This is a genomic window from Streptomyces sp. NPDC040622, assembly GCF_055593965.1.
The window spans coordinates 55,586-169,655 of the sequence record NZ_JBVIXD010000002.1 but is presented as its reverse complement, the minus strand read 5'-3'; the positions used below and the strand labels follow the sequence as shown (position 1 = coordinate 169,655).

At 71.3% G+C, this 114,070-nt stretch carries 102 protein-coding genes (1 of these 102 only partly in view); 39 read left to right on the top strand and 63 right to left on the bottom strand.

The genetic code is table 11. The features are described 5' to 3' along the window. Positions 1-249: 249 nt before the first annotated feature. Positions 250-1,764: a peptide MFS transporter gene (locus ACZ592_RS05125; protein WP_471580151.1), complete on the top strand. Its 1,515-nt coding sequence runs from the start codon at positions 250-252 to the stop codon at positions 1,762-1,764. Positions 1,765-1,792: 28 nt separating this feature from the next. After that, positions 1,793-3,781: a CocE/NonD family hydrolase gene (locus ACZ592_RS05120; RefSeq protein WP_471580150.1), complete on the top strand. Its 1,989-nt coding sequence runs from the start codon at positions 1,793-1,795 to the stop codon at positions 3,779-3,781. Between the two features lie 24 nt (positions 3,782-3,805). Here ACZ592_RS05120 and ACZ592_RS05115 read toward each other — a convergent pair whose 3' ends face one another. Further along, positions 3,806-4,621 carry an HAD family hydrolase gene (locus ACZ592_RS05115; protein ID WP_471580149.1) on the bottom strand — a complete coding sequence of 272 codons (816 nt, stop codon included), beginning with the start codon at positions 4,619-4,621 and terminating at the stop codon, positions 3,806-3,808. A gap of 634 nt (positions 4,622-5,255) precedes the next feature. Here ACZ592_RS05115 and fahA point away from each other — a divergent pair. Next, positions 5,256-6,593, top strand: coding sequence for a fumarylacetoacetase (gene fahA / locus ACZ592_RS05110; RefSeq protein WP_471580148.1), 1,338 nt, complete (start codon positions 5,256-5,258; stop codon positions 6,591-6,593). An 89-nt stretch (positions 6,594-6,682) separates the two neighbouring features. Here the strand turns inward: fahA and recQ are convergent, their stop codons facing one another. The 15 genes from recQ to ACZ592_RS05035 all read right to left on the bottom strand — a co-directional run bounded on the left by recQ (position 6,683) and on the right by ACZ592_RS05035 (position 24,858). After that, a complete protein-coding gene (gene recQ, locus ACZ592_RS05105) occupies positions 6,683-8,695 on the bottom strand; it encodes a DNA helicase RecQ (protein WP_471580709.1) in 2,013 nt (670 codons plus the stop codon). A 165-nt stretch (positions 8,696-8,860) separates the two neighbouring features. After that, on the bottom strand, positions 8,861-10,510 hold the full coding sequence (gene nuoN, locus ACZ592_RS05100; protein WP_471580147.1) for an NADH-quinone oxidoreductase subunit NuoN: 1,650 nt from the start codon (positions 10,508-10,510) through the stop codon (positions 8,861-8,863). After that, on the bottom strand, positions 10,507-12,078 hold the full coding sequence (locus ACZ592_RS05095; protein WP_471580146.1) for an NADH-quinone oxidoreductase subunit M: 1,572 nt from the start codon (positions 12,076-12,078) through the stop codon (positions 10,507-10,509). Before ACZ592_RS05095 ends, nuoN begins: the two co-directional genes overlap by 4 nt. A gap of 5 nt (positions 12,079-12,083) precedes the next feature. Next, positions 12,084-13,979 carry an NADH-quinone oxidoreductase subunit L gene (gene nuoL, locus ACZ592_RS05090; protein WP_471580145.1) on the bottom strand — a complete coding sequence of 632 codons (1,896 nt, stop codon included), beginning with the start codon at positions 13,977-13,979 and terminating at the stop codon, positions 12,084-12,086. A 14-nt stretch (positions 13,980-13,993) separates the two neighbouring features. Continuing rightward, positions 13,994-14,293 (bottom strand): NADH-quinone oxidoreductase subunit NuoK, encoded by a 300-nt coding sequence (gene nuoK / locus ACZ592_RS05085; protein WP_003974374.1) that lies wholly within the window; start codon positions 14,291-14,293, stop codon positions 13,994-13,996. Further along, positions 14,290-15,129 (bottom strand): NADH-quinone oxidoreductase subunit J, encoded by an 840-nt coding sequence (locus ACZ592_RS05080; protein WP_471580708.1) that lies wholly within the window; start codon positions 15,127-15,129, stop codon positions 14,290-14,292. The genes nuoK and ACZ592_RS05080 overlap by 4 nt, the downstream gene beginning before the upstream one ends. Continuing rightward, a complete protein-coding gene (gene nuoI / locus ACZ592_RS05075; RefSeq protein WP_471580144.1) occupies positions 15,126-15,782 on the bottom strand; it encodes an NADH-quinone oxidoreductase subunit NuoI in 657 nt (218 codons plus the stop codon). The genes ACZ592_RS05080 and nuoI overlap by 4 nt, the downstream gene beginning before the upstream one ends. Further along, entirely contained in the window at positions 15,775-17,115 is a 1,341-nt protein-coding gene (gene nuoH / locus ACZ592_RS05070; protein ID WP_471580707.1) for an NADH-quinone oxidoreductase subunit NuoH, read from the bottom strand. Before nuoH ends, nuoI begins: the two co-directional genes overlap by 8 nt. Positions 17,116-17,153: 38 nt before the next feature. After that, positions 17,154-19,664, bottom strand: a complete 2,511-nt coding sequence (locus ACZ592_RS05065) for an NADH-quinone oxidoreductase subunit G (RefSeq protein WP_471580143.1) — start codon at positions 19,662-19,664, stop codon at positions 17,154-17,156. Then, positions 19,661-21,022 carry an NADH-quinone oxidoreductase subunit NuoF gene (nuoF, locus tag ACZ592_RS05060; RefSeq protein WP_471580142.1) on the bottom strand — a complete coding sequence of 454 codons (1,362 nt, stop codon included), beginning with the start codon at positions 21,020-21,022 and terminating at the stop codon, positions 19,661-19,663. The genes ACZ592_RS05065 and nuoF overlap by 4 nt, the downstream gene beginning before the upstream one ends. Further along, the gene (gene nuoE / locus ACZ592_RS05055) at positions 21,022-21,873 is read right to left on the bottom strand and encodes an NADH-quinone oxidoreductase subunit NuoE (RefSeq protein WP_471580141.1); all 852 of its coding nucleotides are present in this window, start codon (positions 21,871-21,873) and stop codon (positions 21,022-21,024) included. The genes nuoF and nuoE overlap by 1 nt, the downstream gene beginning before the upstream one ends. Continuing rightward, positions 21,870-23,204 (bottom strand): NADH-quinone oxidoreductase subunit D, encoded by a 1,335-nt coding sequence (locus tag ACZ592_RS05050; protein WP_471580140.1) that lies wholly within the window; start codon positions 23,202-23,204, stop codon positions 21,870-21,872. The genes nuoE and ACZ592_RS05050 overlap by 4 nt, the downstream gene beginning before the upstream one ends. Beyond that, on the bottom strand, positions 23,204-23,926 hold the full coding sequence (locus ACZ592_RS05045; RefSeq protein WP_471580139.1) for an NADH-quinone oxidoreductase subunit C: 723 nt from the start codon (positions 23,924-23,926) through the stop codon (positions 23,204-23,206). Before ACZ592_RS05045 ends, ACZ592_RS05050 begins: the two co-directional genes overlap by 1 nt. Continuing rightward, on the bottom strand, positions 23,923-24,477 hold the full coding sequence (locus ACZ592_RS05040) for a NuoB/complex I 20 kDa subunit family protein (protein ID WP_361165465.1): 555 nt from the start codon (positions 24,475-24,477) through the stop codon (positions 23,923-23,925). Before ACZ592_RS05040 ends, ACZ592_RS05045 begins: the two co-directional genes overlap by 4 nt. Positions 24,478-24,498: 21 nt before the next feature. After that, positions 24,499-24,858 carry an NADH-quinone oxidoreductase subunit A gene (locus ACZ592_RS05035; RefSeq protein WP_003992243.1) on the bottom strand — a complete coding sequence of 120 codons (360 nt, stop codon included), beginning with the start codon at positions 24,856-24,858 and terminating at the stop codon, positions 24,499-24,501. Between the two features lie 1,114 nt (positions 24,859-25,972). On the opposite strand from ACZ592_RS05035, the gene ACZ592_RS05030 reads away from it, so the two are divergent. Then, the gene (locus ACZ592_RS05030) at positions 25,973-26,794 is read left to right on the top strand and encodes a C40 family peptidase (RefSeq protein WP_471580138.1); all 822 of its coding nucleotides are present in this window, start codon (positions 25,973-25,975) and stop codon (positions 26,792-26,794) included. A 78-nt stretch (positions 26,795-26,872) separates the two neighbouring features. Here the strand turns inward: ACZ592_RS05030 and ACZ592_RS05025 are convergent, their stop codons facing one another. Genes ACZ592_RS05025 through ACZ592_RS05015 form a run of 3 tightly spaced genes read right to left on the bottom strand, consistent with a single transcriptional unit; the run spans position 26,873 to position 29,289 of the window. Then, positions 26,873-27,202 (bottom strand): putative quinol monooxygenase, encoded by a 330-nt coding sequence (locus tag ACZ592_RS05025; protein WP_471580137.1) that lies wholly within the window; start codon positions 27,200-27,202, stop codon positions 26,873-26,875. A 48-nt stretch (positions 27,203-27,250) separates the two neighbouring features. Beyond that, positions 27,251-28,009, bottom strand: coding sequence for an IclR family transcriptional regulator (locus tag ACZ592_RS05020; RefSeq protein ID WP_471580136.1), 759 nt, complete (start codon positions 28,007-28,009; stop codon positions 27,251-27,253). Further along, positions 28,006-29,289, bottom strand: coding sequence for a geranylgeranyl reductase family protein (locus ACZ592_RS05015; RefSeq protein WP_471580135.1), 1,284 nt, complete (start codon positions 29,287-29,289; stop codon positions 28,006-28,008). The genes ACZ592_RS05020 and ACZ592_RS05015 overlap by 4 nt, the downstream gene beginning before the upstream one ends. A gap of 97 nt (positions 29,290-29,386) precedes the next feature. On the opposite strand from ACZ592_RS05015, the gene ACZ592_RS05010 reads away from it, so the two are divergent. Then, positions 29,387-29,938, top strand: coding sequence for a GNAT family N-acetyltransferase (locus tag ACZ592_RS05010; protein ID WP_471580134.1), 552 nt, complete (start codon positions 29,387-29,389; stop codon positions 29,936-29,938). Between the two features lie 97 nt (positions 29,939-30,035). On the opposite strand, the gene ACZ592_RS05005 is transcribed toward ACZ592_RS05010, so the two are convergent. The 6 genes from ACZ592_RS05005 to ACZ592_RS04980 form a co-directional block, all read right to left on the bottom strand. Further along, the gene (locus ACZ592_RS05005; protein WP_471580133.1) at positions 30,036-32,804 is read right to left on the bottom strand and encodes a zinc ribbon domain-containing protein; all 2,769 of its coding nucleotides are present in this window, start codon (positions 32,802-32,804) and stop codon (positions 30,036-30,038) included. Between the two features lie 194 nt (positions 32,805-32,998). Next, positions 32,999-33,694 (bottom strand): demethylmenaquinone methyltransferase, encoded by a 696-nt coding sequence (locus ACZ592_RS05000; RefSeq protein WP_471580132.1) that lies wholly within the window; start codon positions 33,692-33,694, stop codon positions 32,999-33,001. Positions 33,695-34,416: 722 nt separating this feature from the next. Next, positions 34,417-35,016: an imidazolonepropionase-like domain-containing protein gene (locus ACZ592_RS04995; protein ID WP_471580131.1), complete on the bottom strand. Its 600-nt coding sequence runs from the start codon at positions 35,014-35,016 to the stop codon at positions 34,417-34,419. A 7-nt stretch (positions 35,017-35,023) separates the two neighbouring features. Further along, complete coding sequence (gene mqnC / locus ACZ592_RS04990; protein ID WP_471580130.1) at positions 35,024-36,223, bottom strand: cyclic dehypoxanthinyl futalosine synthase; 1,200 nt, start codon at positions 36,221-36,223, stop codon at positions 35,024-35,026. A 76-nt stretch (positions 36,224-36,299) separates the two neighbouring features. Beyond that, entirely contained in the window at positions 36,300-37,019 is a 720-nt protein-coding gene (locus tag ACZ592_RS04985) for a prepilin peptidase (RefSeq protein WP_471580129.1), read from the bottom strand. Positions 37,020-37,113: 94 nt separating this feature from the next. Further along, positions 37,114-40,161, bottom strand: a complete 3,048-nt coding sequence (locus tag ACZ592_RS04980; protein WP_471580128.1) for a BTAD domain-containing putative transcriptional regulator — start codon at positions 40,159-40,161, stop codon at positions 37,114-37,116. Between the two features lie 459 nt (positions 40,162-40,620). Here ACZ592_RS04980 and ACZ592_RS04975 point away from each other — a divergent pair, with 459 nt between their 5' ends. After that, complete coding sequence (locus ACZ592_RS04975; protein WP_471580127.1) at positions 40,621-41,244, top strand: barstar family protein; 624 nt, start codon at positions 40,621-40,623, stop codon at positions 41,242-41,244. Positions 41,245-41,279: 35 nt separating this feature from the next. Next, on the top strand, positions 41,280-41,627 hold the full coding sequence (locus ACZ592_RS04970) for a hypothetical protein (protein WP_471580126.1): 348 nt from the start codon (positions 41,280-41,282) through the stop codon (positions 41,625-41,627). Between the two features lie 114 nt (positions 41,628-41,741). Here ACZ592_RS04970 and ACZ592_RS04965 read toward each other — a convergent pair whose 3' ends face one another. The 9 genes from ACZ592_RS04965 to ACZ592_RS04925 all read right to left on the bottom strand — a co-directional run bounded on the left by ACZ592_RS04965 (position 41,742) and on the right by ACZ592_RS04925 (position 48,378). Continuing rightward, on the bottom strand, positions 41,742-42,212 hold the full coding sequence (locus tag ACZ592_RS04965) for a TadE/TadG family type IV pilus assembly protein (RefSeq protein ID WP_471580125.1): 471 nt from the start codon (positions 42,210-42,212) through the stop codon (positions 41,742-41,744). Then, entirely contained in the window at positions 42,209-42,661 is a 453-nt protein-coding gene (locus ACZ592_RS04960; protein ID WP_471580124.1) for a TadE/TadG family type IV pilus assembly protein, read from the bottom strand. The genes ACZ592_RS04965 and ACZ592_RS04960 overlap by 4 nt, the downstream gene beginning before the upstream one ends. Next, positions 42,661-43,038, bottom strand: coding sequence for a TadE family protein (locus tag ACZ592_RS04955; protein WP_471580123.1), 378 nt, complete (start codon positions 43,036-43,038; stop codon positions 42,661-42,663). The genes ACZ592_RS04960 and ACZ592_RS04955 overlap by 1 nt, the downstream gene beginning before the upstream one ends. Positions 43,039-43,165: 127 nt before the next feature. After that, entirely contained in the window at positions 43,166-43,411 is a 246-nt protein-coding gene (locus ACZ592_RS04950; protein WP_471580122.1) for a hypothetical protein, read from the bottom strand. Positions 43,412-43,517: 106 nt separating this feature from the next. Beyond that, on the bottom strand, positions 43,518-44,447 hold the full coding sequence (locus ACZ592_RS04945) for a type II secretion system F family protein (protein ID WP_471580121.1): 930 nt from the start codon (positions 44,445-44,447) through the stop codon (positions 43,518-43,520). Beyond that, a complete protein-coding gene (locus tag ACZ592_RS04940) occupies positions 44,444-45,490 on the bottom strand; it encodes a type II secretion system F family protein (RefSeq protein ID WP_471580120.1) in 1,047 nt (348 codons plus the stop codon). The genes ACZ592_RS04945 and ACZ592_RS04940 overlap by 4 nt, the downstream gene beginning before the upstream one ends. A gap of 7 nt (positions 45,491-45,497) precedes the next feature. Beyond that, the gene (locus tag ACZ592_RS04935) at positions 45,498-46,808 is read right to left on the bottom strand and encodes a CpaF family protein (RefSeq protein WP_471580119.1); all 1,311 of its coding nucleotides are present in this window, start codon (positions 46,806-46,808) and stop codon (positions 45,498-45,500) included. Next, the gene (locus ACZ592_RS04930) at positions 46,805-47,641 is read right to left on the bottom strand and encodes a hypothetical protein (RefSeq protein ID WP_471580118.1); all 837 of its coding nucleotides are present in this window, start codon (positions 47,639-47,641) and stop codon (positions 46,805-46,807) included. Before ACZ592_RS04930 ends, ACZ592_RS04935 begins: the two co-directional genes overlap by 4 nt. Positions 47,642-47,658: 17 nt before the next feature. After that, complete coding sequence (locus tag ACZ592_RS04925; RefSeq protein ID WP_471580117.1) at positions 47,659-48,378, bottom strand: hypothetical protein; 720 nt, start codon at positions 48,376-48,378, stop codon at positions 47,659-47,661. A 567-nt stretch (positions 48,379-48,945) separates the two neighbouring features. Between ACZ592_RS04925 and ACZ592_RS04920 the strand changes: the two genes are divergently transcribed. After that, a complete protein-coding gene (locus ACZ592_RS04920; protein WP_471580116.1) occupies positions 48,946-50,043 on the top strand; it encodes a hypothetical protein in 1,098 nt (365 codons plus the stop codon). Between the two features lie 227 nt (positions 50,044-50,270). Then, positions 50,271-51,158: a S1 family peptidase gene (locus ACZ592_RS04915; RefSeq protein WP_471580115.1), complete on the top strand. Its 888-nt coding sequence runs from the start codon at positions 50,271-50,273 to the stop codon at positions 51,156-51,158. 232 nt (positions 51,159-51,390) lie between these two features. Here the strand turns inward: ACZ592_RS04915 and ACZ592_RS04910 are convergent, their stop codons facing one another. Continuing rightward, the gene (locus ACZ592_RS04910; RefSeq protein WP_471580114.1) at positions 51,391-52,032 is read right to left on the bottom strand and encodes a hypothetical protein; all 642 of its coding nucleotides are present in this window, start codon (positions 52,030-52,032) and stop codon (positions 51,391-51,393) included. Positions 52,033-52,090: 58 nt separating this feature from the next. Beyond that, the gene (locus ACZ592_RS04905; protein WP_471580113.1) at positions 52,091-52,642 is read right to left on the bottom strand and encodes a DinB family protein; all 552 of its coding nucleotides are present in this window, start codon (positions 52,640-52,642) and stop codon (positions 52,091-52,093) included. Positions 52,643-53,033: 391 nt separating this feature from the next. Between ACZ592_RS04905 and ACZ592_RS04900 the strand changes: the two genes are divergently transcribed. The 8 genes from ACZ592_RS04900 to ACZ592_RS04865 all read left to right on the top strand — a co-directional run bounded on the left by ACZ592_RS04900 (position 53,034) and on the right by ACZ592_RS04865 (position 61,116). Beyond that, entirely contained in the window at positions 53,034-53,240 is a 207-nt protein-coding gene (locus tag ACZ592_RS04900) for a hypothetical protein (RefSeq protein WP_471580112.1), read from the top strand. A gap of 529 nt (positions 53,241-53,769) precedes the next feature. Continuing rightward, positions 53,770-56,133 carry a hypothetical protein gene (locus tag ACZ592_RS04895; protein ID WP_471580111.1) on the top strand — a complete coding sequence of 788 codons (2,364 nt, stop codon included), beginning with the start codon at positions 53,770-53,772 and terminating at the stop codon, positions 56,131-56,133. Next, entirely contained in the window at positions 56,123-57,457 is a 1,335-nt protein-coding gene (locus ACZ592_RS04890) for a hypothetical protein (protein WP_471580110.1), read from the top strand. The genes ACZ592_RS04895 and ACZ592_RS04890 overlap by 11 nt, the downstream gene beginning before the upstream one ends. A gap of 100 nt (positions 57,458-57,557) precedes the next feature. Further along, positions 57,558-57,902: a hypothetical protein gene (locus tag ACZ592_RS04885; RefSeq protein ID WP_471580109.1), complete on the top strand. Its 345-nt coding sequence runs from the start codon at positions 57,558-57,560 to the stop codon at positions 57,900-57,902. Between the two features lie 186 nt (positions 57,903-58,088). Further along, complete coding sequence (locus tag ACZ592_RS04880) at positions 58,089-59,351, top strand: DUF308 domain-containing protein (RefSeq protein WP_471580108.1); 1,263 nt, start codon at positions 58,089-58,091, stop codon at positions 59,349-59,351. Between the two features lie 13 nt (positions 59,352-59,364). Further along, on the top strand, positions 59,365-59,781 hold the full coding sequence (locus tag ACZ592_RS04875; RefSeq protein ID WP_471580107.1) for a hypothetical protein: 417 nt from the start codon (positions 59,365-59,367) through the stop codon (positions 59,779-59,781). Next, on the top strand, positions 59,771-60,466 hold the full coding sequence (locus tag ACZ592_RS04870) for a hypothetical protein (protein ID WP_471580106.1): 696 nt from the start codon (positions 59,771-59,773) through the stop codon (positions 60,464-60,466). The genes ACZ592_RS04875 and ACZ592_RS04870 overlap by 11 nt, the downstream gene beginning before the upstream one ends. Further along, positions 60,463-61,116, top strand: a complete 654-nt coding sequence (locus ACZ592_RS04865; RefSeq protein ID WP_471580105.1) for a hypothetical protein — start codon at positions 60,463-60,465, stop codon at positions 61,114-61,116. The genes ACZ592_RS04870 and ACZ592_RS04865 overlap by 4 nt, the downstream gene beginning before the upstream one ends. Positions 61,117-61,183: 67 nt before the next feature. Here the strand turns inward: ACZ592_RS04865 and ACZ592_RS04860 are convergent, their stop codons facing one another. From ACZ592_RS04860 to ACZ592_RS04845, 4 genes are all read right to left on the bottom strand, one after another. Then, positions 61,184-62,086, bottom strand: coding sequence for a DUF3592 domain-containing protein (locus ACZ592_RS04860; RefSeq protein ID WP_471580104.1), 903 nt, complete (start codon positions 62,084-62,086; stop codon positions 61,184-61,186). Continuing rightward, the gene (locus ACZ592_RS04855; protein WP_471580103.1) at positions 62,083-62,853 is read right to left on the bottom strand and encodes a hypothetical protein; all 771 of its coding nucleotides are present in this window, start codon (positions 62,851-62,853) and stop codon (positions 62,083-62,085) included. The genes ACZ592_RS04860 and ACZ592_RS04855 overlap by 4 nt, the downstream gene beginning before the upstream one ends. After that, positions 62,853-64,154, bottom strand: a complete 1,302-nt coding sequence (locus tag ACZ592_RS04850) for a putative T7SS-secreted protein (RefSeq protein ID WP_471580102.1) — start codon at positions 64,152-64,154, stop codon at positions 62,853-62,855. The genes ACZ592_RS04855 and ACZ592_RS04850 overlap by 1 nt, the downstream gene beginning before the upstream one ends. Positions 64,155-64,219: 65 nt before the next feature. Then, entirely contained in the window at positions 64,220-64,546 is a 327-nt protein-coding gene (locus tag ACZ592_RS04845; protein WP_471580101.1) for a hypothetical protein, read from the bottom strand. Between the two features lie 554 nt (positions 64,547-65,100). On the opposite strand from ACZ592_RS04845, the gene ACZ592_RS04840 reads away from it, so the two are divergent. The 8 genes from ACZ592_RS04840 to ACZ592_RS04805 all read left to right on the top strand — a co-directional run bounded on the left by ACZ592_RS04840 (position 65,101) and on the right by ACZ592_RS04805 (position 71,537). Then, positions 65,101-65,397 (top strand): hypothetical protein, encoded by a 297-nt coding sequence (locus ACZ592_RS04840; protein WP_471580100.1) that lies wholly within the window; start codon positions 65,101-65,103, stop codon positions 65,395-65,397. 11 nt (positions 65,398-65,408) lie between these two features. Then, positions 65,409-66,674, top strand: a complete 1,266-nt coding sequence (locus ACZ592_RS04835) for a putative T7SS-secreted protein (RefSeq protein ID WP_471580099.1) — start codon at positions 65,409-65,411, stop codon at positions 66,672-66,674. A 47-nt stretch (positions 66,675-66,721) separates the two neighbouring features. Continuing rightward, the gene (locus tag ACZ592_RS04830) at positions 66,722-67,183 is read left to right on the top strand and encodes a hypothetical protein (RefSeq protein ID WP_471580098.1); all 462 of its coding nucleotides are present in this window, start codon (positions 66,722-66,724) and stop codon (positions 67,181-67,183) included. Continuing rightward, positions 67,170-67,823 carry a hypothetical protein gene (locus ACZ592_RS04825; RefSeq protein ID WP_471580097.1) on the top strand — a complete coding sequence of 218 codons (654 nt, stop codon included), beginning with the start codon at positions 67,170-67,172 and terminating at the stop codon, positions 67,821-67,823. Before ACZ592_RS04830 ends, ACZ592_RS04825 begins: the two co-directional genes overlap by 14 nt. After that, positions 67,820-68,425 carry a hypothetical protein gene (locus ACZ592_RS04820; protein WP_471580096.1) on the top strand — a complete coding sequence of 202 codons (606 nt, stop codon included), beginning with the start codon at positions 67,820-67,822 and terminating at the stop codon, positions 68,423-68,425. Before ACZ592_RS04825 ends, ACZ592_RS04820 begins: the two co-directional genes overlap by 4 nt. A gap of 418 nt (positions 68,426-68,843) precedes the next feature. Next, positions 68,844-69,518, top strand: a complete 675-nt coding sequence (locus ACZ592_RS04815) for a hypothetical protein (RefSeq protein ID WP_471580095.1) — start codon at positions 68,844-68,846, stop codon at positions 69,516-69,518. Beyond that, positions 69,515-70,612: a hypothetical protein gene (locus ACZ592_RS04810; protein ID WP_471580094.1), complete on the top strand. Its 1,098-nt coding sequence runs from the start codon at positions 69,515-69,517 to the stop codon at positions 70,610-70,612. Before ACZ592_RS04815 ends, ACZ592_RS04810 begins: the two co-directional genes overlap by 4 nt. Positions 70,613-70,871: 259 nt before the next feature. Then, positions 70,872-71,537 (top strand): hypothetical protein, encoded by a 666-nt coding sequence (locus tag ACZ592_RS04805; RefSeq protein WP_471580093.1) that lies wholly within the window; start codon positions 70,872-70,874, stop codon positions 71,535-71,537. 259 nt (positions 71,538-71,796) lie between these two features. Here the strand turns inward: ACZ592_RS04805 and ACZ592_RS04800 are convergent, their stop codons facing one another. After that, positions 71,797-72,096: a WXG100 family type VII secretion target gene (locus ACZ592_RS04800; RefSeq protein WP_471580092.1), complete on the bottom strand. Its 300-nt coding sequence runs from the start codon at positions 72,094-72,096 to the stop codon at positions 71,797-71,799. A 248-nt stretch (positions 72,097-72,344) separates the two neighbouring features. On the opposite strand from ACZ592_RS04800, the gene ACZ592_RS04795 reads away from it, so the two are divergent. Together ACZ592_RS04795 and ACZ592_RS04790 are read left to right on the top strand one after the other, a co-directional pair. After that, on the top strand, positions 72,345-77,066 hold the full coding sequence (locus ACZ592_RS04795; RefSeq protein ID WP_471580091.1) for an FtsK/SpoIIIE domain-containing protein: 4,722 nt from the start codon (positions 72,345-72,347) through the stop codon (positions 77,064-77,066). Positions 77,067-77,076: 10 nt separating this feature from the next. Next, on the top strand, positions 77,077-77,760 hold the full coding sequence (locus ACZ592_RS04790) for a hypothetical protein (RefSeq protein WP_471580090.1): 684 nt from the start codon (positions 77,077-77,079) through the stop codon (positions 77,758-77,760). Here the strand turns inward: ACZ592_RS04790 and ACZ592_RS04785 are convergent. Beyond that, positions 77,696-79,414, bottom strand: a complete 1,719-nt coding sequence (locus ACZ592_RS04785; RefSeq protein WP_471580089.1) for a protein kinase domain-containing protein — start codon at positions 79,412-79,414, stop codon at positions 77,696-77,698. The two genes, ACZ592_RS04790 and ACZ592_RS04785, sit on opposite strands and share 65 nt — an antisense overlap. A gap of 160 nt (positions 79,415-79,574) precedes the next feature. Here ACZ592_RS04785 and ACZ592_RS04780 point away from each other — a divergent pair, with 160 nt between their 5' ends. Then, positions 79,575-80,603, top strand: a complete 1,029-nt coding sequence (locus ACZ592_RS04780; RefSeq protein WP_471580088.1) for an alpha/beta hydrolase — start codon at positions 79,575-79,577, stop codon at positions 80,601-80,603. Between the two features lie 41 nt (positions 80,604-80,644). Here the strand turns inward: ACZ592_RS04780 and ACZ592_RS04775 are convergent, their stop codons facing one another. After that, the gene (locus ACZ592_RS04775; protein ID WP_471580706.1) at positions 80,645-81,532 is read right to left on the bottom strand and encodes a menaquinone biosynthetic enzyme MqnA/MqnD family protein; all 888 of its coding nucleotides are present in this window, start codon (positions 81,530-81,532) and stop codon (positions 80,645-80,647) included. Positions 81,533-81,835: 303 nt separating this feature from the next. Here ACZ592_RS04775 and ACZ592_RS04770 point away from each other — a divergent pair, with 303 nt between their 5' ends. Further along, complete coding sequence (locus tag ACZ592_RS04770; protein WP_006138897.1) at positions 81,836-82,039, top strand: cold-shock protein; 204 nt, start codon at positions 81,836-81,838, stop codon at positions 82,037-82,039. Between the two features lie 234 nt (positions 82,040-82,273). Here the strand turns inward: ACZ592_RS04770 and ACZ592_RS04765 are convergent, their stop codons facing one another. From ACZ592_RS04765 to ACZ592_RS04740, 6 genes are read right to left on the bottom strand one after another with little or no spacing between them, the layout of a single operon-like run. Next, positions 82,274-83,089 carry an ABC transporter ATP-binding protein gene (locus ACZ592_RS04765; protein ID WP_471580087.1) on the bottom strand — a complete coding sequence of 272 codons (816 nt, stop codon included), beginning with the start codon at positions 83,087-83,089 and terminating at the stop codon, positions 82,274-82,276. Further along, the gene (locus ACZ592_RS04760; protein WP_471580086.1) at positions 83,086-84,042 is read right to left on the bottom strand and encodes an ABC transporter ATP-binding protein; all 957 of its coding nucleotides are present in this window, start codon (positions 84,040-84,042) and stop codon (positions 83,086-83,088) included. Before ACZ592_RS04760 ends, ACZ592_RS04765 begins: the two co-directional genes overlap by 4 nt. A 3-nt stretch (positions 84,043-84,045) precedes the next feature. Continuing rightward, positions 84,046-84,891 (bottom strand): ABC transporter permease, encoded by an 846-nt coding sequence (locus tag ACZ592_RS04755; RefSeq protein WP_471580085.1) that lies wholly within the window; start codon positions 84,889-84,891, stop codon positions 84,046-84,048. Further along, positions 84,888-85,844, bottom strand: a complete 957-nt coding sequence (locus ACZ592_RS04750) for an ABC transporter permease (RefSeq protein WP_471580084.1) — start codon at positions 85,842-85,844, stop codon at positions 84,888-84,890. Before ACZ592_RS04750 ends, ACZ592_RS04755 begins: the two co-directional genes overlap by 4 nt. 9 nt (positions 85,845-85,853) lie before the next feature. Then, entirely contained in the window at positions 85,854-87,503 is a 1,650-nt protein-coding gene (locus ACZ592_RS04745; protein WP_471580083.1) for an ABC transporter substrate-binding protein, read from the bottom strand. Then, complete coding sequence (locus tag ACZ592_RS04740; RefSeq protein ID WP_471580082.1) at positions 87,500-88,681, bottom strand: C45 family autoproteolytic acyltransferase/hydolase; 1,182 nt, start codon at positions 88,679-88,681, stop codon at positions 87,500-87,502. The genes ACZ592_RS04745 and ACZ592_RS04740 overlap by 4 nt, the downstream gene beginning before the upstream one ends. 122 nt (positions 88,682-88,803) lie before the next feature. On the opposite strand from ACZ592_RS04740, the gene ACZ592_RS04735 reads away from it, so the two are divergent. Next, positions 88,804-89,688 (top strand): MurR/RpiR family transcriptional regulator, encoded by an 885-nt coding sequence (locus tag ACZ592_RS04735; protein WP_471580081.1) that lies wholly within the window; start codon positions 88,804-88,806, stop codon positions 89,686-89,688. 205 nt (positions 89,689-89,893) lie between these two features. On the opposite strand, the gene ACZ592_RS04730 is transcribed toward ACZ592_RS04735, so the two are convergent. Beyond that, positions 89,894-90,454: a helix-turn-helix domain-containing protein gene (locus tag ACZ592_RS04730; RefSeq protein WP_471580080.1), complete on the bottom strand. Its 561-nt coding sequence runs from the start codon at positions 90,452-90,454 to the stop codon at positions 89,894-89,896. Positions 90,455-90,549: 95 nt separating this feature from the next. Between ACZ592_RS04730 and ACZ592_RS04725 the strand changes: the two genes are divergently transcribed. Beyond that, entirely contained in the window at positions 90,550-91,344 is a 795-nt protein-coding gene (locus tag ACZ592_RS04725; RefSeq protein WP_471580079.1) for an AzlC family ABC transporter permease, read from the top strand. Beyond that, positions 91,341-91,655 carry an AzlD domain-containing protein gene (locus ACZ592_RS04720; RefSeq protein ID WP_471580078.1) on the top strand — a complete coding sequence of 105 codons (315 nt, stop codon included), beginning with the start codon at positions 91,341-91,343 and terminating at the stop codon, positions 91,653-91,655. Before ACZ592_RS04725 ends, ACZ592_RS04720 begins: the two co-directional genes overlap by 4 nt. Here the strand turns inward: ACZ592_RS04720 and ACZ592_RS04715 are convergent. Continuing rightward, positions 91,621-93,426, bottom strand: coding sequence for an AMP-dependent synthetase/ligase (locus tag ACZ592_RS04715; RefSeq protein ID WP_471580077.1), 1,806 nt, complete (start codon positions 93,424-93,426; stop codon positions 91,621-91,623). The two genes, ACZ592_RS04720 and ACZ592_RS04715, sit on opposite strands and share 35 nt — an antisense overlap. 127 nt (positions 93,427-93,553) lie before the next feature. On the opposite strand from ACZ592_RS04715, the gene ACZ592_RS04710 reads away from it, so the two are divergent. Continuing rightward, the gene (locus ACZ592_RS04710) at positions 93,554-94,690 is read left to right on the top strand and encodes an AraC family transcriptional regulator (RefSeq protein WP_471580076.1); all 1,137 of its coding nucleotides are present in this window, start codon (positions 93,554-93,556) and stop codon (positions 94,688-94,690) included. Here the strand turns inward: ACZ592_RS04710 and ACZ592_RS04705 are convergent. Continuing rightward, the gene (locus ACZ592_RS04705; RefSeq protein WP_471580075.1) at positions 94,573-95,418 is read right to left on the bottom strand and encodes a tetratricopeptide repeat protein; all 846 of its coding nucleotides are present in this window, start codon (positions 95,416-95,418) and stop codon (positions 94,573-94,575) included. The genes ACZ592_RS04710 and ACZ592_RS04705 overlap by 118 nt on opposite strands. 214 nt (positions 95,419-95,632) lie before the next feature. Between ACZ592_RS04705 and ACZ592_RS04700 the strand changes: the two genes are divergently transcribed. Next, positions 95,633-96,793 (top strand): lipase family protein, encoded by a 1,161-nt coding sequence (locus ACZ592_RS04700; protein ID WP_471580074.1) that lies wholly within the window; start codon positions 95,633-95,635, stop codon positions 96,791-96,793. A gap of 420 nt (positions 96,794-97,213) precedes the next feature. After that, positions 97,214-98,236, top strand: coding sequence for a molybdopterin-dependent oxidoreductase (locus ACZ592_RS04695; protein WP_471580073.1), 1,023 nt, complete (start codon positions 97,214-97,216; stop codon positions 98,234-98,236). 31 nt (positions 98,237-98,267) lie between these two features. On the opposite strand, the gene ACZ592_RS04690 is transcribed toward ACZ592_RS04695, so the two are convergent. Then, a complete protein-coding gene (locus tag ACZ592_RS04690) occupies positions 98,268-99,665 on the bottom strand; it encodes an MFS transporter (RefSeq protein ID WP_471580072.1) in 1,398 nt (465 codons plus the stop codon). Positions 99,666-100,007: 342 nt separating this feature from the next. Between ACZ592_RS04690 and ACZ592_RS04685 the strand changes: the two genes are divergently transcribed. Continuing rightward, positions 100,008-100,895, top strand: coding sequence for a helix-turn-helix transcriptional regulator (locus tag ACZ592_RS04685; RefSeq protein ID WP_471580071.1), 888 nt, complete (start codon positions 100,008-100,010; stop codon positions 100,893-100,895). Between the two features lie 51 nt (positions 100,896-100,946). On the opposite strand, the gene ACZ592_RS04680 is transcribed toward ACZ592_RS04685, so the two are convergent. Both ACZ592_RS04680 and ACZ592_RS04675 read right to left on the bottom strand, forming a co-directional pair. Beyond that, a complete protein-coding gene (locus ACZ592_RS04680) occupies positions 100,947-102,509 on the bottom strand; it encodes an alpha/beta hydrolase (RefSeq protein WP_471580070.1) in 1,563 nt (520 codons plus the stop codon). Positions 102,510-102,629: 120 nt separating this feature from the next. Next, entirely contained in the window at positions 102,630-103,907 is a 1,278-nt protein-coding gene (locus tag ACZ592_RS04675) for an acetyl-CoA C-acetyltransferase (protein ID WP_471580069.1), read from the bottom strand. Positions 103,908-103,979: 72 nt separating this feature from the next. On the opposite strand from ACZ592_RS04675, the gene ACZ592_RS04670 reads away from it, so the two are divergent. Then, positions 103,980-105,296, top strand: coding sequence for a 3-oxoacyl-ACP reductase (locus ACZ592_RS04670; protein ID WP_471580068.1), 1,317 nt, complete (start codon positions 103,980-103,982; stop codon positions 105,294-105,296). 545 nt (positions 105,297-105,841) lie between these two features. Further along, entirely contained in the window at positions 105,842-106,837 is a 996-nt protein-coding gene (locus tag ACZ592_RS04665; RefSeq protein ID WP_471580067.1) for a MaoC family dehydratase, read from the top strand. On the opposite strand, the gene ACZ592_RS04660 is transcribed toward ACZ592_RS04665, so the two are convergent. From ACZ592_RS04660 to ACZ592_RS04635, 6 genes are all read right to left on the bottom strand, one after another. Next, the gene (locus ACZ592_RS04660; protein WP_471580705.1) at positions 106,731-107,393 is read right to left on the bottom strand and encodes a TetR/AcrR family transcriptional regulator; all 663 of its coding nucleotides are present in this window, start codon (positions 107,391-107,393) and stop codon (positions 106,731-106,733) included. The genes ACZ592_RS04665 and ACZ592_RS04660 overlap by 107 nt on opposite strands. 268 nt (positions 107,394-107,661) lie before the next feature. Continuing rightward, positions 107,662-109,026 carry a dicarboxylate/amino acid:cation symporter gene (locus ACZ592_RS04655; RefSeq protein ID WP_471580066.1) on the bottom strand — a complete coding sequence of 455 codons (1,365 nt, stop codon included), beginning with the start codon at positions 109,024-109,026 and terminating at the stop codon, positions 107,662-107,664. Positions 109,027-109,408: 382 nt separating this feature from the next. Continuing rightward, positions 109,409-109,726: a DUF4229 domain-containing protein gene (locus ACZ592_RS04650; RefSeq protein WP_471580065.1), complete on the bottom strand. Its 318-nt coding sequence runs from the start codon at positions 109,724-109,726 to the stop codon at positions 109,409-109,411. 107 nt (positions 109,727-109,833) lie between these two features. Then, positions 109,834-110,358, bottom strand: a complete 525-nt coding sequence (locus tag ACZ592_RS04645) for a GNAT family N-acetyltransferase (RefSeq protein ID WP_471580064.1) — start codon at positions 110,356-110,358, stop codon at positions 109,834-109,836. Positions 110,359-110,516: 158 nt separating this feature from the next. Next, the gene (gene mqnE, locus ACZ592_RS04640; RefSeq protein ID WP_471580063.1) at positions 110,517-111,680 is read right to left on the bottom strand and encodes an aminofutalosine synthase MqnE; all 1,164 of its coding nucleotides are present in this window, start codon (positions 111,678-111,680) and stop codon (positions 110,517-110,519) included. Between the two features lie 59 nt (positions 111,681-111,739). Continuing rightward, positions 111,740-112,195, bottom strand: coding sequence for an Lrp/AsnC family transcriptional regulator (locus ACZ592_RS04635; RefSeq protein ID WP_030791839.1), 456 nt, complete (start codon positions 112,193-112,195; stop codon positions 111,740-111,742). A 133-nt stretch (positions 112,196-112,328) separates the two neighbouring features. On the opposite strand from ACZ592_RS04635, the gene ACZ592_RS04630 reads away from it, so the two are divergent. Continuing rightward, positions 112,329-112,454, top strand: coding sequence for a hypothetical protein (locus tag ACZ592_RS04630; RefSeq protein ID WP_471580751.1), 126 nt, complete (start codon positions 112,329-112,331; stop codon positions 112,452-112,454). Between the two features lie 83 nt (positions 112,455-112,537). Here ACZ592_RS04630 and ACZ592_RS04625 read toward each other — a convergent pair whose 3' ends face one another. Further along, on the bottom strand, positions 112,538-113,185 hold the full coding sequence (locus ACZ592_RS04625; RefSeq protein ID WP_471580062.1) for a UbiX family flavin prenyltransferase: 648 nt from the start codon (positions 113,183-113,185) through the stop codon (positions 112,538-112,540). A gap of 61 nt (positions 113,186-113,246) precedes the next feature. Further along, positions 113,247-114,070, bottom strand: the 3' portion of a protein-coding gene (gene mqnP, locus ACZ592_RS04620) for a menaquinone biosynthesis prenyltransferase MqnP (protein WP_471580061.1). Its footprint extends 79 nt past the window's final position; only the last 824 of its 903 coding nucleotides appear in the window; its start codon lies beyond the right edge, outside the window; the stop codon is at positions 113,247-113,249.

Sequence of the window (114,070 nt, the reverse complement as noted above, 5' to 3'; positions counted from 1 at the left end):
CACGGGTTTGTCGATGTGTCGCTGCCATCACTCAAGTCAGCGTATCCGGTCGACTTTCGATCACGGCGAGCACCTGCCCGTCCGTCGCACGTCACTGCCCAGGTCGGCACCGTACGCAAGGCACCCTCCGCCCGCCCGGCAGACCACCCCGCGCGGTGCGCGAAGCTCACCGGTATGTTCGTGATCGACCCATAAGACTGACAAGCCCGCCCTGCACCACAAGAACCGTAACGACCGGGAGAAGCATCTTTGTCCCGTACTACGGCCGAGTACGAGCCGCCCGCAGAGCCGACCGGCGATCCACCGCCGGGTGACGACCACGCCTTCTTCGGGCAGCCCCGGGGCCTGCTCACCCTCTCGGGCCTGGAGGTCTGGGAGCGATTCTCGTTCCTCGGCATGCAGGCCATCCTGGTCCTCTACTTCGCCGACTCGGTCGCCGACGACGGCATGGGGATGGACGCCGGCACGGCCGCGTCGGTCTCGGCCGCGTACGGCACGCTGGTCTATCTGGTCTCGGTGGCGGGCGGCTGGCTGGCCGACCGCATCCTCGGCTCGTACCGCGCGGTGCTGTGGGGCGGCATCCTCATCGCCTGCGGGCACTACTCGATGGCCGTGCCGACGGCATCGATGACCTGGGTGGGCCTCGGCCTGATCAGCGCGGGCACCGGTCTGCTCAAGCCGAACGTCGCCTCGATGGTCGGCAAGCTCTACCGCACCGACGACGAGCGGCGGGACGCCGGCTTCGCGCTCTACTACATGGGCATCAACATCGGCGCCTTCGCGGGCCCGCTGATCACCGGCTGGCTCGGTGACCACAAGGGATGGCACTGGGGCTTCTCCGCGGCCGCGATCGGCATGACGTTCGGCCTGGTCCAGTACGTGCTGGGCCGCCGTCATCTCGCCGGGCGCAAGGCGTCGGCCGAGTTCGCGCTGCCCAAGGACGCGATGCGCCGCGCGGTCGTCCTGATGGTGGTGGGCGTGCTCGCGTTCGCCGCCGTCGCGGCCGTGCTGGCCGCCGTCGGCTGGCTGACCATGGACCGCTTCGTCGACCTGCTCACCCTCATCTCGGTGATCGCGCCGGTCGCCTACTTCGCGGTGATGTTCCGCAGCCCGCGCGTGAGCGCCGAGGAACGCGGCCGTCTCAAGCCGTACGTCGTCCTCTTCCTGGCCTCCGTGGTCTTCAACTTCATCCTCTTCCAGGCCTACTCGACGATGATCCTGCTGGCGTCGACGAACGCCGAGACGTCGATCTTCGGCTTCACCTTCCCCGCCAGCTGGTACGCGTCCGCGCTCGGCGCCTTCGAGGTCGGGCTCGCCCCGGTCGTCGCCACCGTCTGGGCCCGGATGGGCCGCCGGCAGCCGCACGCCTCCAACAAGATCGCCATCGGCGTGATCCTGGGCGGCCTGTCGTTCCTGCTGATGGTCCTGCCCACCTCCGGGCACGGCGACGGCACGTACAAGATGGCGGTCTGGTGGATCGTCGGCTCCTACCTGCTCCTCGGCCTCGGCGACATCCTCGTGGAGACCTCGGGGATGTCGGCGACGACGAAGCTCGCCCCGAAGGCCTTCGCCAGCCAGACCATGGCGCTGTGGTTCCTCTCCCTCGCCCTCGCCAACGGCATTCAGGCCCAGGTCGTGAAGTTGTACGGAGAGGTCTCCAACCCGGCGTACTTCGGCGTCAACGGCGCCATCGCCGTGGTCGCGGGCATCGCCGTGATCGCACTCGCCCCGTGGCTGCGCCGCACCATGCACCCCGTCCACTGAGGACACCCCGTCCACTGAGGTTCCACTCATGCAGATCCGCGACTCCTTCCCGTACGAGACGACCCGCGAGGACATCCGCGTACCCCTCGCCGACGGGACCACGCTCTACGCGCGCGTGTGGCGCCCGGTCACCGACGAGCCCGTCCCCGTGCTCCTGGAATACCTCCCCTACCGGCTCAGCGACTGGACGGCGCCCCGCGACTGGCAGCGCCACCCCTGGTACGCGGGCCACGGCTACGCCTCCGTGCGCGTCGACGTCCGCGGGCACGGCAACAGCGAGGGCCTGCCCACCGACGAGTACTCGGCACAGGAGCTCGCGGACGGCGTCGAGGTGGTCAACTGGCTCGCCGCGCAGCCGTGGTCCAGCGGCAAGGTCGGCATGTTCGGCATCTCCTGGGGCGGCTTCAACTCCCTGCAGATCGCGGCGCTCGCGCCGGAGCCGCTCAAGGCGATCGTCACGGTCTGCTCGGCGGACGACCGCTACGACAACGACGTCCACTACATGGGCGGGTCCGTCCTGGCCGTCGACATGCACGCGTGGGCGGCGACGATGCTGGCCTTCGTGTCGCGCCCGCCGGACCCGCAGTGCGTGGGCGACGCGTGGCGCGACATGTGGCTGACGCGCCTGGAGGCCGTCGAGCCCTTCATCCACACCTGGCTGGACCACCAGACCCGGGACGACTACTGGCGGCACGGCAGCGTCTGCGAGGACTACTCCGCGATCGGTGCCGCCGTCCTCGCGGTGGGCGGCTGGCACGACCCGTACCGCGACACGGTGCTGCGCCTGGTGGAGCACCTGCCCGGCGACGTGCGCGGGCTGATCGGCCCGTGGTCGCACCAGTACCCGGACCGCGGGCTGCCGCCGGGCCCCGCGATCGGCTTCCTCCAGGAGACCCTGCGCTGGTGGGACCACCACCTCAAGGGCATCGACACCGGAGTGATGGCCGAGCCGAAGCTCCGCTCCTGGATCAGCGACTCGCACCCGCCGGCGACGGTCTACCCGGAGCTGCCCGGCGGCTGGGTCGGCGACCCGTCCTGGCCCTCCCCGAACGTCACCCCCGTTCCCTACGCCCTCCAGGGCACCCCCGTCGTCGTCGACTCGCCCCAGCACACGGGCCTGGACGCGGGCCGCTACTTCCCGTTCGGCAACGACGCGGACCTGCCGCCCGATCAGCGGGACGAGGACGCGAAGTCGGCGTGCTTCGAGTTCGAGGTGCCCTCCGAGGTACGGGTCCTCGGGCGCCCCAAGGTGACCCTGCGGCTGCGCATGGACGTGCCCTACGGCCAGGCCATCGCCCGCATCTGCGACATCGCGCCCGACGGCTCGTCCACGCTCGTCACCCGGGGCGTGCTCAACCTCTCCGCGCGCAACGGCAGGGACCGCGCGGACGCCTGGCCGCTCGGCGCCACCGAGGACGTGACCTTCGAGCTCAACGGCATCGGCCACACCTTCCCGCCGGGCCACCGGATCCGCCTCGCGGTCTCCTCCGCGTACTGGCCCTGGATCTGGCCGCAGGCCGACTCGGTGGGCTTCACCCTGGAGCCGGTGGGCAGCTCCCTCGAACTGCCGGTGCGCGAGGGCGGCCCGGACCCCTCGATCACCTTCGAACCGCCGGAGCAGTCGGAGCCGCTGGGCGTGGTGTACCCGGCGACCCTGGAGGAGCAGCGGCCCGAGCGCCTGGTCGTATGCGATGTCGCCAAGGGCGAGTGGCGCCTGGAGGTCGACCCGCGCTACGGCGGCACGCGCGTGTACCCCGACGGCCTGGAGTTCACCGAGGACGCCGTGGAGACGTACACGATCCAGGAGGACGATCCGCTGAGCGCCCACACCCGCTCGGACTGGACGATCCGCCTGCACCGGCCCGAGATCGGCTGGGACGTCTCGGTCCAGACGCGCTCGGAGATCACCTGCGACGCGGCGGACTTCATCACGTCGAACGAGGTGGTGTGCCGGGACGGCGGCGAGGTCGTCTTCCACCGGACGTGGGAGAAGCGGATCCGGCGGACCGCGGGCTAGTCCGGCGGACCGCCGGCCAGACCCCTAGGGTCTTTTCCCCAGGAGACGCTCGAGGACGACGGCGACGCCGTCGTCCTCGTTCGAGAGGGTCAACTCGTCGGCCACGGATTTGAGTTCGCCGTGCGCGTTGGCCATGGCCACCCCGTGCGCGGCCCACAGGAACATGGGGATGTCGTTGGGCATGTCCCCGAAGGCGATCGTGTCGGCGGCGGTCAGGCCGAGCCGCTCGGCCGCCAGCGCGAGCCCGGTCGCCTTGGTCACCCCGCACGGCTGGAGCTCCACCGTGCCGGGCCCCGACATGGTCACGGTCGCGAGGGGCCCCACCGCGTCCCGCGCGACCGCCGCCAACTCGTCGTCGGCCAGCGTCGGGTGGCGCAGCAGCACCTTGCTGATGGGCTCCTCCCACAGCACCGCGCGTCCGGGCACGCGCACCGCGGGGAGCGTGGGGTGCGGCATCTCGTACCCCGGCTCGATGAGCGTGAGGCCGTCCACGCCGTCCTGGTCCACGGCGGCGTGGACCTGCCCGACCTCCGCCTCGATCTTCCCGAGCGCGGCCTCGGCGAGCTCCCTGTCGAGCGTCACCGACCACACCATCCGGTCCGCCCCTGCGTCGTACAGCTGTGCCCCCTGCCCGCAGACGGCCAGGCTGTCGTAGCCGAGCGCGTCGAAGAGCGGCCGCACCCGGGGTGCCGGGCGCCCCGTGACCACGAGGTGGCGTGCGCCCGCCCTGTCCGCGGCGGCCAGCGCCAGCCGCGACCGGTCGGAGACCGTGTCGTCGCCGCGCAGCAGCGTCCCGTCCAGGTCAGTGGCGATGAGTGCATATGCGTGGGGTGCGGCCATGATCCAGAGAATACGGATCCTGGGCCCGGCCGGAAGCTGCTTGGCAAGGTGCGTACGCGACCGGCTAGGTCACGGCCCCTACGGTTCACCAGAAAGTGGAATCCAGCATTCCGGCGCGTCGGCCGCAGACACCTCCTCGCCGGGCCCTCGCGGGCCGCCGGCCGGTAAATTCGGCCCGGCACGGGGTTGTTGACGGTTCCGGTACGCCGGGGGGGGCGGGAGGGCGCCTCGTCACCCTCTCCGACCTGCTGCCCTTCGTACTCGAAGGGCCTGGGGCACCTGGGACGCCCGGGGCTTCCGGGGCTTCCGGGGCGTGGACCTGGCGCGTCCTCGAATTCACCGGCACCGGCAACGGCACCGGCACCGGCGTTGTCGGCACCGGCGTTGTCGGCGACATCCGCAGCCCCGGGCCGATGCCGGGAGGCCTCTTCGTACCGGAGTTCGAGGACGCGGCCCTGCGCTCCCCGGCCGGCCGGCGTCGGCGCCCGCCTTCGGCGCGTCGTGGCTCCTGGCGAGGAATTCGGCACTCCGGCAGGGCTCATCCGCAGATTGCCGACTCTTTGGACACTGCCGCGATGGGGGTCTCCACACGTAACGTGTGGCACACCCCTTATGGAAAGCGAGGCAGGTACGCATGTCCGAGCAGACCCCGCTCGACCCGGCCGCCGGTGACTTTGCCGACCTCCCCGGAGACGGCACCGCAGGCCTCCCGCAGGGCGACTCCACCGGTCTTCCCGAGGGCGATCCCTTCGGCCTGCCCGAGGGCGACCCCTTTGGACCGCACAACCTTCCCTACGGCGTGTTCTCGCTGGCCGGGGAGGCGCACAACCGGCGCAGGGTCGGGGTACGGCTCGGCTCGTACGTCCTGGACGCGGGCGCCGCGGCCGCCGCGCTCGGCTCCCCCTACGTCTCGCTCCTCGCGCGGCCCACGCTCAACGCGCTGCTCTCCGCGGGCCGCACCGCCTGGTCCGACGTGCGGCGTGCCCTGACGGCGTGGGTGACGGTGCCCTCCCACCGGGACGCCGTGCGCCCCTTGCTGCACCCCCTGTCCGACGTCACCCTGCACCTGCCGTTCGAGGTCGCGGACTACGTCGACTTCTACGCCTCCGAGCACCACGCGACGCACCTGGGCCAGATCTTCCGGCCGGACGCGCCGAGCCCGCTGACGCCCAACTGGAAGCACCTGCCGATCGGTTACCACGGCCGCTCCGGCACGGTCGTGGTCTCGGGGACGGACGTCGTCCGCCCGTCGGGCCAGCGCAAGGCGCCCGCCGACGAGGCCCCCGTCTTCGGGCCCTCGGTCCGCCTCGACATCGAGGCGGAGGTGGGCTTCGTGGTCGGCGCCCCCTCGGAGCACGGAACTCCCGTTCCCCTCGCGGACTTCCGGGAGCACGTCTTCGGCCTCACCCTCCTCAACGACTGGTCCGCCCGCGACATCCAGGCCTGGGAGTACGTCCCCCTCGGCCCGTTCCTCGGAAAGTCCTTCGCCACCTCGGTGTCCGCGTGGATCACCCCGCTGGAGGCCCTGGAATCGGCGCGGGTCGCGCCCCCGGAGCGCACGCACCGGCTCCTGCCCTACCTGGACGACTCCGCGGAGTCCGTGGCGGACGAGCCCGGCGGCTACGACCTGCGCATCACGGTCACCCTGAACGGCCGGGTCATCTCCGAGCCGCCGTTCTCCAGCGTGTACTGGACGGCCGCGCAGCAGCTGGCGCACATGACGGCCAACGGCGCCTCGCTGCGCACCGGCGACCTGTACGGCTCGGGCACGGTCAGCGGGCCCGAGGCCGGCCAGTACGGCTCGCTCATCGAGATCACCTGGAACGGCCGCGACCCCCTCGAACTCCCCGACGGCAAGCGGACGTTCCTCGAGGACGGCGACGTGGTCACGCTCTCGGCCTGGGCGCCCGGCCCCGACGGGACCAAGGTGGGCCTCGGCGAGGTGACGGGCAGGATCGCGGCGGCGCGATAGCGGACCTCCGCAGGCGACGCGTCCCACGACGAGGGTGCCGCCCCCTGGGCGGCGCCCTCTCAGCCCTCGGTCCTGGCCGGTCCCGGCGGTCAGGAATCCCAGTCCGGCTCCTCCTCGTCCGCCCAGCCCAGCTCCGCCTCGTCGACGGGCGCGCTGCCGGAACCGGCGGACCCCTCACCGCCCGCAGGCGCCCCGCCGGACGCCGCCGAGCCGCCCGAGAGCTCCGCGACGACCCCGACCACGCCCTCGCCGTACGTCGCCCGCTTCTTCTCGCCCACGCCGCTGATGCCCGCGAGGTCCGCCACGGACGTGGGCCGCAGGGTCGCGATCTCGCGGAGCGTGGCGTCGTGGAAGATGACGTACGCGGGCACGCCCTGCTCCTTCGCCTGCGCCCCGCGCCAGGCGCGCAGCGCCTCGAAGAGCGGCACCGCCTCCTGGGGCAGCTCCGCGGCCGCGGCCGCGGACTTCGCCTTGCGCTCGCTCTTGGACGCCCGCGCGACCGCTGCCTTCTTCGGCTCCTTGCGCAGCCGCACCTCGCGCTCGCGGCCCAGGACGGTGCCGCTCGTCTCGGTGAGCACCAGCGTGCCGTACTCCCCCTCGACCGCGATCAGGCCCTGGGCGAGCAACTGGCGCACCACGCCCCGCCACTCGGCCTCCGCCAGCTCCTCGCCGATGCCGAACACCGAGAGCTGGTCGTGGTCGAACTGGATGACCTTCGCGGTCTTCTTGCCCAGCAGGATGTCGATGATCTGGCCCGTGCCGAACTTCTGGCCGCGCTCCCGCTGCAGCCGCACGACCGTGGAGAGCACCTTCTGCGCCGCCACCGTGCCGTCCCACGTCTCGGGCGGGCTGAGGCAGGTGTCGCAGTTCCCGCAGGACTCCGCTGCCGCCTCCTGGCCGAAGTAGGTGAGGAGCTGGGCGCGGCGGCACCGCGCGGTCTCGCAGAGCGCCAGCATCGAGTCGAGGTGGGACGCGGCCCGCCGCCGGAACGCCTCGTCTCCCTCGCCGCCCTGGATCAGCTTGCGCTGCTGGACGACGTCCTGGAGGCCGTACGCCATCCAGGCCGTGGAGGGCTGGCCGTCGCGGCCCGCGCGGCCCGTCTCCTGGTAGTACCCCTCGACCGACTTGGGCAGGTCGAGGTGGGCGACGAAGCGGACGTCCGGCTTGTCGATGCCCATGCCGAAGGCGATCGTGGCGCAGACGACGAGGCCCTCCTCCCGCAGGAAGCGGGACTGGTGCCTCGCGCGGGTGCCGCCGTCGAGGCCCGCGTGGTACGGGACGGCCTCGATGCCGTTCTGGCAGAGGTATTCGGCGGTCTTCTCGACCGAATTGCGCGACAGGCAGTAGACGATGCCGGCGTCGCCCGCGTGCTCCTCCTTCAGGAAGGCCAGGAGCTGCTTCTTCGGCTCGGCCTTGGGCACGATGCGGTACTGGATGTTGGGCCGGTCGAAGCTCGCCACGAAGTGCTTGGCGTCCGGCATGCCGAGCCGCTCGGTGATCTCCCGGTGCGTGGCGTGCGTCGCCGTCGCCGTCAGGGCGATCCGCGGCACGTCGGGCCAGCGCTCGCCGAGGAGGGAGAGCGCCAGGTAGTCGGGGCGGAAGTCGTGACCCCACTGCGCCACGCAGTGCGCCTCGTCGATGGCGAAGACGGAGATCCTGGCCCGCGCCAGGAGGTCGAGGGTCGCGTCGAGGCGCAGCCGCTCCGGCGCGAGGTAGAGCACGTCGAGCTCGCCCGCGAGGAACTCCGCCTCCATCGTGCGGCGCTCGTCGAAGTCCTGCGTGGAGTTGATGAACCCGGCTCGCACGCCGAGCGCCCGCAGCGCGTCCACCTGGTCCTGCATGAGGGCGATGAGCGGCGAGATGACGACGCCCGTGCCCGCTCTGACCAGGGCGGGGATCTGGTAGCAGAGGGACTTTCCGCCGCCGGTCGGCATGAGGACGACGGAGTCCCCGCCGGCCACGACGTGCTCGATGATCGCTTCCTGCTCGCCGCGGAAGGCGTCGTACCCGAAGACGCGGTGGAGCGTGCGCAGGGCGTCGCTCTCCGTCACGGTGCCGGTCGCCGCGTCCGGCGCCGCAGCCGACGCCGTCACCTCGCTCATGTCCTTCGTCCCATCCATCGCCCTGTCCCCCGCCGTACGTCCTGCCTCGACCACTGCCCCCACGATAGGGCTCCGCACCGACACCCCGGAGAGTTGTCCACAGGCCGCCGCCCGGCACCCCTTCTCGGGATGCCGGGCGGCGACAGGTGTGCGAAAAGAATCGGGCTACCGGACGAAGACCCCCGCCTGGTTCGCGAGATCCAGGAAGTACTGCGGGGCCACACCGAGGACCAGCGTCACCGCGACGCCGACCCCGATCGCCGTCATCGTCAGCGGCGAGGGCACGGCGACCGTGGGGCCGTCCGCCTTCGGCTCGCTGAAGAACATCAGGACGATCACCCGGATGTAGAAGAACGCGGCGATCGCCGACGACAGCACACCGACCACGACCAGCGCGCCCGCGCCGCCCTCGGCCGCCGCCTTGAAGACCGCGAACTTGCCCGCGAACCCGGAGGTCAGCGGGATGCCGGCGAAGGCGAGCAGGAAGACCGCGAAGACCGCGGCCACCAGGGGTGACCTGCGGCCGAGCCCCGCCCACTTGGACAGGTGCGTGGCCTCGCCGCCCGCGTCCCGCACCAGCGTGACGACGGCGAAGGCGCCGATGGTCACGAAGGAGTAGGCACCCAGGTAGAAGAGGACGGAGGAGATGCCGTCCGGGGTGGTGGCGATGACACCGGCGAGGATGAAGCCGGCGTGCGCGATCGACGAGTACGCGAGGAGCCGCTTGATGTCGGTCTGGGTGATCGCGACGATCGCGCCGCCCAGCATCGTGATGATCGCGACGCCCCACATGACCGGCCGCCAGTCCCAGCGCAGGCCCGGCAGGACCACGTACAGGAGACGGAGCAGCGCGCCGAACGCCGCCACCTTCGTCGCCGCCGCCATGAAGCCGGTGACGGGCGTCGGGGCGCCCTGGTACACATCCGGGGTCCACATGTGGAAGGGCACCGCGCCCACCTTGAAGAGCAGCCCCATCACCACCATCGCGACGCCGATCAGGAGCAGCGCGTCGTTGCCCATGGTGTCGGCGAGCGCCGGGTCCACGGTCTTGACGTTGCCCTCGACGACGTTCGCGATCGTCGCGTACGACACGGAACCCGCGTACCCGTACAGGAGCGCGATGCCGAAGAGCGTGAACGCCGAGGCGAAGGCGCCGAGCAGGAAGTACTTGACGGCGGCTTCCTGCGACATGAGGCGCTTGCGGCGGGCGAGCGCGCACAGCAGGTACAGCGGCAGGGAGAAGACTTCCAGCGCGATGAAGAGCGTCAGGAGGTCGTTGGCCGCGGGGAAGACGAGCATGCCGGCGATGGCGAAGAGCGCCAGCGGGAACACCTCGGTGGTGGTGAACCCGGCCTTGGTGGCGGCCTGTTCGCCCTCACTGCCCGGGACGGACCCGGCCTGCGCCACGAACGAGTCGACGCGGTTGCCGTGCGCCACCGGGTCAAGGCGCCGCTCGGCGAAGGTGAAGATCGCGACGATGCCGGTGAGCAGGATCGTGCCCTGCAGGAAGAGGGCGGGTCCGTCGACCGCGATCGCGCCCATCGCCGCGATCTGGGCCTTGGTCGTGCCGAAGCCGCGGGCCGCGAGCCCGACGACCGCGGCGAAGGCGGCGGCCAGCGCGACCACGGACACGAACAGCTGCACGTAGTAACGGGACTTGCGCGGGACGAAGGCTTCGATGAGCACTCCGACGACGGCCGCGCCCAGGACGATCAACGTCGGCGACAGCTGCCCGTACTCGATGTTGGGTGCGTCGATCTTGTCGATCGGGTCAGCTGCGGTTGTCCACAGGCTGTGGACGGCTGATGCGCTCACTTGGCCGCCTCCACATCGGGCTGGGGGTCTTTCTTCTGTACGTCGGACATCGTGTGCTCGACCGCCGGGTTCACCAGGTCGGTGAGCGGCTTCGGGTAGACGCCGAGGCCGATCAGGAGGGCGATCAGCGGTGCCACGACGACCAGTTCACGCACCCGAAGGTCGGGCATGGTCGAGACCTCCGCCTTCACGGGGCCCGTCATCGTGCGCTGGTAGAGGACCAGCGTGTACAGCGCGGCGAGCACGATGCCGACGGTCGCGATGATCCCGACCACCGGGTAGCGCGCGAACGCACCGACCAGGACCAGGAATTCGCTCACGAAGGGCGCGAGCCCGGGGAGCGAGAGGGTCGCGAGGCCACCGATCAGGAAGGTGCCCGCGAGCACCGGCGCGACCTTCTGCACCCCGCCGTAGTCGGCGATGAGCCGCGAGCCGCGCCGCGAGATCAGGAAGCCGGCCACCAGCATCAGCGCGGCGGTCGAGATGCCGTGGTTGACCATGTAGAGCGTCGCGCCGGACTGGCCCTGCGAGGTCATCGCGAAGATGCCGAGGATGATGAAGCCGAAGTGCGAGATCGACGCGTACGCCACCAGGCGCTTGATGTCGCGCTGGCCGACGGCGAGCAGCGCTCCGTAGATGATGCTGACCAGGGCCAGGACGAGGACGACCGGTGTCGCCCAGTCGCTCGCCTCCGGGAAGAGCCCGAGGCAGAAGCGCAGCATCGCGAACGTGCCGACCTTGTCGACCACGGCGGTGATCAGTACGGCGACCGGGGCCGTGGACTCGCCCATCGCGTTCGGCAGCCAGGTGTGCAGCGGCCACAGCGGCGCCTTCACCGCGAAGGCGAAGAAGAAGCCGAGGAAGAGCCACCGCTCGGTGCTGGTCGCCATGTCCAGCGTGCCGTTGGCACGGGCCTCGGTGATCTCCTGGAGCGAGAAGTTCCCCGCGACCACGTAGAGCCCGATGACGGCGGCCAGCATGATGAGGCCGCCGACCAGGTTGTAGAGGAGGAACTTCACGGCCGCGTAGGAGCGCTGGGCCGAGGCGTTCTCGTCGCTGCCCGCGTGGGCGCGGTCTCCGAAGCCGCCGATGAGGAAGTACATCGGGATGAGCATGGCTTCGAAGAAGATGTAGAAGAGGAAGACGTCGGTGGCCTCGAAGGAGATGATCACCATCGCCTCGACGGCCAGGATCAGGGCGAAGAAGCCCTGGGTCGGCCGCCAGCGCGACGACTTGGTCTCCAGGGGGTCGGCGTCGTGCCAGCCCGCCAGGATGATGAAGGGCATCAGGAGGGCGGTGAGCGCGACGAGCGCGACGGCGATGCCGTCCACGCCGAGCTCGTACCGCACCCCGAAGTCCGCGATCCAGGCGTGTGATTCGGTCAGTTGATAACGGTCGCCGTCCGGGTCGAACCGTACGAGCACGGTCACCGCGAGGCCGAGCGTGGCGAGCGAGACGAGCAGCGCCAGCCACTTGGCGGCGGTCCGCCGGGCGGCCGGGACGGCTGCCGTGGCGATCGCGCCGACCGCGGGCAGGACCGCCGTCGCTGTCAGCAGGGGAAAGGACATCGGTATCAGACCGCCCTCATCAGCAGGGTCGCGGCGATGAGTACCGCGGCGCCCCCGAACATCGAGACCGCGTAGGAGCGGGCGTAGCCGTTCTGCAGTTTGCGCAGCCGCCCGGAGAGGCCGCCGACCGAGGCCGCCGTGCCGTTGACGACTCCGTCGACCAGCGTGTGGTCGACGTAGACCAGGGACCGCGTGAGGTGCTCGCCGCCGCGCACCAGGACGACGTGGTTGAAGTCGTCCTGGAGGAGGTCGCGGCGGGCGGCGCGGGTGAGCACGGAGCCGCGCGGGGCGGTGACCGGGACGGGCCTGCGGCCGTACTGCACGTAGGCCAGGGCGACGCCGATGACGAGGACCACCATGGTGGCGCCCGTGACGGTGGCGGCGCTCAGCGGCGAGTCGCCGTGGTCGTGGTGGGTGACGGGCTCCAGCCAGTGCATGAAGCGGTCGCCGATACTGAAGAAGCCACCCGCGAAGACCGACCCGAAGGCGAGCACGATCATCGGGATCGTCATGGACTTCGGGGACTCGTGCGGGTGCGGGTCGTTGCCCTCCGCGTCCGGCTGCCAGCGCTTCTCACCGAAGAAGGTCATGATCATCACGCGCGTCATGTAGTACGCGGTGATGGCCGCGCCCAGGAGCGCCACCGAACCGAGGATCCAGCCCTCCGTGCCGCCCTTGGCGAACGCGGCCTCGATGATCTTGTCCTTGGAGAAGAAGCCGGAGAGCCCCGGGAAGCCGATGATCGCCAGGTAGCCCAGCCCGAAGGTCACGAAGGTGACCGGCATGTACTTCCTGAGGCCGCCGTACTTGCGCATGTCGACCTCGTCGTTCATGCCGTGCATGACCGAGCCGGCCCCGAGGAAGAGCCCGGCCTTGAAGAAGCCGTGCGTCACCAGGTGCATGATCGCGAAGACGTAGCCGATGGGGCCGAGGCCGGCGGCCAGGATCATGTAGCCGATCTGGGACATCGTCGACCCGGCGAGGGCCTTCTTGATGTCGTCCTTCGCGCAACCGACGATCGCACCGAACAGGAGCGTGACCGCTCCGACGACGGTGACGACCAACTGCGCGTCCGGCGCCCCGTTGAAGATCGCGCCGGAGCGGACGATCAGGTAGACACCGGCGGTCACCATCGTGGCGGCGTGGATCAGGGCCGAGACCGGGGTCGGGCCCTCCATCGCGTCACCGAGCCAGGACTGCAGCGGCACCTGGGCGGACTTGCCGCACGCGGCGAGCAGCAGCATCAGGCCGATGGCGGTGAGCTTGCCCTCGCTCGTGTCACCCGTCGACTCCAGGACAGGGCTGAAGGCGAACGTCCCGAAGGTGGTGAACATCAGCATGATGGCGATCGAGAGGCCCACGTCGCCGACCCGGTTGACCAGGAAGGCCTTCTTCGCGGCGGTGGCCGCGCTGGGCTTGTGCTGCCAGAAGCCGATCAGGAGGTACGAGGCGAGGCCGACGCCCTCCCATCCGACGTACAGGAGGAGGTAGTTGTCGGCGAGGACGAGGAGCAGCATCGCCGCGAGGAACAGGTTCAGGTAGCCGAAGAAGCGGCGTCGCCGCTCGTCGTGCTCCATGTACCCGATCGAGTAGACGTGGATCAGCGTGCCCACACCGGAGATCAGCAGGACGAACGTCATCGACAACTGGTCGAGCTGGAAGGCGACGTCCGCCTGGAACCCCTCCACGGGGATCCAGCTGAACAGGTGCTGCGACAGCGAGCGCTCCTCGGCGCCCTTGCCCAGCATGTCGGTGAACAGCACGACGGCGATGACGAAGGAGCCGGCCGCGAGCAGCGTGCCGAGCCAGTGGCCCACACGGTCCAAGGCCCGCCCGCCGCACAGCAGTACGGCCGCTCCGAGCAGAGGCGCCGCGACGAGCAGCGCAATCAGGTTCTCCACTTTTCAACGGCCCCTTACAACTTCATCAGGCTGGCGTCGTCGACCGAGGCCGAGTGGCGGGAGCGGAACAGCGACACGATGATCGCGAGCCCGACCACGACCTCCGCGGCGGCGACGACCATCGTGAAGAACGCGATGATCTGGCCGTCGAGGTTGCCGTGCATCCGGGAGAAGGCCACGAACGCGAGGTTGCAGGCGTTGAGCATGAGCTCGATGCACATGAACACCACGATCGCGTTCCGCCTGATGAGCACGCCGGTCGCGCCGATCGTGAACAACAGGGCGGCGAGATACAGGTAATTGACGGGGTTCACTTCGACGCCTCCTCGGTCCGCCCGACGTCGTTCTGCCTCAGGTCGGGCCGCTCCAGGCGGTCCGTGGAGCGCTGCTCCAGAGCCCGCAGGTCGTTCAGCGCCTGGGTGGACACGTCACGGATCTGGCCGCGCTCACGCAGCGTCTTGTTGACCGTGAGCTCCGAGGGGGTGCCGTCGGGGAGCAGACCCGCGATGTCCACGGCGTTGTGCCGGGCGTAGACACCGGGGGCGGGCAGCGGCGGCAGGTGCGTGCCGCGCACGCGCTCCTCGGACATCTCGCGCTGGGTCTTGGCACGCTCCGTGCGCTCCCGGTGGGTGAGCACCATCGCGCCGACCGTGGCCGTGATGAGCAGGGCGCCGGTGATCTCGAAGGCGAAGACGTACTTCGTGAAGATGAGCCCCGCGAGGCCCTCCACGTTGCCGCCGGCGTTCGCCTTGCCGAGGCCGTTGAACTCCTTCATGGAGGCGTTGCCGATGCCCGCGAAGAGCAGCACCGCGAAGCCGAGACCGCACAGGAGGGCCAGCCAGCGCTGCCCCTTGATGGTCTCCTGCAGGGAGTCCGCGGCGGTCACGCCGACGAGCATCACCACGAAGAGGAAGAGCATCATGATCGCGCCGGTGTAGACGACGATCTGGACGATGCCCAGGAAGTAGGCGCCGTTGGCCAGGTAGAACACCGCGAGGATGATCATTGTCCCGGCCAGGCAGAGCGCGCTGTGCACGGCCTTCTTCATGAGGATGGTGCACAGGGCGCCGATCACGGCGACCGTGCCGAGCACCCAGAACTGGAAGGCCTCGCCGGTGGAGGTGGAGTAGGCGGCGAGCTGCGTCATCAGCCGATCACCTTCTCCGATGCCGGCTCGCCGTCACCGAAGTCGGCGGCCGCCTCCTGGGGCGTCTCGCCCTTGGAGAGCGCGACCTGGGGCACGGTGCCGGGCGCGGCCTCGGTGACCAGGCCGCGGTAGTAGTCCTGCTCGTCCGTGCCGGGGAAGATCGCGTGTGGCGAGTCGACCATGCCGTCCTCAAGGCCCGCGAGCAGCTGCTCCTTGGTGTAGATGAGGTTCTCGCGGCTGCTGTCGGCGAGCTCGAACTCGTTCGTCATCGTCAGCGCGCGCGTGGGGCACGCCTCGATGCACAGGCCGCACAGGATGCAGCGGGCGTAGTTGATCTGGTAGACGCGGCCGTACCGCTCACCGGGCGAGTACCTCTCCTCGTCGGTGTTGTCCGCGCCCTCCACATAGATGGCGTCCGCGGGACAGGCCCAGGCGCAGAGCTCACAGCCGACGCACTTCTCCAGGCCGTCCGGATGGCGGTTCAGCTGGTGCCTGCCGTGGAAGCGGGGAGCAGTGGTCTTCTGCTGCTCCGGATACTGCTCGGTCAGCCGCTTCTTGAACATGGCCTTGAAGGTCACGCCGAAGCCCGCGACGGGGTTCTGGAACCCCTGCTTCGATTGGTTCGACTCGTGTGACTCCTGGTTCGACTCAGCCATCGGACGCCTCCTTTCCGTCACTTCGGGTTCCGTCACTTTGAGTATCCGGTCCACCACTGACAATCAACTCCCGCTCCTGGCGCGAGCGTCGGCGCGGGACGGGTGGCAGGCTCTGTCCCGGCATGGGCGGCACGGGGAAGCCGCCGGCCATCGGGTCGAAGGCGACCGGCTTCTCGTCGTCCTCGGCGGCGGCCTCCTTCTCGCGTTTGTCGCGGAAGATGTCCACGACCACGGAGAGCAGCAGCAGCGCGATGACCCCGCCGCCCACATAGAGCGCGATCGAGGTGAAGTCGTAGTCCTCGTTGCGCATCGCCCGGACCGTGGCCACGAGCATCAGCCAGACGACCGAGACGGGGATCAGGACCTTCCAGCCGAGCTTCATCAGCTGGTCGTAGCGGACGCGCGGGAGCGTGCCGCGCAGCCAGATGAAGAAGAACAGCAGCAGCTGGACCTTGATCACGAACCAGAGCATCGGCCACCAGCCGTGGTTCGCGCCCTCCCAGAACGTGCTGACCGGGTACGGGGCCCGCCAGCCGCCCAGGAAGAGCGTGACCGAGACCGCCGAGACGGTGACCATGTTGACGTACTCGGCGAGCATGAACAGCGCGAACTTGATGGAGGAGTACTCGGTGTTGAAGCCACCGACGAGGTCGCCCTCGGACTCCGGCATGTCGAACGGCGCTCGGTTGGTCTCGCCGACCATCGTGATGATGTAGATGATGAACGAGACCGGCAGCAGCAGCACGTACCAGCGGTCCGCCTGCGCCTCGACGATCGCCGACGTCGACATCGACCCGGAGTAGAGGAAGACGGAGGCGAAGGCCGCGCCCATCGCGATCTCGTACGAGATCATCTGCGCGCACGAGCGCAGACCGCCGAGCAGCGGATACGTGGACCCGGAGCTCCAGCCCGCGAGCACGATGCCGTAGATGCCGACGGAGGCGACCGCGAGGATGTAGAGCATCGCGATCGGCAGGTCGGTCAGCTGCATCGTGGTGCGGTGGCCGAAGATCGAGACCTCGTTGCCCGCGGGGCCGAAGGGGATCACCGCGATCGCCATGAAGGCCGGGATCGCGGCGACGATCGGCGCGAGGATGTAGACCACCTTGTCCGCGCGCTTGACGATCACGTCTTCCTTGAGCATCAGCTTGACGCCGTCCGCGAGGGACTGCAGCAGCCCCCAGGGACCGTGCCGGTTGGGGCCGATGCGCAGCTGCATCCAGGCGACGACCTTGCGCTCCCACACGATGGAGAAGAGCACCGTCACCATCAGGAACGCGAAGCAGAAGACCGCCTTGAGGGCGACCAGCCACCAGGGGTCGCGGCCGAACATGGACAGGTCCTCCGCCGCAAGCGGCACCAGGGTGTGCGTCACGACGTCACCTCCGGGGCCTCAGTGGGCTCCGGCAGGACTGCCGGGCCGATGCGGACGAGGTCGCCGGGGCGGGCGCCGGTGTCCGACGTGACGCCTCCCCCGGCCGAGTTCAGCGGGAGCCAGACCACCCGGTCGGGCATCTCCGTGATCTGGAGCGGGAGTTCGGTCGTACCGGCCGGGCCCGTGACGGCGAGGGAGTCGCCGTTCTTCACGCCCGCCTCGGCCGCGGTGGCCGCGGACACGCGCGCGTGGGCCGCGTGCCGCGTACCGGCCAGCGCCTCGTCGCCGTCCTGCAGCCTGCCCTGGTCGAGCAGCAGCCGGTGCCCCGCGAGGACGGCCTCTCCGGCGGCGGGCCGCGGCGGCTGGGTGCCGGTCTCCAGGGGCTCCGTGGCGTGCGGCCCGTCCCAGCCGCCGAGCCGGTCCAGCTCGCGGCGCAGGGTCACCAGGTCGGGCAGGCCGAGGTGGATGTCCCCGGCGTCGGCCAGCATGTGCAGCACGCGCGCGTCGGTGGGCGCAAGCCTGCGCGTCATCTGGTCCGGCTTGAGCGCGGCGTCGAACATCCGCGCCCTGCCCTCCCAGTTGAGGAACGTGCCGGGCTTCTCCGCGACGGCGGCCACGGGCAGCACCACGTCCGCCCGCTCCGTCACCTCGCTGGGCCGCAGCTCCAGCGAGACCAGGAAGCCGACCTCGTCGAGAGCCTGCCGCGCCCGGGCCGGGTCGGGCAGGTCCGCGACCTCGACGCCCGCCACCAGGAGCGCGCCGAGCTCGCCGGTCGCGGCGGCCTCGACGATCTGGCCGGTGTCGCGGCCGTAGCGGTGCGGGAGTTCGGCGACCTGCCAGGCGGCGGCGACCTCGTCCCGCGCGCGCGGGTCGGTGGCCGGGCGTCCGCCGGGCAGCAGCGACGGCAGCGCGCCCACCTCGACGGCGGCACGCTCCCCCGCCCTGCGCGGGATCCACACCAGGCGGGCGCCGGTGGCGGAGGCGGCACGGGCGGCGGCGGTGAGCCCGCCGGGCACGGCCGCGAGCCGCTCGCCGACGACGATGACCGCGCCCTCGGCGCGCAGCGCCCCGGACGCCTCGGTGCCCGGGTCCTCCAGACCCACGCCCGCGGCGAGCGCGTCCAGCCACTCGGTCTCGGTGCCCGGCGCGGCGGGCAGCAGCGTGCCGCCCGCCTTCGTCAGGCCCGGGGTCGCGAACGTGGCGAGGGAGAAGGTGCGCTGGCCGTGCTTGCGCCAGGCCTTGCGCAGCCGCAGGAAGACGCCGGGCGCCTCCTCCTCGGACTCGAACCCGGCGAGCAGGACGGCGGGTGCCTTCTCCAGGAGGGCGTACGTGACGCCGCTCCCGTCGAGGTCCCGGCCCCGCCCGGCCACCCGGGCCGCCAGGAAGTCGGCTTCCTCGCTGCTGTGCACGCGCGCGCGGAAGTCGATGTCGTTCGTGTCGAGGGCCACGCGCGCGTACTTGCTGTACGCGTAGGCGTCCTCGACGGTGAGCCGGCCGCCGGTCAGCACCCCGGCGCGACCGCGCGCCGCCGCGAGACCGGTGGCCGCCGCGGCCAGGGCCTCGGGCCAGCTGGCGGGCTCAAGGACGCCGTCCGCGTTGCGCACCAGCGGAGTGGTCAGCCGGTCGGGCCGCTGCGCGTACCGGAAGCCGAAGCGTCCCTTGTCGCACATCCACTCCTCGTTGACCTCGGGGTCGTCCGCCGCGAGCCGCCGCATGACCTTGCCGCGCCGGTGGTCGGTGCGGGTCGCGCAGCCGCCCGAGCAGTGCTCGCACACCGAGGGAGAGGACACCAGGTCGAAGGGGCGGGAGCGGAATCGGTACGCCGCCGAGGTCAGCGCGCCGACCGGGCAGATCTGGATGGTGTTCCCGGAGAAGTACGACTCGAAGGGGTCGCCCTCGCCGGTGCCGACCTGCTGGAGGGCGCCCCGCTCGATGAGCTCGATCATCGGGTCGCCCGCGACCTGGTTGCTGAACCGGGTGCAGCGCGCGCAGAGCACGCACCGCTCACGGTCGAGCAGCACCTGCGTGGAGATCGGGACCGGCTTCTCGTAGGTCCGCTTCTTGCCCTCGAAGCGGGTGTCCGCGTCGCCGACCTGCATCGCCTGGTTCTGCAGGGGGCACTCGCCGCCCTTGTCGCAGACCGGGCAGTCCAGCGGGTGGTTGATGAGCAGCAGCTCCATCACACCGCGCTGCGACTTCTCCGCGACGGCCGAGGTCAGCTGCGACTTCACGACCATGCCGTCGGTGCACGTGATGGTGCAGGACGCCATCGGCTTGCGCTGGCCCTCCACCTCGACGATGCACTGCCGGCAGGCGCCCGCGGGGTCGAGCAGGGGGTGGTCGCAGAACCGCGGGATCTCGATGCCGAGCAGTTCGGCGGCCCGGATCACCAGCGTGCCCTTGGGGACGCTGATCTCGATGCCGTCGATGGTCAGCGAGACGAGATCCTCGGGCGGGACCGCTGCCTCCCCGCCCCCGGAGGGAGCGCTGTTCGTAGTCACTGTCATGCGTTCACCTGCGCGTTTTCAGCGGGCCTGTCGGCCCAGAGAGTCGACTTGGCCGGGTCGAAGGGGCAGCCCCTGCCGGTGATGTGCTGCTCGTACTCCTCGCGGAAGTACTTCAGTGAGGAGAAGATCGGCGAGGCCGCGCCGTCGCCGAGGGCGCAGAAGGACTTGCCGTTGATGTTGTCGGCGATGTCGTTCAGCTTGTCGAGGTCGGCCATGACACCCTTGCCCGCCTCGATGTCGCGGAGCAACTGCACCAGCCAGTACGTTCCCTCGCGGCAGGGCGTGCACTTGCCGCAGGACTCGTGGGCGTAGAACTCCGTCCAGCGGGTCACGGCCCGCACGACGCACGTCGTCTCGTCGAAGCACTGCAGCGCCTTCGTGCCGAGCATCGATCCGGCGGCGCCGACTCCCTCGTAGTCCAGGGGGACGTCGAGGTGCTCGTCGGTGAACATCGGGGTCGAGGAGCCGCCCGGCGTCCAGAACTTGAGCCGGTGCCCGGCCCGCATGCCGCCGCTCATGTCGAGCAGCTGGCGCAGCGTGATGCCGAGCGGCGCCTCGTACTGGCCCGGGCTGGTGACGTGCCCGCTCAGCGAGTACAGCGTGAAGCCGGCCGACTTCTCGCTGCCCATCGACTTGAACCAGTCCTTCCCCCGGTTGAGGATCGCGGGAACGGACGCGATGGACTCGACGTTGTTCACCACAGTGGGGCACGCGTAGAGGCCCGCGACCGCAGGGAAGGGGGGACGCAGTCGCGGCTGACCGCGACGGCCTTCGAGCGAGTCGAGCAGCGCGGTCTCCTCACCGCAGATGTACGCGCCCGCACCCGCGTGCACGGTGAGTTCGAGATCGAGCCCGCTGCCCAGCACGTTCTTGCCGAGGTAGCCCGCCGCGTAGGCCTCCCGCACGGCCTCGTGCAACCGCCGCAGCACGGGGACGACTTCGCCCCGCAGATAGATGAAGGCGTGCGACGAACGGATCGCGTAGCACGCGATCACGATCCCCTCGATGAGGGAATGCGGGTTCGCGAAGAGGAGCGGGATGTCCTTGCAGGTCCCCGGCTCCGACTCGTCGGCGTTGACCACCAGATAGTGCGGCTTGCCGTCGCCCTGCGGGATGAACTGCCACTTCATCCCGGTGGGGAACCCCGCGCCGCCACGGCCGCGCAGACCGGAGTCCTTCACGTACGCGATGAGGTCGTCGGGGTCCATGGCGAGGGCCTTGCGCAGGCCCTCGTACCCCTCGTGCCGCCGGTAGGTCTCCAGCGTCCAGGACTTCTCCTCGTCCCAGAACGCCGAAAGGACCGGTGCGAGCAGCTTCTCCGGGCTGGTCTCGTTGTCGATCTCGGCTGCCAAGGTCATCACTCCCCCTCCTCGGCGGTCGGTCCTGCCGGGTTCGCCGGGTCGGACGCCGAGGTCTGCTGCGGTGCGTCGTGCGAGCTGAGGTGCTCGGCGGGCGCCTCGTCCTGAGGGCCGCCCGTGCGCGGGTGGACCACGCGCGGCTGCGGCAGCTCGCCCTTGGCCAGGCGCAGGCCGATCAGCGAGGCGGGACCCGCGCCGCCGGTCGCCTCGACGGCGCCGGGCCGTTCGTCCGGGAAGCCCGCCAGGATCCGGGCGGTCTCCTTGTACGTGCAGAGGGGCGCTCCGCGCGTGGGGGCGACCGGCACGCCCGCGCGCAGGTCGTCGACGAGCCGCTTGGCGGACTCGGGAGTCTGGTTGTCGAAGAACTCCCAGTTGACCATCACCACGGGGGCGAAGTCGCAGGCGGCGTTGCACTCGATGTGCTCGAGCGTGATCTTGCCGTCCTCGGTCGTCTCGTCGTTGCCGACGGCGAGGTGCTGCTTGAGCTCGTCGAAGATCGCGTCGCCGCCCATGACCGCGCAGAGCGTGTTGGTGCAGACGCCGACCTGGTAGTCGCCGGACGGCTTGCGCCGGTACATGGTGTAGAAGGTCGCGACCGCCGTGACCTCGGCCGTGGTCAGGCCCAGCACATCGGCGCAGAACTGCATGCCCGTGCGCGTGACATGGCCCTCCTCCGCCTGCACCAGGTGCAGCAGGGGCAGCAGCGCGGACCGGGACCCCGGGTAGCGGGCGATGACTTCCTTGGCGTCCACCTCCAGGCGGGCCCGTACCTCGGCCGGGTAGTCGGGGGCGGGGAGTTGGGGCATGCCCAGGCTGACGCCCGCGCCCTGCTCCGCAGGAGTGTTGGTCATCGGTCGACGCCTCCCATCACGGGGTCGATGGACGCGACGGCGACGATGACGTCGGCGACCTGGCCGCCTTCGCACATCGCGGCCATGGCCTGCAGGTTGGTGAAGGACGGGTCGCGGAAGTGGACCCGGTAGGGGCGGGTGCCCCCGTCGGAGACGACGTGCACGCCGAGTTCGCCCTTGGGCGACTCGACCGCGGTGTACGTCTGCCCGGGCGGGACCCGGAAGCCCTCGGTCACCAGCTTGAAGTGGTGGATGAGGGACTCCATGGAGGTGCCCATGATCTTCTTGATGTGGTCGAGCGAGTTGCCCAGGCCGTCGGGCCCGAGGGCCAGTTGGGCGGGCCAGGCGATCTTCTTGTCCTCGACCATGACCGGGCCGGGGGCGAGCCGGTCGATGCACTGTTCGACGATGCGCAGCGACTGGCGCATCTCCTCCAGACGGATCAGGAAGCGCCCGTAGGAGTCGCAGGTGTCGGCGGTCGGGATGTCGAAGTCGTAGTTCTCGTAGCCGCAGTAGGGCTGGGACTTGCGCAGGTCGTGCGGGAGGCCCGCCGAGCGCAGGACCGGGCCCGTGGCGCCGAGCGCCATGCAGCCGGCGAGGTCGAGGTAGCCGACGTCCTGCATGCGGGCCTTGAAGATGGGGTTCCCGGTGGCGAGCTTGTCGTACTCGGGAAGGTTCTTCTTCATCTTCTTCACGAACTCGCGCAGCTGGTCCACCGCGCCGGGCGGCAGGTCCTGGGCGAGTCCGCCGGGCCGGATGTACGCGTGGTTCATGCGCAGGCCGGTGATCAGCTCGAAGACGTCGAGAACGAGTTCACGATCCCGGAATCCGTAGATCATGATCGTCGTCGCGCCGAGTTCCATGCCGCCGGTGGCGATGCACACCAGGTGCGAGGAGAGGCGGTTGAGCTCCATGAGGAGCACGCGGATGACCGAGGCGCGGTCCGGGATCTGGTCCTCGATGCCGAGGAGCTTCTCGACCCCGAGGCAGTACGCCGTCTCGTTGAAGAACGGCGTCAGGTAGTCCATGCGCGTGACGAACGTCGTGCCCTGCGTCCACGTGCGGTACTCGAGGTTCTTCTCGATGCCGGTGTGCAGGTAGCCGATGCCGCAGCGGGCCTCGGAGACGGTCTCGCCCTCGATCTCCAGGATGAGCCGGAGCACGCCGTGCGTGGACGGGTGCTGCGGGCCCATGTTGACGATGATGCGCTCGTCGTCGGCCTTGGCCGCGGACTGGACGACCTCGTCCCAGTCGCCGCCGGTGACCGTGTATACGGTGCCCTCGGTCGTCTCGCGGGCAGAAGCGTGGGAAGTTCCCTGAGTGGCAGACATCAGCTGTACGACCTCCGCTGGTCCGGAGCCGGGATCTGGGCGCCCTTGTATTCGACGGGGATGCCGCCGAGGGGGTAGTCCTTGCGCTGCGGGAACCCCTGCCAGTCGTCCGGCATCATGATCCGCGTCAGCGCCGGATGGCCGTCGAAGATCAGGCCGAAGAAGTCGTACGCCTCGCGCTCGTGCCAGTCGTTGGTCGGATAGACCGGGACCAGCGACGGGATGTGCGGGTCGCCTTCGGGGGCGCTGACCTCCAGCCGGATCAGCCGGTTGTGGGTGATCGAGCGCAGGTGGTAGACGGCGTGCAGCTCGCGGCCCTTGTCGCCGGGGTAGTGCACCCCGCTCACGCCCGTGCAGAGCTCGAAGCGCAGGGCCGGGTCGTCGCGCAGCGTCTGGGCCACGCGGACGAGGTGCTCGCGCGCGATGTGGAAGGTGATCTCGTCGCGGTCCACGACCGTCTTGTCGATGGCGTTCTCCGGGACGAGGCCCTGTTCCTCCAGGGCCCCCTCCAGCTCGTCCGCGGTCTCGTCGAACCAGCCGCCGTAGGGGCGCGAGGACGCGCCGGGCAGCGTGACGGTCCGCACGAGCCCGCCGTAGCCGGACGTGTCGCCGCCGTTGTTGGCGCCGAACATGCCCTTGCGGACGCCGATGACCTCGCCGGCCTCGTCGCGCGGGGCGGGTACGCCGTTGCCGTTCAGGTGCTCGTCGTGCGCGTCGCTCACCGCAGCAGCCCCTTCATCTCAATGGTGGGGAGCGCCTTGAGGGCCGCCTCCTCCGCCTCACGGGCCGCTTCTTCCGCGTTCACGCCGAGCTTGGTGCCCTGGATCTTCTGGTGGAGCTTGAGAATCGCGTCCAACAGCATCTCGGGGCGTGGCGGGCAGCCGGGCAAATAGATGTCGACCGGGACGACGTGGTCCACGCCCTGGACAATCGCGTAATTGTTGAACATTCCGCCCGATGATGCGCAAACACCCATGGAGATCACCCACTTGGGGTTGGGCATCTGGTCATAGACCTGCCGCAGTACCGGCGCCATCTTCTGGCTCACCCGGCCGGCCACGATCATCAGGTCGGCCTGGCGCGGTGAGCCGCGGAAGACCTCCATGCCGAAGCGGGCCATGTCGTACCGCCCCGCGCCGGTCGTCATCATTTCGATGGCGCAGCACGCGAGGCCGAACGTGGCGGGGAAGACGGAGGACTTCCGCATCCAGCCCGCGGCCTGTTCGACGGTGGTCAGCAGAAATCCGCTCGGCAGCTTCTCTTCGATTCCCATGCTCTTAGACCCCTCAGACCCTTAGTCCCATTCCAGGCCGCCGCGACGCCATACGTACGCGTACGCGACGAAGACCGTGAGCACGAAGAGCAGCATCTCCACGAGCCCGAAAATCCCCAGCGCGTCGAAGGTGACGGCCCAGGGATAGAGGAAGACGATCTCGATGTCGAAGACGATGAAGAGCATCGCCGTCAGGTAGTACTTGATGGGGAATCGCCCGCCGCCTGCCGGCGTCGGCGTCGGCTCGATGCCGCACTCATAGGCCTCTAGCTTCGCGCGGTTGTACCGCTTTGGACCGATAAGCGTGGCCATGACCACGGAGAAGATCGCAAAGCCTGCCCCGAGGGCTCCCAGCACGAGGATGGGCGCATAGGCGTTCACGCTCCTCGCTCCTCTCAGTCGGCACTGACTGTTGGCGGTTGCGTCGGACCCGAGCCCCGCTCCCCATCGAAGATCGCTTACATGTGAAGCAGGTCACAAGCCCAACTGCCCCGCATCTTATGCCCGGCGGTCTGTGATCTGCGACACGGGGTACGACAACGGCTTTGTGATCTCCACCACCTGACGAAGGATCATGAAGTCGGATGAGCGGTGATCTTCGTACGCGAAGCGCCTGAGTGATCACTAGAGGTGACATCTCGATGCGTCATCCCTGGTCGGGACGGGGTTGCCCTATCAAGAGGTGGCAGCTACAGGCAAATTGGCGCTGGACTGGATCGCTTGATAGAGGAGCGGCGTTCACACTTTGGCGGCACAGGTGTGGACGGATGTGGACGCGTGCGCCGATTCACGAGCGGGCAGTCCCCTTATAGGGGTCGCAACGGGAGGCACGGGAGGCGCCTCGCCGGGGCGCGGCTGACGCCCGCGTCGTCGAACCCGGCCGACACCCCGTCACGGGACTCGACCGGCACCCGTCACGGGACTCGACTGGCACCCGTCACGAGACTCGGCCGGCACCCCGCCGCACGCGCGGGCCGTGCCACGCCACAAGCGAGGACCGCGCCGCGTGACCGAATCGAGCTGGATGCCCGATACAAAACCTCATACACCTCTTGCGCCTCGTGCACCCCTCACGCCTTCGAGGGGCGCATCCGCACATCACCCCCGGGGGGACATCGCGGCAGATTCGGGCGATGCCCCGTCACAAACCGGGACAGGGAACACATACCGGCGCCGAAAACTGCGGGAGATCTCAGGGATGTCTCAGCGAGATCTCAGGGAGACCCCGGAGAGGGCCCCCATGTGACCTGTGCCACAGGGGCAACTTCCCTGAATATGCCGGGCTTGGCCAACCGCCTCAACGGGTGGTAGACCATGGGCAATTCGGACGTATCGCAGAAAACCCATGATCACAGGCGTGATCAGCACTGTCCACATTGCCCGTTACGGCGTCAATAAAGAGCGACACGCCCGGGATTCGACGCCGAAAACCGCAACTGTGGCGCAGCACACGTTTCTTGAAGGGAACCGTGGGTCCCTGATAGCGGTTGGTCTCATGTCCCACACCGCTCACATACCCAGCCACCGGAAGCCCCGGCGCAGCGCCTCCAAGATCGCCCTGCGTGCCGGAGTTGCCGGTGGCGTCCTCAGCACCCTGGCAGTGGCCGCGGCGGCCGGTACGGCGAACGCGGCCGAGCCGGTGACCGAGACCATCGAGATGCCCACGCTCTCCACCGATCTGTCCGCACAGATCGCGCAGTCGGCGGACGCCACCCAGCAGGCCGCCGACACCTACGAGTCGCGCGCCGAGCAGGACGCGGCCGCCTCCAAGGCCGCCAAGCAGGCCAAGGAAGACCTGGCGAAGGCCGAGAAGAAGGCCGAGGCCGAGCGCAAGGCCGAGGCCGCCGCCAAGAAGAAGGCCGACGAGGAGCGTGCCTCGCGCTCCGCCGAGCGCACGGACCTCTCCACGCAGTCCGCCGGCGGCAGCGCCACGAGCGCCTCCGACGCGCCCGCGCCTGCCGGCGGCAGCGTCGGCACGGTCATCAGCTTCCTCAAGGCCCAGCTCGGCGACGCCTACGTGATGGGTGCCTCCGGCCCGAACGCCTGGGACTGCTCCAGCCTCGTGCAGGCCGCGTTCAAGCAGGCGGGCGTGGACCTCCCGCGCGTCTCGCAGGACCAGTCGGTCGCCGGCACGCCGGTCTCGCTCTCCAACGTGCAGGTGGGCGACATTCTTTACTGGGGTGGCGCGGGCTCCGCCTACCACGTCGGTGTGTACATCGGTAACGGCCAGTACCTGGACGCCGCCAACCCCGGCAAGGGCGTTGTCATCCAGGACCTGTCGGGTTACCCGGCCTCGGGCGCCGTGCGCGTCCTCTGACGGCCCCTTAGAGCAACGACCGAGGGCCGGAACCCCCCTGGAGGGGTTCCGGCCCTCGGCGTGCCCTGAGGCGGCGTCTCAGGCGTTCTTGGGCGTCAGCTCCGCCATCGCGGACCAACCCGTGCCCTCGATCTCGGTGTTCACGATCTGCGGCACCGAGGCGATGAGCTCGCCCATCGTCTCCATGGCGGCCTTGAAATGGTCGGAGCCGACGTGCGCGGCGCCCGCGTCCCCGTCGGCGAAGGCCTCCAGGAGCACGAACTGGTTCGGGTCCTCCACCGAGCGGGACCACTCGAAGAAGACGTTGCCCGGCTCCGCGCGCGTGGCGGCGGTGAACGCGGCGGTCCGCTCGATCCAGCTGTCGCTGTGCTCGGGGCGGACGGTGAACTTCACGGCGATGAAAATCATGCGGCAAGCGTCCGCCCGCCCGCCGCGCCCGGCAAGCCGGGCGGGCCGCTATTCCGACGCTGCCGGAAAACCCTGCCGCGCGGCCCGGGACAGGAGCCGCGTCAACTCCCGCCGCCGCCCGCGGACCCGCTCGGTGGGCAGCGACACCGACAGCGCCCGTGCCCCGTCCGCCAGCGGTACGGCCAGGCAGGTGTACGCCGGGTCCGTCTCCCCCACCGACACCGCGACGCCCGCCGAGCGCACCCGGCGCAGCTCGGCCTCGAAACGGTCCGGGCTCGTGATGGTGTGCTCGGTGAGCCTCGGCAGGCCGTGCTCGTCGAGATAGCGGCGCCGGGCCGCCCGCCCCAGCGAGGCCAGCAGGACCTTTCCGTGGGCCGTGGCGTGCGCGCCGTGGTCCAGGCCCACCTCGAACGGGTCGGCGACGTCGGCCGCCACCGCCGCGGTGCTGTCGACGACGGCGATGCGCCCGCCCCGGCGCGCGCTCAGGTAGGCGTGGGCGCCGGCGGCGCGGCGGACCTCCAGGAGCAGGCCCCGGCTCCGGGCGTCGATGCCCGCGTGGCGCTGGAAGGACCGGTACAGGCCCGGCACCCGCGGCCCCAGCGCGTAGCCCTCGGAGGTGCGGGCCACGTGCCCGCGCGCGGTGAGCGGGCCCAGGAGGTGATAGACCGTCGACAGCGCGCAGCCGAGCTCGCCCGCCAGGGACTTGGCGCCGACGGGCTCCGGGGACCGCGCGATCGCCTCCAGGAGGTCGAGCGCCCGGTCCACCGAAGCGGGGCCCGCCGCGGGGCCGCCCTGGGACGGATTCACGCCTTCGGTGCCACCTTGCTCAGTCCGTTGATGATGCGGTCCATCGCGTCGCCGCCCGTGGGGTCGGTCAGGTTCGCGAGCATCTTCAGCGTGAACTTCATCAGGAGGGGGTGGGTCAGGCCGCGCTGGGTCGCGATCTTCATGACCTTCGGGTTGCCGATGAGCTTCACGAAGGCGCGGCCCAGCGTGTAGTAGCCGCCGTAGACCTCCTTGAGCGTCTTCGGGTAGTTCTGCAGCGCCAGTTCCCGCTGGGCGGGGGTGGCACGCGCGTGTGCCTGCACGATGACGTCCGCCGCGATCTGGCCGGACTCCATGGCGTACGCGATGCCCTCGCCGTTGAACGGGTTCACCAGGCCGCCCGCGTCACCGACGAGGAGCAGGCCCTTCGTGTAGTGCGGCTGACGGTTGAAGGCCATCGGCAGGGCGGCGCCGCGGATCGGCGTCGTCATGTTCTCCGGGGTGTAGCCCCAGTCCTCCGGCATCGAGGCGCACCAGGCCTTGAGGACCTCGCGCCAGTCCAGCTCGCGGAAGGCCTTCGAGGAGTTGAGGATGCCGAGGCCGACGTTGGACGTGCCGTCGCCCATGCCGAAGACCCAGCCGTAGCCGGGCAGCAGCCGGTCCTCGGCGCCGCGGCGGTCCCACAGCTCGAGCCACGACTCCAGGTAGTCGTCGTCGTGGCGGGGCGAGGTGAAGTACGTCCGCACGGCGACGCCCATCGGGCGGTCCTCGCGGCGGTGCAGGCCCATGGCCAGCGAGATCCGCGAGGAGTTGCCGTCGGCCGCGACGACGAGCGGGGCGTGGAAGGTGACCGGGGTCTTCTCCTCGCCCATCTTGGCGTGCACGCCGGTGATGCGGCCGGTCCTGTCGTCGACGATCGGCTCGCCGACGTTGCACCGCTCGTACAGGCGCGCGCCCGCCTTCTGTGCCTGGCGGGCGAGCTGCTCGTCGAAGTCGTCACGCTTGCGGACGAGGCCGTAGTCCGGGTAGGAGGCAAGTTCCGGCCAGTCCAGCTGGAGCCGCACACCGCCGCCGATGATGCGCAGGCCCTTGTTGCGCAGCCAGCCCGCCTCTTCGGAGATGTCGATTCCCATGGACACCAGCTGCTTGGTGGCGCGGGGCGTGAGCCCGTCACCGCAGACCTTCTCGCGCGGGAACGCGGTCTTCTCAAGGAGGAGTACGTCGAGGCCGGCCTTCGCCAGGTAGTACGCCGTCGTCGCTCCGGCTGGGCCGGCTCCGACGACGATGACGTCCGCGGAGTGTTCGGAGAGGGGCTCGGTCACGGCGGGTTCTCCCCAAGGCTCGAAATCTGTGTGCCGACCGGCACGGGATATGGGCAGTCTATGAGGCGGTACTGATCAGCCAGCCGAAGGGCCACACGTGACCGAGCAGACCGACACCCTGCCCGCGCTGCACCTCCCCGCCGTGCAGCTGCGCGTCCCCACCCACGAGGACGCCTTCGTCTGGCACCGGCTCTTCGACGATCCCGAGGTCATGGAGTTCTTCGGCGGGTCCTCCGCCGAGCTGTCCATGTACGAGGAGCTGACCGCCCGGCAGCGCAGACACGACGCGGAACTGGGCTACTGCCTGTGGACGTTGCTGGACGGGGCGGGTGAGCCGATCGGGTTCACCGGCGCGCAGCCCTGGACCAAGGACTGGGGTCCGGCCGGCGAGATCGAGATCGGCTGGAGGCTCGGCAGAGCCGCCTGGGGCAAGGGGTACGCGACGGCCGCCGCCCTGGCCACGGTCGAGCGGGTGCGCGCCGCGGGCGTGCCGGAGGTCGTCGCGGTGGTCCGCGACGGAAACGAACGCTCCGTGGCGGTCACCCGGCGGCTCGGCATGGAACTCGCCGAGACGTTCCCCGTTCCGCCGCTGGTGCCGAGCGCCGAGACGTCCCGGCGCATGGCCCACTGCTTCCGGCTCACGCTCTAGCAAGCGTGCAGCAAGGGCTGCCGGCGCCGTGCCCGCCGGCCCGGGGTTCCCCCGGGGCCGGGTTCCCCCGGGGCCGGCGGGCCGCCGTCAGCCGTCCTCAGTCCGTGAGACGCCATGTGTCCAGCGCGGTGGCGTGCGTCCTCGCCCCCTCGCCGGCCGGCCAGAAGTTCTCGCGCCAGGAGAGCTGGATCGCGTACTCCGTGCCGTTCTGTGCGACGTAACTCTGGTTGACGGCGTGGATCGCGCGGCCCGACTTGTCGGTGTACGTGTACTCCCAGTACGCGCCGTCCTGCCCCTTGAAAGTGTTCTCCTCCAGCCGGATGCGCGTGTAGTCCGACTTGTCCGGGGCGGACTTGGTGTGCTTCTCGATGTTCGTGAAGTTCTCGTACGAGGTGTAGCGCGCGTCCGTGACGACGCCGACGAGGAACTCCTCGCGTCCGGTCGACCCCGCATAGGTGATCTGTCCGGGGCGCTCGGGGTTGACGGCCTGACGGCTCCACCCCTCGGGCACCGCGAACGAGAAGCCCTCCTGGTCCGTCACCCGCTCCGAGCCCGCGGGGACGTCCGAGCCTTCGGTCGCCCCGGGCTCCGTGCTGCCGCCCGTCTCCGGGCTCGGCGACACCAGCGGACTCGGCTCCTGGGTCGGTTCCTGGCTCGTCCCGCCGTTCGGCTCCTGGGACCGGCTGACGGCGGGCCTGTCGTCCTTGCCCGTGCCGTCCGCCTTGTCGTCACCGCTGTCCTGCCAGAGCAGGATCCCGGCCGCCGCGCCACCGCCGAGGACGAGGGCCCCGGCGAGCGTGGCCACCCAGACCCCGGCCGGACCACGCCTCTTGGCGGCGGGCGGCTGCGGGCCGAGGTGGTAGGTGTGCGGGTCGTACGCGGGGGTGGTCCCCGGGGAGTACGAGGGCGCCGGCGTGCCGGACGGGGGTGTGCCCGGGGGGCCGGGCGGGGGCGGGCCCGGGACGCCGGGCGGAGGCGTGCCCGGACCGCCGGGCGCGCACTGGGTCTCGTACGAGGCGGCTTCCGCGGGGCTCTCGGGGGCTTTGGGGGTCCCGGGGCCGACGGGGCTTCCGGGGTTGGCGGGGCTCCCGGGACTGGCAGGGCTCCCAGCGCTCCCGGGCGCGGGCTCCTCGGCACCGGCGGCCGAGGTGCTCGCGGCGGCAAGGTTTTCCGAGGCGCTGTCCGCGAGCGCCACCGCCACGACCGCCTGCGCCTGCGCCTGCGCCTGCGCCTGCGCCTGCGCCTGCGCCTGCGCCTGCGGGGGAACGAGCGGCGCGTACGCGGGAGCGGCGGATCCGACGCCCCGCTGCCCGGCCATCTGCAGCAGGAACGGACCGAGCAGCGCCGCCGGGACGATCCACAGCAGCCCGAACAGCAGCACCTCGGGGACGTCGATCCCCGCCTCCACGCTGCCGGACCCGCTGCCACCGGACCCGCCGAGCCCCGAACTCCCCTCCAGCGCCTGGCCGGAGAGCTCTACACCGATGCCGCTGAACCCGGCGAGCAGCAGGAAGAGCCCGAAGAACACACCGGCGGCGAGGAGTTGCTCACCTCGGCCCGCGCAGCGCCGTGCGGCGAGCACGCCGAGGGTCAGCGCGCAGACCAGGCCGAGCGCCAACGCGCCCACGATCGCCCAGTCGTTGGTGACGTCACCCAGCTCGGAGAGGCCGAAGGACCTGCTCCCGCTCCCGCTGCCGTACGCCGAGCTGCTGCCGCTCACCGACACCTCCGCGCCCGCGCCCCAGCCGATGCCGAGCGCCGTGACCGCGAGGTTCGGCAGGACGAGGAGTGCGACCAGGAGCGGCGACACGTCGGTGTCGTCGAGGTCGGTGATCCTCGCCAGGTCGTCGACCTGGGCGAGGCTGATGAAGGCGACGACCGAGCAGAGCGCGAGCACGACGGCGAGGGCGCGCACGGCGGTGCCGGTGGCCCGGATGACAGACCGCGCACCCGGCCTGGCCGCCACCCAGTGGCCCAGGTCGGCCCGGTGCAACACCCCGCAGGAGACGGCGAGTCCGAGCAGCAGCGCGCCCAGCGCGGCGAGCACCGGGGACGACGACAGCTCGATGCCCTCGATCTCGGGCTGCGCGAGGAGCGCGAGCGCGAGGACGCCCACGGTCACCAGCAGCGCCACGCGGACGGCCGCTTCGAGCCCCGCCGTGCCGCCGGGCTGCCCCGCGCCCCGTGCCACGAGGCGGTTGCGCAGGACGCGTACGCCGATGACCAGGGCCACGATCCACAGCACGGTCATGGTGAGCGGGACGAAGTGCAGGGAGGCGGTGCCTTCGAGCGCGGACTCCGAACCGTCCGACCCCGTCCCCAGGCTGTCCGACCCCAGCCCCAGACCGTCCGAACCCGACCCCAGGCTGTCGGTCCCGCCGAGGCCCGGCCCCTCCTCGTGACCCGACAACTCGAAGCCGCCGCCCACCGATTGGAGCAGCAGCGCGAGGCTGATCCGCAGCCGGTCGGTGAAGCCGACGACGGCCTCGTCGTCCTGCCCGTACATCGGGATCGCCAGCGTGACGGCCCCGATCAGGAGCAGCACGACGGGCCACAGCGCGGCCTGCACGGAACCGACCCAGTCACCGCGGAACGTCCGCCCGACGAAGGCGCCGAGGGGGGAGGGTGCGGCGGCTGGGGGTGGGGTGAGCGGGGGCGGGGTGAGGGGCGGTGGGGCGAGAGGCGGTGGGGAGGCTGGTGGTGCGGGTGGTGCGGAGGCTGTCGCCGCGGGGGCGTCGGCCTGGGTGGGCGGGGTCGGCGGGGTGTCCGCCGGCTCCGGATCCGTGCGGCGTTCCTTGCCGCACTTCATGCAGAAGCGGGCCTCTTCGGGAGCGGAGGCCCCACAGTGTGGGCAGTACGACGCCATCGAATCGCTCCGTCAGTCCAGGGTGACACCAGCAGTAACAGGACCGACCCGTAAGGGACGCATAAGGTTGCGGCCCGGGTCGTTACAACGGACATATCTTGCCCGTCTGCTGGTTCCCGTCCGAGCGGGATCCCTGTTCTCGACCGTAGCGTTACGCGGGGGCGTTACACGGGCGTGCGCGCGGCCCCGTTCGCTCAGGCCTGCTTGAAGCCGCGGTGCAGCGCCACGACGCCGCCCGTCAGGTTCCGCCACGCCACCTTCGACCAGCCCGCGTCCTTCAGCAGGGCGGCGAGCGCCGGCTGGTCGGGCCAGGAGCGGATCGACTCGGCGAGATAGACGTACGCGTCGGGGTTCGAGGACACGGCACGCGCGACCGGCGGCAGCGCGCGCATCAGGTACTCCTCGTAGACCGTCCGGAACGGGCCCCACGTCGCGTGCGAGAACTCGCAGATCACGACCCGGCCGCCCGGCTTCGTCACCCGGTACAGCTCGCGCAGGGCGGCGCCCGTGTCCTGGATGTTGCGCAGCCCGAAGGAGATGGTGACGGCGTCGAACGTGTCGTCCTTGAACGGCAGCTTCGTGCCGTCGCCCGCCGTGAACGGCATCCACGGGTGGCGCTCCTTGCCGACGCGCAGCATGCCGAGCGAGAAGTCGCAGGGCACGACGTACGCGCCGGCCTGCGCGAAGGGCTGCGAGGAGGTGGCGGTGCCGGCCGCGAGGTCGAGGACCTTCTGCGCGGGGCGCGCGTCGACCGCCTTGGCGACCGCCTTGCGCCAGAGGCGGGCCTGGCCGAGGGAGAGCACGTCGTTGGTGAGGTCGTACCGTTCCGCCACGTCGTCGAACATCGTGGCGACTTCGTGCGGCTGCTTTTCCAAGGATGCGCGGGTCACCCGGCCCATTGTGTCAGGCCGGTCTTCTGTCTTGGGCGCCGCCTTGTCGCCTGCGGCGGGCTTTTCCGCCCGGGGTTCTGCCGCTTGCCGTTCTGTCGGCGGGTGCGGGTCGTGGTGGGTTGCTCGCGCCGTTCCCCGCGCCCCCGGCAGCTGCCCTGCGGGCGCCACCCCCTCGCCTCCGCGCCTGCCCCCAACCGCCCGGCTCGCGGCTACAGGTCGTCGTGCGTTGCTCGCGCCGTTCCCCGCACCCCCGGGAGGCGCCCTGCGGGCCCTCCCTTCGCCTCCGCGTCTGCCCCCAACCGCCCGGCTCGCGGCTACAGGTCGTCGTGCGTTGCTCGCGCCGTTCCCCGCGCCCCCGGCAGCTGCCCTGCGGGCGCCACCCCTCGCCTGCACGTCCGCCCCCAACCGCCCCGCTCGCGACCGCGGGTCGTGGTGGGTTGCCCGCGCCGTTCCCCGCACCCCCGGCAACTGCCCTGCGGGCGCCACCCCCTCGCCTCCGCGCCTGCCCCCAACCGCCCCGCTCGCGGCTACAGGTCGTCGTGCGTTGCCCGCGCCCCCGGCAGCTGCCCTGCGGGCGCCACCCCTCGCCTGAACGTCCGCCCAAACCGCCCCGCCGTGGTGCGTTCCCCGCGCCCCCGGGAGGCGCCCTGCGGGCCCTCCCCTCGCCTCCGTTCCGCTCGCGACCTCGGGTCGTCGTGCGTTGCCCGCGGCCCTGGACGGGCTCAGCGGGTGCGGTAGACCAGGCGGCCTGCCATCACCGTTGCCACGCAGGTGGTCGGGCCCTGGTTCACCAGGGCTGGTCTGTCCGGCACGTCGAAGATCGCGAAGCGGGCCGGGGCGCCCTGCGTCAGAGGGGGGAGCAGGACCAGGGGGGTCGGGGAGAGGGACGGGGGGCCCGGGAGTCGGGGTGGGCGGGCGCCTACTGCCAGGCCCGCTCTGCGGATCGCGTCCAGGACCGGGCGGGCGCGGAGTTCGCCCGCCACCGCCACCGTGCCGTGCGCCAGGAGCCGCTGCACGCCCCGCCGGGCGCTCGCGCCGAGGCGGGACGGGTCGGCGCGGAAGATCGCCCGCGCGCGCTCGCCGCCGATGGGCTCCGTACCGAGCCGGTCGGCCTCGCGCGGGTCGGGGTGGTAGGTGGCCTCCAGCAGCTCGGGGCCGTACGGGTTGAGCAGGCCCGGCGTGAGGATGCCGGGCCAGTTCCGGACGCGGGCCGCGGGGTGGGCGGCGGCCAGGTCCTCGTAGGGGCCGACGGCGGCGATGATCGCGCCGTCGGCCAGGACCGCCGTCTCCTGCGAGCGTTCGGCGACGTGAAGTGTCAGCAAGACGGGCTCAGTTGGTGGCGAGGAGCTTCAGCTCCGGGTGGGCCGTGCCGCCCTCGATCGCCGTGGAGGAGATGTGCGAGGCGACGCGGTCGTCGACGGGGTCGTTCGCCGGGTCGTCGTGCACGACGAGGTGCTCGTACGTCGTGGCGCGCTGGGCCGGGACCCGGTCCGCGGTGCGGATCATGTCGATCATGTCGCGCAGGTTGTTGCGGTGCTTGGCGCCGGCCGAGGAGACCACGTTCTCCTCCAGCATCACCGAGCCGAGGTCGTCCGCGCCGTAGTGCAGGGTCAGCTGGCCGGCCTCCTTGCCGGTGGTCAGCCAGGAACCCTGGATGTGGGCGACGTTGTCGAGGAAGATCCGGGCGATGGCGATCATGCGGATGTACTCGAAGATCGTCGCCTGCGTACGGCCCTTGAGGTGGTTGTTCTCGGGCTGGTACGTGTACGGGATGAAGGCGCGGAAGCCGCCCGTGCGGTCCTGCACGTCACGGATCATGCGCAGGTGCTCGATGCGTTCGGCGTTCGTCTCGCCGGTGCCCATGAGCATGGTGGAGGTGGACTCCACGCCCAGGTTGTGGGAGATCTCCATGATCTCCAGCCAGCGCTCGCCGGACTCCTTGAGCGGGGCGATCGCCTTGCGGGGGCGAGCCGGGAGCAGTTCGGCGCCCGCGCCCGCGAAGGAGTCGAGGCCCGCCGCGTTGATGCGCTGGATCGCCTCCTCGACGGAGACCTTGGAGATCCGGGCCATGTGCTCGACCTCGGAGGCGCCGAGGGAGTGGATGACCAGCTGGGGAAAGTCCTTCTTGATCGCCGCGAAGTGCTTCTCGTAGTACTCGACGCCGTAGTCCGGGTGGTGTCCGCCCTGGAACATGATCTGGGTGCCGCCCAGCTCGACGGTCTCCGCGCAGCGGCGCAGGATGTCGTCGAGGTCGCGGCTCCAGCCCTTCTTGGTGTCCTTGGGAGCGGCGTAGAAGGCGCAGAACTTGCACGCCGTCACGCAGACGTTCGTGTAGTTGATGTTGCGCTCGATGATGTACGTCGCGATGTGCTCCGTACCGGCGTAGCGCCGGCGGCGGATGGCGTCGGCGGCGGCGCCGAGCGCGTGCAGCGGGGCGTCGCGGTAGAGGTCGAGTGCCTCTTCCGGGGTGATCCGCCCACCTGCGGCGGCACGGTCGAGGACGGACTGAAGGTCGGCCTTCTCGGTCACCGGGGCGTCCCTTTCGTAAGGGTTGTGGACGGACCAAGCCAGCGTACGCCAGGGGCATCGGCCGTCCGACGTGGGCTCAAGCCGCGTACGCCCCGATGAGCAGCCCGACGAACGCGCCCGAGATCAGGAACGGGCCGAACGGGATCGCCGTCTTGCGCCCGGCCTTGCGGGCGATGACGAGGCCGGTGCCGTACAGCGACGCCAGCAGGAATCCGGCGAACGTCCCGAGCAGCAGCACGCCCCACCCGTACCAGCCGAGCACCGCGCCCAGGCACAGGGCCAGCTTCACGTCGCCGAAGCCCATGCCGTTCGGGTTGATGAGGAAGAGCACGAAATAGCCGCCCGCGAGCGCGAGTGCCCCGTAGAGCGCCCCGAACCACGAGCCGCCCTGCTCGGGCAGGAACGTGACCGCCCCCAGCAGCGCGAGCGCGGCGCCGGAGAGGGGCAGCGTGAGCGCGTCGGGCAGCCGGTGCACGGCGAAGTCGACGACGGCGAGCAGCACGCCGAAGGGCGCGAGCAGCAGCCAGGCGCCCAGCTCGGGCCGCGTCCCGGTGGCCGCCGCGAGCGCGGCGCAGACGAGGGCGGTCGTGAGGACGGTGCCGGTGGTCCGCGGGCCGTACCAGCCCTCCCCCGGGCACCGGGCGAGCCCGGCCCACGACGTCAGCGGCCGCCCCGCCGGGCTCTTCGCCCGCCACGGCTCGCCGGGCGGCACGGACAGCCGGTAGGCGGCGCGCGGCACGAAGAGTCCGGCGAGGGCGCCCCAGAGGGCGCCGACGAGGATGAGGACGGGGAGCAAGGGCTATGACTTTCCGTGACTTTCCGTGGATGGTGGCGGGGGTCGTGGGGGGGCGGTGTGCCGTCAGCAGGACCCCGCCCCCCACCTCACTCCCTCAGCCGACCGCCGTGAGGCCGTTGCGCCAGGTCGGGAGCAGTTCGTCCAGGAGGGCCTCGGTGCGGGGCGGCAGGCCGCGGGCGCCGCTGCGGGCGATGAGGTCCGCGGCGACCTGCTGGAGCCGGGCCGGGTCGTCCGTGGCGTGGGTGGCCCTGAGCAGCTCGTTCCACAGGCGCTCGTCGCCGGGCGCGGAGCCCAGCGCGGCGTCGAGGGCCTCGATGGCCTTCTCCGCGCGCCCCTTCTCCAGGTGGAACTCGGACAGCGCGAGACCGATGTCGGCGACGAGCAGCGGCAGCTGGGCGTCGATGATCTCGTGCGTGAGCCAGCCGTAGCGGCCCTGCGGCCGGTCGGCGAGGAGCGGGCCGCGCACCAGGACCAGCGCGTCCGTGAGCATCCGCCCGCGCACGGCGCGGTTGCCGGACCCGCGCCCCTGCGTGGCCTCGTGGTACAGCGAGCGCAGCACGTCGAGGTCGGAGACGACGGACTTGGCGAGCGTGAGCCGGCCGGTCCCGTCGACGCGCAGCCGCGGCGATCCGTCGGGCTCGGTGCCGAGCCACTCGCGCAGCCGCTCGACGAGCGCGTCGCGCACGTCCTCGGTGACGCCGCGCGGCCACAGCGCGGAGGCGAGCACGCGAGGGTGCACTCCCTCGCGGTGCAGGAGCAGCAGGGCAAGCGCCTCGTGCATCAGCGGGCTGCGCTCGCCGTCCGGCGTCTCCAGGCCGATGATCTCGTACGTCCCGACGAGGCGGGCGTAGACCGCGGGCCGCCCCTGCTCGGTGACGTCGACGAGGAACGGCGGCGCGGCTCCGGAGGGTCCGTCGCCGGGGCCCGCGGGGCTGCCCGCGCTCGCCGGGTCCGCCTCCGTGAACAGCTGTACGACGGCGCGCTGCTGGGCCTCGGGCAGCGACTGCGCGGCCAGTTCGAGCCCGAGCAGCGGCGCGAGGAGCCTGCCGTCGCGGGTGATCTCCATCTGCCAGGCGGCGCCGGGCAGGTCCCCGGACTCCGTACCGACCAGGTAGCCGATGCCCAGCCGGCTCGCGTCGGCCGCGAGTTCGGCGAGCTTGACGGCGTCCTCGGCGCTCGGCTCGGCGGCGAGCAGCACGAGGTGCGGTGCCCAGCGGGTGTGCTGGGCGGGGCCGGTGCGGCCGGTGAGCACGGAGTCGTGTCCCGCGGCGCCGAGCGCGCCGCGCCGCTGCCGCGTCTCGGCCTCCATGGTCTCGATGAGCGCCTCGACGTCCTCCAGGTGCCGCAGCCGGTTGGGCGCGAGCGGCGTGAGGTCCTGGCCGAAGCCGACGACGGTGATGGTCATGCGGTCCGACCAGCCGTTGGTGGCGAGCTCCGCGGCGACCGAGGCGAAGACGGCGGCGCGGTCGGCCGCGCTGCCGCTCAGCGAGACGATGCCGGGCACGGACTCCAGGTTGAGGAGCAGCCGCGAGTCGTCGAGGGTGCCGAGGCTGACGAGCCCCGGGTAGGGCGCGGCGGTGTCGACCTCGTCGTACCGCTCGGCGTCGGTGCGCGCCAGCATCCAGAACGTCTGGTCCTGCCCCAGCTGCCAGGGCGCCGGCGGCCGGCCCGCGGGCTGCGCCAGCTGCAGGTGCAGGTCGCCGTTGCTCAGCCAGGCCGCGTACACGGTCGGCAGCGCGCGGTTCTCCTCCGCGAGCGCGGCGGCGAGGCCGCGCAGCGACAGGTCGAGCAGCCGTACGCCCTCGGGGTCGGCGCCCACGAGCAGCGCGTCCTGCGCGTCGGCGGCCGAACCGGTCGGCGTCGGCGGCTGCATGCCGCCGCGTCCGCCGACCGCGCCCATGGCCGACTGCCACAGGGCGTGCCGACGGCGGCGGCCGAGCGCGCCGAGCAGGCCGGCGGCGAGGAGAGGCGCGCCGAGGAGCGCCTGGGGCAGCCCGAAGCCGGAGCCCTCGGAGTCGCTGCCGTGGGCGGCGGGCGCCTCGGCCGCAGGGGCGTCGGGGGTGGCCGGGGCCTGCGGCATGGCGGGCGTCTCGGGGGTGCCGGGCCGCTGTTCGGGAAGGACGATGTGCGCGGTGTCGCGGTCGACGGAGCTGCCGCCCTGCTGGCCGCCGCTGCCTTCGTTGCCGCCCTGCCGGCCGTCGCTGCCCTGCTGGTGGTCGCCGGTCCTGGAGTAGTCGGAGATCTGCTCCTTGACGTCCTTGGACACCTTGGGCGCCTCGTCGGGCATCTCGACGAGCTCACCGCCGTGCGCGTCCGCGGGCATCTCCATGATCCAGCCGGGCCGGATGAGGCTGGCCTCGGAGAGCCGCGAACCGTCGGGCTGCTCACGGTCCTTGTTGAGCTGGTAGATCTCCTTGTACCGGCGGCCGTCGCCCAGGTGCCGCTCCGCCACCTCCCACAGGGAGTCGTGGTGGCGCCCCTCGGGCGGCTGGATCCGGTAGTACTTCGTGTCCCCGGCCTGCTGCCCGCCGCCGTCGGCGTGCGCGGCGGCCCGGTCGGCCTGCGCGGCGAGCGCGTCGGCGGCCATGGCGGCCTGCTGTTGCTGCTCCTGCCCGAAGAGACCCGGGGTCTGCTGGGCGGAGGCGGCGGACGCGGGCTTCTGGTTCCCCTCCAGCGACTGCCCGAACTGCGAGAGCCCCGGCGCGAAGCTGGCCGCGGTGGCGCCCACGAGCAGGACGGCGGCGACCAGTTGCCGCGCGAGCATCTGACTGCCGCCGGCCCCCGGCACCCGCCCCGGAATCCCGACCCCGGAGAGCGCGGCCTTTATCTCGACGAGCACACAGGCGGTGAACTGCGCCCAGGCGAACCAGACGACGACGGTCAGCACATTGATGAACGTGCTGACGGTGATCTCCTGCTGCAGCCAGTCCAGCGACGGCGCGCCGCCCGGCAACGGCCACCCCACGAAGACCGCGAGGGCCCCGGGCACGCCGACGAGGAGCACGGCCAACGCGACGAAGGCGAAGAAGGCCTTGACGAAGTCCCCGAAACTGCGCCGGCGCCGCGGCAACGGCTGCGGCGTCCGGTTCCGCGGAGACTGCGGGTTCGGCGGGCTCGTCGAGCGTGAGGTGGTGCGCGCCATGGCGGGTGTCCTGGTGTCCTGTGGGGAGGAGTGGATGGTCGGGTGAAGGGCCGGGATGAGGGTCGGTACAGGGGTCGGGTGAGCCTACCGAGGTGATGGTACGGAAGGGGCCGGAGGTCAGACAGGGGCGGACGCGGAGAGGCCCGCCCGGTTACTGCCGTCACGCCCCAAAGGCCCGATTCTCTCCCCCATTGATTACCGCCCGGCTCCGCCCACCTCCGGCTGATCGGAGGCCTGTTGTACCTCAGGTTCGAGGACTCGGAAAGCGGACGAAAGGACTCTCGTCACAGTTCCGGTACGGATGGGCCGCCCCCGCCTCTCTGACCCTTCTGACCCTGGAGATTCACAAGAGGGGACGGCAGGGGGCGGATACCATGCAACGCGAACTGGGGCATTGACCCGGCGAGAACGGCACTTGAGAACGGCACCGAGAACAGCACTTGGGGAGGGGGAATTCAGGTGGGTGTCACCAAACGCGTCAAAGACCCCATAGATACCGAAGACACCGAAATGAACGAGAGCCGGAACGAGCTCAGCTGTTCCGACGGGTTCGATATCACCGGAAACTCGCCGCCCTGGGTCGTTTTCGTCCCCGCCGGTTCCGCCGACGCGCGGCGCCAGCTGTCCGCCTTCGACGCACGGGGCGGCCGCGTGCACCACTTCGCCGCGTCCGACCTGCTGACCGAGCGGGGCATCCACCGCGCGTTCGCGCAGACCCTCCGGTTCCCCGGCTACTACGGCAGGAACTGGGACGCCTTGGTGGACTGCCTGGACGATCTGTGCGGGGCGGTGACGGACCGCGTGGGCATCGCGGGTGTCATCGGCGACGCGGATCCGCTTCTCGACGCGGAACACTTTCCCCTCTTCGTGTCGGTCCTCTGCCTGGCGGCGGACCGGGCGAACTCGTCGGTGGACCTGGACGGCTTCCCTCTGGACCGCCCCGCGACCGCCGAACACTTCCTCTTCGAGTTCAAGGAATTCGACCGGGAGAGAATCGCGGGAAGAGTGCGGCAGCGCGATCTGACCGTGACGACGGGGCACGATTTCGTGGCGGCCGCGCTGTCTTCCGCCGAGTGGCACTGAGCCGAACACCGACGTTACCCAAGGGGGAAAGCACTATGGGCAGCAAGGGCAAGAGCGACCTCACGATCCCGCTCACCGACCTGGAGGACTACGGCAGCCGGCTGCGCTCCGTCAAGGACCGCATGAACCGCACGAAGAAGACCTTCGAGTCCTACCGCGACGACATCGGTGACGGCGGCGTCTACGACTCCCTGGAGGACTTCGAGTCCAACTGGGAGGACGGCCGCGAGGACATCGGCCAACAACTGGACCAGCTCGCGGACCTGTCCGACGCGGTCGTCCGCGAATTCAAGAAGCTGGACGACGACCTGGCCAAGAAGGTCAACGACGCGGTGAAGATGAATGAGGGGAAGGGCGGGAAGGGGAAGGGGGACGGCAAGTAGCCGCTTCCGCCTTGGTGCCGGTGGTTCAACCCGCCACCTGACGTGCGTCACTCGCCTCGGCCTCGGCCACGCTCACGGACCCAGCCCCGGCCCCGCCGGAGGCCGCCGCCCCGCTCAGCCGACCTCGTTCTCCGCGACCGCCCGGCCTCTCACCGTCACGTCCCCGCCGTAGAACATGCCGGTGAACACCGGGCTGTAGGTCATCTGGACCTCGACCTCGACCTGTTGCGGGTTCGCGGTCACGCACTGCGTGTTCGCCACGTCCGCGCCCTTGAGCCCTGCCTCCTGGACGAAGGCCTTGACCCGGGCCTCGCAGTTCTCGTAGTTGATGGGCGCGCCCTTGGCACCCTCGTAGATGTCCTCGAGTTCGAGGTCCTGCGCGGCGTAGCGGGCGGCCTGTTCCGCGATGTCCGCGGCGCGCTCCCGCTTGGAGATGGAGAGCCCGCCGTCGATGACGAACGCCGAGAGCGCGAGGAAGACGATCGCGAAGATGATGACGGCGCCCGCGCCCGAGCCGCGGTCGTCGAGGTGCGCGCGGCGGGAGGCGATCCAGTCGCGCGGGGGTGTGGCGGAGCGGCGGGTCACGCGGACCTCCGGTACGGGTCCAGCGGCGAGCTGAAGGTCGCCTCCAGCGTCGTGGGGATGTCCAGGCCGAGCATGGCGAGTCCCCTGACCTCACAGCTGACTTCGACGGTGAAGAACGGGTCGACCTTCTCGTCGAAGCCGGCGCTCTTCTGGACGACGGAGACCGGGCCCGAGCAGACGTCGGCCAGGTCGGCCCGTGCCGCCTTGCGCGCCTCGGCGAGCGCCGTGCCGTGCTCCTTCTGGATCGACCCCGCGCGCGCGGCGTCGCGCGCCGCGCCGTCGATGGCGCCCCGGCCGTCGACGAGCTGGCCGAAGGCCACCAGGACCAGGATGAACAGGATCATCACCGGGGCGAGGATCACCACCTCGACGGTGGAGAGCCCCCGGTCGCCGCCGGCACGGAGCAGCGCCTCGATCCGCTTCCGTGCGACGACCCGCGCCGTGCGCATCAGCCGCCCTCCTCGACGAACCGCTCCACCGGTCCCGACGACTCCGCGTGCACCGTCAGGTCGAGCCCGGGGAAGACCGTGGGGACCCGGGCCTCGATCTCCACGCCGACCGTGTCCTGCTCCGGCTGGATCGTCTTGACGTCCGGGCCGAGCACCAGCTTCGGGCCGAGCTGGCGGATGTACGCGTCGGCCACGTCACGGGCCTCGCCGCGCCAGCCGCCCGCGTTCTCGTCGGCCGTGGCGCGCGCCTTGCGCGCGCCCGCCTGGGCCGCGGCCTGGGCGACATGATCCGCGAAGAAGTACAGCGCGAACTGCACGGTCGCGAAGATCATGAAGAACAGCACCGGAGTGAGCAGCACGAACTCGATCGCGGTCATGCCGGATTCGCCGCGGGTGGAGGCGGCCTCCACCCTGCGGCGTACGAATCCACGCGTTCCCCGCACTCGAACCCCGTCGCCTTTCACACTGCCGCTCGGCAGTTACCTGGTCAGTTGTCGCCGTGGGTCAGCAGGTGCTGCCGGCGTCCGCACCCTTGATGCAGTCGCTCACCTTGTCGGCGCCGCCCTTGAGCGCGGCGTTGATGACCGCGGCCACCACCCCCACGATCGCCACGACGACCGCCGAGATGATGACCCACTCCACCGCGGACGCGCCGCGGTCCAGTTCGCCCGAGCGGGCGCGGTCCACGCGGGTCCTCAGGAAGGTCACAAGGAAGTCGACAGCCGGGTGACTGAAGTTCCGTCCGTTCATGATGAGTTGTCCTCTCAGGAGTGGTGGGGGGAAGTGGCGCCGGGCCCCGTTTGTCCGGCACCGTCGTCGGGGATCGCGCGCCGCGCCCCGGCCGGGCGCGGCGCCGCTAGACCTGGAACACGCGCATCGCCGCCGGGAAGATGAGGAAGACCAGGAAGCCCGCGCACAGGAGCAGCTGCGCGACCAGCATCGACTGGGATTTCTCGCCCGCACTGCCCTCGATCTCGGCCAGTTCGCGGTGTCGCATCGTCTCCGCGCGGGAGGCGAGGGACTCGCGCACCTTCGCGCCGTCGTCCGCCACCAGCGCCAGGGACGCCGACAGGTCCTTCAGCTCTTCGACGCCGAGTTCCTCGCCGAGCGAGCCGAGGGCCTGCCACTGGCTGACGCCGGTGATGCGGGCGTCGGCCAGAGCGCTTCGGATCCGTTGCGTCGCCCATCCGTCGGAGACTTCCGCCGCCGCCATGAGCGCCTCGGGGAGACCGCGGCCGCCCGCGAGGCTCATCGACACCAGGTCCAGATAGGCGCCGATGACACGGCGCAGGTCGCGCCGCTTGTCCGCCGCGTCCCTGCGTACTTCCAGGTCCGGCAGGAAGAAGAAGAGCGCGCCGAACATCAGCGCGAGCCACACCGGGATGATCGGGCTGCTGCCGAAGCCGAGCGTCCAGATGATGGCGAAGAGGAACGGCCCGAAGAACACGCCGGCCGCGGCCAGCAGCACCTTCGTCGCCAGGAACTTCTCCCAGCTGCGGTCCAGGACCGCGAGGTCCGCGCGCAGCGAGCGCTGTTCCCAGCCCTGCTGCAGGTAGAACTCGGCGACGCGCAGGCCCACGCGGGAACGCATCGTGCCGATGCGGCCCGGGTTCTCCGTGTCGGACGTCGCCCGCTGCGACTCGTAGGCCGCGCCGCGTGCCCGCATCGCGTCGATGCGGGCGACGGTCGCGACCGCGCTGCGCTTGGACGGCATCAGGGCACGTACGAGGGCGAAGACGCCGAGTCCGAGGATCGCGCCTATCACCACCGGCATCGTCAGGCTCATCGGCGTACCCCCTCGGACGGGTTGGAGTGACCGGACGGGTTGGAGTAGCCCGGCAGGACCTGCGGGTCACCCGGCCTGCCGAACTGCGGCGCCTGCGCGGGGCCGCCGGGGGCGGGTGCGCCGCCGGGACCCCGGGGACGTACGAACTGCACGCCCGGCTCGTCCTTGACCAGGAAGCGGTCCGGCGTCTCGACCGTCGACAGCTTCCGCAGCCACCAGAAGCCGAGCGCGAAGAGGGCGCAGACCATGGCGAGCACGATCTGGCCGACCGCCGTGCCGTACGGCTCGACGAACTCGCGGTTGAAGATGGACAGGCCGAGGACGAAGGCGATGGAGACGGCGACCACGATCTGCACCGAGCGGCGGGTCGAGGCACGCTGCGCCATCACGCGCTGGCGCATGTCGACCTCCTCGCGCGCCGACTTGGCGAGCGCGCCGAGGACCTGGCGCAGGCCGGGGCCGCGCAGCTTGGCGTTGAGGATCAGGGCGGCGACGATGATGTCGGCCGAGGCGTCGTCGATCTCGTCGGCCAGTACCTGAAGGGCCTCGGGCAGCGGCGTGCGCGCCCGCAGACGGTCGACGAGGGCGTCCAGGTGGGGGCGGAGGACCGGGGCGGCCGCCCGCGCGGAGGCGGGGATCGCCTGCTCCAGGCCGACCGCGCCCGCGATGGTGTCGCGCAGCGATTCGGTCCAGGCGGCGAGGGCCTCGACGCGCTTCATCTGCGCGCGCTCCTCGGCGGCGCCGCCGAACAGCTTGTCCCAGAAGAAGACGAGGATGCCGGAGGCGATGCCCGCCACCGCCCAGCGGGTGAGGAGCAGGACGACCAGGCCGACGCCGATGGCCGCGGAGCCGCGGCGGCCGACGAAGCGGACCAGTTCGCTCGCACGCTCGCTCGCCCGGTGCTTCTCGTGCGCGGGCTTGGCCGGCAGGCCGCGGATGGCGACCGCGAGCAGCGCGAGGCCGCCTCCCGCGGCGACGCCGCAGCCCAGTGCGTACAGGACGGGCAGCGAGAAGACGCCGCCCATGGAACCCAGTGAGTTCATGTCGTGCTCACCCCCATTGCCCGGCGGGGCGGTAGCCGAACGCGGCCAGGTCGTCCATGCAGGCGATCGGCGCGTGCGCGACGATCCGTCCGTCGGGGGCCTCCGCGAAGACCTCGCTGGACAGGACGCGGCCGTCGACGCCGTTGACCTCGCGGACCGAGGTCACCATGCGCTGGAGCTTGCCGCCGGACTGGTAGTTGTTGCGCCGCTGGACGAAGACGACGAAGTTGACCGCTCCCGCGACGAGCATCTGGCTCGCCTCGATGGGCAGTCGCTCGGTGGCCTGCAGCGCGTACGTCGAGATGCGGTTGAAGACCTCGCTGGAGCTGTTGGCGTGGATCGTGGAGAGCGAGCCGTCGTTGCCCTGCGACATCGCGTTCAGCATCGTCACGATCTCGTCGCCGAGCACCTCACCGACGATGACGCGGGACGGGTTCATGCGCAGCGACCTGCGCACCAGCTCCGCCATCGAGATCTCGCCCTGGCCCTCGGAGTTGGGCAGCCGCTCCTCGAACGCCACGACGTTGGGGTGCAGGTCCGCGTAGGTGTCGAGGCCGAGCTCCAGGGCGCGTTCGACGGTGACCAGGCGCTCGTGCGTCGGGATCTCGTTCGCCAGGGCACGCAGCAGCGTCGTCTTTCCGGCGTTGGTCGCGCCGGCGATCATGATGTTCTTGCGGGCGCGGACCGCGCAGGCCAGGAAGTGGCCGATCTCCGGCGTCAGCGTGCCGTTGCCGACGAGGTCGGACATGAAGACCTTGCCCATGCGGGCGCGGCGGATGGAGAGCGCGGGGCGGCGCGTGACGTCCATGACGGCCGACAGACGCGAGCCGTCGGGCAGCCGCAGGTCGAGCTGGGGGTTGGCGGAGTCGAAGGGGCGCGAGGACAGGCCCGAGTAGGCACCGAGGACCTGGATGAGCTCGACGAGCTCCTCGTCGGTCTCGGCGACCGGGTCGGCCTTGATCTCGCGGCCGTCGGCGAATCCGACGAAGACCTGGTCGCAGCCGTTGATGTCGATGTTCTCGACCTCGGGGTTGTCGAGCAGCGGCTGCAGCCGCCCGACGCCGAAGAGCGCGGCGTGCACGGCGGCCGCGTACTGCTCCTCGGTCTCCGCGTCGAGGGGGGTGCGCCCGGCGTTGATCTCCGTGCGCGCGTACTCCTCGAGGATCTGCGCGATGACGGCACGGGCGTAGTGCCGCTCGTCCTCGCCCGACATCGGGGTGACGCCGGAGACCTGGTCGAGCCGGCGCTGCTCGGCGATGCGGTCACCGGCGTCCTGCCGGAACCGCTTGACGAGCTGGTGATCGACGGGTGTGGTCATCGGCCCGTCCCCGGCTGCTGCGCGACGGGGTTGGTCCAGGCGGCGCCGTACTGCTGGTAGAGGTCGACGGTCACCTTGCGCGCCGAGCGGATGAGCAGCGACTTGTCGAGGCGGCCGCGACGGCGGCCGGCCAACTGGTCGGCGCCCGCCGGGTCGTCGGCGAGCGTGCCCACGACGCGGGCGCCGGTCTGCGCGGCCATCAGCATGTCGTTGACCTGGTGGACGAGCTTCGCGGACGTCGCGGGGTCCGCGATCAGGAGGACGCCGATGAGGGGCTGCGCCAGCGAGGCCGCGCCACGCGGGCCGCCGTGCAGCTTGGCCGCGAGGGCCGCGGCGCGGTCGCGGACACGGGCGATGGCCTCGGGCTCGGTGCGCGAGACGAGCAGCACGAGCGCGGCGTGCGGGAACAGCTCGACGGCCGGGCCGTCTCCGCTGATCCGCCCGCAGTCCGCTATGACGTCGGCGGGCGCGTGCGGCGAGTCGGCGAGCTGCGAGAACGCGCGGCCGAGCGTCGGCCAGATCCCCGCGAGGCCGGCGGCCTGCTCGGCGATGCCGAGCCCGACGAGCACTTCGAGCCCGCCGCTCAACGGCTGGGTGTGGTCCCAGAGTTGGTCGGGCACGAGGCCGCGGCGGGCGGTGGCCGCGATGGAGAGCATGCCGGTGTTGGGGTTGAGCGGACCACCGTGCGCGGCGGCACTGCGGTAGACCAGGTCGCCGCCGGCCGGGTCGGTCTCCGCCACGAGGACGCGACGCGGCCAGACGGCCGCGAGTGCGACCGCGGCCGTGGTGACGCCGGGAGACCCCTTGTCGGCGGCGAGAGCGATGAGCGCCATGTCTCTTTTACTCGCCTTTAGTTGTTGTCGTCGGAGACGCGGGCGACGACGGCCTTGCCCTCGGAGGCGGCGCTGGCCAGGGCCGCGACCTCCTCCTGGGCGACGACCAGGGTGATGTTCTGGTTGCCGGTGCTGACCGTCGCGTCGCTCTTGCTGGTGATGGTGTTCACCTTGGCGCTGGCGACCAGGGGCGTGTCGCTCGTGGAGCTGCCACCGCTGGATCCCTTGCCGGTGGAGGTGCCGGACACGACAGGGAAGACGGAGACGGTGTCGCCGACCTTCAGGTCGGAGGGGTACTGCCCCTCCTTGAGGGAGAGGCCGACGGAGGCCTTTCCGGCCGGCAGCCCGCTCTTGGCGCCGAACATCTCGCCGACGGCGACCGTGCCGCCGGGGATGGTGCTCTTGGCCTTGAGCTTGGTGAGCGCGCCGCGCTGCTCGTACGGGATGTAGTTGATGGAGTCGTCCTCGGCGACCATCACGCCGGTGATGTTCTCGCCGTCGACGGCGGACTCCCCGGCCTGGATGGGCTTGGTCACCTTGACGACCTCGATGCGGTCACCGGCGCGCAGCACGAGCACGGTGGCGCCGAGCGCGCCGACGAGGATGAGGAGGACGGCGAGTGCGGCAAGTGCCGGTTTGCGCTCGCGAGGCGGCGCGGGAAGGCGCTCACCGACTCCCGGCTGAGCCGGTGCGGCGGAACGGCTGTTGCCCGCCCCCGTACGCTCCTGGATCTTCACGCAACTGCTCCCCGCACACCCAAGAAGATTCGGTCAATTTCGATCATTTGCGACACTCGCGACTCTCTCGCCGGTCTCAGGCGGGCTATTCAGCCTCAGACTCAGTGTCAAGTCATCGCACCGTATCAGCAGCACATAAGCCCCTCAAGGCGCGTTAAAGATCGCGAAGCTCACACCTCTCATCGTTATCCACGCGCAATCCACGACCTCTGGTTCCGATGCCGTTCCCAGGTCTCGGGGAGGGGCAATTGTGTGCGCACGCGAATAGGGGCACTTTGCGCAAGTGCCGCCGGAAGAGCCGCCGCTGACCACTTCCACACGGTTCCCACACGGTCGGCGCGAGATACCGCGACGGCCGTGCCATGATCCGTCAGCCTCATGGGTGACGCGGGAGGGGCGGGGACGGTTCCCGGCCGTCGCGCCGGGGGCGGCGGCGCGCGCCGGACGACGCTCCGCGGCGCCTCCCGGATCACGCTCCGCACACCCCCTCAATCCCGCTCCGCACACCCCCCTCAATCCCGCTCCGCACCACCTGCCGTACTCCGCGCGAAGGGAAGCCGCCCCACCGTGAGCACCCCCACCGAACACCCCCCACTCCTCCCCACGACCCACGCAACTCTCGCCGCCGACCAGCGACTTCTGGCGGCGGTACGGGTCATCGGCGCCCGGCGCGGCTTCGACTACACGGACGACGCGGCGACGGCGGCCCTCCTGGCGGAACGCCGGAGGACCCTGCGGCGGGTGGCCAACAGCGCACCCGGCTGGCTGGGCGGCCTGGCGATCGTCGCGGGCATCTGCTGGCCGATGTTCTCCCCCACGGTCCCCGCCCTCGCCGACAAGCCGCCGGGCGTGCTGTACGGCCCGGCGGTCCCCCTCCTGGCCCTGGGGACCTGGCTCTGGGTGCTCGTGCGACGGCGCTGGAAGCGGGAGTTGCTGCACCCGCTGCTCGCCGGGTACCGCGAGGTGATCGGCCTCGCGCAGGCGTACGGGGCACCGGTGACCCACATACCGGACTGGCTGGTCGGCCGCCCGGAGAACGGGAGCGGGAAGGGCGCGGCGCCGATTCCTTCGTACGGGGAGGGGGCGCTGTTGCCGCACGGGGGCGGGGATCCGCTGCCGCACGGGGACATGGGCTCGCTGCCGCATGGGGACATGGACTCGCTTCCGCACAGGGACATGAGCCCACTGCCGCACGGGGACAGGGACTCGCTTCCGTACGAGAACGCAGAGCGGACGCACGAGGGTCGGCCCGCGTCGACCACACCCGCCGCACCCACTCCCCCCGTCGCCGCCACACCCACTCCCCCCACTCCCCCCATACCCGCCAAATCCCACGCCGTCAGCGCCTATGAGGCGAGGGCGGACGAGGGCGGCTGGCACGACGAGGCGGGCTGCCTGCTCCTCCTGGCCGGGCTCGGCGGGGTGATCTGGGGCGCCACGCAGGACACTCCCGCCGGCTACCTGGCGGGCGTACTGGTGCTGCCGGCGATCGCGACGTGGCTGGCCGGCAGTCGGCAGGGCAAGGAGAAGCAGCGGCTGCGCGCGGAGGCGGTGGCGTACGTACGGGCCCTTGCGGCGGCGCAGGCGGCGGGGGCGCGCGTGCCGGAACTGTCGCCGGTCCTGCGGCGGTTGCTGGCGGAGGAATCGGAGCGCGCGGGGGAATGAACCGTCCCGCCGCATTCGCCCTCTCTCATTTCAGCGCGAGAGGAACGTACGAGAGGGATGCACGAGAGGGCGCACGAGAGGGATGCGCGAGAAGGGGCGGACGACATTGTTGAACGCCTGACCAAATCCCGGTCGGGGCAACCCCGTTGGCACCCATTCTGGTACGGACCTTTCGCGCGTCGAGTGAATTCCGCAATTCCTGCCGTACGAAAGAGAAGCAACCCCCCATGAGTTCCAGGAATACGTTCAAGAGAACCCCCACACGCCGGACCTCCGCGGCCGCGGGCCTCGCCGCGACGACCGCCGCGCTCGCGATGGTCGCGACCTCCGCCCCGGCCGCCCACGCGATCATCGGGGGCACCGAAGTCCCCAACGACGCCTACCCGTTCATGACCGCGGTCCTCTCGAAGGGCGCGGGCAGCGCGCTGGACCGCCAGTTCTGCGGAGCGAGCCTGGTCACCGCGGACACCGTGGTGACGGCGGCGCACTGCCTGGTCGACGACGCGGGCAAGCCGGTCAGGCCGAAGTCCCTCCAGGTGGCCGTCGGCCGCACGGTGCTGACCGCCGAGCAGGGCCGGATACGCGACATCGCCAAGGGCGGCGTGGTCGTGCACCCGCGCTACCTGAAGGGCAAGGAGGCGTACGACGTCGCCTTCCTCCAGCTGAAGAAGCCGGTCCGCGGCATCTCTCCGGTCGCGCTGCCCACGCAAGGCACGGACGCGCTGATCCGCCCGGGCCAGAAGGCGACGGTCGCGGGCTGGGGCAACACGGACACGGACCTGCCCCACACCCCGGACCGCCTGCGCGAGGTGAAGGTCCCGATCCTCTCCCACGCGGAGTGCGGGACGAGCTACAAGGAGTACGACTCCAAGGTCAACTTCTGCGCCGGGGTCGAGACGAAGGACTCCTGCCAGGGCGACAGTGGCGGCCCCATCTTCCGCAAGGTCCCCGGCCGCAAGGCACCCATCCTGATCGGCGTCGTCTCCTACGGCGACGGCTGCGGCGCGCAGGGCGCACCCGGCGTCTACACGTCCCTGAGCTCGTCGAAGCTGTGGAAGACGCTGGACGAGTCACCGTCGGGCAAGAAGGTGAAGCGGGCGCTGAACCGGCGGTGACCACGCGGACCGGATCTCCGGCCGGGGAGTCGACCGGATCTCCGGCCGGGGAGCCGAGCGGAGATCCGGCCGGGGAGCCGAGCGGAGATCCGGCCGGGGAGCCGAGCGGAGATCCGACCGGGGAGCCGAGCGGAGATCCGACCGGGAGGTGAATCGGACGGCCCGGGGCGCGTTCTCACGACGCTCCGGGCCGCACGCCCGGCCACTCAGCCGCGGGAGCTGTTCAGGCCGCCTACTCCGCGAAGCGGAACGTAGAGGTCACCGCGTCGAAGATGTCGAAGAACGAGTCCGCGAGGTCGAGGATCTGGCTGCTGCCGGACACCAGGGCGACCTTGCCCTTCTGGCCGGGGACCGGGATGAACGTCTGCATCAGGACCACCCGGATCGTGCGCTCCTCACCGGGGACCGAGATGTCCTCGATGCCGTGCGTCCGGGCGGCCGGGCCGACACCCGGGATGTCGACCGTCGTGACCTTGCGCCACGCGTCGCCCTCCCGCTTGGCCTCGCGCACGCCGAGCTGGGCGACGATGCGGTCCGGGTCGGTGGGGAGCACGTCGCCGTTCGGGGTGCGGGCACCGACCACGGAGACGGTGACCGAGCCCGTGACCGGCGTATCGCCGCCGAAGCTCTCCGCCATGCAGCCGCAGTACAGCGCGCCGGACTGCCAGGCGTCCCTCGATGCCTTGCGCAGGAACGCCTCGAAGGTGTCGCGGTGCGGGGCCAGCTCCGGGCGGGCGCGGACGCGGTCGTTGATCATCTGCCGGATGGCGGCGTCGCGCGACTCGGGGCGCACGTCGAACTCCCACCACGTCTCCGGCACCTTGATGCTGAATCCGCCGCGCGCGATGGTCTGCGGTGCTGTGTAGCGGGCCATGGCTGGCACCCTCTCCGTCCCCCGGGTCCTGTCGTTCTCGAGCGCCAGCCTACGGGGACTACTCCCCGGTGACTCCGTCGATCCGCTCCCTGAGCAGGTCGGCGTGCCCGTTGTGGCGGGCGTATTCCTCGATCATGTGCGTGAGGACGTAGCGGAGCGAGTACGTGTCCTCACGGAAGTCGACGGTGGTGTCGAGGGAGTCGAAGGAGTCCACGACGGCCCGGGAGCGGGCGCACGCGGCGTGCCAGACCTCGAACGCCTCGTCGGGGTCGGCGTCCGCCACGTCGAAGTCGGCGCGCTCGCCCGGCACCCGGCCCTTCCAGTGCGCGCCGGCCGCCTCGCGGTTCAGAACGTTGCGGAACCAGCCGAGCTCGACCTCGGCGAGGTGCCGGACCAGCCCCAGCAGCGACATGTCGGAGGGCGGCACGGCCCGCTCCTTCAGCTGCCCCGAGGTCAGCCCGGCGCACTTCATCGCGAGGGTCTCGCGCTGGTACTGAAGAAAGGCGCCAAGAGACGTGCGCTCGTCCGCGGCGGCTTGCGGGGGGTGGGTTCTGGGGTGGGTGGGGGTGTTGGGGTGATCGGGACTCTTGGGGTGAGTGTCGTCGGGCATCGGGCCATCATGGTCAGGTCGGGGCGAGGGCGCACGGAATTTCATCGCGGCCACCGGGTGCCGAGCCGGTGGCCGGCCAGTGCCACCCGGCCGCGCACCTCACGAGCCGACACCGGCGTCCCGAACTGCCGGCAAACCGGGCAGTTTGCGGGATGTGCACCCCTGAGCCAGGTACGGGCCGCACCGCAAAACCGGATCCGGCGAAGGCATTGACCACTTCAGTGCCTTCGGATGGCTTGTCGAACTGTCGCCCCACCGGCTGTCACCCCACCGGGAGTCACCCGTGCATCGCGGGAGCCGAGACCGGCGGTACGGAGAAGAGCGCGACGCCGAGGGACAAGGCCGCCCGAGCGGCCGACATCGACCGGCCGCGGATGGCTTCCCGTCCGCCGTGAAGCTCACCTTCGACAGAGCAAGCCTGTCCGCTCCGGACCAGGGCACGGCCCTGAAGGACGCCCAGGAATACGCACGGGCCGTCGAGCACGGAATCGTGGAGCAGGACACGGGCGACACCGCGCACAAGTACTGCGCGAAGTACGGCAGCCCGGCGTACACGTACGCGAAAGACCAGATCAAGAAGCACATCGACGCCGGCTAGACCGTCACCGGCGGAAGCCGTTGCACGCAGTGCCAGAGTTGACGAAGCCGCCCCGCTAGGTCTGAGCGGCACCAAGCGTCGAGGAGATGACGCTCCAGTCCGGCCCTCTGCGCGCAGAACGGGTCGGGCATCGGTCCGGGCTGCGGGCCGCTGGAACACACCGACATCCTCGCCGAGTTCTCCCTGTCCGCGCTCGCCGAGGCCCGGCAGATGAAGTTCAGCCCGTTCGGCGGCGCCGATGTCCGGCTCGCGTTCACGGACCGGTCCTGGGTACGGCTCTTCACCGGAACACCGAACAGCGCGGAGCGTCTGGTGCAGGTGACCGCGGGAACGGTGCGCATGCTGTCGGAGAGCGCGCTCACCGAGGGGCAGCATCGGGAGGCGGCCCGGTTCCGCGCCGGTGTGCCGGAGAGGGTAGGGCAATGGGCCGCCCCCAGCTCACCGTACAGACGTGGAGTGCCATGGCCCCCGGCCCCGTCGCGACAGTAAAGTGCGCCCAGTCGGCAGGGGGGCGAGGGGGACGGGAACCATGGAAGCGACAGGTCACGGGGCATGCCAGCGCAAAGACGGTGAGGCTCCCCACTGCAAAAGCGGGTGCGGCGGGCGTGGCGAGGCCGTCGGCGGCGGGCGTGGCGAGGTCACCGGCGAGCGTGCAGCCCGCTCCGGCCGCCGGGGCCGACGTACCCCGCCCTCACCCTCGATCTCTGTCCCCCGCCTCATCACCCTCGTCTCCCTCTTCCTCCTCGCCTCCTTCCTGAGCCCCGCCCCTGCCACCGCCTCAGGGCCGGCCCCGACTCCCCACGAGACCACCCAAGCCGCCTCCCTCGCCGCCCACCTCCGCGGCAACCCCGTCTACGTCACCGACCAGCTCCCGCGCGCCGTCCCGCGCTCCACCGCCCCCGGCTTCGCGAGGCTCGCCAAGCGCACGAAAATGCCGACCTACGTCATGGTGCTGCCGGGGGACGGGACCAGCATGGCGAACGACGGGCTGCTCGGGGCCGTGCACGACCGGCTCGGGCGCGACGGGTTGTACGTGCTCGTCGACGAGAGTTCCGTCGTGGCGGCCGGTGCCTTCGGGGTGCGGGCACCCGTCGACGACGCACGGACCGTGCAGCAGTACGAACTGCCCTACGATGCGGGGCCCTTGCTGAGTTTCGAACGGTTCGTCGACGTCATCGCGCAGGGCGGCGCGAAGGCGTCGGAGCGCGCCGAGGCCGCGCGGGAGGAGTACGGCGGGCACGGCCCCTACGGCGAGGGCTACAAGGAGCCCGAGCAGCTGCACATCGGTCCCACCGACCGACGGAACCAGTCCTTTCTGACCGGCATCCTTCTCGCGGGCCTGCCCCTGCTCGTCCTGCTGCTCTCTCCCTACGTACGGCGGTGGTGGCGTCGCCGCCCTGGCGCGGCACCCTCTCCCTCGCCCGTGTCCGCATCCGCATCCGAACCCGCATCCGTCAATATCCACAAGAGCCCCGAGGACGACACCGGCGACCGCTCCACCCGCCGGATCGCGCCCTGGGCCGACGCCGCCGCCGCCGTCGTCGCCGCGGCCGCCGTCGTGATCACCGCCGTGATCCTCTTCGACCAGACCACGTCCAGCGCCGCTTCCCCGCCCACCACCACCGACATGACCGCCCGCGTCGACCGCGTGGCGGACGGGCTGCGCCACGGACCGGTCTACAGCGACCCCGACAGCCCGCGCTCCCTCGACGCGCAAGAGGTCCGCGAACTCCGCGCGCAGATCGCGAAGTTCGACCGCGGACCCGTACACGTCGCCCTCATGCCGCAGCTCTCCGACGACGAGTCCGGGGGCAACCCCCAGGCCTTCGCCGACGCGCTCCATGCCGAGCTCGGCAGACCCGGCGTCTACGTCGTCGCCGACCCGCTGTCGGGCGACATCGACGTGATCACGTACCGCGTACGCATCGACGCGAACCTCATCGCTTTCGACCTGCCCGACACCATCCGGTACGCCGACACGGACGACCGTTCCGACGATCACCAACTCGGCGCGCGGCTCGGCACGTTGCTGACGTTCCTCGACAAGGCGCCGCGCACCGACGCGCCCGAGACCTCCTCCTACGGCGAAGCGGCTCCCGACCCCCTCGACGAACACGCGCTCCCGAAGCTGTTCAGCGGGGACTTCTGGCCGGGGCTGATGATCGGCGCGATCGGGGCGCTCGTGGTCTTCGGTCTCGCCGCGGGCGTGCTCGGCATCCTGCGCCGCGCCGTGCCCGCTCTGCGCATCCCGTCCCGCACCACCGTCGGACGGCACGACCCCTCGCCGGGCCGGCCGTCGGGCCTGGTCTTCGACGCGCCCACCGCCCCCTCCCGCGCCCATCTCCGCGAGGCGGCCCGGGGCGAACTCGACGCTCTCGCACGGGAGTTCGACCCGAACGCGGCGCTTCCCCCCGCCCTGCGCACCCGCGTATGGGACTGCCTCGACACCGCCACGCTCCTCGCCGACCGCGACACGGGCGGGCCCGACGGGCGGGTGGACGACGACGTACCCTCGGCCGACCTCGCCGCCGCCGTCACGCTCGCGCGCATGGGCCGCGCCGCACTGGCGAGCGGCGACACCGGCAAGCCGCCCTGCGCGCTGAACCCGTTGCACGGCCCGGCCACCGGCTGGCGCGACGCGCGGTACGCGCCCGAGGACAACAGGCGCCGCACCATCCCCGTCTGTGCCGCCTGCCGCCTCTTCGTCACGGCGGAGCCCGGCCGTGCCCACACCCTCCGTCTCACCCTGCCGAACCAGGCCGGCGACGGGCGGCCGGGCGGCCGGGACGGTGGCCGCGTCCTGTACGAGGACGCGCCGGGTCCGCTGCCCGCCGCCCGCAAGGGCGTTCCCCAACTCATCCGCCAGGTACGGGAGTACGCCGGTGTCCAGTGACCTGAAGCGCCTCGCCGCCGCCCCACTGCGCGCGGCCCGCACCGTCCTCGCCACCCTCGCCGCCGTACTGCTGCTGGGTGTGGCGGCCACCCCCGCCTCCGCCGCCCCCGCCCCGAGCCCGGGCGGGAAGATCGCCGCCGCGCTGCGCGACTCCCCGGTCTACGTGGACCCGTCGTACGAGGCCTCCGCCGTGCCGCCCGCCCGCCAGAGGCAGCTCGTCGCGCAGATCGAGAAGACCGGGCTCCCGATCAAGGTGATCCTGGTCCCGCTCGCCAAGGGCGATGCCTTCGGCGGCAGTCCCGACACCCTGGCCTCCGTCGTGCGCGACCGCCTCGAGGACCGGGAGCCGACGGGCCGGGACGCCGGTCGCGACCTCATCCTCCTCACCAGTGGGGAGAGGAACGACGACATCCGCGGCTTCGAGTGGCCGGGCGACAAGCGCCAGGCCTCGGACGCGGCGTACGCAGTCGGCCTCATGGACGAGTTCCGCGACGCGGGCCTCGCCGAACTGACCACCGAGGCGATCCGCCTCATCGAGCGGGGTGACGGCACGGAGGCGTACAAGGAGGAGACGAAGGCCCTGCACAAGGACGTGAGCGACCAGTCCGGTGACGGCTCGGGCCGCCCCGGCCGGCTGATGCCCGTGATCGTCGTCGCCGCGGTGGCCGTCGCGCTGGCGGGGGCGGTCCTACTCGTACGTTCCGCACGGCGCCGCTCCCGCACGACAGCACACCCCTCGGCCCCGTTCGCCTTCCCCCGGGCGGTCTTCGCGGCGGCCCGCGCGGCCGACGAGGCCGAACTGCGGCGGCGCGCGGAGGCGGAAGTGCTCGCGCTCGGCGAGGCCGCGCGGCAGGCCGACGCCGCATCGACGCCCGGGCTGCGGCGGGCCCTCGACGCGTACGACGCAGCGGGCACCGTCCTCGACAGCGCGCGCGGGCTGCCGGACCTCGCCGGGGTCCTCGCCCTGGTCACGGAGGGCCGCGATGCCCTGGACGGCGCCCCGGATCCGCTCCCCCTCTGCTTCTTCAACCCCCTGCACGGCCGCGCCGCCCGCACCCTCACCTGGCGCCCCCTGGGCCGCCGGGACCACCTGCGAGTCGCCGCCTGCACCGACTGCGCCCGAGCCGTACGCGAACACCGCGCCCCGGAAGTCCTCACCGACACGACCGGCCCCGACGGACGCCCGCTCCCCTACTTCGAGGTGGCCGCGTCCACAAGCGTCTGGGCGGCGACCGGCTATGGCTCGCTGCTCGACGGTGACGGGGTGGACGGGCTTGCGCGAAGGGTGGGCCGGGGGGACTTTTCCCGGGGGCGGCGGGGCTGAGTCCCGCGATGTCGGTGCCGAATCCCGCGATGTCGATACCGCGTGCTTCACCGGGCATTCACAGAATGCGGGCCACCGTGCCGGTTGCGATCATGGCAGAGTGGCGCCGAGTGACAAGCGCGGTACGGAAACGGGGAGTACGGAACACATGTCGGGATCCGACCTGATCGTCGACTTTCAGCTGCTGAACAAGTCTGCGAGTCAACTGAACGCCATTCAGAAGGAGTTCAAGAACCTCGACGAATGGAAGGAAGACATTCAGTCGGCGGTCGGCGCCTCCGACATGAAGGACGCCATGGGCGACTTCGTGGACAACTGGGACAAGAACCGCAAGCGCCTCCTCGAATCCCTGGAAGAGGTGGGGAAACAGGTCGAAGGCACTCGCGACGCCTTCAGGGATCTCGATGACAACTTGGCCAAATCCGGCAAGAAGAAAGATAAGTAGCCCACCGGGACCAGACGCCAAAAGGCTGATGGAACGGCAGCAGCACACGATGTACACGTACGACTGAAATACAGCAAGAGAAGTGGCTTCGGGGGAGAAATGGCACGGCCCAAGGACTGGCAACCACTGCGCGAGAGCGATCCCGTACCGGGAGACCCCGAGGGGGTTCGCGGCCAGGTCAAGCACATGAAGAAGATCGCCGAGTATCTGCGCACCCAGGCCGCGGCCCTCACCGCGATGGCCGACGCCGACAACCTCAAGGGCAAGTACGCGGACAAACTCGCCGAGGACGCGCGGGGCCTCGGCCGCAAGCTCGACGAGGCGGAGGACCGGTACCGCGAGGTCAAGAACCATCTGTCCGGGTGGGCCGAGGACTTGGAGGGCTTCCAGAAGCGCGCGGACAAGGCTCTCGGGGACGCGAAGGACGCCCAGCGCGTCATCGACGCCCACGAGGACAAGCCCGACTCCGGCAAGAAGGCCAAGGACGGCGACGAAAAGGACAAGAAGGGCGACAAGGGTTCCGACGCGGAGGACCCCGCCCTGAAGAAGGCCAAGGAGGACTTGTCGGATGCCCGCGGTCGGCTCAATTCCGCGACCGGCGACTACGACGAGCGTGCGGGTCACTACGCCAGCAAGATCCGCACATCCATCGACGACGACATGAAGGACAGTTGGTGGAATGACCTCAAGGCGGCGATCGGGGACGCCGACTGGCTCAGTACCTTGGCGGATGCCTTGAGTTGGGCCGCCACGGCCATCGGCGTGTTGGCATTGCTCTTCCCCGCAGTCGGCGTCGTCGCTCTCATCCTTACGGGCATCGTCGCTGTTATCCATCTCGCCCAGGCCAGTACAGGCAACGGATCGTGGTTCGACGTCCTCATGGATGTCGGCGCACTCAAGCTCGCCCGGCAGGGGATCAAGGCAGGCAAAGCGATCAAGGCGCTGCAGCAGAGCTCGCGCAAAATCGCATCGGGGACGGCCGACGACGCCGCCAAGGCGTCGGCGCAGCAGGCCCGTAAAAGCACGATCGAAAATGGCAAGAGGGGAAGCCGGAAAGGCGGGGGCCGATCACGCGGCGATCGGGAGAAGAGCCGTGCACGTAGGCTGAAGGCGGAACAGAAGGCCAATACTCAGGGAAAGCAAGCCGGCAAGGACGTACGTGACGCGGAGATGCCGCAGATCACAGCGCAAGAGAAGTCCAGGGCCCTGGGTGACGCGGAACTGGGCAGCCAGCTGAAGGACATCAAGAAGTGGCGAGACCGGTACCCCGACAACACCCGGCTCGCGGACAACGCGAGCCAGGCTGAGCGTCATGCGGGCGTGGTCCGCTCCACCTGGGCGACCAGCACCGCGCTTGACTCCGCGGACAAGGCCGGGGACTTCGTGTCCGACGGCGAGTACAGCCGAATGAAGGACCGCATGACACGACCCGTCGGGTCGCAATGGTGAGGGATGCACACTGATGACGGGAAATAGTGGCGCGCCGGACGAGCAGGCGGCAGTGGCGCAACGCCGTACGGCATGGCGGCTCGGCATCTTCAAATGCGTGTTCGTCTTCTCCCTGCTCCGCATGTTCGCTGCCCCCGCGACGAAGGACTTCTTCGACAGATACCTGGTGCCGTGGCCGACGTGGGAGTGGCCTCTCTACGCCCTCGTCCCGGTTGCCCTTGTCCACCTGTACCGGCGACCGGACGACTGGAGCGAGCTCTGGGGCGAGCGAGGCCTCATCAAATGGGCGCTCCTCCTGTACCTCTTCTACGCCCTGCTCTTCGCCATCGGCGCAGGCGTCTGGGTTCTGTGGATCGCCGTAATCATCTGTGTCGGCGGTCTCGCCAGCATCTGGCACCTCAACCGCAAGGAACGACTCCGTGCTGCCTAAACAGACCGAGCCGCCCTCGACGACCGCCGAGGCCTCCGACAGCACGGTCAGCGAGCCGCCTGTCACCGGCTACCGTCTCCTCATCCCCAGCGAATGGGCCCAAGTCCCCCTCCGCCACGGCACGGAGGACGCCGTTGGCCGGATCCTGGACGAGGCCTGTTCCCGTATCCCCGCCGACGCTCCGACGGACAAGATCGGGCCGTACAAGCGGGAACTGGAGCGCCGCTTCCGCGCGGCGGTCGCCGATGCCCGGAAGAGCAAGGCCCTGGACCTGTACCTGCCGGTGAAGCCCCTGAGCGATGTCAATATCGGGGCCTCGATCCTCGTCTCCGAGTCCGTCGTGCCCCGACGTGCCGGAAGCCCGGAGGGCGCGTCCGCGCCCACCGAAATCGCCGTCCAGCTGCTTTCCCGAGACGGCGCGGAGGACGTGGACCTGAGCTCGGGAGAGGTCGACGACGCCTTGGCCGTGCGTCGCGAACACGTGGCACAGGCTGCCGGCCCGCGCGGCGGAGAGCTCGCTTCCCGCCGCGTCGAGTACATGGTGTCCGTGCCGGACGACCCGGACCGCTGGTTCGTGGCCGCGTTCTCCACCGTCGGTGGTGGCGACCCTCGTGACGAGTTGGCCGACGCGCTCGTCGAATGGTTCGACGCCGTGATGGCGAACTTCCGCTGGATCAGAGGATGACGATGCCACCGGAGACGAGGCAACACCCGTCCGGGCGAGACCAGTTCTGGCCCATCATCGACATCGACGATGTCGACGACGACGCATGGGTCCTGGTACCGCCGCGCGCCGGCCGCACCGCTCCCTCACAGCCGTGGGCGGACATCCGCACCTGGTCCAGAGAGGTCGCCGAAGACCTGTGGACGGACGGCGACCTCGACCCCGGGCCCAACGGCGTCGACTTCGTCGCCGGCACCCTGGAGCGCACCGCCGAGGCCCTCGCCCCGCCCGGCTCCGACCACTGGGTCTTCCTCCACCTCGACCACCCGGCCGACGTACCGCTCCCTGTCTGCGCGGCGATCGGCCCGGCGTCGGGCCCCCGGGAGGAGACCCTGCGCGCGCTCACCGAGGCCGACGACCGGAGCGCCGTCGAGCTTCCGGTCGTCAAGCCCTTCACGTCCGACCGGCTCGGCAAGGGCATGACCACCTTCCGTTACGTCCCCCAGGAGGACTCACCCCACCTGCTGGCCTGCGTGCGGTACGCGTGGCAGGTCGAGGAGCACGGTGCGGACGTCGTCCTGTGGACGGCGTCCGAGGACATCGCGCACGTCCTGCGGGCGGCGGAGGACCTGGAGAACCTGGCGCGGTCGCTGGGGGTCTGGGCTCCCTGACTCCGGTACGCCGGACCACCGGTCGGGCAAGCCCCGCCCGGTGCCCCCGCAAAGGCCCCGTGGCGGCTCAGTCACGGGGTACTTCCTCGTTCACCGTCTCGCGGAAGCGCCACGAGCCGCGGTTGCCCGCCGCCTCCGCGCGCAGCCCCGTTTCCCAGGCGATCCGCGCCGCCCGCTGCTGGGAGACCTCGGGGTACTCCTCCGGGGGCACCTTGATGTAGCCGCGCCGGTCGGCGGGGTGGGTGCGCAGGGCCTCGCGGAGCTTCTCCTCCTGCTCGGTCCGCGTGGTGTGGTCGCGGGCCGCGGTTCCGTAGGCCCGCTGCACCCTGGACGCGGTCTTCCGCTTCGCCTCGCTCCGCTGCCTCGCGGTGTCCGAGCCCCGCCACGTCATCCACGCGAGGGCGCCGAGGGCGGCGAGGGCGGCCGCAGCCGAGCTGACCAGTTCGGCCGTGGCGTCCGCCTCGTCCGGCGTGCGCGGTTCGAGCCTGCCCCGGGGGTCGGCGAGGACGGTGAGGACGTCGCCGACCTCGTACTGCTTGAAGCCCGTCCCCATTTCGGGGCCCGGCACCCGGGTGCCGTCCCGCTCCGCCAGGACGTAGTGGGAGCGGCGGCCCTTGCCCTGGCCCGGGTCGAGTCGCTCCTTCACCACGGTGGCCGTGACCTTCTCGCCCCGCACCTGAAGGGTCAGGTCGTCGCGGATCAGGTTCGCGCCGTAGGCGGCGAACAGGGAGGCGATGACGACGAACAGCGCCGCGCCCGCGCTGGACTCCCTGGCCCCCAGCCGCCGTATCGGCACGATCAGCACCAGTACCAGCACGACTCCCAGGGGCACCATGAGAAGCGCGTCCGTGGTGTCCAGCAGGTACAACCCCGCGATCACGGCGAGCACGAAGCAGCCGAGACCGATCGCCAGCGCGACGGGGTGCCGCGTGCGCCTGATCCGGGTCTCGTCGTGCGCGTCCGTGCTCATGCCTGGTGCTCCGTTTCCGTGCCCGTTCCCGTACTCATTTCCGTGCCCGTTCCGCCGGAGGCCGGGAGGCCGCCGCCGACCTCTTCGCGTCGGGCGTCCGGGGCGGGCTCCTCGGCCGAGACCGACTTCAGGATGCCGGTGAGGATGTCCAGGTACTCGGCCCAGTGGTCGAGCTGCTCGGTCATGAAGACGAAGAGGACCGATCCGGGGCCGTACTTCAACGGCACGCAGACCTGCACCTGCCGGAGCGTGGTGGGGATGGGCTCGTCCAGGCCGAAGAGGACGCCGGGAAGGCTCAGGTCCTGATCCCGTATGCAGAGGGCGGAAGGTCCGTACGGGAGCATGATCAGTGCCACCTCGGCATCCTCGTACCGCTCGCGCCACTGGACGGCCGTCCGCCTGGCCGTGCCCTGCCTGTCCTGGTTCTCCGGTCCGGCGTCCGGCCTTTCGACGAGCACGCTCAGCGTCCCCTGGGACAGCCGGCCGTCGGGCATCCGCAGGAGGCAGGCCGACACGTGCTCCGCGCCTGCCGTGATCATGGTCTGGAGCGCGTACTCGCCGGACACGACCAGGCTGAACTTCTGCGACGGCGTGGCGTCGGCGAAGAGCGGGTCGACTGCTTCCGCCAGCCGCAGCATGCGCTGCTCGGGGTCCTCGTCGAGGTCGAACTCCTGGAAGCCCGGCGGGAGTTCGAACCAGAAGTCGGGTACGCCGAGGTCGGACGAGGAGAGTCCGGGCATGCCCGGCGCCGCGTCGGTGAGAGCCATCAGCTCGTCAGCTCCCACGCACCCAGCCCGATGGCGCTGCCGATGGCGACGGCGCCGCCGAACTTGCCGCCACTGGAGCCGGTGACGATGTTGCCCGCACCGGTGCCCCAGGTGGCCGCGTCGTACTTGCCGGCACTGGTCTCGTACGCGTTGATCGCGGTCGGCGCGGTCCAGGCGGTCGCGGCGGCGGCCTGGACGCCTTCCGTGGCGGTCAGGGCGGCACCGCGCGAGAGCCCCAGCTTGCTCGCGGCGGCCATGACCGGCTTGTCGATGACCTTGGCGACCGGATCCGCCCCCTTCGCCAGCCTCTTCGTGGCCGCGGCAGCCGTCTTGAGGCCGACCTTGGTGCCCTTGGCGGCACCTCCGGCGCCTCTCGCCGCCTTCAGTCCGGCCCTCGCACCCCCGAAGCCGGGCACCATGCCGAGCGCGTCGCCGCCCAGGGTCAGCCAGTTGCCGAGGTTCTGGCCGTTGTTGCCCGTGGGCGGGAACAGGCCGCTCATTCCGTACGCCGACGCATGGGCGAAGAACGCGACGGCGCTCAGCCCGACGGCCAGCGGCGCGAGCACCGGGCAGAAGATGGCGATGACGCCGACCACGGAGGCGACGACGGTGATCCAGTCCGCGTGGCTCTTGATCCATTCGCCGATCTCGGCGAGGACGTCGCCGAGCGTGCCGGGCAGGTCGGCCAGCGCCTTGCCGAGGCTCTCGAGCGCGCTCCCCAGCTTCTCCCACATGCCGGGTTCGTTCGGGGCGATGTCCATGGCGGACTTCAGCCGTTCGGCGATCTGTCCGCCGTACTCCTGGTAGGCCTTCTTGAGCCGTCGGGCCTTGCGGCGGATCTCCTCCAGCTCCATGTCCGTGGAATTCACCGCCCGGTCGGCCTCCCGGAGCGCCTCCTCGTGCTCCTTGGCGGACTTCCCGCCCTTTCCCTCCTGGCCACCCCGGCCGACTTCGCCGTTGGCGCCCCGCTTCTCCCCGTGGTCGCGCTTGAGCTTGTCGGCCCTCTCGTGGGCATCGCTCAGCCGCTTGTCGACCCTGGCCGCATCGGCCTCCAGGTCGACAGCGGCCTTCTGCTTGCCCTCCATGTACTCCGCCCAGTCCTCCAGGGCGGTGGCGGCACCGTGGAACGAATCGCGGGCCTCGTCCATCCTGGGCCGGAACTCGTCGTCGAACTTCTCCCGGAAGCCCTCCGCGGCCTTGCCCTTCCAGTCGCCGACGCCGGTGCCGTGCAGCACCTGGCAGATCTCGGCGAGCGCCTTGGCCGTCTTGCGGACCTTCTTGGCGATGTCGTCCGCCACCACGCGGTCACCCGGGCAGGGAATGAACCCCAGGGACGGAAAATCACCCAACAGCACCTCGGCCATGGCTACTTGCCCGCCCCCTTGCCGCTTCCACCCTTACCGCCTTTACCCTGCTCCGCGGCCCCGGCGAGCTCGTCGTCCAGCTTCTCGAAGGACTCCTTGATCTTGAGCAGAGCCTCGGACGCCTTCCCCGAGAACTTCGTCAGCTGCTTGATCCCGTACGACCACTCGTCGCCGAAGTCATCCATGCGCCGGGCGAGTTCGGGCACTCCCATGGCGTCGCCGGTGACCTTCTCCATGTCCCGGCCCGGCTCCTTCATCAGATGCGCGATGTGGTCGAGGTTGTGCCGCACGCGGTTCAACACCGCGTAGTCGACCGCCAGATCACTCATCCCGCTCCCCCGTTCCCCTGGTGCCGCGCGCACGTCTCCCCGGCCGCCACACCTCTTCTACTACACCTCTGTAGAGGAAGCTACCATCGCCCGCCGCACGAGCCACGACGTCCCCGCACGCCCCCAGCGGCGTCGACCGGCCCGGTCGCTCGACGAGGGCAGGCAATTGGAAATCAATCAATCCGACCGCACGAATTGAGGGCCGATAACAAGTCCCGCAAGGGAACTTCGACAGGAGCCAATTCCCCTCTCACTCAATTCTCCGTGGCGCGACGGCACGGCGAAGCTATCACCGGCCCGAAGGGACACGGAAAGAAATTGACGTAACGCATACGCGTACAAGGCGGCCGTCCCACCCTCCGCGCCGCCGCACGCCCTCGCCGCACGCGTCACAACACGGTGACGGTCCGCCGGATTGCACCGGCTCGCCCGGAAATCGCCCCTGGCCGGATCCAGACCCCCCTGGATAACGTCGACCCCCTGAGACGGCGCCCCTGTCCCACCGGGCGCCGTACCGAACGCCCCGGCTGCCGAGGGAACCGCGAGGAGGCCCCATGACCGATCTCGGTGTGGATTACGACTACCTCTACACGATCAAGAAGGACTTGGGGACCGTACGCAAGGAGTTCAAGGGGTGCACCGGGCACCAGGAGGACCTGCGGGACGACTACGGATCGCCCTACGTCGCCGGCGCCATGGACGACTTCACCACCAACTGGGACGACCACCGAAAAGAACTCCTCGACAACATCGAAAAGGTCGGAAAACTCGTCGAGCAGTCGATCGAGAATTTCGAGAAGCTCGACAAAGAGCTGGCAGAGGCCAACAAACGCAAGAAGAAGACCAAGTAAGGGAGAAGCGCGTGGCTGGCCGTCCTGTCGACTGGTCCCCCCTGACCGAAAAAGACCCGACTCCCGGCGACCCGGTCGCCGTCCGCGAGGAGGCGAAGCGGCTCTCGACCATCGCGGAGACCCTGTCCCGGCAGGTGTCGAAGCTCCGCCGGCTCGGTGACGACGACAACATCAAGGGCAAGTACGCGGAGAGCCTCAAGGAGGAGTCCGACGAACTCGCCGGGCGCTTCGAGAAGACCAAGGGGCGGTACGAGAAGGTCTCGGGCCATCTGACCACCTGGGCCAGGGAGTTGGAGCACGCGCAGGACCTGGCCAGGAAGGCGCGTGACAAGGCACAGGCCGACGAGAAGGACGAGGACGCGGTCAAGGAGGCGAAGAAGGACCTCTTCAAGGCCACGTCCCACTTCAACAGTCACGCGATGACGGCGCGCCGCAACATCCTGGACGCCATCGACGACGCGGTGGAGGACAGCACCTGGGACAACCTGGTCGGCTGGGCCAAGGAGCACGCCGACGGGTTCAAGCTCTTCCTCGACATCCTCAGCTGGGTCGGCACGGCCCTGGCCATCGTCGCCATCTTCGTGCCAGGGCTCAATCTCCTGGTCATCGGCCTGGGCGTGGCGGTCGTACTGGGGCGCATGCTGCTGGTGGCGGCCGGCAAGGCCACCTGGATGGACGTCGCCTTCGACGCCTTCGGACTGCTCACGATGGGCCTCGGCCGGGGCGCCATGGCCGGACTCAAGGTGGCGAGCAAGTCGACGCGTGCCGCCTCGACCGTGCAGCGCGTCACCAAGCTCAAGGACGGCCTCGCGGCGACCAAGGGCCTGCGCAACCAGTTGGCGAACCGGCTGGCCGGCGCGGGCGACGACGCCACCAGGGCCGGCATCCGGCAGGAGATGAACGCCCTGCGCAAGGGCATCGCCGGACGGGCCGGGAGGGTCGCCGACGAGCTGCCGCCGCCCGGCAAGCTGGCCACGGCGGCGCACCTGGGCGACAGCGAGCTCGCCGCCCTGCGCAAGGGGATCAGCACGAACAAGAAGCTCTTCGGCGAGGGAATCTCGCAGGGCACCAAGTTCGGCGGCAACACGGCCTACGGCGTGGCCATGGGCTCGGCGTACGCCGGTACGGCCGTCGACTGGGGCGACAAGCTGCTGGGGGACAACGACACCCTGAACGCCGCGAGCGACGGCCTTGACATTCCGCACAAGCCCAGCTGGGACGCGTACAACGACTTCAAGGGAAGCCACGGCGTGACGCAGGCCCAGTCGGCCTGGTGAGGCCGGCCGCGACGCACGGAAGACGCACGGAACCAGGAGCCGCGCACATGGTCGACAACACAACATCCGGCGCGGCAACCGGCGCCGCGGCGCCTGCTCTCGCGCCCGAGGACAGGAAGGTGATCAGGAACGCGCGCATCGCCCTGGTGACTCCGCTCGCCTTCCTCATCGTCGCGATCGTCGGCGGGGTGCTCATCGACTCGGCGGCTCTGCCGAAGTCGCTGAGTGTCGTCTTCCGCCTCCCCGGGCAGGCGTTGCCGCTGCTCGCGGTGGCGGCCCTGTCCGCCGGCGTGGCCGTGCTGCACCGCAGGAGACGTTGGCGCAAGGAGTTCGTCCTCCACTTCGCCGGGGGCGGTCTCGCCCAGCTCGCTCCGCTGCTCCTGCTGATGCACCACCACCCCGCTGTCCTCATCGCCCCGCTCCTGCCCGGGGCCCTCACGCTCGCGTACCGGGCGTACGGCTCGTACGGAGCCCCGGAACGAAGGAGCCGCCGCGATGCCGCCGGCTGACACCAGGAACGCTTTCGGCTACACCCTCGTCATCCCGCCCGGCTGGGCGAGGATCCCTCTCAAGGAGGGCACCCAGGACGCGGTCAAGAAGATCGTCGACGACGCCGCGGAGCGGATCTCCGACGACCTGCCGCGCGACAAGGTGACCGAGGCACGGCTCGAGTTGTACCGGCGCCTGAACTCCTCGGTGAAGGAGGCGCGCCAACGGGACGGCGTGGACCTCTACCTCCCCGTCGAGCCCATGCACGGCTATCTCATCGCCGCCTCTGTCATCGTCGCCAAGTTCGACGGGGCGCGGCGGGACGGGGTCACCCGCCAGGACGTGCTGACGCAACTCCTCACGGATTCCGCGGACGCCACGGGCTCGACCGGCTCCACGGGCTCCGAGCCCGCTGAGGTGGACGGTTCGCCCGCCGTACGCAAGGAACGCACGGTGCCCGCCGATCCGGAGAAGGGCGTCGAGGCACCGTCCAAGCACGTCGACTACCTCGTGCAGGTACCGTCGAACGGCACCGACTCCGGCTGGGTCGTCGTCAGTTTCAGCACGCTCGGCGACGGTGATCCCGCAAGCGACTTCACGGAGATCCTCGTCGAACTCTTCGACGCCCTGATGACTACGTTCCGCTGGAGGACCGAGTGAACGTCACCTTCTCCCTCGACACGGACAGCGACGCCACCGTCTGGCCCGCCGTGCCCCTCCTCGGCGAAGGGCGCGGTGCCGCCCGGGAGCGCAAGAAGTGGGCGCGACGCACCTCGGAGCTGCTGTGGTCGCTCGTCGAGGACGAGCAGGTCGACAAGAAGCAGGTCAAGATGCTGGCCTTCGAGCTGGACTCCGTGGCGGAGCAGGTCCCCCGGGCCATCCCGGTGCACCAGCTCTTCCTCTACGTCCCCGACCCGCGCCGCGAGTTCCTGACCTTCCTGGTGCACGCGGGCGAGAGCAAGGGCGACGTCGACGCGACGCTGGACGAGCTCGTCCAGAAGGACGAGCCGGGCGCCGCCCAGGACCCCGAGGTCATCGACTTCGACACGGAACGCCTGGGCCGCGGCAAACGCTCCATCCGCTACTTCGTCGCCGCCAAGGCGGAGGCCATGTGCGTCTCGGTGAACTACGCCTGGCGCCTGGAGTCACTGGGCATCGACGTCATCGTACGGACGCTGGGCGAGGACATCGGCTGGATCACCTCGAACATCGACGAGTTCGACGAGTTCGCGCGGAGCCTGTTCATCAACCTCGACACGTGACGCCCGGCGGCCGCGTCCCCCAGCCGGGCCGGATCCTCCTGGGCGTGAACATCGCAGGCCGACTGCACCATCGCCGTCAAGAAGTCCTCTCGACAGCCGGCGTCGCCCCTGGGCCTGGGCCTGTCCACCTTCGAGCGGGAATCCGAGCCGGACGTCACGGTCGCGGACATCCAGTCGGTCAACCGCTGAAGGCGAACCACCGTCAGGTCACCTCGCCCCGTAAGCCGCGAACGGGGAGGCGGCGGTCGTGAACAGGGCCCCTCGCAAGGCCACCTTCCGCCCCCTACGACACGTCACGACACGGTGACAGTCCGCTGAAATCAGCTGACTTGCCCCGCTATCGAACCTGGCGGAACCCGCAACCCCACGGTTAACGTCGGCACGCTGGAGACACCCCTCGCCCCACCGGGAGCCGACCGTGAACCGCCGCACCATGCCCGTCACCGCCGCGCTCGCCGCGACCGCTGCCCTGCTCCTGACGGCCTGCGGCAGCGGGGACGACGGCGACTCCAAAGACAACGACAAGATCGCCGGGGCCGACGAGAACACGGGGAAGCCGGAGAAGTCGAAGGAGCCCTCGGGGGCACCGGCGGCGGACAAGCCCGACGGCGTGGACGTGTCGCTGCCGAAGAGCATGAACCTGGTCTTCGACTGGACCAGGCCGAAGGACAAGAACGAGGCGGCGGCGATGAACGACGCGGCCAACTACCTTCGCGCCATCTACCGGGGCGTCGACAAGCGCACCACCAAGGACGCAGCCCTGACCGCCTATGCGACCGGCGGAGGTCTGCACTACGCGAAGGTGCAGATCAACGAATGGATCAAGGGCGGCTGGACCGGCGACGGCACTCGCCGTCACTACCAGGCGACCACTCGATCCGCCCCGAACGGCAACTCCGTCGAAGTCGCTTTCTGTGCGGACACCGGAAAGTTCTTCGGCAAGGAGATCAAGACCGGGAAGGTCCTGAAGACCAAGCCGAGTCCCAAGGACTTCTCGTACTACAAGGTCATCATGGTCAAGTACCCCACGGGCAAGGGGCTTTGGCAGGCGTCGAAGGTGTTCGTCGAGACGGAGGCGAAGAAGTGCCAGTGAACAGATCACGACGTACAGCCCACCGTGTCGGCACGGCTGTGACCCTCGCGATCGGCGCTCTCGTCGTCACGGCCCCCATGGCCGTGGCCGAACCGGTGGACACCGGTAAGGGCAGACAGAACGGCGGCACCGAAGAGAAGGGCGGCGGCGACGACTCCGGCACCGGCATCTACGCCGCCGCGAAGGTCCGGTACACCGGCGCGGTCGCCAAGGGCGGCGGCAGCGGCAACGTCGCGTCCGCCGACGTCAACTGGGATCCCCCGCCCTGCTGGTACGCCCCGATGTACGGCGCCAAGCAGTTCAAGAAGAAGATGTCCAAGGAGCTCGACAAGGCCGCGAACACGCCCGGGATGACCGGACACGCGGGCGCGGCCATCAACGAGCTGGAGCGTCACTACGAGGACGACTACGGCTGGACCGACACTCCCGGCTACAAGGACTACAACGTCGACAAGGACGGCGAGGGCATGTTCTGGGCCGCCGTCGAGAACCCCGACGAGCCGGACCTCCTCAAGCGCACCTCGTGCAGCGACATCCCCTTCTGGGTCGACAACGGCGAGGCCCCGCCGCCCCAGCACGAGGAGGCCATCAAGCCGGAGATGCTCGCAGCCCTGGCCTATCAGCACATGGAGCTCCCCAAGACGAAGGTCTCCCTCGCGCCCGACGGCACCACCAAGGTGAACCTGCCCACGTGGGCGTGGCTCGACAAGGCGGCCTTCGACGACGTCGAGGCGACCGCGGCCATCGACGTCCCGGGGTTCGAGATCCGGGCGACGACGACCGCCAGGCCCAGGTCCCTCGCCCTCAAGCCGGGCACCGGCGACGCCACCCTGATCCCCGCCGACGGCGAATGCCCCATCGTCGACGGCAAGATCGGCGAGCCGTACGCGAAGGGCAAGGCCAAGGAGACCCCGCCCTGCGGCATCGTCTACGGCCGCTCGTCGGCCGGCGCGACGTTCCCGCTGAAGGCGTCCCTCACGTGGGAGATCAGCTGGACGGGAACGGGTCAGGCCGATCCGGTGCGGATGCCCGACGGCACGATCGAGGTCACCCAGGACGTCACCGTCGAGGAAGTCCAGTCGGTCAACCGCTGAGCCACGGGAAGCGGACCCCGCGCACGGTCAGTCCACCCACCCGAGCGACCCCGCCATCGCGTCGCACAGCCTCTCCATCGGGCCGGCCATCCCCGTGGCCGGCGCCGCGAAGGAGAGCATCAGTAGTCTGCACCGCCCGGCACATGGACGTGGGAGTCGAGGCTCGTCGGGCCGAGGACACACACGGCGGTGCCTGTGGGCAGGCCCGTCACCGAGACGCAAGCGAGCCCGCTCCCTGCCGACGAGGAGAGTCCTGCACATGACATCCAGGGGCAACCAGCGTGTGATCACCGCCCGCCTCGGCGTCCGGGCGGAGGCGGCGGGGTGGTGCACGATCGGCAAGATCCCCACGCCACCCGCCGAGGTGGTCCAGGCCGCGGGTGCTCCCCGGCTGCGCCCGGCAATCATGCCCCCGCTGGGCATGCTCGGGACGGCGCTGGCCGCACCGCTCATACCGGTCGTCTCGCTGCTGTCCCTGCTGGACCGTGCTCGCGAAGCGCTCTTCGAGAACAACGGGGACGAGAACCGGCGAGCACGCGAGGACGACGACCGGCGCGAGCTGCTCATCTCCCGGCAGGGGTTCGACCGCGTCTTCGACGGCAACTGGGAGGGCGAGGCGGGGCAGTTCCTGCTTCACTGGTACAGCCACTCCCCTCACCATCAGCGTCTCGTCGTCGCGACGCCGAGCGAGACCGTCCTGGCCGCTCCGCCGCGGCGTGTCTCCGTAGGGCGGGAAAAGCGCATGGAGGTCGTCGCGCGCCTGCCCGTCGGGACGGCCACCCTGGTCGATCCGTTCCACGGAGAGTTCAGGACTCAATTGCTGCTGCTGAAGTTCCGCGACGAATCCTGGATCCGGCTCACGACCGAGGAATTCCGCAGCGAACTCCACATGCACGCGATGCGCCAGCCCATGTCAGGCAACTGACAGCACGAAGAGGGGTATTCGGGCTTCCGAGGGCCGTCTCAGACACAAGGGTGTTGGCGTAGGCGGGTCGGCGTAGGCGTGTGGGCGTAGGCGGGTCGGCGTACGCGTGTGGGCGTAGACGTGTCGGCGTAGACGGGTCGGCGTAGGCGCGTGGGCATGGGAGTGTCGGCATCAGAGCGCCCCCGGGCCCCGGGGCGTCGAGCGGGGGTGACGGAGGTGGACTCCGGCACTCCCCACCCGTCGGCGCCGCGCTCGATTACTACTTCCGCGCGGCCTTCCCCAGCTCCTCGTCGATCTGCTCGTACTTGTCGGCAGCGTTCGTGAGGTAGTCGCCCATGCCGTCGAGGCCGTCGATGGTCTTCTTCGCGCCCTCGACGAACTCGTCGAAGTTCTCGTCGAAGGCCTTCGAGGCGCTCTTGGTGACGAAGCCCGTCTCGACGAGGTTCTTGATGTACTTCTTCAGCCCGTCGAGCTTCTCGTTGAGCTTGTCCTTCTCCTTGACGACGTGCTTGGCCGCGTCACGCATGTCCTGATATGTGACATCAAGGTCCTTGGCCATGTGGCTCTCTCCTCATCAACTGGCCGCAGGGCCAACCCCCGTGGCTCCCGTCAGAGCGGATGATGCGATCGTCCGCTCTTGCGCCAGCAGCTTACGGGTGGGGCCGATGGGATTCACAGCCCGGTTGAGTCACAGGTCTGCCATGACGAGGCGCCTGTTCCGGTATGAGCCTGTGCACAGCCCGTTGCCTGTGGGAAGGGTGGAGCGGATATCGTCACAGCCATTGTTCAGCTCCGGGGAGGACGATCGTGCGCCTGACTCTGACCGTCGTCGATCCGTTCGGCGGTGGTGCCGCCGACGTGGTTCTCGACGCCGATCCCGAGTCCACCGTGCAGGACATCGCGGTGGAACTGGCCCGGCAGGTCGGGCACAGCGGCGCACAGATCATTCCGATCGGGCAGGGTCAGCAGGTGCCCGCAGGCAACGCCCCGATGATCTACGTCGACGGGTACGCCGTCGATCCCGCCGCCACCGTCGTCACCTCGCCGCTGCGCGAGGGCGCCATCGTCAGCCTCAACGATCCCGCCGGCTGTCTGCCGGGCGAACCCTCCGGCCTCGTCGAGCTGCGCGTCGCGAGCGGGACCGCCGCGGGGGCGGTCCACCGGCTCGGCATCGGGCGCTACGACATCGGCAGCGGGCCCGCCTCGTACATCCGCATCGACGATCCGGAGATGGCCGCCCGCGCCCTGACGTTGTCAGTTGCAACCGATGGCACCTGCCAAGTCACCCTGCACGGGGAGGAGAAGGACAAGGAGGGCGTAACCCTCGACGGGGAGCCCTTCGGCGAGGAGAAGGAGGAGGCCGAGCCGCCCGCTCCCGAAGGGGAGTCCCGCAAGGAGAGGAAGGCGCGGGAGAAGCGGGAGAAGAGCCAGAAGAAGGAGCGGAAGGAGCAGCGGGGGAAGGGGCGGCTCGACACCATCGCCTGGCCCCTCGGCGCGCAGATCGCTCTCGGCAACACCCTCCTCGAACTCGTCAGGTACACGCCTCCGAACGCCGCCCTGAAGTGGTCCGAGGACGGCGCGGGGCTCGACTACAACCGGCCGCCGCGGCTGCGGCCGCCCGAGCGTCAGACCGCCTTCCGGCTGCCGAGCCCGCCCCGGGAGTTCGAGGCGCGGCCGCTGCCGTGGCTGATGGCGCTCTTCCCGCTGGTCGGTGCCGTCGTCGCCGCGATGATCTTCAATCGCTGGTACTACCTGATCATGGCGGGCCTCAGCCCGATCATGCTCTTCGGCAACTACTTCATGGACAAGAAGCACGGGCGGAAGTCCCATGCGAAGCAGGTCAAGGAGTACAAGGAGACGAAGGCGCGGATCGAGAAGGACGCGCAGGACGCGCTGGTCGCCGAGCGGCTCGACCGGCGCAACGCCGTCCCCGACCCGGCCACCGTCCTCGCCCTGAGCACCGGCCCCCGCACCCGGCTGTGGGAGCGGCGGCGGACCGACGGCGACCATCTGCTGCTGCGCTTCGGCACCGGGCAGCTGCCCTCCGAGGTCGTCCTCGACGACCCGGAGATGGACGAGCACCGGCGCCAGGTGACGTGGAAGATCGAGGACGCGCCCGTCGCGCTCCCGCTGAAGGGCCTCGGGGTCATCGGCATAGCCGGGCCCGACGACTCCGCCACCGCGCTGGGCCGCTGGGCGGTGGCGCAGACCGCGACGCTGCACAGCCCGATGGACGTGCAGTTCTACGTGCTGACCGAGAACACGTCCAAGGACAGCTGGGACTGGATGCGGTGGCTGCCGCACGCGCGGCCGTCCGGCGGCCAGGACATCAACGTACTCATCGGCACGGACGCCGAGACCGTCGGCGCCCGCATCGGCGAGCTGACACAGATCCTCGACGCGCGGCTGAAGGCCGTGGAGGAGAACAAGGGACAGGGCGCGAACTTCTCCGACCCCGACATCGTCGTGGTGTGGGACGGCTCGCGGCGGCTGCGGTCCCTGCCGGGCGTGGTGCGGCTGCTGCGCGAGGGCCCCGCCGCGCACATGTACGCGCTCTGCCTCGACACCGAGGAGCGGTTCCTGCCCGGTGAGTGCCAGGCCTTCGTGGTCGCCGAGCCCAAGGCGCAGGAGTACGCGCACACGCCGGGCGGCGCCGGTCAGCCGCACGCCCCGCACCTGCCCGCCCAGCCCCCGCGGGCCCCCGGCGGCTTCCCGTCCTTCCAGGCCTGGCACACCACCGCGCCCGACCCGCAGCAGTCCACCGCCGTGCGCGAGCTGCGGCTGCGCGTCGAGATGAGCGGCGCGGAGCGGCTGCGCGACGTGCGTCCCGACTTCGTGACGCCCGCCTGGTGCCTGCGCCTCGCGCGCTCCGTGTCCGCGCTGCGCGACATCAGCGGCGAGACCGAGGACTCCGCGCTGCCCGGGTCGAGCCGGCTGCTCGACGTGCTGCAGCTGGAGCCGCCGACGTCCGGTGCGATCACCGCGCGCTGGCAGGCCGGCGGGCAGTCGACGATGGCCGTCATCGGTGAGTCGTACGACGGCGCGTTCGGCATCGACATGCGCAAGGACGGCCCGCACGGTCTGATCGCGGGCACCACCGGCTCCGGTAAGTCGGAGCTGCTGCAGACCATCGTGGCCGCGCTCGCCGTGGCCAATACGCCGGAGAACATGACCTTCGTCCTCGTGGACTACAAGGGCGGCTCCGCGTTCAAGGACTGTGTGAAGCTGCCGCACACCGTCGGCATGGTCACCGACCTCGACGCGCACCTCGTCGAGCGTGCCCTGGAATCGCTCGGCGCCGAGCTGAAGCGGCGCGAGCACATCCTCGCCGACGCCGACGCGAAGGACATCGAGGACTACCAGGACCTGGTGCGGCGCGATCCCTCGCACCCGCCGGTGCCCCGGCTCCTCATCGTCATCGACGAGTTCGCCTCCATGGTGCGCGACCTGCCCGACTTCGTGACGGGCCTCGTGAACATCGCCCAGCGTGGCCGTTCGCTCGGCATCCACCTGCTGCTCGCCACGCAGCGGCCCTCCGGTGTCGTCTCCCCCGAGATCCGCGCCAACACCAACCTCCGCATCGCGCTGCGCGTGACGGACGGCGGCGAGTCCAGTGACGTCATCGACTCCCCCGAGGCCGGGCACATCTCCAAGAACACCCCCGGTCGCGCGTACGTGCGGCTCGGGCACGCCTCCCTCGTGCCCTTCCAGTCGGGACGCGTCGGTGGCCGCCGCCCCGGTGCCGCCGACCCGGCGCTGCTCGCGCCCTGGGTCGACGCCCTGGACTGGCCCGCGCTCGGCCGGGCCTCGCTGGTGAAGCCGAAGGCGGAGGCCCGCCAGGAGGAGGAGATCACCGACCTGAAGGTCCTGGTGGACGAGATCATCGAGGCCAACAGGACCCTCGGCATCCCCGCCCAGCACAGCCCCTGGCTGCCCGCGCTCGGCGAGACCCTGCTGCTCGACGAGATCCCGGCCCCGGCGGCCCGCACGGCACCCGGCACGCTCACGCCCGCCGCGTACGGCGTCGAGGACCTGCCCGCCGACCAGGCGCGCCGCCCGGTCGTCGTGGACTTCGCGCACTTCGGCCACCTGATGATCGGCGGCGCCCCGCGCTCCGGCCGCTCGCAGGTCCTGCGGACCATCGCGGGTTCCCTGGCGCGCACGCACTCCTGCTCCGACGTCCACCTGTACGGCATCGACTGCGGCAACGGCGCGCTCAACGCGCTGACCCGCCTGCCGCACTGCGGCGCCGTCGTCAGCCGCAACCAGACCGAGCGCGTGGTGCGCCTCATCAACCGTCTCAAGGGTGAACTCACGCGCCGCCAGGACCTGTTGGCGGACAAGGGGTACGCGGACATCGGCGAGCAGCGGGCCGACGCCGAGGCGGACGAGCGGCTGCCGCACCTGGTCGTGCTGCTGGACCGCTGGGAGGGCTGGCTGCCCACGCTCGGCGAGGTCGACCACGGCTCGCTCACCGACGAGATCACCACGATCATGCGCGAGGGCGCGAGCGTCGGCATCCACATGGTCATGACGGGTGACCGGCAGATCCTGGTGGGCCGCATCTCCTCCCTCACCGAGGACAAGTACGGCCTGCGCCTCGCGGACCGCTCCGACTTCTCGATGCTCGGCATCCCGGCCCGCAAGGTGCCCGAGGAGATCGCGCCGGGCCGCGCCTTCAGGAACGAGAGCGGCACGGAGACGCAGTTCGCGCTGCTCTCCGAGGACTCCACGGGTCAGGGCCAGGCCGCGGCGATCGCCGCGATCGGCGAGCAGGCCGCGGCCCGCGACGCCGACGTGCCGCGCCACCGCCGCCCGTTCCGGGTGGACACGCTGCCCAGCCGCATCTCCTTCGAGGAGGCGTGGGAGCTGCGCGACCCGGAGGCCGCGCGCTCCAAGCTGTGGGCGCTCGTGGGCATCGGCGGCGACGAGGTCATGGGGTACGGCCCCGACCTGGCGCAGGGCGTGCCGGCGTTCGTCATCGCGGGCCCGGCCAAGTCGGGGCGCTCGACGGTCCTGCTGAACATGGCGCGTTCGTTCCGCGCGCAGGGTGTACGTCTCGTCGTCGCCGCCCCCCGCCTCTCGCCGCTGCGCGAACTGGAGGGCACCGAGGGCGTGTTGAAGGTGTTCACCGGCGACGACATCGACGAGGACGAGTTCGAGGAGCTCATCGACGGCGCGGAGGCCTCCCGCGAGGACCCGGTCGTCGTCCTCGTCGACGACGCCGAGATGCTGGAGGACGCCGACGCGGCGAGCCAGTTCAAGCGGATCATCCAGCGCGGCGCCGAACTGGGCCTCGCGCTGGTCCTCGCGGGCGACGAGGAGGACGTCTGCAGCGGCTTCTCGGGCTGGCAGGTCGACGCGAAGAAGGGCCGCCGCGGCATTCTCCTGTCGCCGCAGGACAGCTCAAGCGGCGACCTCATCGGCCTGCGGATCTCGCGCAGCCTGGTCGGCGGCCCGATCGCGCCCGGCAAGGGCATGATCCACCTCGGCAACGGTGAACTCTCCACGCTGACCACGCCGTTGTAGGAGGCGGGGCGTGGGCGGATCGGCGAAGAAGGCCCGGCGGCGCGCGGCCGGGCCCGCGCTGCGCTACGAGCACGCGCCGGGGGCGCGGACGTCCGGCCCGTCCCGGAAGGGGTGGGGGAGGCGGTCGGGGCGCGAGCGGCGGCGCATCAGGCCGAGCTCCGTGGGCTTCGGGCTGGGCGTGCTGACCGCGGTGGTCGTGGGGAGCGTGGCGCTCGTCCACGGGCCGGTGCGGTGGTCCGGCGTGCTGTGGCGCGAGCTCGCGCCGGACTGGCCCGGGGCAGGGTACGGCTTCGCGGCCACGGCGGGACTGCTCCTGCCGGTGGCCGGGGCCTTGATGATCATTCCGCTGGCCCTCACCGACTGGCGTGGCACGGGGCCGCGTTCGAAGGTACGGGCCCTCGCCGCGCTGCCGGGTGCGGGCGCGGCGCTCCTGCTCCTGTGCGCCGTGCTGCAGACGGTCAGGACGCGGGGCGCCGACCGGCACGGTACGTGCCGCACGGCCGGCGAGTACTGCTGGATCAGCTCCCACTACCCCTACGTGTGGGTGGTCGCCCTCGTGGGGACCGTCCTCGGCGTGGCGGGGGTCCTCGCGCTGTACGACCTGCACACCGAGCTCCGCGGGAACCGCCTCACCCCACCGGAGAGAGCCGCGCCTTCGGGTCCCCCGCCCCCGGATCGTCCGACGTGTACGTGAGGTTCTTGCCGTCCGGGCGCAGATAGACCGTGTGCGTCGTCTGCGAGCACTGGCCGCCGTTGCCCTGCGCCCCCTTGCCCGTGGCCACGAGCCGCTTGTCCGAGGCGGACTTGAGGGTCAGGACGTCCGTGCAGGTGTTGCCGATCGGATCGTGCTGGACCACCGTGCCGAGCCGCCCGCCGGGCTCCGCGCTCCGTACGGTCACCGTGAACGTGCCGAGCGGAATCGTGCCGTCGCTCGCGTCCGCCGTGCCGCTCCACTTGCCGAGGTAGGCCTCGGGCACGCGGCCCGGGGAAGTGCTGGGCGCTCCGGACGCCGCGGGCGGCCTGCGGCCCGCGCCCTGGTCCTCCGCCCCGCTGTCGCCGTCCGGCAGCATCCCGAAGACGAACACGGAGCCGACCGTGACGGCGGCGAGTGCCCCCGCGACGGCGAGCGCGACGGTGCAGCTGACCCTGCGGCCCCGCCCGGCCGGCCCCTCGGGACCCGAGGTCGCGGCCACGGAGACGGAGAACCTGCCGGGCGGCCGGGTGTCCGCCTGCGCCCGGGACCCGGAGCGGGGCGACGGCACCGGGGTGGCTTGCGGGGCCGGGTGCGGGGCCGGTTGCGGGCCGCGGTCGTCGGCGTACGCGGACGGCGCGGCGTACGAGGCGTCCGGCGGCCCGAACGAGCCCTGCACGGCAGGGGCGTCGAACGCCACCGGACCGGAGGGCGCGTCCACCGGGGCCCCGCCAGGACCCGCCGCCGCGCCCGCCCCCGCCCCCGTGTCCAGGTCGAGGAGCCGTACCGCGCTGCGGCTCACCCGCTCCACCACGGGCCCCGGCAGCCACCCGGCCGCCACGAGCGGTGCCGCGCCCTGCGGGGCGAGGCGGCGGGCGAGCTCCTCCGGGGCGGGCCTGGCCGCCGCGTCCTTGGCCAGGCAGGCGGCGGCGAGCTCGCGCAAGTCGCCGCCGAGCGCGCCCAGTTCGGGCTCCTCATGGACGACCTTGTAGAGCAGCGCGGCCGACGAGTCCCCGGCGAAGGGCGACTCCCCCGTCGCCCCGTACACCAGGACGGCCCCCAGCGAGAAGACGTCCGCCGCGCCCGTGACGCCCTTGCCGAGGATCTGCTCGGGCGACATGTAGCCGGGCGAGCCGATGGAGACGCCGGTCGAGGTGAGCGAGGCCGTGCCGTCCGTGGCGCGCGCGATGCCGAAGTCGATGAGGCGGGGGCCGTCGAGCGTGAGCAGGACGTTCGACGGCTTCACGTCGCGGTGGACGAGTCCCAGCGCGTGCACGTGTGCCAACGCCTCGGCGAGGCCCGCCCCGAGGACCCGTACGGAGTGCGCGGGCAGCGGCGCCCCCTCGCGCACCGCCTCCGTCAGCGAGGGCCCCGCCGCGTACCCCGTGGCGACCCACGGCACGGACGCCTCCGGGTCCGCGTCCAGGACGGGCGCGGTCCAGTCGCCGCCGACCCGGCGCGCCGCGTCGACCTCGCGGCGGAAGCGGGCCCGGAACTCCTCGTCGAGCGCGAAGTGCGGATGGACGACCTTGACCGCGACGGTGCGGCCGCCCGCGCTGCGCCCCAGGTAGACCCGGCCCATGCCACCCGAACCGAGCCGGCCGAGCAGCCGGTAGGGACCGATCACGGTGGGTTCGTCGGCTTCGAGCGGATGCATGACCTTGGCCTCCCCCAGGCGTGCCGTCGGACACCTCGCGCGCCTCAGCACTCCGGATCAGCGTAGTGCGGAAGCCGCCGGGGAACGCCCCGGCCCACCTACCCCTCTACATGTGCGTAATGACCGTATTGCTCAGCTACGTCCCCACTCCGAGGTCCCCATGAACCGCCGCCCGTCCCCCACCGCCCTCGCGGCGACCGCCGCCGCCCTGACGTCGGCGCTGCTCCTTTCGGCCTGCTCGGGCGACAAGGGCGAACCGGTGAGCTTCGACCGTCCGAAGTCGTCGTCCGGCACCGCTCCGGGGCCGAAAGGGGTGAAGGGCGCGGCGGCCGGGAAGACGCTGCTCCCCACGGGACCCAAGGCGGAGTTCACCACCGAGAGCACCCTGGACGACGGCACGAAGATCGCCGTGACGACATTGAAGGGAAAGAAGTCCGGATTCACCGGCAAGGTGTGGGTCTGGGCGCCGAAGCAGTACTTCGACCCGAAGTACGCGAACAGCGGCTTCCCCGTACTGGTCGCCCTGCCCGGCGGTAACGGCTACCCCAATAACTATTGGATGGGGACCGACCTCAAGCTGGAGAGCAGCATCGCCAAGTGGTCCAGGGAAGGAAAGAGCCTGCCGTTCGTCGTGGTGATGCCCGTGCTCAATCCGGACGCAAAGAACTATTACGACGGGAGCGATATACCGGGGCAGCCCAGAATGGGCACGTGGATGACGGACGACGTACCGGATTTCGTCAAGGCGAATTTCCGTACGTTCACGTCCCGGGACGGCTGGGCCTTCATGGGCTCCTCGTCGGGCGGCTTCGTCGGCCTCAAGTCCGTGCTGAAGCACCCGGACAAGTTCCGCGCCGTGATCGCGAGCGGCCCCGACACCGTCCCGGACTCCCCGCTCTGGGCGGGCCACGAGAAGGAGCGCAGGGCCAACGACCCGGAACGCCTGGCCCGGCACCTCGCCGACAGCAAGGGCCCCGAGGTCGACCTCGCCTTCCAGATCGGCACGGAGGAGTCCGGCCGGGCCAATCTGCGCACGTTCATCAAGACGTACGGGAAGGGCCCCGTGAAGACGCGGCTCAACGTCATCCAGGGCGGCGGCCACAACGCACGGAGCTACGTCCCCGCGATGGCGGACGGCCCCATCCAGTGGATCAGCAAGCACATGCAGGCACCGATCCCCGGCAGCTGAGCCCAGGCACCTCTCCCCCCGGGCGCGGCCGTCACCCGGGGTCAGGTCTCCAGCAGCGCCACCTTCACGTCCGCGGGGAAGCCCGTCGTCGGCCCGACCCGGCGGGCGAACTCGGTGACGCCCGCGAGCTGCTCGCCGCCGAAGCGGAAGTCGAGCGTCGTGAAGTACCGCTCCAGGACGCCGGCGTCGAAGGACTCCCAGCGCGCGGCCTGCTCGGCGACCTTGCCGACCTCCTCCAGGGAGAGGTCGCGCGAGGAGAGGAAGGCCTTGTGCACCGCGCGCACGACCTCCGGCTCGCGCGCCGTGTAGTCGCGGCGGGCGGCCCAGACGGCGAAGACGAACGGCAGGCCCGTCCAGTCCTTCCACATCTGGCCGAGGTCGTACACGTCCAGGCCGAGCCGCGGCCCGTCGATGAGGTTCGCGCGCAGCGCGGCGTCGCCGATCAGGACGGCGGCGTCCGCCTCCTGCATCATCACGCCCAGGTCGGGCGGGCACGTGTAGTAGTCCGGCTGTACGCCGTACCGCTCGGCGAGCAGCAGCTGCGCCAGGCGCACGGAGGTGCGCGAGGTCGAGCCGAGCGCGACGCGGGCGCCGTCGAGACGGTCGAGCGGCACCTGCGAGACGATCACGCAGGACATGACGGGCCCGTCGCAGCCGACCGCGAGGTCGGGGAAGGCGACGAGGTCGTCGGCGTTCTTCAGGAACTCGACGAGCGTGACGGGCGCGATGTCGAGCTCGCCCCTGACCAGCTGCTCGCTGAGCTTCTCCGGGGTGTCCTTGGTCAGCTCGAAGTCGAGGAGCGTTCCGGTCCGCGCGAGACCCCAGTACAGGGGCATGCAGTTCAGGAACTGGATGTGACCGACGCGCGGCCGGGGAATGCGGCGGGAGTCGTGCGGCTGTTCGGCGCCTGCCCCCGCGAAGGCGTCCAGGGGAGAATTGTCCACATCGGGGAGGCTAGCCCCCTCGCGGGACGGCGCGGGCGCCGGGGGCCCGACGCGCCCCGTCAACCCCACTGGGGGCCCCGTCAAACCTCCGGGTGACGTGATCTTGCCCCCTATTGCATTCCGGTCCCTGCGTGCTAAGCTCGCCGCAAGTTGCAGTTTGGTTTCCCTTGCAGTACAGAGCCTGCGGAGCATGTGACCCCGCGGGCTCTCGTCGTTTTCAGACTTATGCAGTTGTTTAAACAATCGCTGGTTCTGGAGCAGGGCAACCCTTTGGCCCAAGGAGGGCTTATGGCTACCGGAACCGTGAAGTGGTTCAACGCTGAAAAGGGCTTTGGCTTCATTGCCCAGGAAGGCGGCGGCCCGGACGTCTTCGTCCACTACTCCGCGATCAACGCGAACGGCTTCCGCTCCCTTGAGGAGAACCAGGCCGTTTCCTTCGACGTGACGCAGGGCCCGAAGGGTCCGCAGGCGGAGAACGTCACCCCGATGTAATCGGGCGCTCCACGTGAGTGGGGCGTGTGATTGCTCCGGTGACCCAGATCCGGAGATGGATAGCAGTACCCAAGGAGCCCTGCTCCTCCGTTTGCGCGGAGGAAGCGGGGCTCCTGCCTTTTTCTGTCCCCTGGGCCCCGGCTCCGGGGCTCGGCACGAGGCCCGTGAGCCCCGAGCCCCGAGCCGGGTCTGTCCCGTCAGTGCCGGGACGCGGGTGTGCGGCCCTGGGGCGCCTCAGCCCGTGAGGGCCGTGCGGGCGTGGACCGCGGCGGACGGGTTCCAGCCCTTGCCCGGCACGGAGGCCAGCAGCAGCTTCGTGTACGGGTCCTGCGGGGCGCTCAGGACGGCGTCCGTGGGCCCCTGCTCGACGACCTTCCCGCGCCGCATCACCAGGACCTCGTCCGTGACGTGCTGCACCACCGCCAGGTCGTGGCTGACGAAGACCAGGGCCACTCCGGTGTCCCCGCGGATCTCGCCGAGCAGCTTCAGGATCTGCGCCTGGATCGACACGTCCAGCGCGGCGACCGCCTCGTCCAGGACGAGGACCCGGGGGTCCACGGCGAGCGACCTCGCGATGGCCAGACGCTGACGCTGGCCGCCGCTGAGCTCCCGGGGGCGGGCGCCTGCCTCCCGGGTGCCGAGGCCCACCCGGTCCAGGAGCGCGGGGGCCGTCGACTCGTCCCTGCCGTGCAGGCGCAGCGCCGTCCGCACGCACTGGGCCGCCGTGAGACGCGGGTCCAGGGAGATGTAGGGGTCCTGGAAGACCATCTGGATCTCCCTGGCGCGGGCCAGCCTCGCCGTCCTGCCCCGGGGAGTACGGGCTTCGCGGGGGCGGCCGGCGACACGGATCCCGCCCTTGTCGGGGCGGACCAGACCCACCAGCATTCTTGCCACGGTCGTCTTGCCGGAGCCGGATTCACCCACGATGCCCAGGGCGCCGCCCGGGGCGACGGTGAAGGACACGGCCTGCGCAGCCGTGTGGTGCGCCCCTCCGGGGAGGGGGTAGTTCTTGGTGAGGCCGTCTGCCGACAGCAGGGGGTCCGTGGTCATCCGAGGCTCATCTCCTGCGTCTCGCCGGTCGCGCCCGGGGCTCGTCTGCACGATGTCGTGCCCGTGGTGTCCAGTACGTGGGGTTCGGGGCGCCACGTCTCGCACGCCTCCTCCGCCTCGGTGCAGCGCGAGACGAACGGGCAGCCCGTGAAGGTGTCCGACAGGGACGGGGGCCGGCCGGGGACGGGGGTCAGGGGGGTCGGGTCGCCCAGGGTCGGGGAGCAGGACAGCAGGCCCCTCGTGTAGGGGTGGGCCGGGGTCGTGAACAGGGCGTCGGCCGTGCGTTCCTCGACCACCGCGCCCGCGTACATCACGTACACGCGGTCGCAGTACGCCGCCGCCAGGTGCAGGTCGTGGGTGATGAGCAGCAGGCCCAGGTCGCGGGTGGCGCGCAGGGTGCGCAGGAGGGCGAGGATCTCCGCCTGGGTCGTCACGTCCAGGGCGCTGGTCGCCTCGTCGGCGAGGAGCAGGCGCGGTTCGGCCGCCAGCGCGCCCGCGATGACGACGCGCTGGAGCATGCCGCCGGAGAGTTCGTGGGGGCGCTGGCGCAGGCGGCGGCCGGGTTCCGACAGGCCCACTGCGTCGAGGAGTTCGGCCGCGCGGGCGCGGGTCGCGCCGCGTTCCGTGAGGAAGTCGCCGATGCGGCGTACCGGGTTGAGGGCGGCGCGCGGGTCCTGGTGGACCATGGCGACGGATCCGGCCCGGTGGGCGCGGAGTTCTTCGCCGGTGAGGGCGAGGACGTCCGTGCCGGCGAAGCGGACCGTGCCGCGGGCCGCGGCGCCGGGCGGGAAGAGTCCGACGGCCGCCTTGGCCGTCGTCGACTTGCCCGAGCCCGACTCGCCGACCAGGCCGACCACTTCGCCGGGTTCGACGTGCAGGCGGACCGAGTCGAGGACGGGGCGCGCGGCGCCGGGCAGGTGGACCGTCAGGTCCTTGATGTCGAGGAGCGTCATGGCTCACTTGCTCCCTAGCCGGTCGGCGGCCCAGACCCCGACCACGTTGAAGGACACGACGACGAGCGCGATGGCGGTGCCCGGCACCATGGCGGGCAGGAGCGCGCCCTGGACGACGGCTGCCTGCCCCTCCTGCACCATCAATCCCCAGTCGGACGAGGGTGGTTGGGCGCCGAATCCCAAGTAGGAGAGGGTCGCGAGGGACATCAGCGCCTCGCCGAAGAGGACGACGAGGTAGCCGAGGACGGCGCGGGCGAGGTTCGGGACGACGTGGGCGGCGCAGATGCGGGCGCCGCCCATGCCGAGGACCCGGTAGGCGTCGACATAGGGCTTGCGGGCCTCCGAAAGGGCCAGGGAACGCGTGTACTTGGCGATGGTCGGGGTGAAGGCGAGGCCGAGCGCGAGGACCGACGTCGTCATCCCCGCGCCGAAGACGGCGATGATCAGGACGGTGAACAGCAGGCCGGGGAAGGCGTACATGACGTCCGTCAGGCGGGAGACCAGGGCGTCCACCCAGCCGCCGCGCCAGGCGGCGAGGACCCCGAGGGTGACGCCGAGTGCGGCCGCGACGGCGAGGAGCAGGACCGGGGCGAGCAGGCTGGTGCGGGCTCCGTACAGGGCGCGCGAGAGCAGGTCCTGGCCGGAGGAGTCCGTGCCGAGCAGGTGCTCCCTGCCGGTGCCGACCAGCGAGGAGGACAGGTCGATGGCGTCGGGGGCGTAGGGGGCGAGCAGCGGGGCGAAGAGGGCGGCGAGGACGACCAGAAGAAGGAAGGCCGCGGCGGCGCTCACGCCGAGGGGACGCCGGTGGCGGACGGCGGGCGGCGGCGGGGCGACGGCGGAGGCGGTCATGACGTGGCTCCCTTCACGCGCGGGTCCAGCAGGGGGTGGGCGAGGTCCACCAGAGTGGTCACCACGATGTAGCCGGTGACCATGAGGAGGAGGACCGCCTGGGCGACGGGGAAGTCGTGGGTGTTGATGGCGCCGACGAGCAGCGAGCCGATGCCGCTGATGCCGAACGCCGTCTCGACGACGACGGTCCCGGCGAGCATGCCGGCCATGACGAGGCCGCACATGGTGACGATGGGCCCGAGCGCGTTGCGCAGGATGTGGCGGCGCACGATGTCCCGTTCGGGGACGCCGGACGCGCGGGCCGCCTCGACGTGGTCGGAGGCGGCCGCGTCCGCCATGGCCTGGCGCGTCACCCGGCTGATGATCGCGAGCGCGCCGAGCGCCAACGACAGGGCCGGCAGGGTGAGATGACGCAGGGTGCCGGTGAATCCCTCGCCGCCGCCCGTCACGGGGAACCAGCCGAGCCGGACGCCGAAGAGCGAGACGAGGGCGATGGCGGCGACGAAGGACGGCACGGAGGCGGCGAGCGTGGTGCCGCCCACGACCAGCGAGTCGACCCAGGTGGCGCGCTTCACGGCGGCGAGGACGCCCGCGCCGACGCCGAGGACGACGAAGAGGACGGTGGCGTAGACGACGAGTTGGAGGGTGGTCGGGAAGCGGGCCGCGACGAGGTCGGACACCTGGTCGCTGTACTTGAAGGACCGGCCGAGGTCGAGGTGGACGCAGTCCCAGAGCCAGCGGCCGTACTGGACGACGAGCGGCTCGTCCAGGTGGTACTGGGCGCGGACGGTGGCGAGGCGTTCCGGGGTCAGCTTGTCGCGGCCGCCGGCGAGGAACACCGCGGGGTCGCCCGGCGCCGCGTACACGGCGGCGAAGATGACGAAGGACGCGGCGAAGAGGGTCGCCGCGAGTCCCGCGAGGCGGCGGGCGATCCGGGTCAGGAGGGGCAGCACGGCACTCGCCTAGCCCTTCTTCGGGCCGAGTTCGGCGGCCCACGGGTAGTAGAGGTAGGACTGCGAGGCGGGCGGGCCCGTCATGCGGTCGTCGAGGACGAGCGCGGTCGGCACCTGGCCGAGCGGGATCCAGACGGCGGCGTCCACGAACCGGCGCTGCACGTCGACGGCGAGCTTCGCGCGCCGGGTGTCGTCGAGGGTGCCGAGCGCCCGGCGCACGAGCTTGTCGTACGTGGGGTCGTCGAAGCCGACCCAGTTGTTGGGGGAGTCGGAGAGGCCGTTGTCGTAGAAGCCCATGGGGTCGGCCTTGGAGATGTACCAGTCCCCCACCAGGACGTCGATGTCGGCGCGGGCCTGCGGGTCGCTGTAGAACTCCTCGAACTGGGCGGTGGGGACGGTCTTGATCTGTCCCTTCAGGCCGATCCGCTGGAGGGCCGCGCGCACGGCGTTGGCGACGACGGTGCGGCCCTGGCTGCTGTCGGTGCCGATGACGATGGGGTCGGTGGGGGTGCCCGCGGACTTCACCAGGCGCTTGGCCTCGGCGAGGTCGTCGGCGGAGGGGGAGGCGGGCGCGGCGGCGGCGAGCTTCTTCTGCGCGGCGGCGAACCGGGGCTTCTCGTAGCCCCACGCCCCGGAGCCGACGGGGGTGGCCCAGGGCTGCACGAGGCCGCCGTAGCCGGACCGGGCGATGCCGGTGCGGTCGATGGAGAGGGACAGCGCGCGGCGGATCTGCGGGTCCTGCAGGCCGCCGCGGGCCGTCGGGATGAGGACGAGCGAGGCGGTGGAGGGACCGTAGTGCTGGTCAAGGCCCTTGGCGCCGCGCAGGGCGGAGGCGGTGTTCGGGGATTCGGCGTAGGCGCCATCGGCCGCGCCCGTCTTCAGGGCGTTCACCAGGGCGCTGTCGGAGGCCCAGCGGAAGGTGACGCGGCGGGTGTGCGGCCGCTTGCCCCAGTACCCGTCGTACGCCTCGATGGTGAGGGAGTCGCCGGACTTCCAGCCGGTCAGTTCGTACGGTCCCGAGCAGGCGTCGTCCTGGCCGGGGGTTCCGAACTCCTTTCCTGACGCGGTGACTTGCCGCTTGTTCCACACGATGCCCGCGTCACCGGCGAGTGCCTTGGTGAAGAGGGCGTCGGGGGCCTTGAAGCGGAGGGTGATCTCGCGGTCGCCGGTCTTCTTCATGGAGCGGACGTTGCCGAACTCGTCGGCCTGTTCCATGTCGGGGTCGGCGTGCCGCCGCAGGCTCCACAGCACGTCGTCGGCGGTGAGCTTCGAGCCGTCGTGGAAGGTGACGCCGTCACGGACGGTCAGGACCAGGGTCCGGTCGTCGGGGGTACGGGCCTTGGCGGCGAGGTGCGGCGCGACGCTCATGTCGGGCCGCAGTTGGTAGAGCCGTTCGCAGACGTTGGTGAGGACGACGCGGCCCGCGCTGGAGCCCTGGGTGTCGAGGTCGAGCGAGTCGGGCTCGTCCTCCAGGAGCCAGTTCGCCCTGTCCTGCCGCCCCTGGGCGGCGGGGGTCGTGGCGGACAGCTTCAGCCTGGCGGCGTCGGCGGGGGTGCCGCCGGTGGTGGCCAGGTCGGCGCCGCTGCAGGAGGCGGTGGCGAGCAGGGCGGTGGCGGCGAGGCCCGCCGTGGCCGCGCGCACCGCTCTCGGCGTGCTCATGAGTGGTCTCCGTACGGTCCGTCGTAGAGGTTCCAGGGCATGTGCTGGTAGTCGCGGTCGCACGGGGTGCCCGCTGTCACGTGGTAGTCGCCGCTGGTGAGGTCCACGCAGGAGGAGACGAGGGTGGCCCAGTGCTTGACGGCGGCCCGGCGCGGGTCGGGGTGGGTGCACAGCGACTCCGGCAGGCCGAGGTGGTCGGACATCGCCTCCTTGACGATCGAGCGGGACTCCTCGGGTCCGGTGGAGGCGCGCAGTGCCCGCAGGCCCTGCTCGGCGCGCGGCACGCGGACCAGGGAGTCGGACGACAGGGGGCGGTAGTCGGCGGCGAGGGCGGCGGGGATGCCCGCCTGGTAGTGGTTGCCATGTACCAGGAGGCCGTCCGTCGGGTACATCCAGCCGTGGCCCGCGGGGGTCGTCTCCAGGTCGACGGCGAAGCCTTCGCGGCAGGTCAGCAGGGCGTTGCTGGCGATGTGGGCGCGGGTGCGGCACAGCACGTCGAGGGCGTCGGTGATGGTGCTCTGGTCCAGGACGCTGCGGCGCACGACGGTCTGCGGGAGGCCGATCGTGTCGTCGAAGCGGCCGCCGAGACCGTTGGCGTTGAGCGCGATGCCCGCGGAGCTCGCGCCCTGGCGGCCTATCTGGCCCGCCTCGACCTGCATGATCAGGGTGGGCTTCGGGGGCTGCACGATCCGCAGCATGACGACGGTGTCGGCGACGCCCGCGCGCCAGTCCCAGTTCTGTCCGGCGTAGACGTGGCCGTCGCCGCTGGCCTCCGCGTAGGCGGCGAAGGAGGTGCAGCCCTCGGCGGGCTCCTCCTCGGCGGGCTTCTCCTCGGCGGGGAGGCCGTCCGCCGGTTCTGCCATGTCGGCGAACGAGCGGTCGTAGATGACCTCGCCCCGGGCGTTGAGCGCGAGCACGTCGAGCAGGCCGACGCCGGCGCCGTCGGCGATGCCCCGCATCTCGTCCACGAGGTGGGGCGCGTAGGCGCGGACGGGCTCCAGCCAACGGGCGGCGCGGGCCGTGACACGGTCCCAGGTGAGCCCGGCGGAGTGGCCGAACGCCTCCTCGTAGTAGCCGATGGCGGCGTGGATCCGGGGGCGGACCGCCTCGCCGTACTGGCGGCCGCGGTCGGTGGGCGAACCGGAGATCTCGATCACGGGGAGGGTGCGGGGTGCCATTGTTCTCCTAGCGACGGAGAGCCTTCGCCACGACGTGTTGTAACGTCGATTACAAGATGCTCTCCTCTTGGAATGCGTTGCCCAGGAGAGTAACCGCCGTCACACGAGAGTCAATAGCCGTAATGGAAATTTCAGAGGGCCTTGAACGGCTGCGTTCCGCCGTGCGCGACCAGTGGGAGTCCCTGTCGGCCTCCGAACGTGCCGTCGCCCGGTACCTGACGAGCGCGCCGCCCGAGTCCCTGCTGTTCGCCAGCGCGCAGGAGCTCGGCACCGCGAGCGGCACCAGCAACGCCACCGTGGTGCGCGCCCTGCAGCGCCTCGGGTACGCCGGACTGCCCGCGCTCAAGCGGGAGTTGGCGTCCGGTTTCACCTCGACGGTGGCGCCGGAGGTCCGTCTGCGACAGCGCATCGCGCACGTCGGCAGGGACCTCGGCGACATCTGGGACGAGGTCTTCGACGAGGCCCAGGAACGCATCGAGCACGCCCGCAGGCTCACCCCCGACGACGCGCTGCGCACGGCGGTCGAGGCGCTCGCGGAGGCCGCCGAGATCCACTGCTACGGCGTGGCCGCATCCGAACTGGCGGCCCGGCACCTGGCGCTGGCGCTCGGCCGCATCGGGCGCCGCTCCCGCTACGCCGGCGCGACCGGCTTCGCGCTCGCCGACGCGCTGCTCGGCATCCGCCAGGGCGACGCGGTGGTCATCTTCCAGCCCGGCCGGGCGCTGACCGAACTGTCGGTCCTGATCGAGCGGGCGCGGGCGGTCGGCGCGCGGGTCGTCCTGGTCACGGACGAACTGGCGGAACTGTACGGGTCGCGGGTCGACGCCGTCCTGACCGCGCCGCACACGCCCACGGGCATCACCACGGAGGCGCTGACCGCGCTGGTGGTCGCGGACGCGCTGCTGCTGGCGCTGACCACGCTGGACGAGGCGCGGGCCGTGGACACGTCGCATCAGCTGACGGCGCTGCGCGAGCGGTTGCTGGCCGTTCGGCCTCGGAAGGGGTGAGGGGGTGGGGGGCGGGGGGCGTTTGTGTCCGCGGGCCGGAGAGGGCTGGTCGCGCCGTTCCTCGCGCCCCTGAAAGGACTGCGCCGTTCCCCGCGCCCCTCAAAGATTGCGCAGTTCCCCGCGCCCCCGGAAAGACTGCGCCGTTCCCCGCGCCCCTGGGGAGACCGCGGCGCCCCCCTCACCCCTGAGCTTCCCGCCCCCGGCCCTACACGTGCTGCATGATCATCACGAAGGTCGTGTCCGGGGTCAGGGCCTCGTAGGAGTGCGGGACGTCGCCTCGGTACGACATGTAGTCGCCAGGGGCCAGTTCCACCGCCTCGCCGCGTGGGCCCGCCAGCAGTCGGCCCGTGCTGATGACGAGGTGTTCCACCGAGCCCGGGATGTGCGGGTCGGACTCGCGGGGGGCACCGGGCTCCAGCGCCCCGTGGTAGATGTCGCGCCGCACGCCGGTGGGCCCCGCCGAGAGCAGCGTGCCCGCGTACGACGAGTTCTCGGCGTGCATCGTCGGACCCTCGCCCGCGCGGATCACCGTCACCGCCGGGGCGGGCGACTCCACGAGCACGCTGAAGGGGACGCCGAGCGCGACCGCGAGCGACCAGAGCGTCTCGATGCCGGGGTTGCCGGTCGCCGCCTCCAGCTGGGAGAGCGTGGACTTCGCGATGCCCGCACGTTTGGCCAGCTCGGAGAGGGAGAGCCCGGCCCTGGTGCGCTCGCGGCGCAGGGCCGCCGCGACCCACTCGCGCGGCATGCGGGACCCGTCGGTCATGGCTGGTTCTCCTCGGCTCTCTCCCCGTGCGTTCGGTACAGGGGACCGATCGTTCGCCTTGACGAACACGGCCCGCTCCGCCCATCCTACGACGTATGCGTTCGCCACACCGAACAGACGACCCGCCCGACCGAACGAACGACCTGTCCACCGGCCCCGTCCGCGTCCGCGACCTGCCACCCGGCGTCCTGCGCGACATCGCGCTCGTCTGGCTCGCCGACGCCGTCGTCGGCATCTCCTTCGGCGCCATCGCCGTCGGCGGCGGACTCCCGGTGTGGGTGCCGGTCCTCATGTCGCTGCTCGTGTACGCGGGCTCCGCCCAGTTCAGCGCGGTCGGCATCCTCACCGCGGGCGGCGGGCCGGTGGCCGCGGCGGCGACCGGTCTGCTGCTCAACTCCCGTACCGCCGCCTTCAGTCTGGCCCTCGCCGACGACCTCGGCCGCTCCTGGACGGCACGGCTGATCGGCGCGCACCTCGTGACGGACGAGACCGCCGCGTTCGTCCTCGCCCAGCGGGGCCGCAGGCAGCGCAGGGCCGCCTTCTGGATCGCCGGCACCGGCCTGTTCGTCGCGTGGAACCTCAGCGTGCTCGTGGGCGCCCTCGCAGGCTCCGCGCTCGGCGACACCGACCGGTTCGGGCTCGACGCCGCCTTCCCCGCGGTCCTGCTCGCCCTGGTACTGCCCGCGCTGCGCTCCGACAGCGCGGCACGGCGGGCCTCGGCGGCCGGTGCCGTCATCGCCGTGGCCGCCGCACCGCTGCTGCCCGCCGGGGTGCCGGTGCTGCTCGCCCTGCTCGGCCTGCTCGCCGCGCGGCGCGGGCCCCGCCGCCCCCACCCCGGCTCTTCGATCCCCGGCTCTTCGCGCCCCGACTCCTCGAGGAGTGCCGCATGAACGCCACGCTCGCCTGCGTCCTCGCCCTGGCCGCGGGGACCTACGTCTTCCGCCTGGCCGGGCCCGTCCTGCACGGACGCGTCGAACTCCCGTCCCGTATGCAGGAGTTGCTGACCGTCGGCGCCACCGTGCTGCTGGTCGCGCTGCTCGCCACCGGCGCGCTCACCGAGGGCCAGGACTTCGCGGGGTGGGCCAGGCCCGCCGGAGTGCTGGCCGGCGGGGCGCTGGCCTGGCGCAGGGCGCCGTTCGCCGTGGTCGTGGTGGGCGCCGCGGCGACTACGGCGCTGCTGCGCCTCGCGGGGGTCCAGTAGTCTCCGCCCCCGCACCCGGGCCCCGCTCGTACAGCCCCTCCACCACCCCCGCGTACCGCTCCGTGACGGCCTTCCTGCGCACCTTCAGGCTCGGCGTGAGCAGCCCCTCCTCGACCGTGAAGTCCTCGTCGAGCAGCGCGAACCCGCGGATGCGGGCGGGCCGGGAGACCGTGGCGTTGGCGGCGTCCACCGCTTCCTGGACCAGGGCGCGGACGCGCGGGTCGCGGGAGGCGGGCCCGGTCAGCGTCACCCCTTCCCGCGCCACCCAGCCGGTGACCTCCTCGGCGTCCAGCGTGATGAGCGCGACCGGGTAGGGGCGGCGGTCGCCGACCATCACGGCCCGGGAAACGAACCGCGAGTTCTGGATGGCCAGTTCGCTCAGCGAGGGCGTGAGGTTCTTGCCGCCGGACGTGATGATGAGGTCCTTCTTGCGGCCGGTGATCGTGAGGTAGCCGTCCTCGTCGAGCGCGCCGAGGTCCCCGGTGTGCAGCCAGCCGTCGGGGTCGAGGGCGTCCCGGGTGGCCGCCGGGTTGTTGTGGTAGCCGGGGAAGACCATGGCCCCGCGGGCCAGGACCTCGCCGTCGTCCGCGATGCGCAGCTGAACGCCGTCCACGGCGCGGCCGACGGTCCCGTACCTGACGGCCCCCGGATGGTTGAGGGTGAGGACGCCCGCGGACTCCGTCATCCCGTACCCCTCGTAGACCGCGATGCCGCACGCCCGCAGGAAGTCGATGGTGTCCGGCGCGATCGGCGCGCCGCCGGTCACCGCCCACCGGACGCGTCCGCCGAGCGCCTGCCGCACCAGGCCGTACAGCGCCTTGTCGGCGGCCTGGTGGGCGTCTTCCAGCTCGGGCGGGAGGACGCCGTCGGCGGCGAGGACCCCGATGCGCACGGCCTCCTCGAACCGGTCGCGCCCGCCCTCCTGCGCCTCGGCGAGCGAGAGCACCACCGACCGCACCTTCTCGAAGAGGCGCGGCACGGACGGCAGGTGGGTGGGCCGGGCCTCGGCCAGTTCGGCGACGACGTCCTCGATGCGCCCGCCGAAGAAGGTGAGCGCGCCGCCCTCGATGAGCGTGGTGAACTCGATGAGCTGGGCCAGCAGATGGGCGAGCGGCAGATAGAGGTACGTCGAGTCGCCGGGTCCGCCCTCGATCAGCGGCACGGTGGCGGCCTGCACGGCCAGCAGGTTGCCGTGCGTCAGCAGACAGCCCTTGGGCGGCCCTGTGGTGCCCGAGGTGTAGATGATGGTGGCAAGGTCGCCGCCCGTGCGGGCCTCCGCGCGCGCCAACAGATCACCGAGGGGCGCGAGTTCGGACGGCTCCCGGGTCATGAGGGCCACGTGGCGCACGCCGGGGAAGCGGTCCCGCAGCCCCTCGACCTTGGCCGCCTGGGCCTCGTCCTCGCAGATCACCACCGTCGCACCGGAGTCCGCCACCACCCAGGCGACCTCCTCGTCGCCCGCCGTCGGATACACCGGCACCACGACCGCGCCCGCCGCGAGGACGCCGAAGTGGGTGCACGTCCACTCGGGCCGCGTCTCGGCGAGGACCGCCACCCGGTCGTCCGGCCGGACACCCAGCGCGAGCAGATACCGGCCCACCCGGCGTGCGGCGTCCCGGAGTTCGACGTACGAGAGCTCCGTCCACGTCCCCTCACTCCGGAAGCGCAGGGCGGGCAGCGTGCCGTGGCGTTCCGCCGCCCACTCCCCCAGCACGGCCAGCGAGTCGGGGAGTTCGGACGGCGTCAGAGGGTCCTTCCGCGTCTGCTGCATGCCTACGACGCTAAGGAGCGCGCCCGGCGCCCGGGATGACGCGAAACGTCAGCACGACTGACCCTGGCGCTCAACGGGCGGCCCACGGGGTGTGTCGGGTCGCGCCCCGCGGCGTTAACGTCATGGCATGGCCAGGCGGACGATCACCGTGCACCATGTGCGGGCCGTGCTGCGCGGCGCCGAGCGCAGCGGCGTGGACACCGTGCCGCTGTTGCGCGGGGCCCAGATACCGCCGCTGCTCCTGGGCGACGACCGGGCCCGGGTGACCGCACCCCAGTTCGCCCGGCTCTTCCGGGAGCTGTACCGCGTCACGCAGGACGAGTTCCTGGGCCTCGGCTCCGCGGTCAGCAGGCCGGGGACGTTCGCGATGATGTGCCAGGCCTCGCTGGGCTGCCGTGACCTGGGGGCCGCGGTGCGGCGGGGCGTCACCTTCTACGGCCTGTTCCCCGGCGGCCCTGACCTCGTTCTCGAACGGCGCGGCGACGAGGCGGTGTTCGGCGTCCGCAACGACCTCGAACAGGACTACTTCCTCGCCGAGTGCCTCGTCATCATCTGGCACCGCCTGTGCAGCTGGCTGATCGGCCGCCGCATCCCGCTGCGCTGGGCCGGGTTCGGGCATCCGCCGCCCCCGCACAAGGACGAGTACGAGCTGCTCTTCGGCTGCCCCGTGCGGTTCGGCGCCGAGCGCACCGGCGCGGGCTTCGCCGCGCACTGGCTGGACGCGCCGCTGGTCAGGGACGAGGACGCGCTGGCGGAGATGCTGCGCGGGGCGCCCTTCGAGCTGCTCACCCGGCGCGAGTACGGCACGACGGTCGCCGAGCAGGTCCGCCGCGCCCTCGCCCGCGGCCTGCGCTCCTCGCCGCGGCTGCCCTCGCTCGGCGAGCTCGCGGCGCGCCTCGCGGTGAGCCCGGCGACGCTGCGCCGCCGCCTCGCCCAGGAGTCCACCTCGTACCAGCAGCTGAAGGACGCGGTGCGCAGGGACGCGGCGATCGCCGGCCTCGCGGAGGGCCGTGAGCCGATCGCGGAGCTCGCGGCGCGCCTCGGCTTCTCCGAGGACACCGCCTTCCACCGCGCGTTCCGGCGGTGGACGGGCACGACCCCCGGGGCGTACCGCACCGAGACGGAACGCCCCTGCGGCCCGCCTCCCTACGGTTCCTCGCCGTCCGGCGGCCCCTCGGGAGCCGCGCCGTCGGCCCGGCCGCCGGACGCCGCGTCGCCCGGGGCCGCGTCCGACGGCCCCCCGGAGCCCGCACCGCGCCGCTGAGCCGCCTCGGCGTCGAACACGGCGCCGTTGACCAGCGCGCCGTCGGCCGACACGTCCGTCTCCCCCTCCGCCTTGCCGAGCCGCCTGCTGGTGCGGCCGAGCGCGATCAGCACGGTGATCAGCGAGGCGGGCTGCCCCTCGATGCGCCGCGTGAAGCGCACGGCCTCCTCGTAGGCGGCGTGCGCCCGCGCCAGCATGTCCTGCGCCTCGTAGCCGTCACCCATGTCTTTGAGGACGGAGGCGTACCAGCCGGGGTCGGTGTCGCCGTCGATCAGCATGAGCACGGCCCGACAGGTCGCGACCCCGTCGGCGTACGCGCCCGCCAGGCCGGAGTGGCCCAACTCCTCGTAGGTGAGCGCCACGTTGTGCAGCACGGCCGCCCGCCGCTCGCGGTCCGCGATCTCCGGGGCGGCGGCGACGATCCGCTCCAGGACGTCCCGCGCCTCGGTCCGCTCGCCCATCGTGACCAGGGTGTTGGCCAGCGCGGTCATCGTCGTGGCGAGGTCGCTCGGGTTGTCGGCGCGCTGCTTGTACGAGACGGCCTGCCGGAAGTGTTCCACGGCCTCCTTGAGGTCGTGGGCGTCGCGGTAGGTGTCGGCGATGTCGTGCAGGATGACGCCGTAGACGCCCGGGGACTCCTCGGGGTCGGTCAGGTCACGGGCCTCGTGGAAGCAGGCCAGCGCCTGCTCGAACCGGGCGGGCCGCGGCGAGCCGTTCTCTTCCGCCATGGTGGGGCTCCGTTCGGAGTCGGCTGGTGGGGTCCCGCAGCCGTCGGGGCCGGCGGCTGCCACCCTCTGTGAACGTAGCGCCGGGGCGGCGCGCCGGATACCTGCGAGCCGGGGTCAACGAAGGTGAGCGTCCCGGTCAGCCCCGTACTTACTCGCAAGTCACTACGGTCTTTCCCGGAACACCCCAGCCCCTGAGGACAGTTGGGAGAGCCGCATGCACACACGTACCGGGCTCGGAGCGTGGGCCGTGGTGGCCGCGCTCGGCCTGTCGGCCGTCGTCCCGCTCACCGCGGCACACGCCGACGAGGGCGCCCCCGGGTCCCCCGGCGACATCGTGACCTCCGAACCGAGCAGCTTCCACCCGCTGCCGGGACAGCCGACCAACACCAAGGCGTGGAAGATCAACTACCGGTCGACCACCGCCAAGGGCGAGCCGAACACCGTGTCGGGCACGGTCATCGTGCCCCAGGACGGCAGACAGGGACCGCGCCCCCTCATCACGTACGCCGTCGGGACCGTCGGCGTCGGTGACCACTGCGCGCCCAGCGCCGGCTTCCCCAAGGGCACCACCGTGGAAGCCAACCTCATCCAGCAACTCACCCTGCGCGGCTGGGCGGTGGCCGTCACCGACTACGAGGGCCTCGGCACGCCGGGCGACCACACCTACACGGTGGGCCGCGCCGAGGGCCAGGCCATGCTGGACGCCGCCCGCGCCGCGATCCGGCTCCCCGAGGCGGGCCTCGCGAAGAACTCGCCGGTCGGCATCATGGGCTACTCGCAGGGCGGCCAGGCCTCGTCGTGGGCGGCCGAGCTGCACGGCTCCTACGCCCCCGACCTGGACGTCAAGGGCACGGCCACCGGCGGCGTCCCCGGCGACCTGCGCAAGGTGGCGAAGTTCAACGACGGCTCGTACGGCTCGGGCCTGATCTTCATGGCGGCGATCGGCCAGAACGCGGCCTTCCCCGAACTGAAGCTGGACTCCTACCTCAACCCGGTGGGCCAGAAGCTCATCGGCGCCATGAAGAACAGCTGCGTCGCGGACGGCGCGGTGCTCGGCTCCTTCAAGTCGATCGCGTCGATGACGACGAAGAACCCCCTCGAACAGCCCGACTGGCAGCGGCGCCTGGACGAGTCGCGGGTCGGCACGGTCAAGCCGGACGCGCCCGTGTACCAGTACCACGCGCTCGCCGACGAGCTGATCCCGTACGGCGTGGGCAAGCAGGTCCGCGAGGACTGGTGCGCGCGGGGCGCGAACGTCGAGTGGCACACGGTGCCGGTCGGCGAGCACGTCAGCGGCGTGATCACGCAGTCGCCGTTCGCGGCCCAGTGGCTGGCGGACCGCTTCGCGGGGAAGCGGGCGCGGAGCAACTGCTGAACCGCTGAACCGCTGCGTGGGTGAGCGTGGCCGGGGCGGCTCCGTGACAGGGAGCCGCCCCGGTCACATGGGTGGCCGCGCCCGCCCGCCGTGCGCCGGTGGGCCTGTCCGCCGTCCGTGGGTGGGCCCGTCCGCCCTGCGTGGGCGGTCCGGCCCTCCGACCCGCCCACCCACCGAAAACCAGTGGGCCGCTCGCCGGAACCCCCCTAGGATCTCGAGGTTTGCAGAAGTTCGGGAATCGGGGGGATTTCTCGTCATGCTCATAGCGCCCACAGCTCTGTCCCTGGCCCTGCTGGCCCTGTTCTTCCTGGCCATGCAGGCATTCGACGTACAGCCGCAGCACGGCACGGCGGATCCGGCCACCGAACCGGAGGGGCCTGGAAAGGGACCTGAAAAGGGACCCGGAACGGGAGCCGCCCGATGACCTCGCCGTCCCTGACGCCCGCGCCGCCCACCCCTCCGCCGCTGACGCCACCGCCGGAGGACCCCTCCCGGGCGGATCCCGCGCCGGGCCCGGACTTCGTCACCCCGGTGGACCACGTCTTCGTCCGCACCCACCTGGGCCTGCCCGAGGTCGACCCGGCCGCCTGGACACTGACGGTGGAGGGCCTGGTGGAACGCCCGCTGCGCCTGGACCTGCCCTCGGTCCTCGCCCTGCCCGCCGAGCAGCTCATCGCCGTACACGAGTGCTTCGGCAGCCCGTTGCGCCCGGACACACCGACACGCGCGGTCACGAACGTGGAGTGGACGGGCCTGCCCCTGGCGGGCCTCCTGGACCGCGCGGGCCCGCTGCCCGGCGCCCGGCACGTCCTCCTCGAAGGCGCGGACACCGGCTCCTTCCACGGCGAGGACGGCCTCACGTACCTCAAGGACCTGCCGCTGGAGACCGCGCGCCGCCAGGTGTTCCTGGCGCACGGCATGAACGGCGCGCCCCTGCGCGCCCGGCACGGCTTCCCGCTGCGGGCCGTGGTCCCGCGCATGTTCGGCACCAACTCGGTGAAGTGGCTGACGCGGATCGTCCTGACGGACGAACGCCCGGAGCACATGTTCACGACGACGTTCTACACGCGGACGCCGCCGGGTTCCCCGGCGCCGCAGCCGGTGCGGGATCTCGACGTCAACAGCAAGGTGCTCTCACCTTCGCCGGACGCCGGACTGACCCACCCGTCCGTGGTGTTCAGGGGCCGCACCTGGAGTACGACGGAGGTCGTCCGGCTCGATCTCTCGATCGACGGCGGCCCCTGGGAACCGGCCACGCTCGACGCCCTCGGCGCCGACCCCGCCTGGCAGGGCTTCTCCCTGCGCCGCACGCTCGCGCCGGGCCCGCACACGGTCCGCTCCCGCGCGAGAGACCGCGCGGGCCGCGTACAGCCGGGTCCCGGGTCACGGAACTCCGTCCACGAGGTGGCGTTCACGGTCGCCCGACGGGGCGGGAGGGCGTAGGCCACGGCGCCCGCCGGCCTCACCCCGCCCCTCAGTCCCGGGGCAGCAGCCACGCCGCCAGCGCGGTCGTGGCGCAGAGGGTGAGGCCCACGACGACGAGGCCCGTGTGCATGCCGGAGAGGGAGAATCCGTCGCCGCCGCCCGCGAGCAGCGCGCCGAAGAGGGCCACGGACATCGCGCCGCCGGTCTGGCGCAGGGAGTTGAGGAGTCCGGAGGCCGTGCCCGCACGCTCGCCGGGGACGCTGTCCATGAGCTGGGCGGTCAGCGCGGGGACGGCGAACGCGCCGCCGAGGCCGGTCGGCACGAGCAGGACGAGGACGAGCCAGAGCGGCGTGCGGTCGCTCAGCGGGACGAGCACGAACATGGCGAGGGCGAGGATCGCCTGCCCGAGCACGATGACCCGGCGCCGCCCGAACCGCTCGGCGGCGCGCGGCGAGACGAGGTTGGTGCCCGTGATGAGCACGGCGAGCGGCACGAACATCAGGCCCGCCGCGACGCCCGACATGCCGCGCAGCTGCTGGTAGTAGAGGCCGAGGAGGAACGTCACGCCGTAGAACCCGGCGTTCACCGCGAAGCCGACCGCGAGGGCGACCCCGACCTGACGCTGCCGCAGCAGCGCGAGCGGGACCATGGGCGCGGAGTGCCGCTTCTCGGCTGCGTGGAAGGCGAATCCGGAGGCGACGGCCACGGCGAACGCGGCGAGCACGGGAGCGCTCGTCCACCCCAGGTGTCCGCCCTCGATGACGGCGAACGCGAGCCCGGCCAGGGCGAGTACGGCCGTCACCTGTCCGGCGATGTCGAGCGGTGCCGGGCGGCGCGGGGAGTGCGCGACGCGGGCGAGGAGGAGCAGGATCAGGGCGCCCACGGGCAGGTTGAGCAGGAACACGGAACGCCATCCGGCGGCCTCCGTCAGCACGCCGCCGAGCACGGGCCCCACCGCGACGGCGGCGGAACCGCCCACCGTCCACAGCGCGATGGCGCGGGCGCGGCGGCGCGGGTCGTCGTACGCCTGCCGGATGAGCGCGAGCGAGGCGGGCATCACGACGGCCGCACCTGCGCCCTGGGCGACGCGGGCCGCGATCAGCGCGCCGATGCCGGGCGCGAGGGCGCAGGCCAGCGAGGCGGCGGTGAAGAGCCCGATGCCCCAGGCGTACGCACGTTTCGCGCCGGCCCGGTCGGCGAGCGCCCCGGCGGACAGCATCAGCGCGGCGAACATGAGCGTGTAGGCGTCCACGACCCACTGGAGCCCCGCCATGCCGCCGTGCAGGGTGGCGCGGATGTCGGGCAGCGCGATGTTCACGGCGGTGACGTCGATGGTGATGACGGTGAAGCCGAGGAGGGAGGCGATCAGGGCGACGGGGGAAGAGCTACGGGTGGCGGGTTGCGGCGTACGGGCCCGGGTGGGCCGGGCAGCGAGAAGAGCGGGCACGGAACGCCTCCGAATCGTCGGGTGGGGAGGCCGCGGAGCGACGGGGATCCAGCAGCGCGGTCGGGGGGAGAGAGCCCGCCGCCACGCACCGGCCCTCGCCGCGCAGCGGCGAGACAGGACGGCACGAACGGCGGTCGGCAACGTCACGTGCGGGCGGCGAAGGCCACCGCGGCCGCGGCCCGGTGTCGTGCACCCCCTGGGCCGCGGTGGTCCTGCCGCCCGCAACAACCCCTACTCTGGGCCCCCGCCGTCCGGGGTGGCAGGCCGCAGCTCACCGGGGTGCCGCGTTCCTGGCCCTGACACGGCCCCCCAGACCGGAAACCGACCGGGGACAATGGCCGGATGACGGATATCATCACGCACCCGGCGACGGGCAACGGGACGGGAACGGGCGCCGCGACCGGCACCGAGCTGGGCCGCTACCTCCGCGCCCGCAGGGCCCGCGTCACCCCCGCGGAGGCGGGCCTGCCAACGGGCGCCGGGATCCGCCGTACGCCGGGCCTGCGCCGCGAGGAACTCGCCACGCTGGCCGGGGTGAGCGTCGATTACTACACGCGCCTGGAGCGCGGCCGCGAGACGAACCCCTCCCCCGCCGTCATCGACGCCCTGGCCCGCGCCCTGCGTCTGACGGGCGAGGCCCACGACCGCCTGCGCGACCTGGCGGAGCTGGCCTCGGGCCGCCTCTCGGAGCCCCACCCCACGGCCGACCACACGGTCCGCGACTCCACCCTGCGCATGCTGGACGCGGTGGCCCCGCTGCCCGCGTACGTGGTGAGCAGGCACAGCTACATGCTGGCCGCGAACGCCCCCGGCAAGGCGCTGCTCCCGGGCTTGTGGGAGTGGCCCGCCGAGGAGCGCAACGTCCTGCGGTACGTCTTCCTGCACCCCGTGGGCCGCGTCCTGTACCGGCCCTGGGAGGAGACGGTCGCCAAGTCGGTCTCCCACCTGCGCGCGATCGCCGGCACCGACACCGACTCGCCGCAGCTGACCCGGCTCGTCGGGGAACTCCTGCTGAAATCACCGGACTTCGCCCGCATCTGGGAGCGGTACGACGTGAGTGAGCGCGGCGGCGGCACCAAGTCGTTCGAGCACCCGCGGGTCGGCGCGATGACCCTCACGTACGAGGTCATGCTGCTCGCGCGGTCGGGCGGCCAGCGGTTGGTGGTCTACCAGGCCCCCGAGGGCTCGCCGGACGAGGCCGCGATGCTCCGCCTGGCGCCGCCGCGCTGAGCCCGGGCGCCACCGCTCACCGGGCGCCACCGCCCACCGGGCCGCCGGGCCTCACTCGGCCGCGCAGGAGCTCCCGGTCTTCGGCGTCTCCCCGTACAGCAGGAAGCCGTCGACCTTGTCCTGCACGCACTTCGAGGCGAGGTAACCGGTGTGCCCGTCACCCTTGTTGTCCAGGACGACGGCCTGCGACCCGAGGCGGCGCGCGGTCTCCTCCGTCCAGCGGTACGGCGTGGCCGGGTCGCCGCGCGTGCCGACGAGCAGCAGCTTCGGTGTCCGCACGTCGCGTACGTCCTCACGGATGTAGCTGGTCCCCGCCGGCCGCCCGAAGCACAGCAGTACGGGCATCAGCATCGACCTGCCGAAGACGGGTGACGCCTCGTCGAACTCCTCCTGGAGCCGGCCGACTTCCTTCTCTATGCGGGCGGCGTCGGGCCGGTCGGGGTCGTCGGCGCAGTTCACGGCCATCAGGGCGGCGGCCATGTTGTCCGCGGGGACCTCCTCGGCGGCTGCGCGCCCGGGCACCGCCGCGTGCGCGAGCCCGCCGCTCATCCGGATCAGCGCCCGCGGGTCCCCGTCGGCGAGCAGCGCGCCGAGGGCCTGCGAGAGCGCGGGCCACGCCTGCCTGCTGTACAGGGCCTGACTGAGTACGCCGACGACGTCCTGTCCGGTGAACTCCTGGCCGTCGGCGGAGCGCAGCGGCATCGTGTCCATGTCCCGGACGAGCTTGACCATGCCCTGCCGTGCGGTGCGCGCGTCCGTGCCGAAGACGCACCCGGCGTTGCCCGTGCACCAGGCGAGGAAGTTGTCGAGGGCGGTCTGGCGGCCCTCCGCGGTCGCGAGGGACTGCGCGGCGACGGGCTCGGTGAGCGTGTCGACGCCGTCGAGCACCATCCGCCCGACCTTCTTGGGGAACTGGGCGGCGTAGACGGCGCCGAGCCGCGTCCCGTAGGAGAACCCGAGGAAGTTCAGCTTCTTGTCGCCGAGGGCCTGCCGCATGACGTCCAGGTCGCGGGAGACGTTGACGGTGCCCATGTGGGGCAGGACGGGGCCCGACTTGGCGGCGCACTCCTTGGCGACCTTGCGCAGCTCGGCCAGTACGGCGGACGGGTCGTCCGGGCCGCCCTCTGCCGGGTCGGCGTTCTCCCCTGCGTCGCCGCAGCTGACCGGCTCGCTCTGGCCGACCCCGCGCGGGTCGAAGGAGACCACGTCGTAGTCCTTGCTGAGGAAGCCGAAGTCCTTCTGCGACCCGGCGAGCGCGGAGACGCCGGGACCGCCGGGGCCGCCGAAGTTCAGCAGCAGGGAGCCGCGCGGCGTACCGCTCGCGCTGGACTTCATCCGGATCATGGCGACGTCGACGCTCCCCGCGGCCGGCTTCGCGTAGTCGAGGGGGACGCTCACGTGCCCGCACCGGACGTCCTTGGCACCGCCCGTGGCCCGCGCCACGGCCTCGGTGTCGCCCTTGCAGGCGGCCCACTTGATCTTCTGCGTGTAGTAGCGCGACAGATCGGGCCGACCGCCGCCGCCGTCGGTGACGGCGGCCGAGGCCACGCCCGGCACGCCCGCTCCGACGACGGCCAGTACGGTGACGCCGGCGAGTGCACAGGCTCCGCGCACGGCAACCTCCCAGGGTGTGCCCCTCGGCTCACCCTACGGGCGGTGCGCGAGCCCCGCCCGTTCAGCGCACGGTCACTCTCCGCACACGGCGACCCCACTCCCTGCCCTGCCGGTCCCGCGTCAGTCCCGCTCCAGGATCGCGGTGACACCCTGCCCGCCCGCCGCACAGATGGAGATCAGCCCCCGGCCCGGGCGTCCCCGCTCGGCGAGGAGCTTGGCGAGGGTGGCGACGATACGGGCGCCGGTGGCCGCGAAGGGGTGCCCCGTGGCGAGCGAGGACCCGGCGACGTTCAGGCGCGCCCGGTCCACGCTGCCGAGCCCCTGCTTCTCCCAGGCGGCGAGCGTGGCGAGCACCTGCGAGGCGAAGGCCTCGTGCACCTCCACGAAGTCGAAGTCCCCGAGGCCGAGCCCGGCCCGCTCCAGCATCCGGGGCACGGCGTACGCGGGCGCCATCAGCAGCCCGTCCTCGCCCCCGGCGACGTCCCCGTGCACGAAGTCGACGGCGGCGCTCTCGCAGGCGACGAGATAGGCCGAGGGCCGCAGCCCGTGCTCGGCGGCCCACTCCTCGCTCCCGAGCAGCGCCACGGCGGCACCGTCCGTCAGCGGCGTGGAGTTGCCCGCGGTCATGGTCGCGCCGGGTTGCCCCGCGCCGAACACGGGCTTCAGCTTCGCCAGTTGCGCGGCCGTCGACCCGGGCCGCAGGTTCTGGTCCCGTTCGAGCCCCCGGAACGGCACCACGAGATCCTCCAGGAACCCGCGTTCGTACGCGGCCGCGAGCCGCTGGTGGCTGAGCGCCGCGAGCTCGTCCTGCGCCTCGCGCGAGATGTCCCACGCGCGGGCGGTCACGGCGGCGTGCTCGCCCATGGAGAGGCCGGTGCGGGGCTCGGCGTTGCGCGGGATGTCGGGTACGAGGTGCGAGGGCCGCACCCGCGCGAGAGCGCGCAGCCGCCCGCCCACGGACTTGGCGCGCCGCGCCGCGAGCAGCACGCGCCGCAGCTCGTCGTTGACGCCGAGCGGCGCGTCGCTCGCGGTGTCGGCCCCGCCCGCGATGCCCGAATCGACCTGCCCGAGCATGACCTTGTTGGCGACGGCCACGACGGCCTGCAGCCCGGTCCCACAGGCCTGCTGGAGGTCGTAGGCAGGCGTACGGGAGTCGAGCGCGGAGCCGAGCACGACCTCCCGGGCCAGATTGAAGTCGCGGCTGTGCTTGAGCACGGCCCCGGCGACGAACTCCCCCACCGCGCCGCGCCCGCGCAGCCCATGCCGCTCGACGAGCCCGTCCAGCGCGGCGGTCAGCATGTCCTGGTTCGATGCGGTGGCGTACGGCCCGTCGGAACGGGCGAACGGAATGCGGCTGCCGCCCAGGACGGCGACGCGGCGCACAGAGGGAAGGTTCATGTCTCGACCAGCTCCTGACCCTTGAGTAACCTTACTCCGAAGTAAATTTACGACCGAGCTGGGAGTTGGACAATGGCCGACCGCTACCTGACCTTCACCACCACCGCCCCCGGCCGCTTCCTCACCCGCCGCCTGGGCCTGCCCCAGCCGGCACCACTGCGCCGCTGGTCACCGGAACACCCCACCCTGGGCGGCGAGTTGCTCCTGCTCACAGCAGGCGAGTCCTCCTACGCCGACGACCTCCCGACGCTCCTCGAATCAGCGGGCCACACCCTCACCACCACCCCAAGCACCACTGCCCCCACGGCAGTTGTCCTGGACGCCACGGCGGTGCAGGACGTGGCGACCCTCGCCGAAATCCACGCGGCCCTGCACCCACTGGTGCGCCGGATCGCGGACAACGGCCGCGTCCTGGTCCTCGGCTCGCCGCCCGACCCCGCGGACCACCACCAGTCGGCGGTGCAGCAGGCCCTCGAAGGGTTCATACGCTCCCTCGCCAAGGAGTTGGGCCGCGGCCGCACGGCCACACTCGTCCGCGTCCACGGCCCCATCGCCACCGCCGAGTCGACCCTGCGCTTCCTGCTCTCCCCCAAGTCCGCCTACGTCACCGGCCAGGTGATCGAGACGGGTCCCGCCGAAACCCTGACGGCTCCCCTGGACCGGGACCGCCCCCTGGCGGGCCGCACCGCCCTGGTGACGGGCGCCGCGCGCGGCATCGGCGAGGCGGTCGCGGAAGTCCTCACGCGGGACGGCGCGAACGTCACGCTCCTCGACGTCCCCCCGGCCGCGGCGGACCTGTCCCGGGTGGCCCAACGCCTGGGCGGCACGGCGCTGCCCCTCGACATCACGGTGCCGGACGCGGGCGACCGCATCGCCGACGCGCTGCCGGACGGCCTCGACATCCTCGTCCACAACGCGGGCATCACCCGTGACCGCAAACTCGCCAACATGGCGCACGACCGCTGGACATCGGTCCTCGACGTGAACCTCGCGGCGGTCCTCGCCACCACGGACACGCTCCTCAAGACCGGCACGATCCGCCCCGGCGGCCGGATCGTCGCCACCGCCTCGATCGCGGGCATCGCGGGCAACGCGGGCCAGACGAACTACGCGGCGAGCAAGGCGGGGATCATCGGGCTCGTCCGTTCGCTCGGGCCGCGGGCGCTGGCGGAGCACGGGGTGACGGTGAACGCGGTCGCGCCCGGCTTCATCGAGACGAAGATGACGGCGGCGGTCCCTCTCTTCATCCGCGAGGCGGGGCGCCGCATGAACTCTCTGGCGCAAGGGGGACTCCCCGTGGACGTGGCGGAGACGACGTCCTGGCTCGCGCAGGGGGGCGTCAACGCCCAGACGATCCGGGTGTGCGGTCAGAGTCTCCTAGGAGCGTGAGGCTGGCCCCTGGGCCTTGGGCGGTTCTGGGTGAGTGGGTTCCCCCCTGCGCGGGCGGGTGCGGGCCCACCGTGGCTTGTCGCGCCGTTCCCCGCGCCCCTAAAAGCCCGCTCGCCGCGGGGGCCATGACGGTTTGCGGGTGCGGGATCGTCGTGGCTTGTCGCGCCGTTCCCCGCGCCCCTAAAAGCCCGCTCGCCGCGGGGGCCATGACGGTTTGCGGGTGCGGGTGCGTCGTGGCTTGTCGCGCCGTTCCCCGCGCCCCTAAAAGCCCGCTCGCCGCGGGGGCCATGACGGTTTGCGGGTGCGGGATCGTCGTGGCTTGTCGCGCCGTTCCCCGCGCCCCTAGAAGCAACAGCCGGGCGGCACCCGCCCAACCGGCCCGAGGGGGCGCGGGGGTATGTGCGCACGGAGCACCGAGCCAGCCATAGCGTCTTTGTTCGTGCAGCGTGGCGCAGGGATAGCGAGTACGTACATACCCCCGCGACCCCGCCCCACAGACGAACCCGAGGCGCAGAGACCGACGACAACCCGACGAAGGGAAAACCATGCAAGCCCCCCTCCCCGCCCTCCTCCTCCGCGCCGCCGCCCTCTCCCCCTTCAAGCGCCCCGGCTCACACCACACCCCCCACACCCTCCACCCCCCTCACACACGCCTCACCACCACCCGCACCCCCGCCCCCCACCACCTCACCGCCTACAAGAAGGCCTGCGGGTTCCCGGAGGGAGACGGGCCGCTCCCCCTCACCTATCCCCACGTCCTCGCCTTCCCCCTCGCCATGCGCCTGATGGCCGCCCGAGACTTCCCGCTCCCCCTCCTCGGCCTCGTCCACACCTCCATCGAGATCACCGGGCACCAGCCCCTCCACCCCACCGACCAGCTGGAACTGAGCGTCCACACAGCCAAGTTGACCCCCCACCGCCGCGGCACCGAAGCAACCCTCGTCACCGAGGTCACCTCCCGGAGCGGCACACTCCTCTGGGAGTCCTCCAGCACCTACCTGGCCCGCCACAAAACACCAACGCCGCCGACGACCACCGCAGCGACCCCAGGGCCCGCCCCCACCCGGCGCACCGCACCCACCACACCCACCGCGCCCACCGCACCCACCGCACCCACCGCACCCACCGCACCCACCGCCGAAGCGGACTGGCGGCTACCCGCAGACCTCGGCCGCCGCTACGCCACCGTCAGCGGCGACCGCAACCCCATCCACCTGCACCCACTCACCGCGAAGCCCTTCGGCTTCCCCCGGGCGATCGCCCACGGCATGTGGACCGCGGCCCGCTGCCTCGCGGAACACGGCGCTCAGCACCAGGACGTCACGACGTACGCCCGCATCGAGTTCAGGGCCCCCGTCCTGCTCCCGTCCACCGTGACGTACACCGCCCACGGCCCGGCCTTCGAACTCCGCAGCGCCATCGGCAAACCGCACCTCACCGGCCGGACGAGCCCGCACCCAGCACCGGAGACGGAGACGGAGACGGAGACCAGCGTCGCCCCTCCATCAGGCCCCCCAGCCCCGCCCACGCAAAGTTCATGAGCGTCCCCGCCGCCTCCCTGGCCGACACGGACCCATCCGTGTTCGCCCACCCGGCCAACGACTCCGCCGCCCCCACGAGCGCCTGCGCCAGCCCCGCGACCTCGCGTTCGGGAAGGGACGGGTCGCCGTGCGCCGACCGCGCCGCCTCCGCGATGAGCGTCGTCACGAACGTGACGATCTCCTCCCGCATCGCGGCGACCTCGGCCGCGAACGGCTCGCCCTGGGTGCGCGCCTGGCTGTGCAGCACGGCCCACCCGTCGGACCGCTCGGCGGTGTGCGTGAAGAACGCCCGGAGCCCGTCCCAGAGTTGGCGGTCGGCGGGCTCGCCCGCCACCCCGCTCGCCCCGTCCCGCACCGCGGCGACGAGCGCCGCCGCCTCCCGGCGGATGCACGCGCTGAAGAGCTCTTCCTTGGAGTTGAGATAGAGGTAGACGAGCGGCTTGGAGACGCCGGCGAGCTCCGCGATCTCGTCCATGGACGCGGCCCGGTACCCCCGCTGCCCGAACGTCCGCACCGCCGCGTCCAGCATCTGCTGCTCGCGCACGGCCCGCGGCATCCTCTGCTGTCGCTGCTTCTGCCGCCGCTTCTCGCCCACCCCGGCCCCCGCCTTCCCACACTGTCCGTTCACACGTCAGCGTACGGTCAACGGAGGCCTGGCCACGATTACCGGAGCCCGCACTCAGCAACGACCGAGCCCCGCCCCGGAATTGTTCCGGGACGGGGCTTCGAGGGCCGAAAGAGGCCGAAAGGGACCGAAAGGAGCCAGAGAGAGGCACTCGGGCCTCGGCGACGACGTGCGCTCAGGCCTCGGCGACGACGCGCGCTCAGGCCGCGGCGGCCACCGGACGCGGGGCCGGCGCCTCGTCGAAGTCCTCCAGCGGCGATGCCGTCGCGCTCTCGTACGCCTCGCGGTCCAGGATCTTCTCGCGGGCGGCGACGATCACCGGGACGAGCGCCTGTCCGGCGACGTTCGTGGCCGTGCGCATCATGTCGAGGACCGGGTCGATGGCGAGGAGCAGGCCCACGCCCTCCATCGGCAGGCCGAGCGTCGACAGGGTCAGGGTCAGCATGACCGTGGCACCCGTCAGGCCCGCCGTGGCGGCCGATCCGACGACGGAGACGAACGCGATGAGCAGGTACTCCTTGATGCCCATGTTCACGTCGAAGATCTGCGCGACGAAGATCGCGGCGATCGCCGGGTAGATCGCGGCGCAGCCGTCCATCTTGGTGGTCGCGCCGAACGGCACGGCGAAGGAGGTGTACTCCTTCGGGACGCCGAGGCGCTCGGTGACCTTCTGGGTGATCGGCATGGTGCCGACCGAGGAGCGGGAGACGAAGGCCAGCTGGATGGCGGGCCAGGCGCCCTTGAAGAACTGGAGCGGGTTGACCTTGGCGACGGTGGCGAGCAGCAGCGGGTAGACGCCGAACAGCACCAGGGCGCAGCCGATGTAGATGTCGGCGGTGAACGTCGCGTACTTGCTGATGAGGTTCCAGCCGTAGTCCGCGATGGCGAAGCCGATGAGGCCGATGGTGCCGATCGGGGAGAGCTTGATGACCCACCACAGGGCCTTCTGCAGCAGCGCGAGCACGGACTCGGAGAGTTCCAGGATCGGCTGGGCCTTGTCGCCGATCTTCAGTACGGCGATGCCGGCGACGGCGGCCATGAAGACGATCTGCAGGACGTTGAGCTCGGTGAAGGGCGTGATGACGTCGGTCGGGATGATCCCGGTCAGGAAGTCGATCCAGGAGCCGGCGTGGTCGGGGGCCTTGCCGTCCTTGGGGGTCAGGCCGGTGCCGGAGCCGGGGTTGGTGAGCAGGCCGATGGCGAGGCCGATGGCGACCGCGATCAGCGACGTGATCATGAACCACAGCAGGGTGCGGGTGGCGAGCCGCGCGGCGTTGTTGACCTTCCGCAGGTTGGTGATCGACACCAGGATCGCGAAGAAGACGAGCGGGGCGACCGCCAGCTTCAGGAGCCCGATGAAGGTGTCACCGACCTTGGAGAGGGTGGTGACGAGCCAGTCGACGTCCTGGTTGCGGGCGATCCAGCCGAGCAGGACACCCAGGACCAGGCCGCCGAGGATCTGCGCCCAGAAGGGGATCTTGAGGAACTTGGGTATCCGGAAGCCGGACTGGGGCTTCTCGGGCTGGCCGGCCTTGTCGGCGGGCGTCGCGGAATTCGCGGACACGGACACACTCCGGTGAGGAAAGTCAGGGGGTGGGGGTCGTACGGGAGCGGCAACCGCGAAGGGTCGGGGCAGCCGCTGCAGCGGGGGTCACGTTCAGATGTGACAGGCCGCGGACATGCAGCGGCAGAGGTCGACATGCAGGCGCGCCACGAGCGGGACGCTCATGGCGTGGTGGTGCGCTGCTGCTGTCTTCATGTCGAACACGTTAACACTCGTGCTTTGAGAACATCAAAGGTCTTGTTTGAGGTAAGTGGAGGGGTCGCCGCCGTATCGGCCGCTTCCCGCACGCCCCAACTGCCCCGTGACGCACGGAACCCCGGCCCCCGGAGCGAGCTGCTCCGGGACCGGGGTCCGGTGATGCGTGTGGTGGGTGTGACGAAGCTTACGAGCTCTGCGTCTGCGTTCCGCCCTGCGCCCGGGTGCGCGCCACGTCGTCCGCGTCGTCCTCCTGGGTGCGGTTGGCGTCCAGGTTGGCCTTGGCGCGGTCCACGCGCGCGACGACGTCGCGCGAGGCGCGGTCGCGCTCCTTGCGCAGCGCCACGAAGCTGATGGGCGCGGAGATGACCAGCGACAGCAGCAGGACCCACAGGAGGTTCGAGTCGCCGAGCCCGCGCGGCAGGATCTCGGAGTAGACGAGGCCCCAGACGACCAAGAAGCAACCCACGAAGATCCCGAGGCGCATCAGCGTGTAGCGGAGCATGTCAATCCACTCTTCCGTTCCGAAATGGGCCCGAGTAGGACGAGCCCCTCCAGTGAAGCACGGGACGCGGAGCTTCCGGCAAGGGGGTGAGCCCCGCGCCCACGGCCTCAGTCGAGCGGCAGCAGCATGATGACGTCGTCGCGGTCGTCGCCGGGCGCGACCCGGATGGCGCCGGGCACCCGGCCGACCTCCTTGTATCCGCAGGACGCGTAGAAGCGGTCGACCCCCGTGCCGCCGCGGCAGGTGAGCCGGATCGCCTCGACGCCCTCGAAGCCGCGGGCGGCCCGCGCGGCGGCGGCCATCAGGTCGCGGCCGTACCCCTTGCCCTGGTGGCGCGGGTGGACCATCACCACGTACAGCCAGATCCAGTGCTTCATCAGGCGGTGCTGGTTGTACGCGAGGAAGGCGGTCGCGGCGACCTCGCCCTCCTCGTCGTGCCCCACGAGGAGCCGGACGCGCCCGTCGCCCAGCTCGGCCAGGCGCTTGATCCACTCGGGACGTATGTCCTCGGGGGTGACGGGCGGCACGAACCCGACGGCTCCGCCGGCGTTGGAGACGTCGGCCCAGAGGGCGAGGACGCCGTCGCGGAGCGCGGGATCGATCTCCGGGTCCAGCCGGAATGTAAGAGTCATAGGTGGAGAGTAGCCATTACTTGATACGCGCCTCAACCGTATCCCGCATCCCGGACAGCACGTCCGGCCACGCCTGCGACCACCTCCCGGAGAACGCGACGAGCCCCGGCCGCCACGGCCGGGGCTCGCTCGTCGGGATGGCGAGGGTGACGCTCGGATCAGACCCGCATCGCCTGCGGCGACTCCCGCAGCAGCGGGTCGGGGCCGTCGTACTCACGGATCGCCTCGTAGCGCGTGTTCCGCTCGATCGGACGGAAGCCGGCCTCGCGGATCAGGTCGAGCAGGTCCTCGCGGGTCAGCTTGTTCGGCGTGCCGAAGTTGTCCGCGTCGTGCGTGATCTTGTACTCGACGACCGAGCCGTCCATGTCGTCCGCGCCGTGCTGCAGGGCGAGCTGCGTGGTGTGCAGGCCGTGCATGACCCAGAAGACCTTGACGTGCGGCACGTTGTCGAAGAGGAGGCGCGAGACCGCGAAGGTCTTCAGGGCCTCGGCGCCGGACGCCATGGTGGTGCGCGCCTGGAGCTTGTTGCGGACCTTGCCGTCCTGCATGTCCACGAAGTCGTGCTGGTAGCGCAGCGGGATGAAGACCTGGAAGCCGCCGGTCTCGTCCTGCAGCTCACGCAGGCGAAGGACGTGGTCGACGCGGTGGCGCCGCTCCTCGATGTGCCCGTACAGCATCGTGCTCGGGGTCTTCAGACCCTTCTCGTGCGCGAGGCGGTGGATGCGCGACCAGTCCTCCCAGTGGGTGCGGTGGTCGACGATGTGCTGACGCACCTCCCAGTCGAAGATCTCCGCGCCGCCGCCGGTCAGCGACTCCAGGCCGGCCTCGATGAGCTCGTCGAGGATGTCGGACGCGGACATCCCGGAGATCGTCTCGAAGTGGTGGATCTCGGTGGCGGTGAAGGCCTTCAGGGAGACGCTCGGCAGCGCCTTCTTGAGCTCGCTGAGCGAGCGCGGGTAGTAGCGCCACGGCAGGTTGGGGTGCAGGCCGTTGACGATGTGCAGCTCGGTGAGGTTCTCGCCCTCCATCGCCTTGGCGAGGCGGACGGCCTCCTCGATGCGCATCGTGTACGCGTCCTTCTCGCCCGGCTTGCGCTGGAACGAGCAGTAGGCGCACGACGCGGTGCACACGTTCGTCATGTTGAGATGACGGTTGACGTTGAAGTGCACGACGTCGCCGTTCTTGCGGGTGCGCACCTCGTGGGCGAGCCCGCCGAGCCAGGCCAGGTCGTCCGACTCGTAGAGCGCGATGCCGTCCTCGCGGGACAGCCGCTCCCCGTCCCGGACCTTCTGCTCAAGTTCGCGCTTGAGACCTGCGTCCATGCCTCGCCCTCACCTCTCCCTACGACAAACTCCCGCCAACCGTACGCCCACGCCCCCGCTCACTCCTCCTCGGGCAGTTCCCCGACACGGTTCTCCCACTTGGTGGAGAGCACGATGGTCGTCCGCGTGCGGGAGACGCCGCGGGTGCCGCTGAGCCGGCGGATCGTCTTCTCCAGGCCGTCCACGTCACTGGCCCTGACCTTGAGCATGTACGAGTCGTCGCCCGCGATGAACCAGCAGTCCTCGATCTCGTGCAGGTCCTTCAGGCGCCGGGCCACGTCCTCGTGGTCGGCGGCGTCGGAGAGCGAGATGCCGATGAGGGCGATGACGCCGAGACCGAGCGAGGCGGAGTCGACCGTCGCGCGGTAGCCCGTGATGACACCGGCCGCTTCGAGACGGTTGATCCGGTCCGTGACGCTGGGCCCCGAGAGGCCCACGAGCCGCCCGAGTTCGGCGTACGAGGCCCGGCCGTTCTCCCGCAGTGCCTGGATGAGCTGCCTGTCCACGGCGTCCATAGGTGCGATGCCTTTCATTATTCAGCGATACCGCGAGTCTATGTGTAGAATCTAAGGCGTAACAGGGCCTAGGCCCTGTGAATCTTTCACAATCTCAGCCGATCAACGACGATCCTTCAGGAGTGAGTCACCCGTGTACTCGATCGAGATGGCCTACGCCCGGATGCGCGAGCTTCAGGACCTGGCCAACCGCTCGCGTGCGAATGTCGCGGCGCCGCGCAGGACTGCCAAGAAGGTGCGGGGCGCCAAGAAGCGGTAGTCCCGCCGCGGGGGCGGGGATCGGTGCCGACTGCGGCTTCGTCGTGGTGGCCCGCGCAGTTCCCCGCGCCCCTTTCGGGGCGCTCATCCGGCACTGGAAGCGCCCCCCAGTTCCCCTTCCCAGCGGCGGTACAGCTCGTGCGGCACCCGTGCCGCGTCCAGCACCCGCCCGGCGACGAAGTCCACCAGATCCTGGATGTGCGTCGCCCCCGCGTAGAACGCCGGAGAGGCGGGCAGCACGATCGCGCCCGCCTCGTCCAGGCTCACCAAGTGCTTCAGCGTCTGGCCGTTCAACGGCGTCTCGCGCACACAGACCACAAGACGCCGGCCCTCCTTGAGCGTCACGCTCGCCGACCGCTGCAGCAGGTCCTTCGAGAGCCCCAGCGCCACCCCGGCCACGCACGCCGTGGACGCCGGCACGATCAGCATCCCCTTCGTCGCGTACGACCCCGATGACGGTCCCGCCGCCAGATCCCCCGCGGCCCAGTACCGCACGTCGTCCAGAGCCGCCGACGACAGGTCGAACGTGTCCGGCTTGCCGTCCGCGCCGCGCCCCAGCCAGTGGACCAGGTCGTCCCGCCAGTGCGCGTCCCGGAAGGCGATGCCCGTCTCGTCGAGCAGCGTCAGGCGCGAGGCCCGGGACACGACGAGGTCGACGCTCTCCCCCGCCGCGAGCAGCGCGCGCAGCACGGCGGCGGCGTACGGGGTACCCGAGGCACCCGACACCCCCACGATCCAAGGCCTACGCTGCGTATCTCCTGGGTTCACGCTGTGAAGCCTATCCCCGGGCCGTTCAGACGGTGAGCCCGCGTACGAGCAGATCGAGCAGCGCACAGACAAACAGGGCGATCCCGATGAAACCGTTCACCTGGAAAAAGGCGCGGTTCAGACGGGTCAGGTCGTGCGGCTTCACGATCGAGTGCTCGTAGACGAACGCGCCCGCGACGACCGCGATGCCGAGCCAGAAGAACACGCCGGCGTCCGTGGAGGCCGCGTACCAGACGAAGAGCGCCGTGGTCACGAGGTGGCAGGCGCGGGCGCCCCGGATCGCGGCCGGGATGCCGAAGCGCGCGGGCACCGACTTCACGCCGACCTCGCGGTCCGTCTCCACGTCCTGGCAGGCGTAGATCAGGTCGAAGCCGCCGATCCAGATGCCGACCGCGAGCCCGAGGATCACCGCCTGTCCCGACCACTCGCCGGTGATCGCGATCCAGGCGCCGACCGGGCCCATCGCCTGGGCGAGGCCGAGGATCGCCTGCGGGAAGTTCGTGAACCGCTTGCCGTACGGGTAGACCACCATCGGGATCACCGCGACCGGCGCGAGCGCCAGGCAGAGCGGGTTGAGCAGCGCGGCCGACGCGAGGAAGACGACGAGCGCGATCAGGGCGCCGGTCCACGCGGACTTCACCGACACCGCGCCCGTGACGAGCTCGCGGTGGGCGGTGCGCGGATTGCGGGCGTCGATCTCGCGGTCGATGATCCGGTTCGCGGCCATCGCGAACGTGCGCAGGCCCACCATGCAGACGGTCACCAGGAGCAGCCGCCCCCAGTGGATGTTCTCGTCCAGCCGGAACATCGCGGTGAGCGCGGCGATGTAGGCGAAGGGCAGCGCGAAGA

Bases quoted from the DNA above. Each gene is read 5' to 3' on its own strand.
- ACZ592_RS05120 (WP_471580150.1), top strand. From the start codon at position 1,793: ATGCAGATCCGCGACTCCTTCCCGTACGAGACGACCCGCGAGGACATC.
- ACZ592_RS05115 (WP_471580149.1), bottom strand. From the start codon at position 4,621: ATGGCCGCACCCCACGCATATGCACTCATCGCCACTGACCTGGACGGG.
- fahA (WP_471580148.1), top strand. From the start codon at position 5,256: ATGTCCGAGCAGACCCCGCTCGACCCGGCCGCCGGTGACTTTGCCGAC.
- recQ (WP_471580709.1), bottom strand. From the start codon at position 8,695: ATGAGCGAGGTGACGGCGTCGGCTGCGGCGCCGGACGCGGCGACCGGC.
- ACZ592_RS05095 (WP_471580146.1), bottom strand. From the start codon at position 12,078: ATGTCCTTTCCCCTGCTGACAGCGACGGCGGTCCTGCCCGCGGTCGGC.
- nuoI (WP_471580144.1), bottom strand. From the start codon at position 15,782: ATGGCTGAGTCGAACCAGGAGTCACACGAGTCGAACCAATCGAAGCAG.
- nuoH (WP_471580707.1), bottom strand. From the start codon at position 17,115: ATGTTCGGCCGCGACCCCTGGTGGCTGGTCGCCCTCAAGGCGGTCTTC.
- ACZ592_RS05065 (WP_471580143.1), bottom strand. From the start codon at position 19,664: ATGACAGTGACTACGAACAGCGCTCCCTCCGGGGGCGGGGAGGCAGCG.
- nuoF (WP_471580142.1), bottom strand. From the start codon at position 21,022: ATGACCTTGGCAGCCGAGATCGACAACGAGACCAGCCCGGAGAAGCTG.
- nuoE (WP_471580141.1), bottom strand. From the start codon at position 21,873: ATGACCAACACTCCTGCGGAGCAGGGCGCGGGCGTCAGCCTGGGCATG.
- ACZ592_RS05050 (WP_471580140.1), bottom strand. From the start codon at position 23,204: ATGTCTGCCACTCAGGGAACTTCCCACGCTTCTGCCCGCGAGACGACC.
- ACZ592_RS05040 (WP_361165465.1), bottom strand. From the start codon at position 24,477: ATGGGAATCGAAGAGAAGCTGCCGAGCGGATTTCTGCTGACCACCGTC.
- ACZ592_RS05030 (WP_471580138.1), top strand. From the start codon at position 25,973: ATGTCCCACACCGCTCACATACCCAGCCACCGGAAGCCCCGGCGCAGC.
- ACZ592_RS05025 (WP_471580137.1), bottom strand. From the start codon at position 27,202: ATGATTTTCATCGCCGTGAAGTTCACCGTCCGCCCCGAGCACAGCGAC.
- ACZ592_RS05005 (WP_471580133.1), bottom strand. From the start codon at position 32,804: ATGGCGTCGTACTGCCCACACTGTGGGGCCTCCGCTCCCGAAGAGGCC.
- ACZ592_RS04980 (WP_471580128.1), bottom strand. From the start codon at position 40,161: ATGGCGCGCACCACCTCACGCTCGACGAGCCCGCCGAACCCGCAGTCT.
- ACZ592_RS04970 (WP_471580126.1), top strand. From the start codon at position 41,280: ATGGGCAGCAAGGGCAAGAGCGACCTCACGATCCCGCTCACCGACCTG.
- ACZ592_RS04960 (WP_471580124.1), bottom strand. From the start codon at position 42,661: ATGCGCACGGCGCGGGTCGTCGCACGGAAGCGGATCGAGGCGCTGCTC.
- ACZ592_RS04955 (WP_471580123.1), bottom strand. From the start codon at position 43,038: ATGACCGCGATCGAGTTCGTGCTGCTCACTCCGGTGCTGTTCTTCATG.
- ACZ592_RS04950 (WP_471580122.1), bottom strand. From the start codon at position 43,411: ATGAACGGACGGAACTTCAGTCACCCGGCTGTCGACTTCCTTGTGACC.
- ACZ592_RS04945 (WP_471580121.1), bottom strand. From the start codon at position 44,447: ATGAGCCTGACGATGCCGGTGGTGATAGGCGCGATCCTCGGACTCGGC.
- ACZ592_RS04940 (WP_471580120.1), bottom strand. From the start codon at position 45,490: ATGAACTCACTGGGTTCCATGGGCGGCGTCTTCTCGCTGCCCGTCCTG.
- ACZ592_RS04935 (WP_471580119.1), bottom strand. From the start codon at position 46,808: ATGACCACACCCGTCGATCACCAGCTCGTCAAGCGGTTCCGGCAGGAC.
- ACZ592_RS04930 (WP_471580118.1), bottom strand. From the start codon at position 47,641: ATGGCGCTCATCGCTCTCGCCGCCGACAAGGGGTCTCCCGGCGTCACC.
- ACZ592_RS04915 (WP_471580115.1), top strand. From the start codon at position 50,271: ATGAGTTCCAGGAATACGTTCAAGAGAACCCCCACACGCCGGACCTCC.
- ACZ592_RS04910 (WP_471580114.1), bottom strand. From the start codon at position 52,032: ATGGCCCGCTACACAGCACCGCAGACCATCGCGCGCGGCGGATTCAGC.
- ACZ592_RS04905 (WP_471580113.1), bottom strand. From the start codon at position 52,642: ATGCCCGACGACACTCACCCCAAGAGTCCCGATCACCCCAACACCCCC.
- ACZ592_RS04895 (WP_471580111.1), top strand. From the start codon at position 53,770: ATGGAAGCGACAGGTCACGGGGCATGCCAGCGCAAAGACGGTGAGGCT.
- ACZ592_RS04880 (WP_471580108.1), top strand. From the start codon at position 58,089: ATGAAGAAGATCGCCGAGTATCTGCGCACCCAGGCCGCGGCCCTCACC.
- ACZ592_RS04875 (WP_471580107.1), top strand. From the start codon at position 59,365: ATGACGGGAAATAGTGGCGCGCCGGACGAGCAGGCGGCAGTGGCGCAA.
- ACZ592_RS04865 (WP_471580105.1), top strand. From the start codon at position 60,463: ATGACGATGCCACCGGAGACGAGGCAACACCCGTCCGGGCGAGACCAG.
- ACZ592_RS04860 (WP_471580104.1), bottom strand. From the start codon at position 62,086: ATGAGCACGGACGCGCACGACGAGACCCGGATCAGGCGCACGCGGCAC.
- ACZ592_RS04855 (WP_471580103.1), bottom strand. From the start codon at position 62,853: ATGGCTCTCACCGACGCGGCGCCGGGCATGCCCGGACTCTCCTCGTCC.
- ACZ592_RS04845 (WP_471580101.1), bottom strand. From the start codon at position 64,546: ATGAGTGATCTGGCGGTCGACTACGCGGTGTTGAACCGCGTGCGGCAC.
- ACZ592_RS04840 (WP_471580100.1), top strand. From the start codon at position 65,101: ATGACCGATCTCGGTGTGGATTACGACTACCTCTACACGATCAAGAAG.
- ACZ592_RS04830 (WP_471580098.1), top strand. From the start codon at position 66,722: ATGGTCGACAACACAACATCCGGCGCGGCAACCGGCGCCGCGGCGCCT.
- ACZ592_RS04825 (WP_471580097.1), top strand. From the start codon at position 67,170: ATGCCGCCGGCTGACACCAGGAACGCTTTCGGCTACACCCTCGTCATC.
- ACZ592_RS04805 (WP_471580093.1), top strand. From the start codon at position 70,872: ATGACATCCAGGGGCAACCAGCGTGTGATCACCGCCCGCCTCGGCGTC.
- ACZ592_RS04800 (WP_471580092.1), bottom strand. From the start codon at position 72,096: ATGGCCAAGGACCTTGATGTCACATATCAGGACATGCGTGACGCGGCC.
- ACZ592_RS04785 (WP_471580089.1), bottom strand. From the start codon at position 79,414: ATGCATCCGCTCGAAGCCGACGAACCCACCGTGATCGGTCCCTACCGG.
- ACZ592_RS04780 (WP_471580088.1), top strand. From the start codon at position 79,575: ATGAACCGCCGCCCGTCCCCCACCGCCCTCGCGGCGACCGCCGCCGCC.
- ACZ592_RS04770 (WP_006138897.1), top strand. From the start codon at position 81,836: ATGGCTACCGGAACCGTGAAGTGGTTCAACGCTGAAAAGGGCTTTGGC.
- ACZ592_RS04765 (WP_471580087.1), bottom strand. From the start codon at position 83,089: ATGACCACGGACCCCCTGCTGTCGGCAGACGGCCTCACCAAGAACTAC.
- ACZ592_RS04760 (WP_471580086.1), bottom strand. From the start codon at position 84,042: ATGACGCTCCTCGACATCAAGGACCTGACGGTCCACCTGCCCGGCGCC.
- ACZ592_RS04755 (WP_471580085.1), bottom strand. From the start codon at position 84,891: ATGACCGCCTCCGCCGTCGCCCCGCCGCCGCCCGCCGTCCGCCACCGG.
- ACZ592_RS04745 (WP_471580083.1), bottom strand. From the start codon at position 87,503: ATGAGCACGCCGAGAGCGGTGCGCGCGGCCACGGCGGGCCTCGCCGCC.
- ACZ592_RS04740 (WP_471580082.1), bottom strand. From the start codon at position 88,681: ATGGCACCCCGCACCCTCCCCGTGATCGAGATCTCCGGTTCGCCCACC.
- ACZ592_RS04735 (WP_471580081.1), top strand. From the start codon at position 88,804: ATGGAAATTTCAGAGGGCCTTGAACGGCTGCGTTCCGCCGTGCGCGAC.
- ACZ592_RS04730 (WP_471580080.1), bottom strand. From the start codon at position 90,454: ATGACCGACGGGTCCCGCATGCCGCGCGAGTGGGTCGCGGCGGCCCTG.
- ACZ592_RS04725 (WP_471580079.1), top strand. From the start codon at position 90,550: ATGCGTTCGCCACACCGAACAGACGACCCGCCCGACCGAACGAACGAC.
- ACZ592_RS04720 (WP_471580078.1), top strand. From the start codon at position 91,341: ATGAACGCCACGCTCGCCTGCGTCCTCGCCCTGGCCGCGGGGACCTAC.
- ACZ592_RS04715 (WP_471580077.1), bottom strand. From the start codon at position 93,426: ATGCAGCAGACGCGGAAGGACCCTCTGACGCCGTCCGAACTCCCCGAC.
- ACZ592_RS04710 (WP_471580076.1), top strand. From the start codon at position 93,554: ATGGCCAGGCGGACGATCACCGTGCACCATGTGCGGGCCGTGCTGCGC.
- ACZ592_RS04705 (WP_471580075.1), bottom strand. From the start codon at position 95,418: ATGGCGGAAGAGAACGGCTCGCCGCGGCCCGCCCGGTTCGAGCAGGCG.
- ACZ592_RS04700 (WP_471580074.1), top strand. From the start codon at position 95,633: ATGCACACACGTACCGGGCTCGGAGCGTGGGCCGTGGTGGCCGCGCTC.
- ACZ592_RS04695 (WP_471580073.1), top strand. From the start codon at position 97,214: ATGACCTCGCCGTCCCTGACGCCCGCGCCGCCCACCCCTCCGCCGCTG.
- ACZ592_RS04685 (WP_471580071.1), top strand. From the start codon at position 100,008: ATGACGGATATCATCACGCACCCGGCGACGGGCAACGGGACGGGAACG.
- ACZ592_RS04675 (WP_471580069.1), bottom strand. From the start codon at position 103,907: ATGAACCTTCCCTCTGTGCGCCGCGTCGCCGTCCTGGGCGGCAGCCGC.
- ACZ592_RS04670 (WP_471580068.1), top strand. From the start codon at position 103,980: ATGGCCGACCGCTACCTGACCTTCACCACCACCGCCCCCGGCCGCTTC.
- ACZ592_RS04665 (WP_471580067.1), top strand. From the start codon at position 105,842: ATGCAAGCCCCCCTCCCCGCCCTCCTCCTCCGCGCCGCCGCCCTCTCC.
- ACZ592_RS04660 (WP_471580705.1), bottom strand. From the start codon at position 107,393: ATGCCGCGGGCCGTGCGCGAGCAGCAGATGCTGGACGCGGCGGTGCGG.
- ACZ592_RS04650 (WP_471580065.1), bottom strand. From the start codon at position 109,726: ATGCTCCGCTACACGCTGATGCGCCTCGGGATCTTCGTGGGTTGCTTC.
- ACZ592_RS04645 (WP_471580064.1), bottom strand. From the start codon at position 110,358: ATGACTCTTACATTCCGGCTGGACCCGGAGATCGATCCCGCGCTCCGC.
- mqnE (WP_471580063.1), bottom strand. From the start codon at position 111,680: ATGGACGCAGGTCTCAAGCGCGAACTTGAGCAGAAGGTCCGGGACGGG.
- ACZ592_RS04635 (WP_030791839.1), bottom strand. From the start codon at position 112,195: ATGGACGCCGTGGACAGGCAGCTCATCCAGGCACTGCGGGAGAACGGC.